This window comes from Ruegeria sp. BHSC223, from assembly GCF_059613025.1.
Genome location: NZ_JBXWRR010000006.1, coordinates 109,502 through 220,859, shown reverse-complemented (window position 1 = coordinate 220,859; position 111,358 = coordinate 109,502). Strand labels below are relative to the sequence as shown.

At 63.7% G+C, this 111,358-nt stretch carries 109 protein-coding genes and 1 tRNA gene (2 of these 110 cut by a window edge); 44 read left to right on the top strand and 66 right to left on the bottom strand.

Annotated features, from left to right (window positions below; all coding sequences use genetic code 11):
• The 3 genes from msrQ to AC2FNY_RS12445 all read right to left on the bottom strand — a co-directional run.
• A protein-coding gene (gene msrQ, locus AC2FNY_RS12455) for a protein-methionine-sulfoxide reductase heme-binding subunit MsrQ (RefSeq protein WP_234167432.1) crosses the window boundary here: on the bottom strand, window positions 1-318 show its 5' portion. Its footprint begins 279 nt before the window's first position; 318 of the gene's 597 nt are visible here — the first part of the coding sequence; the start codon lies at window positions 316-318; its stop codon lies beyond the left edge, outside the window.
• A gap of 3 nt (window positions 319-321) precedes the next feature.
• On the bottom strand, window positions 322-1,221 hold the full coding sequence (gene msrP, locus AC2FNY_RS12450; protein WP_496802642.1) for a protein-methionine-sulfoxide reductase catalytic subunit MsrP: 900 nt from the start codon (window positions 1,219-1,221) through the stop codon (window positions 322-324).
• Window positions 1,222-1,326: 105 nt separating this feature from the next.
• Window positions 1,327-2,880 (bottom strand): FMN-binding glutamate synthase family protein, encoded by a 1,554-nt coding sequence (locus AC2FNY_RS12445; RefSeq protein WP_234138732.1) that lies wholly within the window; start codon window positions 2,878-2,880, stop codon window positions 1,327-1,329.
• Between the two features lie 110 nt (window positions 2,881-2,990).
• On the opposite strand from AC2FNY_RS12445, the gene AC2FNY_RS12440 reads away from it, so the two are divergent.
• Window positions 2,991-3,428 (top strand): DUF302 domain-containing protein, encoded by a 438-nt coding sequence (locus AC2FNY_RS12440; RefSeq protein WP_496802641.1) that lies wholly within the window; start codon window positions 2,991-2,993, stop codon window positions 3,426-3,428.
• A 98-nt stretch (window positions 3,429-3,526) separates the two neighbouring features.
• Window positions 3,527-3,922 (top strand): hypothetical protein, encoded by a 396-nt coding sequence (locus AC2FNY_RS12435; RefSeq protein ID WP_496802640.1) that lies wholly within the window; start codon window positions 3,527-3,529, stop codon window positions 3,920-3,922.
• Between the two features lie 3 nt (window positions 3,923-3,925).
• On the opposite strand, the gene AC2FNY_RS12430 is transcribed toward AC2FNY_RS12435, so the two are convergent.
• Window positions 3,926-4,621: a DUF6629 family protein gene (locus tag AC2FNY_RS12430; protein WP_496802639.1), complete on the bottom strand. Its 696-nt coding sequence runs from the start codon at window positions 4,619-4,621 to the stop codon at window positions 3,926-3,928.
• A gap of 180 nt (window positions 4,622-4,801) precedes the next feature.
• Window positions 4,802-7,420, bottom strand: coding sequence for an ATP-dependent chaperone ClpB (gene clpB / locus AC2FNY_RS12425; RefSeq protein ID WP_496802638.1), 2,619 nt, complete (start codon window positions 7,418-7,420; stop codon window positions 4,802-4,804).
• A 214-nt stretch (window positions 7,421-7,634) separates the two neighbouring features.
• Between clpB and AC2FNY_RS12420 the strand changes: the two genes are divergently transcribed.
• Window positions 7,635-7,895 carry a hypothetical protein gene (locus tag AC2FNY_RS12420; protein WP_234138727.1) on the top strand — a complete coding sequence of 87 codons (261 nt, stop codon included), beginning with the start codon at window positions 7,635-7,637 and terminating at the stop codon, window positions 7,893-7,895.
• Window positions 7,896-8,017: 122 nt separating this feature from the next.
• The gene (pyrF, locus tag AC2FNY_RS12415) at window positions 8,018-8,752 is read left to right on the top strand and encodes an orotidine-5'-phosphate decarboxylase (protein WP_496802637.1); all 735 of its coding nucleotides are present in this window, start codon (window positions 8,018-8,020) and stop codon (window positions 8,750-8,752) included.
• Window positions 8,753-9,077: 325 nt separating this feature from the next.
• Here pyrF and AC2FNY_RS12410 read toward each other — a convergent pair whose 3' ends face one another.
• Window positions 9,078-9,527 carry an NUDIX hydrolase gene (locus tag AC2FNY_RS12410; RefSeq protein WP_496802636.1) on the bottom strand — a complete coding sequence of 150 codons (450 nt, stop codon included), beginning with the start codon at window positions 9,525-9,527 and terminating at the stop codon, window positions 9,078-9,080.
• 69 nt (window positions 9,528-9,596) lie between these two features.
• On the opposite strand from AC2FNY_RS12410, the gene AC2FNY_RS12405 reads away from it, so the two are divergent.
• Window positions 9,597-10,859, top strand: coding sequence for a DNA polymerase IV (locus tag AC2FNY_RS12405; protein ID WP_496802635.1), 1,263 nt, complete (start codon window positions 9,597-9,599; stop codon window positions 10,857-10,859).
• Between the two features lie 49 nt (window positions 10,860-10,908).
• Window positions 10,909-11,406, top strand: a complete 498-nt coding sequence (locus AC2FNY_RS12400) for a DinB family protein (protein WP_496802634.1) — start codon at window positions 10,909-10,911, stop codon at window positions 11,404-11,406.
• A 14-nt stretch (window positions 11,407-11,420) separates the two neighbouring features.
• Here the strand turns inward: AC2FNY_RS12400 and AC2FNY_RS12395 are convergent, their stop codons facing one another.
• Window positions 11,421-12,281: an N-formylglutamate amidohydrolase gene (locus AC2FNY_RS12395; RefSeq protein WP_496802633.1), complete on the bottom strand. Its 861-nt coding sequence runs from the start codon at window positions 12,279-12,281 to the stop codon at window positions 11,421-11,423.
• A 150-nt stretch (window positions 12,282-12,431) separates the two neighbouring features.
• Here AC2FNY_RS12395 and AC2FNY_RS12390 point away from each other — a divergent pair.
• From AC2FNY_RS12390 to AC2FNY_RS12375, 4 genes are all read left to right on the top strand, one after another.
• Window positions 12,432-12,506, top strand: a tRNA-Val gene (locus AC2FNY_RS12390).
• A 77-nt stretch (window positions 12,507-12,583) separates the two neighbouring features.
• A complete protein-coding gene (gene ykgO / locus AC2FNY_RS12385; protein ID WP_011048967.1) occupies window positions 12,584-12,709 on the top strand; it encodes a type B 50S ribosomal protein L36 in 126 nt (41 codons plus the stop codon).
• A gap of 133 nt (window positions 12,710-12,842) precedes the next feature.
• The gene (locus tag AC2FNY_RS12380) at window positions 12,843-13,130 is read left to right on the top strand and encodes a sulfatase-like hydrolase/transferase (protein ID WP_496802632.1); all 288 of its coding nucleotides are present in this window, start codon (window positions 12,843-12,845) and stop codon (window positions 13,128-13,130) included.
• Window positions 13,131-13,236: 106 nt separating this feature from the next.
• The gene (locus tag AC2FNY_RS12375; protein WP_496802631.1) at window positions 13,237-14,244 is read left to right on the top strand and encodes a Fe(3+) ABC transporter substrate-binding protein; all 1,008 of its coding nucleotides are present in this window, start codon (window positions 13,237-13,239) and stop codon (window positions 14,242-14,244) included.
• Between the two features lie 73 nt (window positions 14,245-14,317).
• Here AC2FNY_RS12375 and AC2FNY_RS12370 read toward each other — a convergent pair whose 3' ends face one another.
• The 9 genes from AC2FNY_RS12370 to AC2FNY_RS12330 all read right to left on the bottom strand — a co-directional run bounded on the left by AC2FNY_RS12370 (window position 14,318) and on the right by AC2FNY_RS12330 (window position 25,035).
• Complete coding sequence (locus tag AC2FNY_RS12370) at window positions 14,318-15,985, bottom strand: ABC transporter permease (RefSeq protein ID WP_496802630.1); 1,668 nt, start codon at window positions 15,983-15,985, stop codon at window positions 14,318-14,320.
• Between the two features lie 174 nt (window positions 15,986-16,159).
• Window positions 16,160-17,377: a phenylacetate--CoA ligase family protein gene (locus tag AC2FNY_RS12365; RefSeq protein ID WP_496802629.1), complete on the bottom strand. Its 1,218-nt coding sequence runs from the start codon at window positions 17,375-17,377 to the stop codon at window positions 16,160-16,162.
• 14 nt (window positions 17,378-17,391) lie between these two features.
• Window positions 17,392-18,228: an ABC transporter ATP-binding protein gene (locus tag AC2FNY_RS12360; protein ID WP_234169209.1), complete on the bottom strand. Its 837-nt coding sequence runs from the start codon at window positions 18,226-18,228 to the stop codon at window positions 17,392-17,394.
• 110 nt (window positions 18,229-18,338) lie between these two features.
• Window positions 18,339-19,622 carry an ABC transporter substrate-binding protein gene (locus AC2FNY_RS12355; RefSeq protein WP_496802628.1) on the bottom strand — a complete coding sequence of 428 codons (1,284 nt, stop codon included), beginning with the start codon at window positions 19,620-19,622 and terminating at the stop codon, window positions 18,339-18,341.
• An 82-nt stretch (window positions 19,623-19,704) separates the two neighbouring features.
• Window positions 19,705-20,781, bottom strand: a complete 1,077-nt coding sequence (locus tag AC2FNY_RS12350) for a branched-chain amino acid ABC transporter permease (RefSeq protein ID WP_234138715.1) — start codon at window positions 20,779-20,781, stop codon at window positions 19,705-19,707.
• 3 nt (window positions 20,782-20,784) lie between these two features.
• On the bottom strand, window positions 20,785-21,042 hold the full coding sequence (locus AC2FNY_RS12345) for a hypothetical protein (protein ID WP_234138714.1): 258 nt from the start codon (window positions 21,040-21,042) through the stop codon (window positions 20,785-20,787).
• 79 nt (window positions 21,043-21,121) lie between these two features.
• Entirely contained in the window at window positions 21,122-22,108 is a 987-nt protein-coding gene (locus AC2FNY_RS12340; RefSeq protein WP_234144317.1) for a branched-chain amino acid ABC transporter permease, read from the bottom strand.
• 41 nt (window positions 22,109-22,149) lie between these two features.
• A complete protein-coding gene (locus AC2FNY_RS12335; protein ID WP_234138712.1) occupies window positions 22,150-22,968 on the bottom strand; it encodes an ABC transporter ATP-binding protein in 819 nt (272 codons plus the stop codon).
• Window positions 22,969-23,061: 93 nt separating this feature from the next.
• Window positions 23,062-25,035 carry a long-chain fatty acid--CoA ligase gene (locus tag AC2FNY_RS12330; protein WP_234144318.1) on the bottom strand — a complete coding sequence of 658 codons (1,974 nt, stop codon included), beginning with the start codon at window positions 25,033-25,035 and terminating at the stop codon, window positions 23,062-23,064.
• 316 nt (window positions 25,036-25,351) lie between these two features.
• On the opposite strand from AC2FNY_RS12330, the gene AC2FNY_RS12325 reads away from it, so the two are divergent.
• The 3 genes from AC2FNY_RS12325 (at window position 25,352) to AC2FNY_RS12315 (ending at window position 28,378) form a co-directional block, all read left to right on the top strand.
• A complete protein-coding gene (locus AC2FNY_RS12325; RefSeq protein ID WP_496802627.1) occupies window positions 25,352-27,250 on the top strand; it encodes a PAS-domain containing protein in 1,899 nt (632 codons plus the stop codon).
• Window positions 27,247-27,954 carry a response regulator transcription factor gene (locus tag AC2FNY_RS12320; RefSeq protein WP_234138709.1) on the top strand — a complete coding sequence of 236 codons (708 nt, stop codon included), beginning with the start codon at window positions 27,247-27,249 and terminating at the stop codon, window positions 27,952-27,954. Before AC2FNY_RS12325 ends, AC2FNY_RS12320 begins: the two co-directional genes overlap by 4 nt.
• A gap of 127 nt (window positions 27,955-28,081) precedes the next feature.
• Entirely contained in the window at window positions 28,082-28,378 is a 297-nt protein-coding gene (locus AC2FNY_RS12315; protein WP_234138708.1) for a hypothetical protein, read from the top strand.
• A gap of 48 nt (window positions 28,379-28,426) precedes the next feature.
• On the opposite strand, the gene AC2FNY_RS12310 is transcribed toward AC2FNY_RS12315, so the two are convergent.
• Window positions 28,427-29,308 carry a LysR family transcriptional regulator gene (locus AC2FNY_RS12310; protein WP_496802626.1) on the bottom strand — a complete coding sequence of 294 codons (882 nt, stop codon included), beginning with the start codon at window positions 29,306-29,308 and terminating at the stop codon, window positions 28,427-28,429.
• A gap of 89 nt (window positions 29,309-29,397) precedes the next feature.
• On the opposite strand from AC2FNY_RS12310, the gene AC2FNY_RS12305 reads away from it, so the two are divergent.
• Window positions 29,398-29,679 (top strand): DUF1330 domain-containing protein, encoded by a 282-nt coding sequence (locus tag AC2FNY_RS12305; RefSeq protein ID WP_234138706.1) that lies wholly within the window; start codon window positions 29,398-29,400, stop codon window positions 29,677-29,679.
• Here AC2FNY_RS12305 and AC2FNY_RS12300 read toward each other — a convergent pair.
• Entirely contained in the window at window positions 29,676-30,371 is a 696-nt protein-coding gene (locus AC2FNY_RS12300; protein WP_234167460.1) for an SGNH/GDSL hydrolase family protein, read from the bottom strand. The two genes, AC2FNY_RS12305 and AC2FNY_RS12300, sit on opposite strands and share 4 nt — an antisense overlap.
• 98 nt (window positions 30,372-30,469) lie before the next feature.
• The gene (locus AC2FNY_RS12295; protein ID WP_496802625.1) at window positions 30,470-31,654 is read right to left on the bottom strand and encodes a Zn-dependent hydrolase; all 1,185 of its coding nucleotides are present in this window, start codon (window positions 31,652-31,654) and stop codon (window positions 30,470-30,472) included.
• 163 nt (window positions 31,655-31,817) lie between these two features.
• Between AC2FNY_RS12295 and AC2FNY_RS12290 the strand changes: the two genes are divergently transcribed.
• From AC2FNY_RS12290 to AC2FNY_RS12270, 5 genes are read left to right on the top strand one after another with little or no spacing between them, the layout of a single operon-like run.
• The gene (locus AC2FNY_RS12290; RefSeq protein ID WP_496802624.1) at window positions 31,818-32,468 is read left to right on the top strand and encodes a histidine phosphatase family protein; all 651 of its coding nucleotides are present in this window, start codon (window positions 31,818-31,820) and stop codon (window positions 32,466-32,468) included.
• Window positions 32,469-32,477: 9 nt separating this feature from the next.
• The gene (locus AC2FNY_RS12285; protein ID WP_496802623.1) at window positions 32,478-33,092 is read left to right on the top strand and encodes a glutathione S-transferase family protein; all 615 of its coding nucleotides are present in this window, start codon (window positions 32,478-32,480) and stop codon (window positions 33,090-33,092) included.
• 14 nt (window positions 33,093-33,106) lie between these two features.
• A complete protein-coding gene (locus tag AC2FNY_RS12280) occupies window positions 33,107-34,159 on the top strand; it encodes a saccharopine dehydrogenase (protein ID WP_496802622.1) in 1,053 nt (350 codons plus the stop codon).
• Window positions 34,159-34,407: a SemiSWEET family sugar transporter gene (locus AC2FNY_RS12275; RefSeq protein WP_234144326.1), complete on the top strand. Its 249-nt coding sequence runs from the start codon at window positions 34,159-34,161 to the stop codon at window positions 34,405-34,407. Before AC2FNY_RS12280 ends, AC2FNY_RS12275 begins: the two co-directional genes overlap by 1 nt.
• A gap of 13 nt (window positions 34,408-34,420) precedes the next feature.
• The gene (locus AC2FNY_RS12270; RefSeq protein WP_496802621.1) at window positions 34,421-35,563 is read left to right on the top strand and encodes a saccharopine dehydrogenase family protein; all 1,143 of its coding nucleotides are present in this window, start codon (window positions 34,421-34,423) and stop codon (window positions 35,561-35,563) included.
• A 111-nt stretch (window positions 35,564-35,674) separates the two neighbouring features.
• Here AC2FNY_RS12270 and AC2FNY_RS12265 read toward each other — a convergent pair whose 3' ends face one another.
• Complete coding sequence (locus AC2FNY_RS12265) at window positions 35,675-35,992, bottom strand: DUF3775 domain-containing protein (RefSeq protein ID WP_234138692.1); 318 nt, start codon at window positions 35,990-35,992, stop codon at window positions 35,675-35,677.
• A gap of 163 nt (window positions 35,993-36,155) precedes the next feature.
• On the opposite strand from AC2FNY_RS12265, the gene AC2FNY_RS12260 reads away from it, so the two are divergent.
• Entirely contained in the window at window positions 36,156-37,229 is a 1,074-nt protein-coding gene (locus AC2FNY_RS12260; protein WP_234237415.1) for a trifunctional transcriptional activator/DNA repair protein Ada/methylated-DNA--[protein]-cysteine S-methyltransferase, read from the top strand.
• A complete protein-coding gene (locus AC2FNY_RS12255; RefSeq protein WP_496802620.1) occupies window positions 37,226-37,993 on the top strand; it encodes an isocitrate lyase/PEP mutase family protein in 768 nt (255 codons plus the stop codon). Before AC2FNY_RS12260 ends, AC2FNY_RS12255 begins: the two co-directional genes overlap by 4 nt.
• A gap of 16 nt (window positions 37,994-38,009) precedes the next feature.
• Here the strand turns inward: AC2FNY_RS12255 and AC2FNY_RS12250 are convergent, their stop codons facing one another.
• Window positions 38,010-38,573: a helix-turn-helix domain-containing protein gene (locus AC2FNY_RS12250; protein WP_496802619.1), complete on the bottom strand. Its 564-nt coding sequence runs from the start codon at window positions 38,571-38,573 to the stop codon at window positions 38,010-38,012.
• A 179-nt stretch (window positions 38,574-38,752) separates the two neighbouring features.
• Between AC2FNY_RS12250 and ilvD the strand changes: the two genes are divergently transcribed.
• Window positions 38,753-40,585 (top strand): dihydroxy-acid dehydratase, encoded by a 1,833-nt coding sequence (gene ilvD, locus AC2FNY_RS12245; protein ID WP_496802618.1) that lies wholly within the window; start codon window positions 38,753-38,755, stop codon window positions 40,583-40,585.
• A 149-nt stretch (window positions 40,586-40,734) separates the two neighbouring features.
• Here the strand turns inward: ilvD and AC2FNY_RS12240 are convergent, their stop codons facing one another.
• Window positions 40,735-41,664, bottom strand: coding sequence for a hydrogen peroxide-inducible genes activator (locus AC2FNY_RS12240; protein WP_496802617.1), 930 nt, complete (start codon window positions 41,662-41,664; stop codon window positions 40,735-40,737).
• 100 nt (window positions 41,665-41,764) lie between these two features.
• On the opposite strand from AC2FNY_RS12240, the gene AC2FNY_RS12235 reads away from it, so the two are divergent.
• Window positions 41,765-42,733 (top strand): sodium-dependent bicarbonate transport family permease, encoded by a 969-nt coding sequence (locus AC2FNY_RS12235; protein WP_496802616.1) that lies wholly within the window; start codon window positions 41,765-41,767, stop codon window positions 42,731-42,733.
• A 218-nt stretch (window positions 42,734-42,951) separates the two neighbouring features.
• Here the strand turns inward: AC2FNY_RS12235 and AC2FNY_RS12230 are convergent, their stop codons facing one another.
• Complete coding sequence (locus tag AC2FNY_RS12230; RefSeq protein ID WP_496802615.1) at window positions 42,952-43,770, bottom strand: sulfotransferase family protein; 819 nt, start codon at window positions 43,768-43,770, stop codon at window positions 42,952-42,954.
• Window positions 43,771-43,917: 147 nt separating this feature from the next.
• Here AC2FNY_RS12230 and AC2FNY_RS12225 point away from each other — a divergent pair, with 147 nt between their 5' ends.
• Window positions 43,918-45,495, top strand: coding sequence for a DUF5928 domain-containing protein (locus AC2FNY_RS12225; protein WP_234138678.1), 1,578 nt, complete (start codon window positions 43,918-43,920; stop codon window positions 45,493-45,495).
• A 6-nt stretch (window positions 45,496-45,501) separates the two neighbouring features.
• Here the strand turns inward: AC2FNY_RS12225 and AC2FNY_RS12220 are convergent, their stop codons facing one another.
• From AC2FNY_RS12220 to AC2FNY_RS12190, 7 genes are all read right to left on the bottom strand, one after another.
• Complete coding sequence (locus AC2FNY_RS12220; RefSeq protein ID WP_234144658.1) at window positions 45,502-45,870, bottom strand: c-type cytochrome; 369 nt, start codon at window positions 45,868-45,870, stop codon at window positions 45,502-45,504.
• A gap of 125 nt (window positions 45,871-45,995) precedes the next feature.
• Complete coding sequence (locus AC2FNY_RS12215) at window positions 45,996-46,640, bottom strand: DUF1523 family protein (RefSeq protein WP_234138671.1); 645 nt, start codon at window positions 46,638-46,640, stop codon at window positions 45,996-45,998.
• Between the two features lie 10 nt (window positions 46,641-46,650).
• Window positions 46,651-46,917 carry a hypothetical protein gene (locus AC2FNY_RS12210; RefSeq protein WP_234167478.1) on the bottom strand — a complete coding sequence of 89 codons (267 nt, stop codon included), beginning with the start codon at window positions 46,915-46,917 and terminating at the stop codon, window positions 46,651-46,653.
• Window position 46,918: 1 nt separating this feature from the next.
• A complete protein-coding gene (locus tag AC2FNY_RS12205; protein ID WP_496802614.1) occupies window positions 46,919-48,268 on the bottom strand; it encodes a DUF6638 family protein in 1,350 nt (449 codons plus the stop codon).
• A 124-nt stretch (window positions 48,269-48,392) separates the two neighbouring features.
• The gene (locus AC2FNY_RS12200) at window positions 48,393-50,330 is read right to left on the bottom strand and encodes an AAA family ATPase (RefSeq protein WP_496802613.1); all 1,938 of its coding nucleotides are present in this window, start codon (window positions 50,328-50,330) and stop codon (window positions 48,393-48,395) included.
• A gap of 67 nt (window positions 50,331-50,397) precedes the next feature.
• Complete coding sequence (locus AC2FNY_RS12195) at window positions 50,398-51,516, bottom strand: hypothetical protein (RefSeq protein WP_496802612.1); 1,119 nt, start codon at window positions 51,514-51,516, stop codon at window positions 50,398-50,400.
• Window positions 51,517-51,518: 2 nt separating this feature from the next.
• Window positions 51,519-52,598 (bottom strand): coiled-coil domain-containing protein, encoded by a 1,080-nt coding sequence (locus tag AC2FNY_RS12190; RefSeq protein WP_234138648.1) that lies wholly within the window; start codon window positions 52,596-52,598, stop codon window positions 51,519-51,521.
• A gap of 190 nt (window positions 52,599-52,788) precedes the next feature.
• On the opposite strand from AC2FNY_RS12190, the gene AC2FNY_RS12185 reads away from it, so the two are divergent.
• Entirely contained in the window at window positions 52,789-53,130 is a 342-nt protein-coding gene (locus AC2FNY_RS12185; RefSeq protein WP_496802611.1) for a cupin domain-containing protein, read from the top strand.
• A gap of 60 nt (window positions 53,131-53,190) precedes the next feature.
• On the opposite strand, the gene AC2FNY_RS12180 is transcribed toward AC2FNY_RS12185, so the two are convergent.
• On the bottom strand, window positions 53,191-54,408 hold the full coding sequence (locus AC2FNY_RS12180) for an aminopeptidase P family protein (protein WP_496802610.1): 1,218 nt from the start codon (window positions 54,406-54,408) through the stop codon (window positions 53,191-53,193).
• A gap of 257 nt (window positions 54,409-54,665) precedes the next feature.
• On the opposite strand from AC2FNY_RS12180, the gene AC2FNY_RS12175 reads away from it, so the two are divergent.
• A complete protein-coding gene (locus AC2FNY_RS12175; RefSeq protein ID WP_496802609.1) occupies window positions 54,666-56,141 on the top strand; it encodes an NAD-dependent succinate-semialdehyde dehydrogenase in 1,476 nt (491 codons plus the stop codon).
• 6 nt (window positions 56,142-56,147) lie between these two features.
• Here the strand turns inward: AC2FNY_RS12175 and AC2FNY_RS12170 are convergent, their stop codons facing one another.
• The 4 genes from AC2FNY_RS12170 to dapE form a co-directional block, all read right to left on the bottom strand.
• Window positions 56,148-56,549, bottom strand: coding sequence for a globin domain-containing protein (locus tag AC2FNY_RS12170; RefSeq protein WP_234163129.1), 402 nt, complete (start codon window positions 56,547-56,549; stop codon window positions 56,148-56,150).
• A 102-nt stretch (window positions 56,550-56,651) separates the two neighbouring features.
• Window positions 56,652-58,910, bottom strand: a complete 2,259-nt coding sequence (gene rnr, locus AC2FNY_RS12165) for a ribonuclease R (RefSeq protein ID WP_496802608.1) — start codon at window positions 58,908-58,910, stop codon at window positions 56,652-56,654.
• Between the two features lie 31 nt (window positions 58,911-58,941).
• Window positions 58,942-59,541, bottom strand: coding sequence for a TIGR04282 family arsenosugar biosynthesis glycosyltransferase (locus AC2FNY_RS12160; RefSeq protein WP_496802607.1), 600 nt, complete (start codon window positions 59,539-59,541; stop codon window positions 58,942-58,944).
• 9 nt (window positions 59,542-59,550) lie between these two features.
• Window positions 59,551-60,693, bottom strand: a complete 1,143-nt coding sequence (dapE, locus tag AC2FNY_RS12155) for a succinyl-diaminopimelate desuccinylase (RefSeq protein WP_496802606.1) — start codon at window positions 60,691-60,693, stop codon at window positions 59,551-59,553.
• Between the two features lie 305 nt (window positions 60,694-60,998).
• Here dapE and AC2FNY_RS12150 point away from each other — a divergent pair, with 305 nt between their 5' ends.
• From AC2FNY_RS12150 to AC2FNY_RS12140, 3 genes are all read left to right on the top strand, one after another.
• Entirely contained in the window at window positions 60,999-62,573 is a 1,575-nt protein-coding gene (locus AC2FNY_RS12150) for a Hint domain-containing protein (protein WP_496802605.1), read from the top strand.
• 1 nt (window position 62,574) lies between these two features.
• Window positions 62,575-63,669 carry a Hint domain-containing protein gene (locus AC2FNY_RS12145; protein WP_496802604.1) on the top strand — a complete coding sequence of 365 codons (1,095 nt, stop codon included), beginning with the start codon at window positions 62,575-62,577 and terminating at the stop codon, window positions 63,667-63,669.
• A gap of 188 nt (window positions 63,670-63,857) precedes the next feature.
• The gene (locus AC2FNY_RS12140; protein ID WP_234176741.1) at window positions 63,858-64,913 is read left to right on the top strand and encodes a transporter substrate-binding domain-containing protein; all 1,056 of its coding nucleotides are present in this window, start codon (window positions 63,858-63,860) and stop codon (window positions 64,911-64,913) included.
• 6 nt (window positions 64,914-64,919) lie between these two features.
• Here AC2FNY_RS12140 and AC2FNY_RS12135 read toward each other — a convergent pair whose 3' ends face one another.
• Window positions 64,920-65,267, bottom strand: a complete 348-nt coding sequence (locus AC2FNY_RS12135; RefSeq protein ID WP_234138622.1) for a DUF8846 family protein — start codon at window positions 65,265-65,267, stop codon at window positions 64,920-64,922.
• Between the two features lie 155 nt (window positions 65,268-65,422).
• Here AC2FNY_RS12135 and AC2FNY_RS12130 point away from each other — a divergent pair, with 155 nt between their 5' ends.
• Window positions 65,423-66,994, top strand: coding sequence for a choice-of-anchor L domain-containing protein (locus tag AC2FNY_RS12130; RefSeq protein ID WP_496802603.1), 1,572 nt, complete (start codon window positions 65,423-65,425; stop codon window positions 66,992-66,994).
• 64 nt (window positions 66,995-67,058) lie between these two features.
• On the opposite strand, the gene dapD is transcribed toward AC2FNY_RS12130, so the two are convergent.
• The 3 genes from dapD to AC2FNY_RS12115 form a co-directional block, all read right to left on the bottom strand.
• A complete protein-coding gene (gene dapD, locus AC2FNY_RS12125; protein ID WP_496802602.1) occupies window positions 67,059-67,886 on the bottom strand; it encodes a 2,3,4,5-tetrahydropyridine-2,6-dicarboxylate N-succinyltransferase in 828 nt (275 codons plus the stop codon).
• 96 nt (window positions 67,887-67,982) lie between these two features.
• The gene (locus AC2FNY_RS12120) at window positions 67,983-68,177 is read right to left on the bottom strand and encodes a hypothetical protein (RefSeq protein WP_496802601.1); all 195 of its coding nucleotides are present in this window, start codon (window positions 68,175-68,177) and stop codon (window positions 67,983-67,985) included.
• A 145-nt stretch (window positions 68,178-68,322) separates the two neighbouring features.
• Entirely contained in the window at window positions 68,323-69,243 is a 921-nt protein-coding gene (locus AC2FNY_RS12115) for a threonine/serine dehydratase (protein ID WP_234138615.1), read from the bottom strand.
• Window positions 69,244-69,331: 88 nt separating this feature from the next.
• On the opposite strand from AC2FNY_RS12115, the gene AC2FNY_RS12110 reads away from it, so the two are divergent.
• Entirely contained in the window at window positions 69,332-70,174 is an 843-nt protein-coding gene (locus tag AC2FNY_RS12110; RefSeq protein ID WP_234138607.1) for an LOG family protein, read from the top strand.
• 15 nt (window positions 70,175-70,189) lie between these two features.
• On the opposite strand, the gene AC2FNY_RS12105 is transcribed toward AC2FNY_RS12110, so the two are convergent.
• Entirely contained in the window at window positions 70,190-70,399 is a 210-nt protein-coding gene (locus AC2FNY_RS12105) for a hypothetical protein (protein WP_234138605.1), read from the bottom strand.
• A gap of 248 nt (window positions 70,400-70,647) precedes the next feature.
• Between AC2FNY_RS12105 and AC2FNY_RS12100 the strand changes: the two genes are divergently transcribed.
• Window positions 70,648-71,763, top strand: coding sequence for a cystathionine gamma-lyase (locus tag AC2FNY_RS12100; RefSeq protein WP_496802600.1), 1,116 nt, complete (start codon window positions 70,648-70,650; stop codon window positions 71,761-71,763).
• 2 nt (window positions 71,764-71,765) lie between these two features.
• Here AC2FNY_RS12100 and AC2FNY_RS12095 read toward each other — a convergent pair whose 3' ends face one another.
• The 4 genes from AC2FNY_RS12095 to AC2FNY_RS12080 form a co-directional block, all read right to left on the bottom strand.
• Window positions 71,766-72,149, bottom strand: coding sequence for a phage holin family protein (locus AC2FNY_RS12095; RefSeq protein WP_234138599.1), 384 nt, complete (start codon window positions 72,147-72,149; stop codon window positions 71,766-71,768).
• A 64-nt stretch (window positions 72,150-72,213) separates the two neighbouring features.
• Window positions 72,214-73,395 carry a dual-specificity RNA methyltransferase RlmN gene (gene rlmN, locus AC2FNY_RS12090; RefSeq protein WP_496802599.1) on the bottom strand — a complete coding sequence of 394 codons (1,182 nt, stop codon included), beginning with the start codon at window positions 73,393-73,395 and terminating at the stop codon, window positions 72,214-72,216.
• A gap of 187 nt (window positions 73,396-73,582) precedes the next feature.
• Entirely contained in the window at window positions 73,583-73,969 is a 387-nt protein-coding gene (locus AC2FNY_RS12085; RefSeq protein ID WP_234138595.1) for a lysozyme inhibitor LprI family protein, read from the bottom strand.
• Between the two features lie 35 nt (window positions 73,970-74,004).
• Complete coding sequence (locus AC2FNY_RS12080; protein WP_234138593.1) at window positions 74,005-74,544, bottom strand: invasion associated locus B family protein; 540 nt, start codon at window positions 74,542-74,544, stop codon at window positions 74,005-74,007.
• 181 nt (window positions 74,545-74,725) lie between these two features.
• Between AC2FNY_RS12080 and AC2FNY_RS12075 the strand changes: the two genes are divergently transcribed.
• Window positions 74,726-75,724 carry an asparaginase gene (locus AC2FNY_RS12075; protein ID WP_234167505.1) on the top strand — a complete coding sequence of 333 codons (999 nt, stop codon included), beginning with the start codon at window positions 74,726-74,728 and terminating at the stop codon, window positions 75,722-75,724.
• Between the two features lie 6 nt (window positions 75,725-75,730).
• On the opposite strand, the gene AC2FNY_RS12070 is transcribed toward AC2FNY_RS12075, so the two are convergent.
• From AC2FNY_RS12070 to serB, 4 genes are read right to left on the bottom strand one after another with little or no spacing between them, the layout of a single operon-like run.
• Window positions 75,731-76,045 (bottom strand): YciI family protein, encoded by a 315-nt coding sequence (locus tag AC2FNY_RS12070; protein ID WP_496802598.1) that lies wholly within the window; start codon window positions 76,043-76,045, stop codon window positions 75,731-75,733.
• A gap of 36 nt (window positions 76,046-76,081) precedes the next feature.
• On the bottom strand, window positions 76,082-76,516 hold the full coding sequence (locus AC2FNY_RS12065; RefSeq protein ID WP_496802597.1) for an SRPBCC family protein: 435 nt from the start codon (window positions 76,514-76,516) through the stop codon (window positions 76,082-76,084).
• The gene (locus AC2FNY_RS12060; RefSeq protein ID WP_234144356.1) at window positions 76,504-76,833 is read right to left on the bottom strand and encodes an ArsR/SmtB family transcription factor; all 330 of its coding nucleotides are present in this window, start codon (window positions 76,831-76,833) and stop codon (window positions 76,504-76,506) included. Before AC2FNY_RS12060 ends, AC2FNY_RS12065 begins: the two co-directional genes overlap by 13 nt.
• Window positions 76,834-76,876: 43 nt before the next feature.
• A complete protein-coding gene (serB, locus tag AC2FNY_RS12055) occupies window positions 76,877-77,755 on the bottom strand; it encodes a phosphoserine phosphatase SerB (protein WP_496802596.1) in 879 nt (292 codons plus the stop codon).
• 362 nt (window positions 77,756-78,117) lie between these two features.
• Here serB and AC2FNY_RS12050 point away from each other — a divergent pair, with 362 nt between their 5' ends.
• Together AC2FNY_RS12050 and serA are read left to right on the top strand one after the other, a co-directional pair.
• Window positions 78,118-79,272 (top strand): phosphoserine transaminase, encoded by a 1,155-nt coding sequence (locus AC2FNY_RS12050; protein ID WP_496802595.1) that lies wholly within the window; start codon window positions 78,118-78,120, stop codon window positions 79,270-79,272.
• Window positions 79,273-79,358: 86 nt separating this feature from the next.
• The gene (serA, locus tag AC2FNY_RS12045; RefSeq protein ID WP_496802594.1) at window positions 79,359-80,954 is read left to right on the top strand and encodes a phosphoglycerate dehydrogenase; all 1,596 of its coding nucleotides are present in this window, start codon (window positions 79,359-79,361) and stop codon (window positions 80,952-80,954) included.
• Window positions 80,955-81,006: 52 nt separating this feature from the next.
• On the opposite strand, the gene AC2FNY_RS12040 is transcribed toward serA, so the two are convergent.
• Window positions 81,007-81,390 (bottom strand): heme-copper oxidase family protein, encoded by a 384-nt coding sequence (locus AC2FNY_RS12040; RefSeq protein ID WP_234138574.1) that lies wholly within the window; start codon window positions 81,388-81,390, stop codon window positions 81,007-81,009.
• 105 nt (window positions 81,391-81,495) lie between these two features.
• On the opposite strand from AC2FNY_RS12040, the gene AC2FNY_RS12035 reads away from it, so the two are divergent.
• Entirely contained in the window at window positions 81,496-82,491 is a 996-nt protein-coding gene (locus tag AC2FNY_RS12035) for a LysR family transcriptional regulator (RefSeq protein WP_496802593.1), read from the top strand.
• Window positions 82,488-83,222, top strand: a complete 735-nt coding sequence (locus AC2FNY_RS12030) for a metallophosphoesterase family protein (RefSeq protein WP_238904594.1) — start codon at window positions 82,488-82,490, stop codon at window positions 83,220-83,222. Before AC2FNY_RS12035 ends, AC2FNY_RS12030 begins: the two co-directional genes overlap by 4 nt.
• 74 nt (window positions 83,223-83,296) lie before the next feature.
• Here the strand turns inward: AC2FNY_RS12030 and tdh are convergent, their stop codons facing one another.
• The 8 genes from tdh to AC2FNY_RS11990 form a co-directional block, all read right to left on the bottom strand.
• Complete coding sequence (tdh, locus tag AC2FNY_RS12025; RefSeq protein WP_234138809.1) at window positions 83,297-84,325, bottom strand: L-threonine 3-dehydrogenase; 1,029 nt, start codon at window positions 84,323-84,325, stop codon at window positions 83,297-83,299.
• Between the two features lie 14 nt (window positions 84,326-84,339).
• Complete coding sequence (locus AC2FNY_RS12020; protein ID WP_496802592.1) at window positions 84,340-85,524, bottom strand: glycine C-acetyltransferase; 1,185 nt, start codon at window positions 85,522-85,524, stop codon at window positions 84,340-84,342.
• Window positions 85,525-85,619: 95 nt separating this feature from the next.
• Window positions 85,620-86,858: a DNA recombination protein RmuC gene (locus AC2FNY_RS12015; RefSeq protein ID WP_496802591.1), complete on the bottom strand. Its 1,239-nt coding sequence runs from the start codon at window positions 86,856-86,858 to the stop codon at window positions 85,620-85,622.
• A 57-nt stretch (window positions 86,859-86,915) separates the two neighbouring features.
• Window positions 86,916-88,781 carry a DNA mismatch repair endonuclease MutL gene (mutL, locus tag AC2FNY_RS12010; RefSeq protein ID WP_496802590.1) on the bottom strand — a complete coding sequence of 622 codons (1,866 nt, stop codon included), beginning with the start codon at window positions 88,779-88,781 and terminating at the stop codon, window positions 86,916-86,918.
• 268 nt (window positions 88,782-89,049) lie between these two features.
• A complete protein-coding gene (locus tag AC2FNY_RS12005) occupies window positions 89,050-89,979 on the bottom strand; it encodes a metal ABC transporter permease (protein ID WP_496802589.1) in 930 nt (309 codons plus the stop codon).
• Window positions 89,976-91,181: a metal ABC transporter permease gene (locus AC2FNY_RS12000; protein ID WP_234138548.1), complete on the bottom strand. Its 1,206-nt coding sequence runs from the start codon at window positions 91,179-91,181 to the stop codon at window positions 89,976-89,978. The genes AC2FNY_RS12005 and AC2FNY_RS12000 overlap by 4 nt, the downstream gene beginning before the upstream one ends.
• A gap of 4 nt (window positions 91,182-91,185) precedes the next feature.
• Complete coding sequence (locus tag AC2FNY_RS11995) at window positions 91,186-91,989, bottom strand: metal ABC transporter ATP-binding protein (RefSeq protein ID WP_496802588.1); 804 nt, start codon at window positions 91,987-91,989, stop codon at window positions 91,186-91,188.
• 3 nt (window positions 91,990-91,992) lie between these two features.
• Window positions 91,993-92,946, bottom strand: a complete 954-nt coding sequence (locus AC2FNY_RS11990; protein WP_496802587.1) for a metal ABC transporter solute-binding protein, Zn/Mn family — start codon at window positions 92,944-92,946, stop codon at window positions 91,993-91,995.
• 200 nt (window positions 92,947-93,146) lie between these two features.
• Between AC2FNY_RS11990 and deoC the strand changes: the two genes are divergently transcribed.
• From deoC to AC2FNY_RS11975, 3 genes are all read left to right on the top strand, one after another.
• Window positions 93,147-94,136 carry a deoxyribose-phosphate aldolase gene (gene deoC / locus AC2FNY_RS11985; protein WP_234182675.1) on the top strand — a complete coding sequence of 330 codons (990 nt, stop codon included), beginning with the start codon at window positions 93,147-93,149 and terminating at the stop codon, window positions 94,134-94,136.
• An 86-nt stretch (window positions 94,137-94,222) separates the two neighbouring features.
• Entirely contained in the window at window positions 94,223-96,556 is a 2,334-nt protein-coding gene (locus tag AC2FNY_RS11980; RefSeq protein WP_496802586.1) for an aldehyde dehydrogenase family protein, read from the top strand.
• A gap of 27 nt (window positions 96,557-96,583) precedes the next feature.
• Entirely contained in the window at window positions 96,584-97,396 is an 813-nt protein-coding gene (locus AC2FNY_RS11975) for an SDR family oxidoreductase (protein WP_496802585.1), read from the top strand.
• 100 nt (window positions 97,397-97,496) lie between these two features.
• On the opposite strand, the gene AC2FNY_RS11970 is transcribed toward AC2FNY_RS11975, so the two are convergent.
• The 7 genes from AC2FNY_RS11970 to AC2FNY_RS11940 form a co-directional block, all read right to left on the bottom strand.
• Window positions 97,497-98,807 (bottom strand): M16 family metallopeptidase, encoded by a 1,311-nt coding sequence (locus AC2FNY_RS11970; protein ID WP_496802584.1) that lies wholly within the window; start codon window positions 98,805-98,807, stop codon window positions 97,497-97,499.
• Complete coding sequence (locus AC2FNY_RS11965) at window positions 98,804-100,147, bottom strand: M16 family metallopeptidase (protein WP_496802583.1); 1,344 nt, start codon at window positions 100,145-100,147, stop codon at window positions 98,804-98,806. Before AC2FNY_RS11965 ends, AC2FNY_RS11970 begins: the two co-directional genes overlap by 4 nt.
• A 78-nt stretch (window positions 100,148-100,225) precedes the next feature.
• Entirely contained in the window at window positions 100,226-100,744 is a 519-nt protein-coding gene (locus AC2FNY_RS11960) for a DUF3035 domain-containing protein (RefSeq protein ID WP_234144373.1), read from the bottom strand.
• 50 nt (window positions 100,745-100,794) lie between these two features.
• Window positions 100,795-101,268: a signal peptidase II gene (gene lspA / locus AC2FNY_RS11955; RefSeq protein WP_496802582.1), complete on the bottom strand. Its 474-nt coding sequence runs from the start codon at window positions 101,266-101,268 to the stop codon at window positions 100,795-100,797.
• Window positions 101,268-102,857, bottom strand: coding sequence for a bifunctional phosphoribosylaminoimidazolecarboxamide formyltransferase/IMP cyclohydrolase (gene purH / locus AC2FNY_RS11950; RefSeq protein ID WP_496802581.1), 1,590 nt, complete (start codon window positions 102,855-102,857; stop codon window positions 101,268-101,270). Before purH ends, lspA begins: the two co-directional genes overlap by 1 nt.
• Before the next feature lie 22 nt (window positions 102,858-102,879).
• Complete coding sequence (locus AC2FNY_RS11945; RefSeq protein ID WP_496802580.1) at window positions 102,880-104,619, bottom strand: heparinase II/III family protein; 1,740 nt, start codon at window positions 104,617-104,619, stop codon at window positions 102,880-102,882.
• A gap of 69 nt (window positions 104,620-104,688) precedes the next feature.
• Window positions 104,689-105,960, bottom strand: a complete 1,272-nt coding sequence (locus tag AC2FNY_RS11940; protein WP_496802579.1) for an RsmB/NOP family class I SAM-dependent RNA methyltransferase — start codon at window positions 105,958-105,960, stop codon at window positions 104,689-104,691.
• A gap of 94 nt (window positions 105,961-106,054) precedes the next feature.
• Between AC2FNY_RS11940 and AC2FNY_RS11935 the strand changes: the two genes are divergently transcribed.
• Complete coding sequence (locus AC2FNY_RS11935) at window positions 106,055-106,237, top strand: DUF1674 domain-containing protein (RefSeq protein ID WP_234176779.1); 183 nt, start codon at window positions 106,055-106,057, stop codon at window positions 106,235-106,237.
• Between the two features lie 88 nt (window positions 106,238-106,325).
• Entirely contained in the window at window positions 106,326-107,498 is a 1,173-nt protein-coding gene (locus AC2FNY_RS11930) for a benzoate/H(+) symporter BenE family transporter (RefSeq protein WP_496802578.1), read from the top strand.
• Here the strand turns inward: AC2FNY_RS11930 and AC2FNY_RS11925 are convergent.
• Window positions 107,495-108,358: a LysR family transcriptional regulator gene (locus AC2FNY_RS11925; protein WP_496802577.1), complete on the bottom strand. Its 864-nt coding sequence runs from the start codon at window positions 108,356-108,358 to the stop codon at window positions 107,495-107,497. The genes AC2FNY_RS11930 and AC2FNY_RS11925 overlap by 4 nt on opposite strands.
• A 100-nt stretch (window positions 108,359-108,458) precedes the next feature.
• On the opposite strand from AC2FNY_RS11925, the gene tmpA reads away from it, so the two are divergent.
• Window positions 108,459-109,595, top strand: a complete 1,137-nt coding sequence (tmpA, locus tag AC2FNY_RS11920) for a 2-trimethylaminoethylphosphonate dioxygenase (protein ID WP_496802576.1) — start codon at window positions 108,459-108,461, stop codon at window positions 109,593-109,595.
• Window positions 109,592-110,182, top strand: a complete 591-nt coding sequence (gene tmpB, locus AC2FNY_RS11915; RefSeq protein ID WP_496802575.1) for a (R)-1-hydroxy-2-trimethylaminoethylphosphonate oxygenase — start codon at window positions 109,592-109,594, stop codon at window positions 110,180-110,182. Before tmpA ends, tmpB begins: the two co-directional genes overlap by 4 nt.
• A gap of 156 nt (window positions 110,183-110,338) precedes the next feature.
• Here tmpB and AC2FNY_RS11910 read toward each other — a convergent pair whose 3' ends face one another.
• A protein-coding gene (locus AC2FNY_RS11910) for an aldehyde dehydrogenase family protein (protein WP_496802574.1) crosses the window boundary here: on the bottom strand, window positions 110,339-111,358 show its 3' portion. Its footprint extends 420 nt past the window's final position; only the last 1,020 of its 1,440 coding nucleotides appear in the window; its start codon lies off the right edge, out of view; it ends in the stop codon at window positions 110,339-110,341.

Here is a 111,358-nt window from a genome sequence, read left to right as displayed (position 1 = left end):
GATCTGAGCCGGAATCTGCACGTCCAGCACCAGCCAGACCAGCAGGTGGCAGCTGACATAGTAGAAAGCCAGCACTCCGATGGCGCGGCGGAACTTCATCAGGTTCAGCCCGAGCAGCCTTTTCATCGGTGTCACCGCCAACCCCAGGATCATCGCTTGCAGCGCCAGTTCCCCGAGTTTGTGCTCGAGTGCCTTGGCCGGATCGACGCCCAGTTGACCAGTCGCGCCCATCCACAGCCAGACAAGCGGCGGCAGCGCGCCCAGCATATAGATCAGCCAGACCGGAATCCGGCGCAGAGATGCATTCATCCGCTCCATGGGTCAGAAGTATTTCTCCAGATCCATCCCCTCGTAAAGGTCGGCCACCTCTTTATCATAGCCGTTGAACATCAGGGTGGGCTGTCGCTTGGCAAACAGGCCGCCGCCGATGCGCCGCTCGCTGGCCTGGCTCCAGCGCGGGTGATTCACCTCGGGGTTCACATTGCTGTAGAACCCGTATTCGTTCGGGATCGCCATGTTCCAGCTTGTCGGCGGCTCCTTGTCCGTCAGCGTGATCCGCACGATCGACTTGATCGACTTGAAACCGTATTTCCACGGCACGACCAAACGCAGCGGTGCGCCGTTCTGATTGGGCAGCGGTTTGCCATAGAGGCCGGTGGCCATCAGTGTCAGCGGGTGCATCGCCTCGTCCAGCCTCAACCCCTCGCGATAGGGCCATTCCAGCACCGGATAGCGGGTTCCGGGCATTTCCTCGGACCGGTAGAGCGTTTCGAAAGCGACATATTTCGCCCCCTCTTGCACACCCGCCATGGCCAGCAGATCGGCCAGTTCGAACCCGTTCCAGGGGATCACCATGGACCAGGCCTCGACACAACGGAACCGATAGATCCGTTCTTCGATTGTCATCTCGGACAGGATGTCCTGAAAGTCATAGTCGCCGGGCCGGTCGACCATCCCGTCGATCTTGACCGACCAAGGCTCGGTCTTGAGCAGATGGGCATAGGCCGCCGGGTCGTCCTTGCCGGTGCCAAATTCGTAGAAATTGTTATAACTGGTGATCTCTTCCCAAGTGTTAGGCTCCAGCGTCTCGGCCCGCGCACCGCCAGCCAGGGCCACCAGCCCCGCGCCAGTCATGCCCGCCATCAGTTGCCTGCGATTCATCCATGCCCCGCGCGGGGTCACGTCGGCGGGGGTCAGGTCGTTGCTCCAGCGATGGGCCATCGGGATCTCCGTCTATGCCATGTCCCGGAAATGTATCCCGTCGCAGGGCACCGTCCAACGCAACTCGCATCACAGCTGCGTTGCCGTGCTGAAACAATTGTCTCTTCAGACCACGCCCAGACGCCGTAACCCGTCTTCGAACTGCCGGTTGCCACGGGCACGTTCCAGGCCTTCGGCGGCGCTGTTCACAGACGGATAAAGATCGTCCATCTGAACCGAGGTGCCGTCGTCGCAGACAATCCGCACATGCCGCCGCCGCATCAGTCGCGGTTCGGGGACACCAACCGAATGCGCGATGGTCTCCACCTCCTTGATGACCGAACGCGCATAGGCGGCAACGCGCTTTTCCTTTTCATGCACCACCAGCCCCTTTTGCAGCGAGGGGATATGGGTGGTGATGCCGGTGGGACAGGTGTTCTTGTTGCATTTCAGCGCCTGGATACATCCCAGAGAAAACATGAAGCCGCGCGCCGAGGTGATGAAATCTGCACCCAGGCAGATTGCCCAGGCCACATCGCCGGGCGCCACCAGCTTGCCACTGGCCACGATCCGGATCCGGTCGTGCAGCCCGGACAGATCGCGCAGATCGACCATCCGGATCAGCGCCTCGCGCAACGGCAGGCCGACGAGATCAATGAGAGGCATGGGCGCGGCGCCGGTGCCTCCTTCGCCACCATCGACGGTGATGAAGTCGGGCGCGCTGTCATCCGCGCGCTCTCTGATCCGGCGGAAGAAATCGAACCAGGGATCGGCCGAGCCCATGCAGGTCTTGATCCCCACCGGCTTGCCGGTCACCTCGCGCACATGGGCGATGAGATCGAGCAGCCCGTCGAAATCGTCAACCTCGCGGTGACGGTTGGGCGAGATCGCGTCCATCCCCATCGGTACACCGCGGATCTGCGAGATCTCGGCGTCGATCTTGGCCGCGGGCAGGATGCCGCCCTTGCCCGGCTTGGCGCCCTGGCTCAGCTTGATCTCGAACATCTTGACCTGTGGATGCGCCGCCACCTCGCGCAGCTTGTCGTCGCTCAGATTGCCTTCGGCATCGCGCACCCCGAACTTGGCGGTGCCGATCTGGAAAACGATGTCGGCGCCCCCCTCCAGATGATAGGGCGACAACCCGCCCTCGCCCGTGTTCATCCAGACGCCCGCCGCCTTGGCCCCCTTGGACAGCGCCAGAACCGCCGGTTTCGAAATCGCACCATAGGACATGCCCGAAATGTTGAAGATCGACGGCGCCGAATAGGGCTGGCGACAGGTCGGGCCAATCACCAGCGGCTCGGTCGCGCCGAACTGGTTGTCCAGCGGCGGAAACGGCGCGTTCATGAAAATCGGTGTACCGGGGATGTTCAGGTTGCGGGTCGAGCCGAAGGCGACCGTGTTCCCCTTGTTCTCGCTGGCATTATAGACCCAGTTCCGCTGCGCCCGGTTGAACGGCATCTCCTCGCGGTCCATGGCAAAGAAATACTGCCGAAAGAACTCTCCCAACTCGGTAAAGATGTTCCGGAACCGTCCGATGACGGGATAGTTCCGCCTGATCGCATCGCCGGTCTGGAACCGGTCGACAAAGAACAGGACAACGGCAGTCAGCATCATCAGGCCAATGACGCTGACAAAGACAAAGGCCATCACCTCGATTGCGTTATAGGCGAAACCCATGCGAAAACTCCTATATCTTGATGTGACGCAAAGCGGCGGAACTCTTTCCGATTCAGATTGGAGGCGAACCGTTCACGGTGCAACCCGCACGGCTATTATGGGAGAGAGCAATGAAACAGATGTTACTGGGCGCGGTGATCGCGCTGACCGCTGGGGCGGCATCCGCTCAGGATGCAGTGACCTATACCACCACCGACAATTTCGAGGACGTCACCTTTGGCCTGGAAAGCGCGATTGTCGGGCGCGGGCTGGTGATCGACAGCGTCAGCCATGTGGGTGACATGCTGGAACGGACGCGGGCCGATGTCGGCTCGGACGTGGTTCTGTTCGAGGATGCCGAGGTATTCTCGTTCTGCTCGGCGGCGCTGTCGCGCAAGGTGATGGAGGCTGATCCGATGAACATCGTATTCTGCCCCTATGGCATCTTCGTCGCCAAGCAGCCAGGCTCGGACGAGGTCACCATCGGATTCCGACAGTTCCCAGAGGGACCGATGCAGGAGGTTCAGACCCTTCTGGACGAGATCGCGCGCGAGGCGATCGGAGAGTAGACCTCAGCCGGGTTTACCGTCGCCCTCCGAGCCAAGCGGTGGTTTCTGATCCAGTCCGGGCGTTCACGCGTATTCTTGTCATCAGACAGGAGTTCGCCATGACCAAACGCCCGGCCTGTATTGTTGCAACCCTCCTCGCCAGTGTGACCGGAGCGGCCGCGCTGGCGGGAAACGAATCCCGCTCGGTCGCCTATCAGCTGCCCGGCGGCTTGATTGAGGTCGTCGCCGATTTCTCGGAGAATTCGATTTATTGGTGCGGGGCCGGGGATCATGCGCTGAACCAGATGAGAAAGCCCGGCAATCAGCGGCTCTATGTATGGAAAGGCCCGTCCCCCAGCACCGCCCAACCCGGCGCGCAGGCCGTCACATTCGGCTTCACCCCGCCGCCTCAGGGCCCCGCCTCTTCCCTGACCAACGACGTCGGGATCATCGGCAACACATTGTCCGTCAGTCAGGCCAAGAAAACCTGCGACGAGCGCACCTCCAGCGGCTGAGCCTCAGGACAGGTTGCCCCGTGACGGGTCAACCAGCGCATCCTCGCGCCCGATGGCAATCACCATATAGACTATGTATCCCGAGATGATCGCCGCGAGGAAACACCAGATCGAGGTAAAGGCATAGGCGGCAAAGACAAAGCCCACCACGACCGATGCCAGGATCAGCCCCCCGAAGACCCGTATCCGGGGATGGGATGAGCCCACCAGCGGCAGGCAGATGACCACCGCATAGACCAGCCGAGCCACGATCTTGGCGGTCTCGCCCGGAAACATGCTCGGGTTCTCATACTGGATCGAGTGCTTCACGAGATAGATTTCGAGCGTTTCAGGCCGGGCCAGCACCGGCAGGAAAAGCGTCGCGCCCAGACTGAAACCAAAGGCGGCCAGTCCCCAAAAGACCCGGCGTCGAAAAGGGTCAGGCTCGACCAAGGCCGAGGACAGCGGCACCCAGAATGGCCAGAACCAGTAGGCAAAGAACAGGAAAACCAGCGCCGCGCCCCCTGAAGGGACCGGGTCAGGACCACTCATTGTCAGCCACAGCGCTCCCTCGGAAAGTTGCTGTACACCAAAAAACAAGGGAAAGACCGCGAAACCCAGAAACCGCAGCCCAAGACTTCCTGTCCTGCGAAGCGCGACCGCGCCACCCGCGATCAGGGCGGCACCGGCAACAAAACTGGCCGCAGCCGAAAAGCACATGGCGACCTCCTTGGCGTAGGGTCCGCACTTGTGACGTAAGCTTAGGAAAGAACCGCGCTCCGGGCAAATGCCCCCGTTCACGAACTTGTCGCTTGCGCCCTGCCGATTCCAAATGGGTTGTTTCAAACAGGAAAAGGCCCACCATTTCTGGCGGGCCTCTGGTTTAGTTCGCGCGGCGGCTCAATGCACGACGGCATCATCCGGGCGGGGCCGGTTCGAGCTGACCACGCGGTCGCCGATGATCAACCCTTCCTCGCCAGCGGTAATGGGGATGGTTTCGCCATCCTTGACCTCACCGGCCAGCAGCTTTTCGGCCAGCGGGTTCTGCAGGTCGCGCTGGATCACCCGTTTCAGCGGGCGGGCGCCATAAACCGGGTCATATCCCGCATCTGCCAGCCACTTGCGCGCCGCGTAGTCCAGTTCCAGCACGATCTTGCGCTGCGCCAGACGCTTGGCCAGGCGACCCATCTGGATCGACACGATCCCGTCCATGTCGGCGCGCTTGAGCCGGTCAAAGATGATCGTTTCGTCCAACCGGTTCAGGAACTCGGGCCGGAAATGCGCCCGCACCGCATCCATCACGTCACGCCGCGCCTGGGCGCTGTCGGCGCCTTCGGGCAGTTGACTCAAGGCCTGGGAGCCGAGGTTCGAGGTCAACACGATCAGTGTCTGCTTGAAGTCGACGGTGCGGCCCTGACCATCGGTCAGCACGCCATCATCCAGTACCTGCAAGAGCACGTTGAACACATCCGGGTGTGCCTTTTCGACCTCGTCGAACAAGACCACCTGATAGGGCCGGCGGCGGACCGCCTCGGTCAGCACCCCGCCCTCGTCATAGCCGACATAGCCCGGAGGCGCGCCGATCAGGCGGGCGACCGCGTGTTTCTCCATGAACTCGGACATGTCGATGCGCACCATCGCATTGTCGTCGTCAAACAGATACTCGGCCACCGCCTTGGTCAGCTCGGTCTTGCCCACACCGGTGGGCCCGAGGAACAGGAACGAGCCCAGTGGGCGGTTCTCGTCATTCAGACCCGCACGCGCCCGGCGCACGGCATTGGCCACCGCCTTGACCGCGGTATCCTGGCCGATGACACGCCGATGCAGCTCGTCTTCCATCCGCAGCAGCTTCTCGCGTTCGCCTTCGAGCATCTTCGAGGTCGGAATGCCGGTCCAGCGTTCGACCACCGCCGCGATCTGTTCGGGGCGGACGGTTTCCTCGGCCATCAGGTCCGATCCTTCGCGGTTCTCGGACTCGGCCAGCTGCTTCTCCAGAGCTGGAATGATGCCATAGCTAAGCTCACCGGCACGGGCCAGGTTTCCTTCGCGCTTGGCGATCTCCAGTTCGGCACGGGAGCGTTCGAGCTGTTCCTTGACGGATTGCGCCGCGTTCATCTTGTCCCGAGATGCCTGCCACTGCGCTGTCATCTCGGCGGATTTCTCCTGCAAATCGGCAAGATCCTTTTGCAACGTGGCAAGCCGGTCCTGCGAGGCGGCGTCGTTCTCTTTCTTCAGCGCCTCTTCCTCGATCTGCAATTGCAGGATCTGACGGTCCAGTTGGTCCAGTGCCTCGGGCTTGCTGTCGACCTCCATCCGCAGACGGCTGGCCGCCTCGTCCATCAGGTCGATGGCCTTGTCTGGCAGGAACCGGTCGGTGATGTAACGATGCGACAGCGTCGCCGCAGCCACCAGGGCCGAGTCAGAAATATCGACGCCGTGGTGCAGCGCGTACTTCTCCTTGATGCCGCGCAGGATGCTGATCGTGTCCTCGACGGTCGGCTCTTCGACCATCACCGGCTGGAACCGGCGGGCCAGGGCCGCGTCTTTCTCCACGTATTTGCGGTATTCATCCAGCGTGGTGGCACCGATGCAGTGCAATTCACCGCGCGCCAGCGCCGGTTTGATCAGGTTGGCCGCATCCATCGCGCCGTCGGATTTACCGGCGCCGACCAGCGTGTGCATCTCGTCGATGAACAGGATGATTTCACCCGCGGCCTCGGTGACCTCGGTCAGAACCGCCTTCAGCCGTTCCTCGAACTCGCCACGGTATTTCGCGCCTGCGATCAGCGCGCCCATGTCGAGCGCCAAGAGCTTCTTGTCGCGCAGGCTTTCAGGCACATCGCCATTGACGATACGCAGCGCGAGGCCCTCGGCGATGGCGGTCTTGCCGACGCCCGGCTCGCCGATCAGGACGGGGTTGTTCTTGGTCCGGCGGCTGAGCACCTGCATCGAGCGGCGGATTTCCTCGTCGCGCCCGATGATCGGGTCGATCTTGCCCTCGGCTGCAGCCTCGGTCAGGTCGCGCGCGTATTTCTTGAGCGCGTCATAGCCCTCTTCCGCGCTCGCCGTGTCGGCGGTGCGGCCCTTGCGGATATCGTTGATCGCCTCGTTGAGCTTCTGCGCGGTCACGGAACCGGCATCCAGCGCCTCCTTGGCCTTGGATTTGACCATGCAAAGCGCCATCAGCACCCGCTCGACCGGCACGAATCTGTCGCCTGCCTTCTTGGCGATCTTCTCGGCCTCGTCCAGCACCTTGGCGGTCTGACCGTCGAGATAGACCTGGGCCGCGTCGCCGCTGACCTTGGGGATCTTGGACAGCGCCACATCCAGCGCCTCGACCACGCGCGACGGCGCGCCGCCGGCGCGGGTGATCAGGTTGCTCGCCAGCCCCTGATCGTCATCCATCAATGCCTTGAGAAGGTGTTCTGGCGCCAAACGCTGGTGCCCTTCGCGCAGGGCAATCGTCTGCGCCGCCTGCACGAATCCACGTGCCCGCTCGGTGAACTTCGACAAGTCCATCTTTCTCTCCTTTTCCAAGCGCCCAAGGGTGTCTGCGCCCGCCAGGCGGCACGCATCGGTCTGGGCCTCGCATTCAATCTGGGGAATGCCAAAATATCTTCAAGGGGGTCGCGAAGGGTTTACTCGAATTGATCGAATTGACCGCATTTTCCCCTGTTTCCGCCCTTATTTCGCAATATTTTCGTGTTTCTTTAGCGAGATCAGGGAGGCCCCAATGCAGATCACCAATGTCGAGATTTCGCAATACCACGTTTGCCCAAGCACCGCGCGCCATTCTGCAAGCGTCTGCATGACATTGGCAGACAGAATGGTAACGTTGTTCTGTTCGCTCGAACTGCCCGAAGAGATCAGCCCGCTTGCTCGCACTCAGGCCTTTGTCGGAGACGCGATGCGCCAACTGCGCCGGATGCCCGAATTCCGCTCCGGAAAGGACCAATTGTACCTGGATGATCAAGTGCTACCGGCCGTGGCCTGATTATGTCGCCCTGTCGCAAACTCTAAGTCCGATCTCCTCCTCAGCAGGCCTCTCTCCCTCACCGCTTGCCTCGACGAGGCCGCTTCAGTATGAACGAGCGACCCGAGCCGGAGGATCCCCACATGACAGACAAGAAGCTTGCCGACGATCGTCTGATCGTCGCCCTTGACGTGCCCAATGCGCTGGCCGGACTGGAACTGGCCGAACGATTGGGTAGCACGGTTTCCTTCTACAAGATCGGGCTGGGGATGCTCACCGGCGGCGGTCTCGCTCTGGCCAACGAGCTGAAGCAGGAACATGGCAAGCGCATCTTCCTGGACATGAAACTCTTTGACATCGGCAACACGGTCGAGGCCGCCGTTCGGGGCCTAGCTCAGTTCGATCTGGATTTTCTGACCGTGCATGGCGACCCGCATGTAGTGCGTGCCGCAAAGGAAGGTGCTGCCGGCAAGGACCTCAAGATCCTGGCCGTCACCGTTCTGACCTCGCTAAACCGCGACGATCTTGATGCGTCGCTGATCAAACCCGGCGATGTGCAGGAGCTGGTGCTGGAACGCGCTGCCCGCGCCTTCGAAGCCGGGGCCGATGGCGTCATTGCCAGCCCTCAAGAGGCAGCCGCGATCCGGGCTCTGCCCGAGGCCGCCGGGCGGCTGATCGTGACCCCCGGCATCCGTCCGGCGGGTGCCGATCTGGGGGACCAGAAACGCGTTGCGACACCGGCTAACGCCATTGCTGACGGGGTTGATCATATCGTGGTGGGGCGGCCCGTTGTCCGGGCTCCGGATCCGCGCGCGGCGGCACTGTCGATCCTTGCCGAAATGACCTCTCCGCAAGCGATGGCACCAAACCGGGCCTGACACAGGCTGGCTCTTCCGGTCTCAAAATTCTCGCCGCGCCCAGCCGCAAGGCGGGAATCCGACCCAACGTCACCTTACGTAGGGTAAAAAAACGACCTGATATCAGTTCCTTTGGTGAAATCCGCGCCATTTTGCCGCTGTGCCCGTAAAAACACATCAAAAAAGCGAGTTTCCCGGGTCTGGATATCCGGCCTACCCCGGCAACCGTTTTTGAGCGATTCTAAACCCGAGACACTCCCCAACGAACCATCTCTTCCTGAGGTTCGTTACCTCCCCCCGCCTTTGGCGCGGGGGGTCTTTCCTTCCAGAACGGCCGAGCGTTCGTTCAGCGCTTGCCAGAGTGTCGGGCGCGCCCATAATCGTCACTGTCCAGATAGAGCCGGAGATGATCGGCGAAATGCGGCACCGCGCGTGCATGATGGATATATTCGGCCGGCGCCATCAATCGCCAACCCTGCCCTTCGTTGCCGAAGCGGATTCTCTTCACGTATTCCATCGAAAGATGGGCCGCAAAGAACCACATTCGACCACCCGGGCGCGAATAGCTCACGTTCCAGCCCACCTGCTCAACCGGCACGACAAGTCCAACCTCCTCGTGGGTTTCGCGCAACGCACAGTCGAGCGGTGTTTCATCCCCCTCGCGCCCCCCGCCCGGCAGGTCCCAATAGTCAGGCCAGGGAATATCCGGGCGATCGTCACGGCGGATTACCAAGAGTTGCTCCCCCAAGAACAGAGCTAGCTTGGCCCCGACGAATTGTTCTCCTGTTCCTACCACCTTTTCATCCCCAGTGAGTTCAGGCTAGATATGAATGTCCTACCGCCTGACCTCAACCGGATTAGCTCAATGAATGCGGCCTCGGGTCTCTGCCGCGATTGTTTCTCGCGCACCGGAAATGCCCGGCGCTGCCCGTCTTGTGGCAGCCCACGGGTGCTGCGGCATCCGGAACTGGACAGCCTGACCATTGCCCATATGGATTGTGACGCCTTCTATGCCAGCGTCGAAAAACGTGACAATCCGGACTTGGCCGACAAGCCGGTGATCATCGGCGGCGGCAAGCGCGGGGTCGTCTCAACCGCCTGTTATGTGGCGCGCATCCGCGGCGTACGATCGGCGATGCCAATGTTCCACGCGTTGAAGCTCTGCCCTGACGCTGTGGTGATCAAACCGCGCATGTCGGTCTATGCCGAGGTGTCAAAGCAGATCCGCGCTCTGATGGACGAGTTGACCCCGGTGATCGAGCCGCTGTCGCTCGACGAGGCCTTCATGGACCTCTCGGGCACTCAGCGGCTGCACGGGCATCCGCCGGCGGTGATGCTGGCGCGGCTGGTCAAGCGGATGAAGGACGAGTTGGGCGTGACCGGCTCGATCGGGCTGAGCCATAACAAGTTTCTGGCCAAGGTGGCCTCGGATCTCGAAAAGCCGCGGGGATTCTCGGTGATCGGACGGGCCGAGACGGCCGATTTCCTGCGCGACAAGCCGGTGCGCCTGATCTGGGGGATCGGTCCGGCGGCGCAGGAGCAGTTGGAGCGCGCGGGCATCCGCACCTTCACCGACCTGCTTCGATGGGAGCAGGAGGCGCTGATCGCCCGCTTCGGTTCCATGGGACAGCGGTTGTGGCATCTGGCACGCGGCGAGGATCGCCGTCGCGTGTCTGCACATGACCCGATCAAGTCGATCAGCAACGAGACCACGTTTTTCGAGGACACCGCCGATCTGGACGTGCTGGACGGCCATATCTGGCGAATGGCAGAGAAGGTAGCCGACCGGGCCAAGGCACGCGGACTGGCGGGCCGGGTCGTGACTTTGAAGCTGAAACGTGCCAATCATCGGATCCTGTCGCGGCAGCAATCGCTGCGCGACCCGACCCAGATGGCCGACCGCATCTATCGCACCGCGCGCGCCCTGTTTGACCAGTTGGGCGATCAGGGTCCTTATCGGCTGCTGGGCTGCGGGCTGTCGCATCTGTGCCCCGAGGCCGAGGCGGATGTGTCGGGCGATCTGCTCGACCCGCAGGCAGCACAGCGCGCCCGCGCCGAGCGCGCCACCGACGCCATCCGCAAACGCTTTGGCGCGGATGCGATCCTCAAGGGTCGTGGAATGCGCTGAGCGCGCCACCCCGCCCCCTTCTTCACCAGATATCAATGCGAGGAAAAGAATGATTACAGGCGAGTTCTGTCGTCTTATGGCCCGCTACAACAGCTGGCAGAACCGATCCCTGATCCGTGCCGCCGAGGCACTGACGGACGCAGCGCGCTGGCAGGATCGCGGTGCATTCTTCGGCTCAATCGCCGCAACACTCAATCACCTGTACTGGGCGGATGCTCTGATCCTGGCCCGGCTGATGGGGAACGAGCGCCCGCAGGACACGATCACGCACTCGCTGACGAATCCGGCTGACTGGCAGGACTACAGGTTGCTCCGCCGGAAGCGTGACCGGCAAATCGAACGCTGGGCCGCAGACCTGAAGGATGCGGAACTGAGCGGCACAGTCGTCTGGTATCAGGCCGATGGGGCGACACGCGTCACCACCTCCAGAGCGCTTTGCGCGGTGCAATTGTTCAATCACCAGACCCATCATCGTGGCCAGGTTCACGCGATGTTGACAGCGGCAGGCGCCAAACCGGATGTGACGGACCTAACCTCTCTCGGCTAGCCCGCGATCCGCCGCTATTCCGCCGCTAGCGGCAGGCGCTGTTGTCCAATAGACGCGATTTCCAAAACCACTTCACGCAACAGCTTCCGCATCGCGTCGAAATTCGCGTTGGGGCGAATGGTCGTTTCGTGCATATAGAGCCCGCGGTCGATCTCGATCTGTATGGCGTGCTGGCGCCGCGACGGGCGCCCATAGGCCTGAGTCACATAGGCGCCAGCAAAAGGCGTGTTGCGCACCACATGCAGACCAGCCCCGGCAAAGGCCGCCTCAACCCGCTCCACGATCTCGGGCGCGGCAGAGGCGCCAAACCGGTCACCCAACACGACGTCGGGCCGACGCGCGGCGGCGCGAGCGCTGCCTTCCACCGCCTCGCGGGGCATCGAGTGGCAGTCGATCAGAATGGCTTGACCATAGGCCGCATGCGCCTCGTTCAAAAGGCGCTGGAGCTGGGCGTGATAAGGGTACCAGATCGCCTGCAGGCGCTGCTCTGCCTCGGCCCGGCTCAATTTCCCCCGATAGATGGCCCGACCGCCCGCCACGACGCGAGGGATCACCCCAAGCCCAGAGGCAACACGCGGATTATGCCCTCCCTTGCGCACCCCTTCGATCAGGGCCGGGTCCAACTCGTCGCAGCCGCGGTTGAGGTCGAGATAGGCGCGCGGCGCCGCCGCCCGCAAAAGCGGGGCTCCGAACTCGGGGGCGCAGTCGAACAGCTGATCGACAAAGGCATCCTCGGAAGAGCGAATCGAATGGTCATCCAGCACCGTCTGCGCCAGAAACGGCGGATCATAGCGCGCGCCGCTATGAGGCGAGGCAAAAACCAAGCTGGAGGTACGTGCGGCGGGCAGGGTCAGATGATAAGCGGTATTGGTCATGCGGCCTCCGGGATCAACAAAATCATAGACCGGAAAATAGTTCGATCAAAAGCCCTTGATCCCCCCGCCGACTCCTTTTATAGACCCCGCTTACCGGCGCGGGCTACCGCGCCCCATTACGTTCTGGGGCAGGCGCGCGACGGCAATCATGGGCGGTTAGCTCAGTGGTAGAGCACTACGTTGACATCGTAGGGGTCACAAGTTCGAACCTTGTACCGCCCACCATGATTTCACGCCTCTGTTCACACAGGGGACCCGCGTAACCCAGGCGCTGGCCCGCGCCGCAGGAATTGGAGACGACCATGAAGGTCAGGAACTCGCTCCGCTCGCTCAAGTCCCGCCACCGGGACTGCCGCGTCGTGCGTCGCAAAGGCCGCGTCTATGTGATCAACAAGACGCAGCGCAAGTTCAAAGCCCGCCAGGGTTGAACTGTCGAAAGACACCCGAGATGCAATGAAAGCCGCGCCTCTGGGCGCGGTTTTGTTTTTGCGGGCAAACGTTTTCCAATTTCCCGCAACGGGCCGGGCACGATAGCCTCCAGTCACCCAGGAGGAGGCCACCATGTTCCGCAAGCTCAACATCATTTTCATTCTCGCCGACGACCTGGGGTTCGCCGATCTGGGTTGTACCGGGTCCGAGATCCGTACACCCGACATCGACAGGCTGGCACGCCACGGCGCCCTGCTGACGACGATGTACAATTGCGCGCGCTGCTGGCCCAGTAGGATCACGGTCCCTGTGCCGCTGCACACGCCCTGCCACGTGGTTTACATCCTGCCGATGATCCTGGAAGCGGCGCACGCGCCACCGGTTGCTGGCAGCCTGGCAGATGAACAATACCGAAGGTGACCGCGGCAGAATTACCCGACTGAAATAATCGGTTTTACCTTGCGCCCTTGGTGAAATTTGGTAATTGACTATTTCAGTCAGATTAACTGAATCGCGAGAGACCCCCATGTTCAAGACCACCACCGCCATCGCGCTTGCCCTGTTCGCCACTTCGGCCATCGCCGAGGGTGAGCTGAACCTCTACTCGTCGCGCCACTATGACACAGACGAGCGGCTCTATTCCGATTTCGAAGACGCCACCGGAATCCGCATCAACCGGATCGAAGGCAAGGCCGATGAGCTGATCGCCCGCATGCAGGCCGAGGGCGCCAATTCGCCCGCCGATATTCTGCTGACCGTCGACACCTCGCGCCTGGCCCGTGCCAAGGAGGCCGGTCTGCTGCAAGCCATCGACAGCGCGGTGCTCGAAGACCGTATTCCCGCCAACCTGCAGGACAACGACAACCAGTGGTTCGGTTTCTCGCAGCGCGCGCGGCTCTACTTCTTTGACAAGGCCAGCGTCAGCACCCCGCCTGCCACCTATCTCGATCTGGCCGATCCCGCCTACAAGGGGCAGGTCTGCATCCGCTCTTCCACCAACACCTATAACCAGACCCTGCTGGCCTCGATCATCACCCATCACGGCGAAGATGTCGCGCGCGACTGGGCTCAGGGCGTGGTCGCCAACATGGCACGCGAACCGCAGGGCGGCGATACCGACCAGCTGCGTGGGATCGTTTCGGGCGAATGCGGCATCGCGGTTTCCAACTCCTACTACTTTGCCCGCGCCCTGCGCAGCGACGTCAAGGGGCTGAGCGCCGAGATCGACAAGATCGGCATCGCCTTCCCCTCGCAGGACGCCGAAGGCGCGCATATGAACCTGTCCGGCGGCGGCGTGGCAGCGCATGCACCCAACCGCGACAATGCGGTCAAGTTCCTGGAATACCTCGCCAGCGATCAGGCGCAGGTCTATTTTTCCAACGGCAATGATGAATACCCCGCCGTCGCCGGAGTGGACCTGGCCGAGAACGTGGCCGCGCTGGGAGAGTTCAAGGCAGACGACGTGAACCTGTCCGAGGTGGCCGCCAACATTCCGATGGCGCAGAAGATCTTCAACGAGGTCGGCTGGAAGTAAGCCAACCCACCCAGAAGACAAAGGCGCGGGACCCTCGCCCGCGCCTTTTTTCGTGCCTGTGGGTCAGGACCGCTTACTTGCCCCGCCCGACCTGACGGCAGATCAGGATCACCGGCAACAACCCCATCGCCAGGATCACCAGCGACGGCACCGCCGCGCCCTCCAGCCGCTCGTCGCTGGCCAGGCGATAGGCCTGCACCGCCAAAGTGTCAAAGTTGAAGGGGCGCATGATCAGCGTCGCGGGCAGCTCTTTCATCACATCAACGAAAACGATCAGCAGCGCCGTCAGCAAAGATGGCGTCAGGATCGGCAGGTGGATACGGCGGAGCGTACCCAGCGGCCCCTGTCCCAGCGACCGGGCGGCGGCATCCATATTGGCATGCACCATGCTCTGCCCGCCCTCATAGGCGCCAAGCGCCGCTGCCAGGAATCGCACCATATAGGCAGCGATCAACAGCCAGATAGACCCGGTGATCAACAGCCCGGTGGACAGGCCGAACTGGGCTCGCATCCATGCATCCAGCGCGTTGTCAAAGGCGGCAAAGGGCACGATCAGCCCGACCGCGATTACCCCCCCCGGCACCGCATATCCCAGCCGCGCCAGATAGGCGGCCCCATCGGACCGCCGACCCGGCCTGAGCCGCTGGAAGAAGCCGACGCAGATCGCTGCCGTCACCGTCACCACAGCCGCCGTACCCGCCAGCGTCAGCGAGTTGCGAATGAATCCTACATAACGGCGCGACAGCAGGTTCTGCTCCGATTCCAATCCCATCTGCACCAGGATCACCACCGGCAGGACAAAGCCCAGAACCACCGGCACCGCACATAAGGTAAAGGCGCCCAGCGCGCGCCATCCCGTCAGCTCGCCCGCTGGCAGCGCCGCGTGCCGGCGCCCGGACTGGTAATAGCGCGCCTTGCCACGCTGGGTGCGCTCGGCCACTGCCAGCAGCAGGGCAAATCCCAGCAGACACAGCGCCAGCTGCGCCGCCGCCGCCCGGTCGGCCATCGAGAACCAGCTGGTATAGATGCCGGTGGCAAAGGTCTGTACCCCGAAATAGGCCACCGTGCCGAAATCGGCGATGGTCTCCATCACCGCCAGCAGCACCCCGCCCGCGATCGCGGGCCGCGCCATCGGCAGCGACACCCGCCAGAAGGCCACCCATGGCCCGGTTCCCAGCGCCCGCGCCGCCAGAAAGGCACTTGCGCTTTGTTGCAGGAAGGCCGCCCGCGCCAGCAGGTAGACATAAGGGTAAAGCACCAGGATCAGCATCACCGCCGCGCCTTCGGTCGAGCGGATCTCGGGGAACCAGTAGTCGCGCGGTCCCCAGCCCGTCACCTGACGCAGGGTCGTCTGCACCACTCCCGGATGGTCCAGCACAAAGGTATAGGCATAAGCCAGCACATAGGCGGGAAAGGCCAGCGGCAGCACCAGCGCGATTTCCAGCAACCGCACGCCGGGAAACCGCGTCATCGTCACCAGCCAGGCCGCCCCCACGCCCACGGCAAAGGTCCCGGCGGCCACCAGCGCGACCAGCAGCAAGGTTGTCGCCGCATAACCCGGCAACACGGTCTCGAGCAGATGGCTCAGCGTTTCGGTGCCGCCGGTCAACGCCGCCAGCGCCACCGCCACCATGGGCAACAGGCAAGCCGTGGCAATGGCATAGGCCAGTCCGCCCAGCAGGCGGGTGCCCGAAGACAGACGGCGGCGGGAGCCATGGGCGGCATATCGGGTTTCGGCCATCGCGGGTCCTGGCGGGTATTGCGGTTCTACCGCTCCTTAATCGACCAGATTAGTCGGAAATACCAGTGCCTGAGGGGATATTCCCTCTCTCCTCGCCCCTGCGGGCAGGGCGCAAAACGACGCGGCCCCACGCGGATTCCTCTGCGCGGGGCCATCTGTCTCTGTCAGGCGGGATCAGTCGTAGCGACGCTGATCCTCGATCACCAGACCGTCCTTGGGCAGGCTGCCCGGAGCCACGACCTCGATCGCGCCCTTGAGCTTGAGCACTTCGGCAACCGATCGGGCATAGGCCGCATCATCGCCGCCGCTGCTTTCGATCTGCACCGTCATGGCATCCATCTCGCCCACGCGGGTGGCGATCACCCGCGCCTTGACGATCTCGGCGTGTTTGTCGACCAGAGCCGCCACCTGTTCAGGACGCACGAACATGCCCTTGATCTTGGTGGTCTGGTCGGCACGTCCCATCCAGCCCTTGATCCGCATATTGGTGCGTCCGCAGGGCGAATGACCCGGCAGGACGGCGGACATGTCACCGGTGGCAAAGCGGATGAGCGGATAGTCGGGGTTGAGGGAGGTCACAACCACCTCGCCTACTTCGCCCGACGCCACCGGCGTACCGGTTCCAGGGGTGACGATCTCGACGATGACGTGTTCATCGACGATCATCCCCTCCATCGCCGCGCTTTCATAGGCGATATTACCCAGATCGGCGGTGGCATAACATTGCAGGCACGAGATGCCACGATCAGCATATTCCTTGCGCAGCGAAGGGAACAGCGCCCCGCCCCCTACTGCCGCCCTGGTAAAGCTGAGCGTAACACCCATCTCCTCGGCCTTGTCGAGAATGACCTTGAGGTAATCGGGCGTACCGGCATAGGCGGTGCAGCCGATATCGCGCGCGGCGGTCACCTGCAATTCGGTCTGGCCTGTACCGGCGGGAAGCACGGCCGCACCGACCGCCCGAGCGCCGTTTTCAAAGATCATGCCAGCGGGTGTCAGGTGATAGCCAAAGCAGTTCTGCACGATATCGCCCTGCCCGATACCCGCGGCATGCAGGAAACGGCCCATCCGCCACCAGTCATGATCGGTGCCGCCCGGTTCATAGATCGGTCCGGGTGACTGGAACACATGGGCAAACCCGTGCGCCGGCTTGACGGTGAAACCGCCAAATGGGGGGTGCTCGCTCTGCGCCCGGCTCAACTCCGACTTGCGCAGCACCGGCAACGCCGCCAGAGCCTGCAAATCCGTGATTGCGGCCGGGTCGACATCGGCCAGCAGCCGCGCAAATCCATGAGCGGATTTGGCGCGTGCGATCTGCTCGGGCAGGTCGCGCGCCAGATCGGCGGTGCGTTGGTCGTCCGAGCGTGTTTCAAGCGTGTCAAAATGGGTCATGGCATGATCCCTCATCAGCTCAGCCACCGCTTGCGACGACGGTACGAGCGCACGTCGCGGAAGCTCTTGCGGCCCTCATCGGACATGCCGAGATAGAATTCCTTGACGTCCGGATTCTCGCGCAGATCCTTGGCAGGGCCATCCATCACCACACGGCCCGATTCCAGGATATAGCCGTAATGGGCATAGCGCAGCGCCACGTTGGTGTTTTGCTCGGCCAACAGGAAAGACACGCCCTCTTTCTGGTTCAGGTCGCGGACGATCTCGAAGATCTCTTCGACCAGCTGCGGCGCCAGACCCATCGAGGGTTCGTCCAGCAGAATGGTCTCGGGCCGCGACATCAGCGCCCGCCCCATCGCCACCATCTGCTGCTCACCGCCCGAGGTATAGCCTGCCTGACTGCGGCGGCGCTCCTTGAGGCGGGGGAAATAGTTATAGACCAGTTCGAGATCACGCTGGATATTGGCGCCGCCATCCTTGCGGGTATAGGCGCCGGTCAGCAGGTTTTCCTCGACGGTCAGGTGTTCGAAACAATGGCGGCCCTCCATCACCTGGATGACGCCCTTGGTCACCAGCGCGGCAGGATCCTGCTCGTGGATGGTCTCGCCACGATACTTGATCGACCCTTTGGTCACCTCGCCGCGTTCGGAATGCAGCAGGTTCGACACCGCCTTGAGCGTGGTCGTCTTGCCGGCGCCGTTGCCACCCAGCAGCGCGGTTATCCCGCCCTTGGGCACGGTGAGGCTGACACCCTTGAGCACGAGGATCACGTGATTGTAGATCACCTCGATATTGTTGACCTCCAGCAGGGTTTCCACCTGCGCATCCGTGGTATTTGCCGCATCCAGCATCCGCGCTTGTCCTCATTGGCCCCGGTTCGCCGGGGATGATCGGGGTGGGACGGCGGCGGACCGCCGTCCCGGGTTCGATGCGAGCCCGATTGCCGGGCCCGGTCACACGCTTAGTTGCAGCGCGGCGAGATGTTGTTCTCGGTCGCGTAGGCGTTCGAGTCTTCCTCGATCAGCGCACCGATGACTTCGCTGTCGGTCGGTTTGAAGTCCGAGATCAGCGACCAGGTCTTGGATGCCGCATCCCACTGGGTCACGCCGACCAGGGCGTCACCGCCGTGGTTGCTGCACGACACCGAGAAGGCCGGGCCAAAGTTCGGCAGGCCCAGTTCGGCCATCTTCGCTTCGGTCATTTCCAGTGCTTCCATACCGTCGCGCATGTCGGCGGCGGTGATGTCGGCCTTGCCCGAAATCTCCTGTGCCTTCTTGGCGGCTTCGGCGGCCAGCATGGCGGCATAGAGACCACGGTTGTAGAGCACGGTACCAACCTGGTCACCGGCGCCGGCGGCCTTACCTGCGTCGATCACGTATTTCTGCAGATCGTCGAACAGCGGGAAATCGGTGCCGACGTTGTGGAAGGTCAGCGCCTTGTAGCCATTGGCGGCGTCACCGGCGGGCAGCACGTCGTTTTCCGAACCCGACCACCAGATGCCGATGAAGTTTTCCATCGGGAAGCGGATGTTGGCGGCTTCCTGCACCGCGACCTGGTTCATCACGCCCCAGCCCCACATCAGCACAAAGTCAGGCTTGTCGCGACGGATTTGCAGCCACTGCGATTTCTGCTCCTGACCCGGATGGTCGACCGGCAGGGTGCTCAGCTCGAAACCGTGCTTCTTGCTCAGCTCTTCCAGGGTGCGGATCGGTTCCTTGCCATAGGCAGAGTTGTGATAGACCAGGGCGATCTTCTTGCCCTTGATGTCGCCACCGTTGCTTTCCAGCAGATAGTTCACCGCACCCGATGCACCATCCCAGTAGTTGGCGGGATAGTTGAAGACATTGCTGAACACGTTGCCGTTCTTCGCCGAGGTGCGGCCATAACCCATCGAGTGGATCGGAATGCCGTCAGCGGTGGCTTTGGGGATCAGCTGATAGGTGATACCGGTCGACAGCGGCTGGTACACCAGGGCACCCGCGCCCTTGGTCGACTCGTAGCATTCAACGCCTTTCTCGGTGTTGTAGCCGGTTTCGCATTCCAGCACGTTGGCCTTGACGCCGCCGATACCACCATCCCGCTCGTTGAGCAGGGTGAAATAGTCGGCATAGCCGTCGGCAAACGGGATACCGCCCGCGGCATAGGGGCCAGTGCGATAGCTGAGCGACGGGAAAGTCAGGTCAGCCAGAGCCGGACCTGCGGCCATCAAGGCGCCCAGCGCCACGGTTGCCAGTTTCATTTTCATCGGGTTTTTCCTCCCTTGGTTTTGACCGATGGTGGTGTACGGGGCGATCCTACCGCCCCGTATCAGGATGCGCCTGCCCGCCTCAGTGCGGGAAGGGCCAGAGCCGCAGTTTCTCCTTGGCGACGCGCCACAGCTGCGCGAGGCCATGCGGCTCCATGATCAGGAATGCGACGATCAGCGCGCCGACGATCACCAGCTGAAGATGCGCCACGATATCGGTGGGCCAGCCCAGCATGTCTGCGCCGACGACCTTCAGGACCACCGGCAGCAGCACCAGAAAGGCTGCCCCCGCGAACGAACCAAAGATCGAACCGAGACCGCCGATGATCACCATGAACAGTACCAGGAACGATTTCTGGATGCCAAAGGCCTCGCCCACCTCGACCGCGCCCAGATAGAGCGCAAAGAACAGCGCGCCCGAGATGCCGATGAAAAAGGAACTGACGGCAAAGGCGGTCATCTTCGCCTTGAGCGGGTTCACCCCGATGATCTCGGCGGCGATGTCCATGTCACGGATCGCCATCCAGGTCCGGCCCATTGTGCCACGGGTCAGGTTGCGGGCGATCAGCGCGCAGGCGGTCAGAAAGATCAGGCAGAACAGATAGGTGGCCCAGGCCGGTGCGTTGGGACCGGTGATGATGATACCGAACGTATCCCGCTCGGGCGCGTTGATCTGGCCCGAGGCCGAATAGTTGTAGAACCACGGCACCCGGTTGAACAGCCACACCAGAAAGAACTGCGCCGCCAGTGTTGCCACCGCCAGATAGAACCCCTTGATCCGCAGACTGGGCAGCCCGAACAGCACCCCTACTGCCGCGGTGATGCCGCCAGCCAGTATCACATGAATGAACATGCTCACTTCGGGAAATGCGGTCATCAGCTTGTAGCAAGCATAGGCGCCGACCGCCATGAATCCGCCGGTGCCCAGGCTGACCTGGCCGCAGTAGCCGACCAGGATGTTCAGCCCGATCGCGGCGATTGCATAGATCAGAAACGGCAGCAACAGCGCGTTTGCCCAGTAGTCGTTGATCACGAACGGGATGATCCCGAAGGCGATCGCCAGCACGACATAATACCGATAGCGGTCGAACTTGATCGGAAAGGTCTGGCTGTCGGCCTGGTAGGAGGTTTTGAAATCTCCGGCTTCACGGTAGAACATCGCTTACATGCCCCCTTCGGACTGCGCGCGGTTGCGGGCCGCGGCATCGAGTTGATTTGTCTTTTTTGCATAGCCGCTCGCTTCGGCGGCCCGGACCAGCCGCAGATACGCGACGATCCCCATGATGAACCCGGCAAAGGCCAGGAGGCTGGCGATGATCAGCTGGCGGTCGGTCAGGTCCTGCGCGGTCAGGGCAATATACCCAAAGGCCCAGAAGCCCGACCAGGCGACGACATTCACGATGGCGATCAGCTTGTTCATCTTTCCTCCCCTTTGCGAAGGTTCCGGGCGGGCGGGTCTCGTTGCGGCCCTGGCCGCAACGGGGTCGCCCACCGGAGCCTCAGACCCTTTCGATGATCTTCTCGCCGAACAGGCCCTGCGGCCGGAACACGAGGAAGATCAGTGCCAGAACATAGGCGAACCAGTTCTCGGTCGCGCCGCCCACCATCGGGCCGATCGCGAATTCGAACAGCTTCTCGCCCACCCCGATAATCAGCCCGCCGACAATGGCGCCGGGGATCGAGGTGAATCCGCCCAGCATCAGCACCGGCAGCGCCTTGAGCGCGATCAGCGACAGCGAGAACTGCACACCCGATTTGGTGCCCCACATGATGCCCGCGACCAGCGCCACGAAACCGGCAACCGACCAGACCAGCACCCAGATGAAGTTCAGCGAGATGCCGACGCTCAGCGCCGCCTGGTGGTCGTCGGCCACCGCGCGCATCGCCCGGCCCTGCTTGGTGTACTGGCTGAAGGCCACCAGCGCCGCTACCAGCAGTGCTGCGATCACCGTTGCCACGATATCCAGATTGTCGATGAAGAAACCGTAGCCGAAGATGCCATAGGTGGTGTCGTCGATCCACACGTTCAGGCCCTGCGGCAGACCCACATCCAGCGTCTTGATCTCGGAGCCCCACATGAGGTCGGCCACGCCTTCGAGGAAATAGGCAAGCCCGATGGTGGCCATGAAGAGGATGATCGGCTCTTGACCGACCAGGTGTCGCATCACGAATTGCTGCACCGCCCAGGCCAGCAGGACCATCACGCCCATCGTCAGGATGATCGCCAGCAACGCTGGAATATTCCATCCGAAATGGGTGATATGCCCACCAAAGATGGCGTTGATCAGATGCGCGAACGGTACCTGTCCGTTCATGATCCCCACCAGGGTCATGGCCGCAAACAGCGCCATCACGCCCTGGGCATAATTGAAGATGCCCGACGCCTTGTAGATCAGCACGAAACCCAGCGCGACCAGCGCATAGAGCACGCCCGCCATCAGGCCGTTCAGGATCACCTCGATCGCGAAAATCAGTTGGTCAGACATGTCCCGTGCCCCCGGTTTCCATCGTGTCGTTCAAGCGAAGATCAGTCATGGGCCACCCCCAGATAGGCGTCGATGACCTCCTGGTTGTTGCGCACCTCGTCGGGCGTGCCGTCGCCGATCTTCTTGCCGTAATCCATCACCACCACCCGGTCGCTCAGGTCCATGACCACGCCCATGTCGTGTTCGATCAGGGCGATGGTGGTGCCGAACTCGTCATTCACGTCGAGGATGAAGCGGCTCATATCCTCCTTCTCTTCGACGTTCATGCCTGCCATCGGTTCATCCAGCAGCAACAGCTTGGGCTCGGCGGCGAGCGCACGGGCCAGTTCGACCCGCTTTTTCAGGCCGTAGGGCAGGCGTGCCACCGGTGTCTTGCGGATATGCTGAATCTCGAGGAAGTCGATGATCTTTTCCACCGCCTCGCGGTTCTCGGTCTCCTCGCGCTCGGCCTTGCCGCGCCAGAGCGCCTGGCTCAGCAGACCCGCTTTCATATAGTTCAGCCGCCCGGTCATGACGTTATCCAGAACGCTCATGCCCTCGAAGAGTGCGATGTTCTGAAAGGTGCGCGCGATGCCCTGGCGGGCGACCTCATAGGGGCGCATCGCCGGACGGCGCGATCCGTGAAACCAGACCTCGCCTTCCTGCGGAACATAAAAGCCTGATATCACGTTCAGCATCGAGGACTTTCCGGCGCCGTTCGGGCCGATGATCGCGCGGATCTCGCCCTCGCGGATGTCGAAACTGATATCCTTGATCGCCACCACACCGCCGAACCGCAGGGTGATGTTCTTCATCTCCATCACCACGCCGCCAATCTTGCGGCCGTCCGCGGTGGTGTATCCTTCGGATGCGTCAAGCATCGGTGTCTCCCTTGTCTTTCGGCAGTGCCCCGGCTGACGGGACGGTGGGCGGGGCGATGCGCCCAAAGGGCGCGAGCGGCGTCCCGCCGGACCTCATTCCGCTGCCACCTGCTGCGCGGTGGTCGCCACGACCTTGGCATCGCAAACCGTCAGCGTCGCCTTGATCGCGCCCTTTCGGCCGTCCTCATAGGTCACCTCGGTCACGGTCGAGACCTTTTCGGACCCGTCATAGAGCGCGGCGATGATGTCGGCGAACTTCTCTTCGACGATGCGGCGGCGCACCTTGCGGGTGCGGGTCATCTCGCCGTCATCGGCATCCAGTTCCTTGTGCAGCACGACAAAGCGATGCACCTGGCAGCCCGACAGCATCGGGTCCTCGGCCACCGAGGCGTTCACCGTCTCCACATGCGAGCGGATCGTTTCCAGCACCTTGGGATGACCCGCCAGTTCCTGATAGCTGGCATAGGCGATGTTGTTGCGCTCGGCCCAGTTGCCCACCGCCGTAAGGTCGATGTTGATGAAGGCGACGCAGCGGTCCTTGCCATTGCCGAACAGCACCGCCTCGAGGATGTCGGGATAGAACTTCAACTTGTTCTCGACATATTTGGGCGCGAACATGCTGCCATCGGCCATCTTGCCCACATCCTTGGCGCGGTCGATGATGCGCAGGTGGCCCGAGCCTTCCTCGAAGAACCCGGCATCTCCGGTGGCGACCCAGCCCTCGGCATCCTTGGTCGAGGCCGTGCTTTCGGGGTTCTTGTAATACTCCACAAAGGTGCCCGGCGAACGATAGAAGATCTCGCCATTTTCGGCGATCTTGATCTCCACATCGGGGGCGGGCACGCCTACGGTATCGGCGCGCACCTGGCCATCGGGCTGCACGGTGATGAACACCGTTGCCTCGGTCTGGCCGTAGAGCTGTTTCAGATTGATGCCCAGCGAGCGGTAGAAGTCGAAGATTTCGGGTCCAATCGCCTCGCCCGCGGTATAGCCTACGCGCACATTGCCAAAACCCAGCGTGTCCTTGAGCGGGCCATAGACCAGCGCATTGCCGATCGCGTATTTCAGGCGGTCACCGGCGCTGACCGGTTCACCATCCAGGATCTTTCCGCCCACCTTCTTGGCATGCGCCATGTAGCGGTGGAACATGTTCCGCTTGAGCGGGCTTGCATCCTCCATCCGGATCATCACGTTGGTCAACTGTGTCTCGAACACGCGCGGCGGGGCAAAGAAATAGGTCGGCCCGATCTCCCGCAGGTCGGTCATCATCGTATCCGCGCTTTCGGGGCAGTTCACGCAGAAGCCGCACCAATAGGCCTGACCGATCGAGAAGATGAAATCGCCCACCCAGGCCATCGGCAGATAGGAGAGGATGTTCTCGTCCTTGGTCAGATTGTCGAACTTGGCCGAGTTCTTGGCGCTTTCGATCACGTTGCGGTTCGACAGCACCACGCCCTTGGGCTTGCCCGTCGTGCCCGAGGTATAGAGCATCACGCAGGTATCGTCATAGGTGATCTCTGCAATCCGCCGATCAAGCTCGGCGTCGAACCGGTAGTGCCCGGCGCGCCCCTCGGCCATCAGGTCTTCGAGCGCGTTCATCTGGCTGTGGTCGTATTTCCGCATGCCGCGCTTGTCGGTGTAAAGGATGTGCTGGACCTGGTGCACGGTCTCCTGGATCTCGATGACCTTGTCGACCTGCTCCTGATCGCCGCAGACAACGAATTTGGCGCCGCAATGCTCCATCACATAGGCCATCTCTTCGGCCACCGCGTCCTGATAGAGCGGCACCGGCACGGCGCCCACCATCTGGGCGGCCACCATCGACCAGTAATGCGCGGGACGGTTGCGACCGATCACGGCGACATGATCGCCCTTTGCCACACCCAGCTCCAGAAATCCCAGCGCCAGCGCACGGATCTCTGCGGCGGTTTCGGCCCAGGTCCAGCATTGCCAGATGCCGAATTCCTTCTCCCGATAGGCGGGCCGGTCCCCGTATTGGGTTGCGTTGCGGTTAAGCAGCGCCGGAAGGGACTGAAGCCCCTCTGCGCCAGACTGCGTCTGAGCCAATCTCTTTCTCCCTCCCGTTGCCGACCCGCTCCTTCGGGCCGGACATCATCGCCTGCGGATACCGACCAGACGATTCTGCCCCATCAGGGACAGGCGTATTGATCGGGGCCAATATTTTCGTGATGTTTTCGCAATTCTTACGAATTGTAACAGGCCTCTCCCTGCGTCATTTCACCCGACCCCGCGCAGGCACGAAACCCTCACCCCTCTTGCGCCGGAACGCCAGGCTGGCGTTTTGCCGCTGCCACGAGACGGACAAGAACCTTTTCCCCCTGTCACGCCGGTGCTAGCCATGGCGCCAAGGGGGATATCAGCCATGGACAGGAACGATCAGTGGATCAAGGCCATGACCAGTGCCGGTCTGAACCTGATCGCTCAGGGCCTGTCGATCTATGACAACAACCTGCGCCTCGCCGTCAGCAATCGGCGCTTTCAGGAAATGTTTCACCTGCCCGACCGGCTGATCCGACCCGGCGCCAGGTTCGACGACACCATCCGCTATATCGCCGAGCGGGGCGATTACGGTCCGGTCGACGATATCGACGCACTGGTCCGCAGCCGGGTCGAACAGGCGCTGGCCTTTGTCCCGCACTATTTTGAACGGGTCCGTGCGAATGGTCAGGTCATCTCGATCGAGGGGGCACCGCTGCCGCAGGGGGGATGGGTCACCGTCTATACCGACATCACCCGTACCAAGCGGATCGAGGAATTGCTGCGCGCCCGCTCCGAGGAACTCTCGGGCCAGCTGCTGGCCCATGCCGAGGAGCTGGGCGCCACCAACCGCAAGCTGGCCGCGACCATCAGCGCGCTGGAAGAGGCGCAGCGCCAGCTGACCGAGATCGAGGCGCGCACCCGCCTGACCACCGAGATGATGCCGGCCCATATCGCCCATGTGGACCGCGACGGCCATTACACCTATTCCAATCGTCGGCTGAGCGCGGTGATGCCCGGGAGACCCTCGGACATTCTGGGCCTGCATATCTCCGACGCTCTGGGCCCGGATGCCTTTGCCAAGATCGGTCCGCATCTGGAGGCCGCTTATGGCGGCGACAGCCCGGTCTTCGAATTCAACGAGGCGCATGATTCCCGCCGCATCCGGGTTGCCTTTACCCCCGACGGGGCGGGCGGGGTCTATATCCTGTCGATGGACGTGACCTCGGAAACCCAGGCGCGTGTCGCCCTGCAACAGTCGCGCCGCCGCGCCATGGCGGCGCAGATGACCAGCGGGCTGGCGCATGATTTCTCGAACCTTCTGACCATCATCCTGGGCATGATGTCGAAGATGGAGAAGATGGACCTGCCCGAAGAGGCGGCCGAACTGGTCTCGGCCACACAGGCCACGGCACAGCGGGGCGGGCGCCTGCTCAATCGGATCGCCGACATGACCGGCAACCGCACCCTGCGCCCGCGCGCCACCGACATGCACGGGCTGCTCGAGGATCTCAAGCTGCTGGCCACCCCCAGCCTGCCGCGCGGCATCGGGCTGAGCGTTCTGGACCACACGCCCGACGAGGCGCTGATGCTGGATGCCGGCATGTTGCAGGACGCGCTGCTGAACCTTGTGCTGAACGCGCGCGATGCCTGTGGTGCCAATGGCCAGATCACCATCAGTGCCCATGCTATTTCACGCATCTGGATCGAGATTGCGGTGACCGACACCGGGCCGGGGTTCTCCAAAGAGGCGCTGGAAAAGGCGCTGAACCCGTTCTTTACCACCAAGGGGAGCGAGGGGTCGGGACTGGGCCTGCCCATGGTCTATGACATGGTCAAGCTGGCCGGTGGCGACATGCGCATCGCCAACACCCCGACCGGCGCCGCCATAACCCTGCGCCTGCCTTATCGTGCGGCGCCGCAGGTACAGGGCGGTCTGGCGCTGCTGGTCGAGGATAACGAGGACCTGCGTTCCACCTTTCGCGACATGCTGGTCGAACTGGGGTATTCGGTGATCGAGGCCACCTCGGCCGACGAGGCCAGCGCGCTGGCCGCCGATATCGAGGATATCGCGCTGGTGCTGTCCGACATCAAGCTGGAAGGCGACGCCACTGGCATCGACCTGCTGAAACGATTGCCCAAGTCGCTGCCCTGTATCCTGATGACCTCGCTGCCGCTGTCCGACCCGCTGCACCGCGAGGCATTGACGCGCGGCCCGATGCTGCGCAAGCCCTTTACCCGCGCGCAACTGGCCGCGCTGCTGCGACCCGAGGAGGTATCATGACCGCCCCGCTCGTCACCATTCTGGACGATGAACCCGAGATCCGCCTGATCCTGACCGAGGCGCTGGCCGAGGCCGGGTTCCGTACCCAGAGCTTTTCGCGCGCCCGCGAGTTCGAGGCCTCGCTGAAGCGCGTGACGCCGGATGTCTGCCTGGTGGACCTGTCGCTGCCCGATACCGACGGGCTGGCATTGGTGCACCGGCTGGCGCTGGAACAGGGGGCGACGGTGATCATCATCTCGGGCCGGGCGCAGGTGCAGGACCGGGTCACCGGGCTGGAACTGGGCGCCGACGACTATATCACCAAACCGTTTGACCCCGCCGAGGTGGTGGCCCGCATCCGCGCCCGCCTGCGCGACGGCCAGCGCGGGCCGGTTTCGGGGGGTGGTGACACCGCCGAGTTCAACGGCTGGACCGCCCATTTCGACCGCTACGCGCTGGAAGACGACACCGGCGCCGAAACTCCGTTTTCCCATGCCGAAGGCGAGGTTCTGCGGCTGTTCCTGGAAAGCCCGAAGCGTCTGATCAGCCGGGCCCAGATGCAAGAGGCATTGGGCGGCGGTGCCGGCGACAGCTTTGACCGGGCCATGGATGTGCGCATCTCGCGCCTGCGTACCAAGCTGCGCGAAGACCCCAAGAACCCGCGCCTGATCAAGACGATCTATGGGGCAGGTTACATTTTTCTGGGCGATGTCAGCTGGCGCTAGGATCGGGGCCCCGGGCCACAGAGTTGACCTGTACGGCCCGCCAGCGATAGACTCCTCTACGGAAGCGCGGACTCATAGAGCGGCGGCAGCAATGCCCGTCGCAGTCTTGGCGCAACGGGAGGCTGCCATGCATTCCTATCTCGAAATCCGCAAGCGCATGCTGTTCAAGGCAGTACGCCGCTATACCCTTGCCGACATGGCCTGGCGGCAGAGTCTGGAACAGGCCGCGACCCTGGTGCCAGGCGCCATGGGACGGAGCTATTTGATGATCGGAAATCCGGGTTCTCGCGTGCGGCGTCTTTTTGACGAGCGGGACCGGGCGATACAACGCCTGACAGCGGCGCAGGCCAAGCTGCACGAGGCACGCGCCCGTATCGGCGGTCAGCAAGCCGAAGCGCATATCCTGTTGATCGCCCGCCACTGAGGCCGACGCACGGTTTCGGAGCGACGCCATCGCCCGCAGCCGCGCGGGTCAGGCCACGAAAAGCGGCCTGTTCGCCTTGAACCAGGGTACCAATACCTCGCGAAAGGCGCGTGGTTTCGCCGCCCGCCAGACATCGCGATGCGCAACCACCCAGATATCGGCGTAGGGCTGCGGCGGCAGTAGCGGCACCTGCACCAATCCCGGCGTGGCCCGGCCCAGAAACAGCGGCATCCGCACCGCGCCCAGCCCCGCCTGCGCGGCACCGACCATGGCCGCCATATCATCAAATACCAGACGCAGCCGGGTGTTCGGATACTGCTCCAGCACCACCTGAGGCACACGTGGGTTCTGTTCATAGGCGATCCAGTCCACCGCTGTTGCCGGATCGGCGGCCAGCCGTTCGGCCAGGCCCGGCGCGGCAAAACTGGCCGACTGTTGCGAACACAGCCTGAGCCCGGTCAGCGTATCGCCCGGACTGCGGCTGATACGGATGGCCAGATCGGCCTCGCGCCGGGTCAGGTCCAACAGGTCGTTGGTGGCCCTGAGCCGGATCTGGACCTGCGGATGCGCTTCGGCAAAACGCGCCATGACCGGTGCGACATGCGGCCCGACAAGGAGTTGTGGCGCGGTGATCACCAGCTCTCCGTTCAGGCTCTGGTCGCGGCCTTGCAGGCGGCGCAACAGATCGTCCTGCCGCGCCTCCATCCCGGCGGCGTGTTCAGCGACCAGCCGACCGGCATCGGTGGCGCGGTACCCGTCGGCCAAACGTTCGAACAAGACCTCGCCCAGCGCCGCCTCGGCCCGCAGGATCCGCCGCGACACGGTGGTATAGTTGAGGTCGAGTTCCGCCGCAGCCGCAGCAAGCGTGCCACCGCGCACCACAGCCAATACCGTTTTCAGATCGTCCCAGTCGATTTGCATGACGTGCATTTATGCATGTTACCCATGCATTACCACGCGTTTTTGCCACACATCCGCGTGATTATGCTCTTTCCATCGCAACCGAGAAGGAGACCCAGATGATATACGCTGTTTTCAAGGCCACCATAACCAACCCCGACGCCCTGGCCAGTTATCGCGAAAGGGCCGGCGCCGCGCTGGCCCGTCACGGCGGCAAGGTCGAGACCGCAACACCCGCCCCAACTGCCCTGGACGGAACGCCCGACATCCCAGACGTGGCCGCACTTCTCAGCTTCCCGGACGCCGCAGCCGCGCGCGCCTGGATCGACGACCCGGACCTGGCCGAGCTGCACGGCCTGCGCCGCAGCGCAGGCAGCTCCGAAATCCTGCTTTTGGGTTAGGGCCGCGCGTTCAGCTGACGGATCGCCGAGGCCAGCCGCTCTGCCACCTTGCGGCTGGTCTTGCGCGACGGGTGGATCAGGTCGGGCGCGAAATAGGTCAGACCACCGGGGGGCACGATATCCTGCATCGAAATGTAGAACACGCCCTCGTCAGTGTCGGCAAAGCGTGCAATCCGCGCTTCCAGCTCGTCACCGTCGTTCTTGCAGTGCTCGATCGGGGTCAGCAGATTGGGGCTGCGCAGGTAGCCCGGATAGATCACCCGCGCCCCTTCGGCGCGAATGCGGCGGATCAGATCCGGGATCTGGCCATTCTCACCGTCGGCCGAAATCAGCCGGTTCATCACCGTACCGCAGCTCCCACAACCGCATCCGAACAAAAGATCGTTGCCCCCTCCATTGACCACGACCCACTCCCAATTGCCAGGTTCATATTGATAGGGCACGTTCAGCCCGCGCCCCTCGTCGCCCTCGTCCCGGGTCAGCATCCAGGCACCGCTGAAGGACCGGTCCACTACCGGCTGCCCCAGCTCTTTTGCCATCACATCCGGTATCGAGCTGCCCAATGCCGAGTTCCACGACAACAGCGAATCGCCGATCGCCAGGATGCGCGCATCCTGATTGCGGCTCACCGAGTCCTGGCAGGCTGCCAGAATTCCGTAAAAGGAGATAAGGAACAAAAGCGTGCGTAACATTCAGTCGCGATCCTCGGGCAAACTTGAGTTGATTGTCTGCCTATAAAGTGACTGTGAAACCGGGCAGAAACATGGCGCCCGACGGGCATTCCAACGGTTCACCCAAGGGCCCGCACCGCGTGCTCAAGAACCTGCAATCCAGCGACAAGGTCTTCTTCGTCGGTATCTTCAGCAAAGTCGTGACTGATCCCGCCGATCGAAGGGACAAACAGCATCGCCACCGGCATCAAGCGCGACACGTTGGTGGCATCGTGCAGCGCGCCCGACGGCATGCGCCGCCATCGTCCCGGCGCCACCGCTTCGGCGCCCCGTTCCAGTGCCGCGCGCAGGGCCGGGTCCATCGCCACCGGCTCCAGCCCCAGCAGCGGACCAAAGCTCAGCGTCATGCCGCGCGCCTCCGCCACCTCTTGCGCCGTGGCGCGAATGATCTCCTCCATCCGCGCCAGCCGGTCCGTGTCGCCATCCCGCCACTGCATCGAAAACCGCGCCCGCCCCGGGACAATGGACGAGGCATTGGGATGCAGGCTGACATGACCGATGGTCCAGACAGTGCGCGGGGTGACCACGTTGCGGAACCGGTCATTAAGGCGCGCATTGAACTCACCCAGCGCCTGGAAAGCATCGCGGCGCAGATGCATCGGCGTGGTGCCGGCATGGTTCTGCTGACCCTCAAATGTCACCTTCATGTCCCGAATCCCGACGATATCGCTGACCACCCCGATCTGCTCGCCCTCGGCATCCAGCGCCGGGCCCTGTTCGATATGCATCTCGACAAAACCGGTAAACTGCGACGGGTCGACAAAATCACCGGCCAGATCCGCCATTGCCGCCCGCGCGCTGGCAAAAGACTCGCCCGCGTGATCGGTCAATCCATCCGCCTCGGACAGCGGCAGATGCCCCGACCAGATCGCCGATCCGGTGGTGACCCCGAACCGCCCTTCCTCGTCCTGGAAACTGACCACGGAAACCGGGCGCTCGCTGCTCCGCGCAACCTCCAGCGCCGCGATCACTCCCAATGCGCCGTCCAGCCAGCCGCCCTCGGGCTGGCTGTCGGAATGCGACCCCATCAGCAGCGACGGCCCCTCGGCCAGACCAAAGAGATTGCCGACCGGGTCGAACCGCACGTGCAACCCCGCCTCCTCCATCCGGCCCGCCAGCCAGCGGCGTGCGGCGATATCCGCCTCGGAATAGGCCGGCCGCACCACGCCCTTGCCGACCCCCGCCGCACCAAAGCTGCGCAGCCTGTGCAGATCCTCCAGAAACCGCTCCGCGTTCACCGTCATCGCCTGTCCTCCCATCCCTTCATTCCGCTGAAAATACTCCCGCCGGAGGCATCCGCAACCAACCACACGCACCGCCACCCGCGAAATTCGCACCCTCGGCGCCAAACCCCTCTGGCCCCCGCCCCGATCCTTGCCTAAGAGTCTGCCCGAACCGGAGGATGACATGTCTCACATCACGCTGATCCGCCACGGACAGGCCAATACCACAGCCCGCGATGAGGCAAGCTATGACCGGCTCAGCGAACTGGGCCACCAGCAGGCGCGCTGGCTCGGGGCGCATCTGGCCGACACCCGCGCCCATCATCCCCGCGTCTATTGCGGTACCCTGACCCGCCACATGGAGACCGCCGCCAGCATGGGGCTGGCCGATGTGGTGCAGGACCCGCGCCTGAACGAGATCGAGTATTTCACCCTCGCCCAGCTGTTCGAGGCGCAGCATGGCGTCACCATCCCCGAGGATCGCGAAGGCTTTGTCGAGCACCTGCCGATGACCTTCACCGCCTGGGCCGAGGGCCGCATCCAGGACGCACCCGAAAGCTTCGAGCAGTTCGAAACCCGTGTTCAGACCGCGCTCTCCGAAATCGCGCAAGGGTCGGGCCCGGCCATCGTGGTCACCTCGGGCGGGCTCATCTCGATGGTGATGCGTCAGGCGATGGGGCTGGACATACCGGCCATGGCGCGGGTGGCCCTTGCCATCATGAACACGTCGATGCATCGTCTCTACCCGATCGGCACGCATCTCAGCCCGGTGCTGTTCAACGCCGTCCCGCATCTGGAGGCCCCAGAGCGGCAGTTTGCCCAGACGCATCTCTAGGGGGATCCGATGCAGCTCTATTGTGCACCCGGCACCATTTCCGTGGCCGTCGCCATCGCGCTTCACGAGGCGGGGCTCGAGCATGAAAAGGTTCAGCTCGACTTTGGCGCCGCCGAACAGACCAGACCCGCCTACCACCAGATCAACCCCAAGGGCCGGGTCCCGGCTCTGGTGGTGCCGGGCGGCGTCCTGACCGAGACCGGGGCGCTGCTGGAGTTCATCGCCGACAGCGCGCCCGACAAGGGGCTGGTCCCCGCCGATCCGCTGTTGCGCGCCCGCATGCGCGAGGTGATGTATTACCTTGCCTCCACCATGCATGTGAACCACGCCCACAAGCTGCGCGGCGCGCGCTGGGCCGATCAGGAGAGCAGCTGGGCCGACATGCGCGCCAAGGTGCCCCAGACGATGACCGCCTCTGCCGCTTATGTCGAGACGAACGGGCTGCGCGGCCCCTTCGTGCTGGGTGAGGCGGTCAGCATCGCCGATTGCTATCTCTACGTGGTCACCGGCTGGCTCGAGGGCGACGGGGTCGACCTGGAACCATTTCCGAAAATCCGCGCCTTCCGCGCCGCGATGGAGGCGCGCGCCTCGGTTCAGGCCGTCAAGGCCGCCGGTCTGCTTTGAACAAAGGACAAGACATGACGCATCTCTGGGTCCGGGCCGAACAGCGCCCCAACGAGGAACGGGTCGGGCTGACCCCCGAAGGCGCCGCCGCGCTGATCTCTGCCGGTCTCCGGGTCACGGTCGAGGAAAGCTCGGTCCGCGCCATCCCATTGGGCGGCTACCGCGACGCGGGCTGCGAAATCGCGCCCGAGAACAGCTGGCCGGATGCCCCGAGCGACGCCATCATCTTTGGGCTCAAGGAATTGCCCGAGGACGGCACGCCGCTGCCGCATCGCCACATCATGTTCGGCCATGCCTTCAAGGGGCAGCATTCCGGCCGCCGGTTGCTGGAACGGTTCAAGGCCGGAGGCGGCACGCTTTATGACCTGGAATACCTGGTGGACGAGACCGGCCGCCGGGTCGCGGCATTCGGCTATTGGGCGGGCTATGCCGGCGCGGCTGTCACGCTCAAGGCCTGGGCCGCGCAGCAACAGGGTGGCATCTGCGGCCCGGTGGGCGTCTATGCCAGCAAGGACGCGCTGAACGCAGCACTTGCCGCAGAACTCGACGCCACCGGCGCCCCGCGTCCCCGTGCCATCGTGATCGGCGCGCTGGGCCGGGTCGGCACGGGGGCGGCGGATCTCTGCACCGCGATGGGGGTCGAGGTCACCAAATGGGACATGGCCGAAACCGCCAGCGGCGGCCCGTTCACGGAAATCCTGGCCCATGACATATTTCTCAACTGCATCTTTGCCCGCCCCGGCACGCCGGTCTTTGTGCCGCGTTCGGCGCTGGATGCAACCCGCACCCTGACCGCCATCGGCGACGTGGCCTGTGACCCGGACAGCGATTACAACCCGGTGCCGGTCTATGATCGCGCCACCAGCTGGGAGGCGCCGGTGCTGCGCGTGGCCGAGGACCCGGTGCTTGACGTGATGGCGATCGACAACCTGCCCTCGATGCTGCCAGTCGAAAGCAGCCAGGACTATGCCGCGCAACTCCTGCCCTCGCTACTGACGCTGACTGACCTGGATGCAGGGGTCTGGGGCCGGGCACGGGCCACATTCCTTGACCATCTGGAGGGGTGATGGAAATCTATCTCGGTTTTCTTGCCGGCACACTGGGCACCATCTGCTGGATCCCGCAGGCCTGGAAAGCCTGGTCCAGCCGCAACACCGCCGGTCTGTCGCTGCCTTCGAACCTGCTGTTTCTGATGACAGTGTCGCTTTGGTTGCTCTATGGGCTGATGGTCGGTGACTTGCCGTTGATCGTCGCCAATGCCTGCGCCGCGGTGATCGTTCTGTCGATCATCACCGCCAAGTTGAAATTCGGATAAGGGAGATACCCTCATGACCATCCATTGGTGTGGCACCGGCCTGTCGGCCATTCCCGGCCTGCGCCGCCTGATCGAGGCGGGCCATCCCGTCACCGTCTGGAACCGGACCGTCGAAAAAGCCCGTGCCGAGCTGGGCGACTTGACCGACGACATCCGCGCCTTCGACATCGACGCATTGGGCGCGGTGCTGGCCAAGGGCGATGTTGTGGTCTCGATGCTGCCGGGTGACTGGCACGTGCCACTGGCCGAACTTGCGATCGCCAAGGGTGCGCATTTCGTCTCGTCGTCGTACATCGCGCCCGAGATGCGCGCGCTGGACGACCGCGCCCGCGCCGCTGGTGTGAGCCTGGTAAACGAGATCGGCCTTGATCCCGGCATCGACCACCTGATGGCGCATGAGCTGGTGGCCGATTACCGCGCCTCTGACGCGTTCGACGCCCAGAACGATCTCAGCTTCATCTCCTATTGCGGTGGTATCCCGAAACACCCCAACCCCTTCCGCTACAAGTTCAGCTGGTCGCCGCTTGGCGTGCTGAAGGCACTGCGCTCGCCCTCGCGCTCGATCCGCGACTATGCCCCTCTGGATGTGACGCGGCCCTGGGATGCGATCAGCAGCTACACCGCGCCGCTGCCCGCGCCCGAAAGCTTCGAGGTCTATCCCAACCGTGACTCGCTGCCTTTCATGGCACAGTACCATTTCGAGGAGCATTGGCCGGTCAAGGAATTCGTGCGCGGCACCCTGCGTCTCAACGGATGGGCCGATGCCTGGGGCGATGTGTTTCGTGAAATCGAAACGCTGAAGGGCCCCGAGGGCGACGCCCGGCTCAAGCAGATGTCCGACCAGTTCTGGGCCGAGAACGCCTATGACGAGGGTGAACCGGACCGGGTCGTTCTCTGCGTCGGCCTCAAGGCCGAGAAGGACGGGCGCGAGGTCTGGCACAAATCCTATGTGATGGATGCCTGGGGCGACGCGCGCGGCACTGCCATGGCGCGGCTGGTCTCGATCCCGGTCTCTCTGGCGGTCGAGGCGGTTCTGAACCGGGAAATCCCCGCTGGCGTCCAGGCCGCCTCCAGCGATCCAAAACTGCTGGCGCGCTGGATGGGCGAAGTGGGCAAACTGGCCCAGCACCTGCAAATCGTGGATCATACCAACTGACAAGGGCACCGAACCTGCCCCTTCATTCCGCTGCAAATACTCCGGGGGAGCCTACAAAATTCGACGAATTTTGTAGGCCGGGGGCAGAGCCCCCGCCCCCTCGGCCAAATCCTACATCAGATCGTTTTCCACATCCTCTGCCGAGATGCCCAGTGCATCCAGCCCGTTTTCCAGATGATCCGACAGATGCGGCGAGCCCAGTAGATAGTCGGCGCAGGGGGTGGTTGCCTCGGCCTTGGCGGTCTCGATCGCCTCCCCCAGTTCCTCGGCCTCGAAACTGCCGCGTCCGATCCACATGATCGCGACCAACTCGGCCTGTTCGTCCTCGCTCATCCGGTCGATAAAGGCGCGCAATTCGCCCTCGGCCCGATCCAGCTCGCGCGCCATCATCGCCACCTGCGCCACCTTGCGTGCGGAAATCTCCAACATTCTGCCAACTCCTGTTCGCGTGTCCTGTTTCCATCAAACAGGCAACGGCCATCGCGTCTTTGATCTTACGCAAACTCGGCCGCGCGCCAGATGGCACGAGAGAATTGTAATAGGCGCCCGATTTCCGGCGACCCCGGCGCAGCTCTTGCGTTAGGTTCGGAACATGACCGATCTGCTCCTGCCCGACGACGACACGCTTTACTCCGCGCTCACGGCGCGCAATCCCGCCTGGGACGGTCGCGCCTATGTTGGCGTTACCTCTACCGGCATCTTCTGTCGGCTGACCTGCCCGGCGCGCAAACCAAAGCGTGAGAATTGTCGCTTCCTGCCCACAGTGGCGGCCTGTCTCGCCGCCGGATACCGCCCTTGCCTGCGGTGCCGCCCGCTGCGGCCCGAGGGTGCGGGCGACCCTTTGGTAGCCCGCCTGCTCACCGCGCTCGAGACCGACCCGACGCGACGCTGGACCGAGGGGGATCTGACCGAGATGGGCCTCGACCCGTCGACCGTTCGGCGCAGTTTCAAGCGGCAGTTCGGCCAGACCTTTCTCGACATGGCGCGGCAGGCACGGTTGCAGGCAGGGCTGACCACGCTGGCAGATGGGGGGCGTGTGATCGATGCGCAAATCGAGGCCGGATACGAGTCGCCCGCCGCCTTTCGCGCGGCCTTTGCACGGCATCTTGGCCTGCCACCGGGCAGCTTTCGCGCCAATGCAATGCTCCGGGCCGACTGGTTCGACACCCCCCTGGGCGTGATGATCGCGGTGAGCGACCGTACCCGGTTGCACCTGCTGGAATTCGCCGATCGCAAGGCCCTGCCAACCGAACTGAAGCGCCTGCACGCCAGTTGCAAGGGCGATCTGGGCTTTGGTCGATTGCCACCCATCGACCTGGCCCAGGCACAACTGACCGAGTTCCTGGCAGGGCAACGCACCCGGTTCACCCTTGACCTGGCCTTGCACGGCACGCCCTTTACCCGCCGGGTCTGGCAGGCTTTGCAGTCGCTGCCCGCCGGCAGCACGATCTCCTATGCCGAGCTGGCCCGCCGGTTGGGCCGACCCGAGGCGGTCCGGGCAGTCGCGCGTGCCAACGGCGCCAATCAGATCGCGATCGTGATCCCCTGTCACCGCGTTCTGGGCGCGGACGGGGCGCTTACCGGATATGGTGGTGGCCTGTGGCGCAAACAGCGCCTGATCGAGCTTGAACGGGCCTATGCCCAGACCGAAAGGACATGCGCATGAACCAGATCGCCCTTGCCCAATCATTTGCCGCGATGCACCGGCCCGGGCAACCGCTCATCCTCTACAACGCCTGGGATGCAGGCAGCGCGCGGGCCATTGCCAAGGCGGGTGCGCGCGCCATTGCCACCGGCAGTTGGTCACTGGCGGCCGCTCAGGGCTATGCCGACGGACAGCAGATGCCGCTGGAATTCGCGCTGCAAATCCTGGCGCGGATGACACGAAGCGTCGAATTGCCGGTCAGTTTCGATTTCGAGGCGGGTTTTGCCAGTCGCCCCGGTGATCTGGCCACCAATACGGAACGGGTGATCGCCGCCGGCGCGGTCGGGGTGAATTTCGAGGATCGCGTCATTGGTGAACAGGGCCTGCTGCCCTTGCCCGAGCAGGTCGCGCGCCTGACAACCCTGCGCAAGGCCGCCGAGGCGACCGGGGTTCCGCTCTTCATCAATGCCCGTTCGGACGTGTTCTTTCAGGGCAGCGCGCCCGAGGATCATCCAGCCCTCGTGCAAGAGGCGTTGACCCGCGCGCGCGCTTATGGCGACGCAGGCGCGGACGGGCTGTTCCTGCCCGGACTGGTCACGCCAGACCTGATCGGAGAGATCTGCGCCGCTACCTCGCTGCCCGTCAACATCATGCAGACCGGAAAGGCCCCCGAACACGCCCGCCTGGCGGGCTTGGGCGTGGCCCGCATCAGCCACGGCCCCGCCCCATGGATCATGGCCATGGCAGAACTGACCCGCGCGGCAGAGGCCGCCTTGACGCTCTAGCTTGGCCGAACCGGGCTCAGCCCGAAGCCAGGACCGGTCTTTCGCGCGGATAGTGGTGCATGTTCAGAAAGGCCGCGCCCTCGGACCCGGCCCGATAGCCATGCGGCAGGTCGGCGGCAAAGCGCAGGCCTTGCCCCGCGCCCAAGGGCACCCAATCTCCTTCGCGCAGAACCTCCAGCGTACCCTGCAAGATGAACACCTCTTCAGTGACACCAGCAGCATGGGCGGCGCTTTGGTGGCATTGATCGGGTTTCAAGGCGACATGAAAGGTCTCGGCCCCCAAGAGCGGGTCAAAGGGAAACACGATCTTGACCTCGATACTGCCGGGAAAGGTCACGGTGCGAAACAGTCGCGCATCGTTCGGGTCACGCAGCGCGGCAGGGCCGATGAGCGCGCTCAGCGGCATCTGGAACCCTTTGGCGATCTTCCACAGCGTGGCGATGGTCGGGCTCGATTCGCCACGCTCGATCTGTCCCAGCATCGCCTTGCTGACGCCGGTCAGCTCGGCCACCTTGGCAAGGCTCAGTCCCGCCGCGGCCCGCACCTCGCGCAGTTTCAGGGTAATTTCATCCGGCTGCATGCCTTTTGCCCCGCGAATTCTCTTGTGCGTTATAACGTCCATGCTGTAGCGTACGCTATAACGTCCGCCCCTGGCAAACAAGGGCCTGGCTGGGGCCGGACAAGGCGAAAACCAACCGGCGCCTCCAACCGCGCCCTCAGAGATCAACCGCCCGCTGCGGGCAATAGGGAAACAGCAAGATGCCAATGTACCGATCCAGAACCTCGACCCATGGACGCAACATGGCTGGCGCGCGCGGGCTCTGGCGCGCGACCGGCATGACCGACAGCGATTTCGGCAAGCCGATCATCGCCATCGTCAATTCCTTCACCCAGTTCGTGCCGGGACATGTGCACCTGAAGGACCTGGGCCAGATGGTCGCCCGCGAGGTCGAGGCCGCAGGCGGTGTCGCCAAGGAATTCAACACCATCGCGGTGGATGATGGCATCGCCATGGGTCATGACGGCATGCTCTATTCGCTGCCTTCGCGCGAGGTCATCGCCGACAGCGTCGAATACATGGTCAACGCCCATTGCGCCGATGCGATGGTCTGTATCTCGAACTGCGACAAGATCACGCCCGGCATGCTGATGGCGGCGATGCGGCTCAATATCCCCTGCATCTTTGTCTCGGGCGGGCCGATGGAGGCGGGCAAGATCGACATCGCCGATCTGGAAATGACCAAGATCGACCTGGTCGACGCCATGGTCGCCGCCGCCAATGACAAATTCACCGACGAACAGGTGCAGCATATCGAGGAAAACGCCTGCCCCACCTGCGGTTCCTGCTCGGGCATGTTCACCGCCAACTCGATGAACTGCCTGGCCGAGGCGCTGGGGCTGGCGCTGCCGGGCAATGGCTCGACGCTCGCCACCCATTCGGACCGCAAGGCGCTGTTCCTCGAAGCCGGTCGCCGCATCGTCGAGATCACCAAACGCCATTACGAGGGCGAAGAGAAGGGCCTGCTGCCGCGCGAAATCGCGACGTTCGAGGCGTTTGAAAACGCGATGAGCCTGGATATCGCCATGGGCGGCTCGACCAATACCGTGCTGCACCTTCTGGCCATTGCCCATGAGGGCGAGGTGGATTTCACCATGTCCGACATGGACCGGCTCAGCCGCAAGGTGCCCTGCCTGTGCAAGGTCGCGCCCAATACCGCGAATGTTCACATGGAGGATGTGCACCGCGCGGGCGGCATCTTCTCGATCCTGGGAGAGCTGAGCCGCGCCGGGCTGCTGCATGACGGCTGCGGCACGGTACATTCGGCCTCGATGGGCGAGGCGATTGCAAAATGGGACATCAAGGTCGCCAACAACCCCGAGGCCGAGAGCCTGTTCAAGGCCGCGCCGGGCGGCGTGCGCACCACCCAGGCCTTCAGCCAGTCGAACCGCTACAAGGAACTGGATACCGATCGGCAGGGTGGCGTGATCCGCTCCAAAGAGCATGCCTTCAGTCAGGATGGCGGGCTTGCGGTCCTCTTCGGCAATATCGCCGAGGACGGCTGTATCGTGAAAACCGCCGGTGTGGACGCGTCGATCCTGCAATTCACCGGCACCGCCCATGTCTGCGAGAGCCAGGATGATGCGGTCAACAACATCCTGACCGGCAAGGTCAAGGAAGGCGACGTGGTGGTGATCCGTTATGAGGGGCCGCGCGGCGGACCGGGCATGCAAGAGATGCTCTATCCCACCTCCTATCTGAAGTCGAAGGGGCTGGGCAAAGCCTGCGCGCTGCTCACCGACGGACGCTTCTCGGGCGGCACCTCGGGGCTGTCCATCGGCCACGTCTCGCCAGAGGCGGCCGAGGGAGGCACCATCGGTCTGGTCGAAGATGGTGACCGTATCGAGATCGACATTCCCAACCGCCGCATTCATCTGGCGGTCTCGGACGAGGTTCTGGCCGCGCGCCGCGCCGCGCAAGAGGCCAAGGGCTGGCACCCGGCCAAACCGCGCAAGCGCAAGGTGTCGACCGCGCTCAAGGCCTATGCCAAGCTGACCACCAGCGCCGCCAAGGGCGCGGTGCGTCAGGTCTGATCTGGCTCAAGGGGCGGCTCGGTCCGCCCTGACGGGCATCCTCGCCCGCAAACTGGCGATCCGGGCGCCGCGCCACTGGCGCGGCGCCCGGCCCAACGGGAGGAAATGTTTCGCCAGAAACATCGACGACGGGCGGGAGGGCCCCGTTCTCAGGTTTCCTCCCCTGCCCGAACCCCCGCGATCCCCAAGGCCTCTGCACCCTGCCGCAAGGCGCCTGCGATCAGGCCGGTGCCGGCCATTTCCTCGCCGCCACCCAGTTGCAGCAGCGCAATGTCCCGGCTTGCCTGCGCCGCCACCAGGGGACGCAACACCGTTTCATGCCCGGCCTCTCCCTGCCGGCGCACATAGACCTCGGGCAGGATCGCCACCCCTGCGCCCGAGGCCGCCATCAGCCGGATACCGTCCAGGCTGGTGCCCTCGTATTCCTCGGACACCACACCACCGCACTCCGAGGCCAGCGCATAGACGATGCGCGACAGGCGGTGACCCCGATCAAGCGTCAGGAACATCCGCCCGCGCAGATCATTCGCGCGCACAGGACCCACACCGCGCGCCAGCGCATCATCGCGGGCCACAGCGATCCAGAGCCGCTCGGAAAACAGCCGTGTCTGCACCGTGCCGGGATGATCCTCGGGCGTCGAGATGATCAGATCGAACCGCCCGGCCTTCAGCCCCTGCTCCAGCCATTGGGTGCTTTCCTCACGCACCAGGATACGCAATTCGGGGTGGTTGCGATGCAGGGCGCTGACCACACCGGGTAACAGATAGGGGCCGATCGAGGGCAGCACGCCCAGCCGCAACCGCCCACCAAAGGGAACCCCACCCGACGCAGCGGCGCGCAGGTCCTCCATTTCTCGCAGGATGCGGCGGGCACGGCTGATCAGCTCTGCCCCCTGCGCCGTCGCAACCACGCCCGTACGGCTGCGATGGAACAGCCGCAGGCCAAGCTCGGCCTCGACCTCGGCGATCTGGGCCGAAAGGCTCGGCTGACTGACATTCAGCGCCGACGCAGCAAGGCCGAACCGGCCCAGCCGGTCAACGGCGACGATGTATTCGAGCTGACGCAGAGAGGGGCGCATGACAGATAGCCTGAAACTATGAATACCACTGACATCATGTATTGGCCTTATCCGTGAAGGCAAGCGATGAGACGCGAACGCACGAAACCAAGGACTTCTCATGCCTCTGATCCTCGATAGCCTGACCGTCAATCTCATGACCCCCACCATCCTGTTTTTCGCCCTCGGCCTGATCGCCGCCTTCGCCCGAAGCGACCTGTCGATCCCCGAAGGCGCGGCCAAGCTGATGTCGATCTATCTGCTGATGGCCATCGGCTTCAAAGGCGGTGCCAGCCTGGCGGAGCATGGCATTCACTCCGACCTCTTCGCGGCCATCGGTGCCGGTGTCGCATTGTCCTTTGCGCTGCCCTTTGCCGCCTATCTGCTGTTGCGGGCGATGACCCGGCTCGACCCGATGAACGCCGCCGCCGTGGCCGGGCATTACGGGTCGATCTCTATCGTCACCTTTGTTACCGCCACCAGCCTGCTGGAACTGGGCGGCTACAGCTACGAGGGCTACATGATCGCGGTGGCCGCCGCGATGGAGGTGCCCGCGATCCTGTCGGCGCTGTGGCTGGCGCATCGGGGCGGCGCCCGGACCGAAGGCACCGATCACCTGTGGCGCGACCTGCTGGCCAATGGCTCGATCGTGCTTCTGCTGGGCGCCTTTGTCATTGGCGCAGCCACCGGCGGCGACGGGATGGAGACCATCGCCCCCTTCATCGTCACCCCGTTCACCGGTGTGCTCTGCCTTTTCCTGCTGGACATGGGCCTGTCCGCCGGACGCAGCCTGCTGCGCAACCGGGCGCTGCTGACGCCCGGCCTGTTTGCCTTCGGTCTGCTGATGCCGGTCCTGTCCAGTCTTCTGGCGCTCGGCCTCGGACAGCTGATCCCGCTCACGCCGGGCGGCCTGTTCCTGCTGATGGTGCTGGCGGCCTCGGCCTCGTATATCGCGGTGCCCGCCGCGATGCGGATCGCCCTGCCCCGCGCCGAAAGCGGTGTCTATCTGACCCTGTCTCTGGGGGTGACCTTTCCCTTCAACGTCACGCTGGGCCTGCCGCTTTATTTGTGGCTGGCCGGGGTTAACTGACCCATATCGGGCGCCGCTGTTCCGCCTTTGGCTGAACAGCGGTGTCCGCCCCGTCAAGGCGGTCGCGACCCGCTCGCTGTTCGCATTGACTATCTCGCAGGACAGCTCCTCGAGGCCATTGTCACAGCACAGCAGACCGCGAACGCAAAAGATCGCGCGCCAGCAACCTGCACCGCGGATAGAACCCTGCGCAACTGGGCGGGGTCGTGGTCGACGCCCTATTCGCCCAGCTTGGCGTGCACCTCGTCCAGGTCGATCTCGTCGATTGGCATCTTGTTGGCCGGGTTCTCGAAATCGTATTTGAACAGGTCGAAATCGCGCTTGTAGATTTCATAGACCAGGTGTTTCGACAGATCGTCGAAGTAATCCTCGACCGGATGCAGCCGTTTCGGTCCGTGCCCCTCGCTCTCGTTGAAGCGGGGGATCTTGTCGAGCCTGACCTTGTGCGGCGTCTCGATATTATCGAGCACCTCCTGCATGCCGTCGTTGAACGCCTCGGTCCAGAAGATCTTGTCGTAGCGCCCACCGTTGCAGATGAAGGTCGAGATATGGCCCGACATGGCCGACCAGTGAATATCCGGGTCCATCGGCCGCCGCCAGCGGATGGTGTCGCGTGCGAACAGCAGGAACCGGCGGAAACTGGCGATCTGGTCAAACTCCTGTTTGCCGTCCTCGCCACCGACCTCGACACCGTATTTATAGACCAGCATCGGCACCAGATTGCCGCGATAGCGCTTGCCGTTGCGCTGGATGCCGCAGATCTTGTCGAAGAACGAACTGAGGATGCGGGTATAGGGGTTGCGCACGCAGGTGAACGAATAGGACTTGTGCGCCTTCACGTTACGGGTGATCGGCCCCTGGCTGGCCTCAAGCGCCCATTTGTGCATTCCGCCCTGCGCATCGTGGATGTCGCCATCGAAGAACGCGCCATGATCCGAGTAGTACATGATCTGTCCGATGGTCGAGCAGGCGCATTTCGGCACCACCCGGTAGACCACGCTTTCACTTTCCGTCATCCAAGTGCCGGGAAAACCCATCTGCCTTGCCTCCTTTGCCTGTTCCGCCTTAGTCTGGCTTCAGGCGTCTTTGCGCACCAAAAAATCAAAAAAACTCTGTTTATTCAATCGGCCTTCAACGTTAACAGGGTAGACAACGAGCAGAAACAGGGATTGATCGTTTCCGATATGGCAAAAATCGCCTATATTCTCCTGTGTCACAAGGATCCGGATGCGATCATCATGCAGGCTGAGCGGCTGACCGCCGCAGGCGACTACATGTCGATCCATTTCGACGCCCGCGCGCGCAAGACCGATTTTGCCCGAATCCGTTCGGCGTTGGCCGACAATCCAAACGTCACCTTTGCCCGGCGCCGCATCAAGTGCGGTTGGGGAGAATGGTCTCTGGTGCAGGCGACGTTGAACGCGATCGAGGCAGCGGTCGAGGATTTCCCGCGCGCCACCCATTTCTACATGCTGTCGGGCGACTGCATGGCCATCAAGACCGCCGAATACGCCCACAGCTTTCTGGATGCGCAAGACAAGGATTACATCGAAAGTTTCGACTATTTCGAAAGCGACTGGATCAAGACTGGCTGGAAGGAAGAGCGGTTGATCTATCGCCACTGGTTCAACGAGCGTACCCAGAAACGCCTTTTCTACGCTATGTTCGAGGCGCAGAAACGATTTGGCCTGACCCGCGAGATCCCGAGCGACATCCAGGTCATGATCGGCAGTCAATGGTGGTGCCTACGCCGTCGTACGATCGAATGGATCCTCGATTTCACCCGCGAGCGCAGCGACGTGATGCGGTTTTTTGCTACCACCTGGATACCGGATGAGACCTTTTTCCAGACCTTGGTCCGCCACTTGATCCCGGAACGCGAGATCGATCCACGCACGCTGACCTTTCTGATGTTCTCGGATTACGGGATGCCGGTCAGTTTCTATAACGACCATTACGACCTGCTCTTGAGTCAGGATTTCCTCTTTGCCCGCAAAATCAGCCCCGAGGCAAAGGAGCTGAAGGCGCGGTTGGGCCGTCTCTATGCCACGCATGGTGTTCAATTTCAGATCTCCAACGAAGGGCGCAACCTGTACAAGTTCCTGACAGGGCGCGGTCGTATCGGACGCCGGTTCGCAATGCGGTTCTGGGAGACCGAAAGCACACTGGGCCGCGAGCGCGAATTGATGATCTTGGTTTGCAAGAAGTGGCACGTGGCTAAACGGCTGCTGGAAAAGATCCGACAGGTTACGAACGTGCCGGCGATCGAGTATCTCTTCAACGAAGAAAGCACTCCGCTGCCCGATCTGGGCGGCATACAGGCGACGTTGGAAAAGCGCACTCGCCACCGTCGCGCCCTGATGCGGATGTTGTTTGAATATTTCGAGACCGACCGGCTGGTAATCTGCCTAGACCCGTCGAACCTGGAACTGATGCACGATTTCTTCTCGGACCGTTCGGTGACTCGCATGCTGGAGGTCGACTGCCAGTTCACCGACGACTACCTGATCGGTCACGCCTATCGGGTGGGGCTTGCGGGCGAACGCACGCCCCGGGCGACTCTAGAAAGACTGCTGCCTACCATCCGCAACGAGATGACATACGAGGCCGACCGCATCCGCGATGCCGGCTTTGCCCGATATGGCCGGGTTCACCAGACCTCTACCCCGGAAGAGAACGCCGACAAGGTTGCCGAGTTCCTGTCGATCCCCTGGGATCAGGCGTTGCGGATCACCCAGACCGACCATCTTTTTGCCGATTGAACCATCTCAGCGGATGCCATTGGCAATCTGAAGCTCTCGGACATAGCTGATGATCATTGCAACATCGGCCCGGCTAAGGCCCTGAACCGGAGGCATATCCCCAAACCGCCAGTGATGCGCGCGCACACCTTGAGAAACCGCACGCTGAAACGCCTCGTCTCCATGATGGGACGGCTCGTAAATCTTGTGTACCAAGGGCGGTGCGACCCCATCCTGCCCCTCTGCGTTGGGACCGTGGCAGACAAGACATTTTGCCTCGTACACCCGGGCACCGATCTGCGCATTCTCTGACAGGCTCTGAGGCAAGGTCACAGACACCAACGCCACCCCTGTATTCGAGGCGACCGGTTCGACCGCCTTTGATCGCGGATACAGGACATATGCCGCCACGGCGACGGCCACGGCCAGACTGATGATGACAGCGCGATTCACTTCATGCTCCCCAGGATGTTTCACCCGCTTCTGAAGGTTCCAGCCGGGGAAAGGTCAAGCATGAAGTTCTATTTCGATTTCCAGCTGTCCAGCCAGCGCCGGAACCGCCCCCGACGCTCTTCGATCGCCTCGCCGGCCGCATAGAGGCTGTCTTCGACATCCTCGATCACCGGATCGATGCGCCGCTGCCGGAACCGCCGCCAGCGTACCCAGATCGCCCAGACCAGCGCGGCCAGCAGGATCAGGATGATGATGTTGAGCCAGGGGATCAGGCGGACATCCGGCCCCGCAACCGGCTTGATTGCGACCGCGTTGGGAAAGATCGACAGGAATTCATTTCGCCAGCCGTAATGGGTGACCGCTACCCATTCAGGTTTGTCCTTTGACGAAATCGCGTCATTCGCCTCGGTATAGAGATTGGCGGTGTCGAACTTGAAATAAGGCGGCCAGCTCCAGCTGGTATCCTCGTTGCGATAGACACGCGGTCGGCCTTCGGGTGTCACCCCCTGGATGAACTGGACATCGCGGTTGATGATCGCCACCGACTGGTCGTCGGGTCGCGACCAGAAGATGCGGGTCCAGTCGTTCAGCTCTTGCCGTTCCTCATAGGTGTTGACGATGCGCACGATATCGCGCTGCGGCAACGTATAGTGCAGGAAGGCGGCGACGCTGAGCCAGAACAGCCCGATGATCACCCATTTGACATAGCGCATGGCCAGGTCCTCACTTGAAATTCACGATATAGATCAGCACTGCGATCAGCACCCAGGGCACGAAGTAGACCCCCAGGATCAGCTTGCGCCGAAACGATTTGTCATAGGCCCTGAGACCGCGCTCGACAAAGGCTTCCTTGTCGCCGGTCTTGCCCTTTTCCTCCCACCAGCGCGCCAGCTTGCCACGCCGCACCGCCCGGGAATAGAGCGACAGGCCGATATAGGCGACCGTCTGCACCACCAGCAGGACAACGACAAGCCTGAGAAGTCCGAACACGCTATCTCCTCCGTATCGCGCCCCAGGGGCCGACCCGCGCAATCAGACGCTCGTTCAGCCCGGGCGGGCTGTCCTCGCTCTCCATGTCCGGCTCGTGCCCGAACAGCGCCGCGCGGGCGCCCGCCTTGTCCACCTGATACTCTCGTGCGAGGAAATCGGCAACGAAGCTCTTCTTGGCCTCGCTCCAGGTGGCATAGAGCCCGTAAAACAGCTCCTTGTGACAGATGAACAGCTGGCGCGCATCCAGCGGCGTCAGCTCCGCCAGCAGCATGTTGACCAGATCGCGGTCGGGCGTATCGGCGGCGCGCAGGCCATAGAAATAGGCAGGATGATCGGCCGAGATACGGGGCCAGTCGCCGCCATTCTCGGCCCAGCGCGCCAGTTGCGCCAGCCCGTGATACTCCTCGGGCAGCCGGTCGGCATGCATCCGCGCCAGCCGCCGCATATCGCCCCGGTCCAGCCCCGCCGGGTTCAGACCGGCACCTGCAGCAGTGTCGATCACGATGAAATCCATCTTTTGCCGCAGCACCGCCGCCGCATCCATGCCGCGCGCCCGCACGATGGGTTCGGCCAGCTTGTTGTAATCGAGGAACTTGGCAATCCGGTTGCGCTCGCTCAGGTCGAACACGTATTTCACCGGCATCTCTTCGCGCGGCTTTTCTCCCGCGCAGATCATCGCCGGGTGTTCGACATCAGGGAACAGGTAGAGCCCGCCGAAATGCGCCGTCCAGAAATTGCGCTGCTCATGCGCCTTGTGGCTCAGATGCACGGGATTGCGGCTGATATCGCCGGTCTGTTTCGAGATGCCGATCATCTCGGCAATCAGCACGTCGTCGAACCAGGCGTCGCTTTCGGTCTTGAACCGTTCGATCATCGCCGCCAGCTTGTCGGCGTTTTTCAGCGTGCCGCCGACGGTGTCGGCCTCGATCTCGATCTTGTTCAGGGTGAAAAGATCGGCGGGCGCGCGCAGCTTGAAGACCGAGTTCACCAACTCGCCCGCCACCGCGTCGGTGGCGGTCAGCGCAAACAGCTGCGCCTCGTTCGCCTCGATGAACTCGCGCAGGATCGGGCGCGAGGTCGAGAATTTGACGTTCAACAGCGGCGCGCGCTTCTGCTCGGGCGTCAACAGGATGAACTGCCGGTTGACCCCGTTGGGGTTGAGGTAGAGCGGATCGCCCAGCTCGTCCCCGATCTCGGGTGAATAGCCCGAGATGTCGATATGGAAATCGCTAAGCGCGGTGGTCTTGCCCGCCAGATGCTGGAGCGCGCGGTTATACCGCTCCACCAGCGCCGGGCTGGAGATATGGACGAGATTGCCGAACATCAGGCCGGATTGGATGAGGCGGATCATGATATTTGCCTTTCCGCAGGACGGCAGCGATGCGCCCGGCCCGAGGGTGGGTGCGGTACGCGCCCGCCCTGGGGGGCGGGTCGGGCGCGTCGCGGCTTCGCCGCGTGGATCACCACCAATCTGCTCACCCCTTCCCCTCCAGATACCGCTTCTTCGCCTCATCCATCCGGCCCATTTCGCGCACCATGCCGTCGATGGCCACCTCGTCGGACTTGTCGGCGTAACGGAACTCGGAATCCGCATAGCGGTTGATCTCTTGCACCACCATCTCGACCGTGATGGGCTGGCGCAGCTCTTCGATCATCGCCAATTTTGCGTCATAGTCGCGGAACAGGAACAGGTCGGGGTTCTCCATCCACTCATCGGGCAGTTCGAAATCCATCGCCCGCACTTTGACCGCGTCGGTGATGTTCTTGATCGCGCGGCCGGTGAAGCGTTCGTCGGCCTCCTGTATCCCCTTCAGATAGGTCCCCAGCTTGGCGATGGTGTCGAGCGGGCCGACCTGCGCCCCGACGCGATCCCACACCTGCGCCAGCCCGGCCTCTTGCGGGCGGCCATGGGCGGCGAAACTGGCGGCCACCGCGCGCTTGATCTCTTGCGCGGCATAGAGGTCATGCGCGCCCAGCGGGATGTCGTGACGCTTGCCCAAGAGCAGGGCCAGGATGTCGATGTAATCCTCGCGCGTCTGCGGCCCGTCGACCAGGAACCGCGCGCCCGCCCGCTGGCGCAGGGCGTCGTCGACATTCTCGGGATAGTTCGAGAACATGCCAAAGGTGCAATTGCCCCGCACCACGGTATTGGCACCGGCGAATGCCTCCATGAACACCGCCGTCACCTCCTGCTGGCCCGCGCTCGACTGGCGGTCGCCGCGCTTGCCCGCGATCTGGTCGATATCGTCGATGGTGCCGAACCCGATCACGCCGGGATCGAGCACATTCTGGACAAAGGCCTTGGCGTTCTGGCCCGACTTGCCCTGATAGCTGTCGATATTGTCGATGCCGAAGTTCTGATAGCGGAACGGATAGCCCGCGTTTCGGCAGTATTCGTCGATCAGCCCCGCCATCATCTGGATCAGCGTCGTCTTGCCGGTGCCCGGTTTGCCATCCCCCATGAAGGTGAAGATGAAGCCGCCCAGTTCCGCAAAGGGGTTCAGGCGGCGCTCGAAATCATAGGCCATCAGCATCTTGGCCAGCTTCATCGCCTGGTATTTGGCGATATGGTTGCCGACCACCTCGTTTGGTTTCTTGAACGTCATGGTCAGCTTGGTCGAGCGCGCCTTGGCCGCGGGGGTAAAGCCGCGCAGGGTGAGATCATCGGCCTCGACATGCCAGGCGGCCCCGGTGAACGGCGCCAGATGCCCGGCACCTTGTGCGCGCGCGGCGGCCTTTGCCATCAGCTGTTCGGCAAAACCGGCGGCGGTGGCGATCAGTTGCGCATCGTCGCCCGCGAACTGTTCCAGCTTCTGGTCCAGATCCCACAGCGCCCCGTGCAGCGCCACTTGCGCATTGTCGGTCAGAAACTCCTCGACCTCACCCACCTCGACCGAGGTTGCGCCCAGATGCGGCGACAACAGATAGGCCAGGGCATTGCCGAACACATGGGAGACTACCAGCGCCTCGGCGGTCAGCAATTCGGTGAACTCGCCCTTGCGCGCCACTGGCAGGTCGCCCGCCAGATTGGCGCGTTTCAGATCGCCCAGCGGCGTGCGCGCGCCATAGCCCTCGCCCATGGCCAATGCGATCGCCAGCGCCCGACGGATCGCCTGCGCCACGGTGGCCTGTAGCGGCGAAACCAGCGTGTCGCCATCATCGGCCGCCTCGATCCGCTCACGCAGATGCACCCCATCGGGCCGGGCGGTGCGCCGCGTCACCAGCCCGGGCGTGGTCGAGCGGAACCGCCGCGCCGTGGGGATGCCGGGCGAGCGCTCCTCCGCCCTGGCGGGCGTCCTCGCCTGCGCCACGCGCGGCGCATGGTCAAACCCGCCCAGCAGCGTGGTCGCCGCCGGGTAATGCGCGCGGATCGCCTCTTCGCGCAGTTCCATCTGGTCGGATGTCAGGCTCATGTCGCAGTGCCCCTGTCTTCACTTTGCTCAAAATACTCCCGCCGGAGGCTTGGCCCGGCAGGGCCAATCAATATCGCAGCACCTGCCCGCCCTCGCTGACCACAAATTTGCGCACATCGGCAAAACCCGGCGGATTGCGTTCGGCCAGCACCTGAAACGGACGTTGCGGCAGGATGATCGATCGGCTGGTGCGCGTGGCCCCGGTCTCGGCCCCCTGCCCGCCAAACGGGTCGAGGGCAAAGATCTCGCGCTCGACCGTGCCGAACCAGCCCGCGCGTTCCTCACGTACGTCCTCGCTTTCCAGCTCCTCGCTGGTCCAGGCCAGCACCCAGTCCTGACCGGCAGGCGCCTGCGCGTCCTCCAGCACCGCACGCAGCGGGCCGGTTTGTTCGGTATAGGCCGAGGAATACATCGGCCCCACATGGATGCGGCGCAGATGCTTGGGGTGCAGATCGTCGAAATCCTCGTCAAACCCCTTGGCGATGGTCAACAGCTTCAGCCCCGCCAGCGACTGCGCCATCAGATGCGCCTGCACCTCGGGCCAGCGGCGGCTGTCCTTGGGCAGGGCCTGTTTGCCGGTATCCTCCAGCCGCATCAGATAGATCACCGGCAGGTTGATCTGGCTGTCATAGACCGCCCAATGCAGCAGGAACCGCCGCCGCTCGCCCTCGGTCGCGATCCAGTGGCATTCGGGGTCGTTGCGCACCCAGAACAGCTGCCCCCTGGCCAGTTCCTCGTAATAGAGCCGTTGTGACAGGGCAAATTGCAGCTTGGTCGGGATTTCGCGACTGCCCAGGATGGTCTGGACCATCTCGTCCTTCAGCGCCGCCTCGGAGGGCATGTTGGCCAGATGGCTGGCCGCCTGCTGGGCATCGTTGGCCATGGTCATCAGCTCAGCCGCCACCGGAAAGCCGCTGTCGCGCTTGTCCATGTTGAGCGAGCCAAAGAACCGACCCGTGTCGCGCCCGACCAGCAGGTACTTCATGCTGAGTGCGCGAAAGCTGAAGAGCAGACCCGATATATAGCGCGAGACGATGCGCACCTCATCGCGGCTGATCACGCCCTCGGCCTCCATGTTGGCGGCCACCCGCAACAGATGGGTGGTGATCACCTCGAATTTGCGGAAATACCGGCGCGAGGCGAATGTGTCGGTCAGGCCGACGTGATCGTGGGCGGGGTCGGCCAAGATCAGCCCCCGTAGAGGTTCTTGTCGTGCTTCTCGACGATCGCGGCGAACCGGCGGGCAAAGCGCTCATCGGCCTTGGCCTTTTTCTCCAGCACGTCGCGGGCAAAGACCATGTGATCCTCATGCGCCTCAAGCATATCGGCCATTTTCTGGTTGGTCGCGGTGCCGATGGCGGCCATGGCGGTCTGCGCCTCCTGGTCGGTCTGCACGCCGATTTCGTTGATACGGTGGGCCACATCCTGCTGCTGCGCGGTTTTCAGCGATTTGGTCAGCGCGTCATAGAGCACCACGCGCTGTTGCGTGTCCGTTTGCAGCTTGTTGATCAGCACCATCTGGGTAGCGGCCTGATTTTGCAGACTGTCCACCCAGGTCTTGCCCTTTTCGATATAGCGCTCCAGTGTCTGGCTCTTGGCCAGTTTCACCTGCTCGTCGCGTACCTTGGCGTTATAGGCCTTGTTCAGCTCGGCCAGTTCGGTTTCCAGCTTGGTGCGCGCGGCAGCGTCCTGTTCGACGCTGATCTTGTTTTCCAGCGCGATGATCTGCGGATCCATGGCTAGGATCTCGGCCCGCACCGCTTCCAGTTCCTGCACGGTGAATTCGCGGTCGTCCAGCGTGCCCGTCAGGTTGGTTTCCACCTTGGTGCGCTGCTCTTCGAGCACCGCCAACTGCCCTTCGAGCAGCTTGACGATCACATCCGACTTGGCGATCAGATCCTGCAACTTGTCGTCGATATTGGCGGTGCGCATCCGCTCTTGCCGCATCGATTCCGATTTGCCGCTGGAGAAGATGCCGACAAAGCTCTCCCACCCGGTTTTCGAGCGCATCTCGTCGAAATCCTTGGAAAAGGCCGATGTCACATCATCGAGCCCCATGATCAGCTCGGCGATATTGGCATTCATCACCTCGGTATGGGCGTGCACATCCTCAAGCGTGGCGTTCTCGATGTCGATATCGGCCTCGGCGGTGCCGATCTTGGCGCGCGCCGCCTCGATCCGGCTGGTGACACCTTCGATCTGGGCCTGGCTCTCGCGCACCTTGCGCTGCGTTTCCAGGATCATTGCCTCGAATGCGGTATCGGACATGGCTTTATCCTTTTAGGTCAAATACATCTGATAGATAGGCTATGTAATGAGGATTTACATCCCCCTATAGGCCGGGATTGGAAAAACTGTGGCAAACTCGGACGCAAAAAGAAAGCCGGTTGAATCTGCCTTGTCGACGGCCGCACCTCGGGCGATGCTCCGCTGCGAACCATTCAGAGGAAGGCAGGCAATGAGCAGCTATTACCAACCGGTGACCCCCGAGGGGGAAGGCGAGACCGAGCGCCCCGCACCCGAAAAGGTGCTGTCGGGCGATCCGGTCTTTACCACCTGGAACCTCGAAGAGCATGACGGGCTCTATTGCGGCATCTGGCGCGCGACGCCTGGCAAATGGCGCATCTCTTACGATGAATGGGAGTATTGCCGCATCTTGTCAGGCCATTCGATACTGACCGATGCCGAGGGCACCGAGATCACGCTGCGCGCCGGGGACAGTTTCATTCTGCGCCCCGGGTTCTCCGGTACGTGGGAGGTGATCGAGACCACCACCAAGGATTACGTGATCCGGTTGTGACGCGCGATACTCCGCCCCCGTCAGGGGGCGAAGATTTTTCGGCGAAAAATCTCGCCTGCCTCAGCCGACGACGTTGAATTCCGGCCCGTAGGGATAGCCGGTGATGTTCTCGTTGCCGTCCTCGGTGATCACAAGGATATCGTGTTCACGATATCCGCCTGCGCCGGGCCGGTCATTGGCGATGGTCAGCATCGGTTCCATCGAGATCACCATGCCCGGCTCCAGCACGGTGTCGATATCCTCGCGCAGCTCGAGACCCGCCTCGCGCCCATAGTAATGGCTGAGCACGCCAAAGCTGTGACCATAGCCAAAGGTGCGGTATTGCAGCAGGTCGCGCTCGGCAAAGAAATCGTTGATCTTGTGGGTGACCTCGGCACAGCTCGCCCCCGGTTTCAAGAGCGACATGCCGTATTCATGGGCTGCGACATTGGCCTCCCAGATCTTGAGGCTCGCCGGATCCACTTCCTGCACGAACATGGTGCGTTCCAGCGCCGTGTAATAACCCGAGATCATCGGAAAGGTGTTGAGCGACAGGATATCGCCCCGTTCCAGCACCCGGCCCGTCACCGGGTTATGCGCACCATCGGTGTTGAGCCCCGACTGGAACCAGACCCAGGTGTCGCGGTATTCGGCATCGGGGAACCGCTTGGCAATCTCCAGCTCCATCGCGTCGCGCCCGGCCATGGCCACGTCGATCTCGCGCACCCCGGCCTTGACCGCCTCGCGGATGGCATAGCCGCCCACATCGGCCACCTGCGCGCCTTGCCGGATCAATGCGATCTCGGCCGGCGATTTCATCATCCGCTGGCGCATGGTGGTGTCGAACAGGTCGACGGTTTTCGACGGCGCCAGGAAGCTGTCGAGCTTGCCCTTCTGCAACAGGCTCAGGTGGTCGCTTTCATAGCCGATCACCCGCCCCTCTCCGGTCACCGAACGGATCGCGCGCCAGTAGTTGTCGCGCTGCCAGTCGGTATAGGTGATGTTGTCGCCATGGCAGCGGCGCCAGGGCTGGCCCGCGTCGATACCCGCACTGATCGTCACGCTTTCGCTCGGGGTGACCACCAGTGCATAGGGCCGCCCGAAGGCGCAATAGAGAAAGCCCGAGTAATAGGCGATGTTGTGCATCGAGGTGAACACGGCAGCCTCGGCGCCCAGCGCCTCCATCCGGGCGCGCAACCCGGCCAGACGCGCCTCGTATTCTGCGGCCTCGAAAGGCAGCCTGGCTTCGGTTCCGTTGTGATAGCGATAGAATTCCGGACGCGACAAATCAGCGGTCATGGTTGACCCTCCTTTGCAGAAAGGTCCCGGCGTTCAGGACGGGGAGTGGGCGCATGCCGCACGGCATGAGGCGACGCCATCGCCAGAGCCCGCGCGGACATTGGCGCAAGCCCCCGAGTCGATCAAGTGGGAGTTTTCCCAAGCCTTGACCGATAATTTGATCAAATCTGGATTGATTCCGCCCCACGAGTGGACATAGACAAGAGGCGACACACCTGATTGGGTGCACCCGAGACATTCTAGGCGGAGACTCAGCCATGCTGGACGCAATGACCGATCTGAAATCGCTCCTCAAGAACCCGGAGCTGCTGGCGACCAAGGCCTATATCGGCGGCCAATGGGTTGACGGCGACAACGGCACCTTTGCCGTGACCAACCCCGCGCGCGGCGACGTGATCGCCGAGGTCGCGGACCTGAGCCGGGCCCAGGTGGCAGGCGCCATCGCCCAGGCCGAGTCCGCGCAAAAGGAATGGGCGCAGTATACCGGCAAGGAACGCGCCGCGATCCTGCGGCGCTGGTACGACCTGATGATGGCCAATGCCGAGGATCTGGGCCGCATCCTGACCGCCGAACAGGGCAAGCCCCTGACCGAGGCGGTGGGTGAGATCGCCTATGGTGCATCCTTCATCGAGTTCTTTGCCGAAGAGGCCAAGCGCATCTATGGCGAGACCATTCCCGGCCACCAGCGCGACAAGCGGATCACCGTGCTGAAACAGCCCATCGGGGTGGCCGCGTCGATCACGCCGTGGAACTTCCCCAATGCGATGATCACCCGCAAGGCTGGCCCGGCGCTGGCGGCGGGCTGCGCCTTTGTTGCGCGGCCTGCGGCGGAAACCCCATTGTCGGCGCTGGTTCTGGCGGTGCTGGCCGAACAGGCAGGCATCCCGGCGGGCGTGTTCAACGTGGTGCCCTCGTCGCGCGCCAGCGAGATCGGCAAGGAGTTCTGCGAGAACCCCGGCGTGCGCAAGCTGACCTTTACCGGCTCGACCGAGGTGGGTCGCATCCTGCTGAAACAGGCCGCCGACCAGGTGATGAAATGCTCGATGGAACTGGGTGGCAACGCGCCCTTCATCGTGTTCGACGATGCCGATCTGGATGCCGCCGTCGAAGGGGCGATGCTGTGCAAGTTCCGCAACAACGGCCAGACCTGCGTCTGTGCCAACCGGATCTATGTGCAGGCGGGCGTCTATGACGCCTTTGCCGAGAAACTCGCCGCCGCCGTGGCCAAGCTGAATGTCGGCGACGGGCTGAATGACGGGGTGACCACCGGCCCGCTGATCAATGCCGAAGCGGTTGAAAAGGTGCTGGAACATCTGGGAGATGTCACCGCCAAGGGCGGCGCGGTCCTGACCGGCGGCAAACCGCACGCGTTGGGCGGCACCTTCTTTGAACCGACCGTGGTAACGGGCGTCACGCAAGAGATGAAGGTCGCCAAGGAAGAGACCTTTGGCCCCTTGGCGCCGCTCTTCAAGTTCGACACGGTGGACGAGGTGATCCATATGGCGAATGACACCATCTTTGGCCTTGCCGCCTATTTCTATGCCAAGGATCTGAGCCGGGTCTACAAGGTGGCCGAGGCGCTGGAATATGGCATCGTCGGCGTCAATACCGGCATCATCTCGACCGAGGTCGCGCCGTTTGGCGGCGTCAAGCAGTCGGGTCTGGGCCGCGAAGGCAGCCATCACGGGATCGAGGACTATCTGGAGATGAAATACATCTGCATGTCGGTCTGACCGGGGTCAGGCGGGCGCGGCCAGCATCTCCATCAGCTGCGCCACCGCCTCGTTCCAGGCGGCTGTTTCCTCGGGCGACAACGCGTCCCCCATCACATCGGACAAGGCGGTCTGCAAAGCGCGGGCCGCCTTTTTCAGGTCGGCATGGTTCAGATTGAACCGCGCATGCGACCGGGCCAGACCGCGCCCCAGAAGCTGGAAACTCTTCGCGTCGCTCATGCCGCGAACTGTGGCGGCCAGCATCGAGGCGAACATTTCCTTTTGCGCCGGAAAATCGCCTTTGAACAGCCTCCGGGAGTCGGGCAGTTCCCGGAAAAGATGGTGATAGAACCGTTCGGTCAGTTCCGCTTTGCGCGCGAATACCCGGGCAAAACTGGAATGTACCAGCCGGATCTGATCGTCTGTCATGCCACCTCGCCATGCCTTACCGTCCGTCATCGGCGAGTATGGAGACCGCCGGTTAACGACGGGTTTCCGTTTCGGCAAAATGGAGCTCGGGCTTGTCCGGCGTCAGCGGCGCTTGCGGTCCAGCTTGCGCTTGATCTTGTCGGTCTTATGCTTGGCCTTGGCAGCCTTGCGGCGCACCACGCGTTTGCCTTTGGACGGGGTGCCGCCGCGCGGCATCGCGTTATCCTCAAGGCTCAACATCTCGAATTCGAGCCCGCCGGTTACTGGCGAGGCCTGCGCCAGCCGCACCGTCACCCGCTGCCCGATCGAGATGAGGAGCCCGGTTTCCGACCCCATCAGCGTGCCTGCCTCGCGGTCGAAATGAAAGAATTCACGCCCCAGCGAGCGCACCGGCACCAGCCCGTCGGCCCCGGTCTCGTCCAGTTTCACAAAGGCGCCGAACCGCGCGATGCCGCTGATCCGGCCGGTGAATTCATTGCCCACCCGCTCGGACAGATAGGCCGCCAGATAGCGGTCGGTGGTGTCGCGTTCGGCCATCATCGAGCGGCGCTCGGTGTCCGAGATATGGGTGGCGATGCGGTCCAGTTGCTCGATCTCGTCCGCTGTCAGCCCGTCATCGCCCCAGCCATGCGCCTTGATCAGGCCGCGATGCACGATCAGGTCGGAATAGCGCCGGATGGGCGAGGTGAAATGCGCATAGTTCCTCAGCGCCAGGCCAAAATGGCCAAAGTTCTCGGGGTTGTAATAGGCCTGCGCCATCGACCGCAGGGTCGACATGTTGATCAGCTCCGCCTCGTCCGTTCCCGCCGCCTGATGCAAGAGCGCGTTCAGGTGGCGAGTTTGCAGCACCTGCCCCTTGGCCAGCGTCAGCCCGGAGGCCTGCGCCGTCTCGCGCAGCGCCTCCAGCTTCTCGGGCGCGGGTTCCTCGTGCACCCGGAACAACAGCGGCACGCGTTTGGCGATCAGCGTCTCGGCGGCGGCCACATTGGCGAGGATCATGAACTCCTCGATCAGCTTGTGCGCATCCAGCCGGTCGCGAAAGGCCACGCTCTCCACATGGCCCTTGTCGTTCAGCACGATCTTGCGTTCGGGCAGGTCAAGGTCGAGCGGCTGACGCCGCTCACGCGCCGCATTCAACGCCTTGTAGGCGGCGTAAAGCGGCGTCAGCACCTCATCCAGCAGCGGCCCGGTCTTGTCGTTGGGGCTGCCGTCGATGGCCTCCTGCACCTCCTGATAGTTCAGCGAGGCGACCGAGCGCATCATCCCGCGCACGAACCGGTGCCCGATCTTGTTGCCCTGCGCGTCGATCTGCATCCGCACCGCGATACAGGCGCGCGGCACGCCTTCGTGAAGCGAGCACAGATCGCCCGACAGCCGGTCGGGCAGCATCGGCACCACCCGGTCGGGGAAATAGGTCGAGTTGCCGCGCTTGCGCGCCTCTCGGTCCAGCGCGCTGCCCGCGCGGACATAGGCCGCCACATCGGCAATCGCGACCCAGACCACATGGCCGCCGGGGTTCTTGGGGTCGTCATCAGCATGAGCATAACAGGCGTCGTCATGGTCGCGCGCATCCGAGGGGTCGATGGTGATCAGCGGCATGTCACGCAGATCCGTCCGCCCCGACAGGCCCAATGGTTTTGTCCGGTCCGCCTCCTCGATCACCTTGTCGGGAAAATCGTCGGGGATGCCGTGCTGGTGAATGGCGATGAGCGACACCGCCTTTGGTGCGCTTGGGTCGCCCAGCCGCTCGATGATGCGGGCGCGCGGCAGGCCCATGCGGCCCTTGGGCCCGGCCTGTTCGGCCTCGACCAGTTCGCCGTCCTTGGCGCCATGCACCGCGCCCTCGGCCACCAGCCATTCGTTCTGGCCTGCCTTGTCGATGGGCACGATGCGCCCGCCCTCGGCCCCCTTGCGAAAGATGCCCAGGATCTTGTGCGGGTTGGTGCCGATCCGACGGATCAGCCGCGCCTCGTAATTGTGATCCTCTTCATGCACCACGGTCAGGCGGGCAAGGATGCGATCCCCCGCCCCCAACGCCGGATCGCTGGCGCGTGGCAGGACCAGCACGATGGGTTCCACCCCTTCGCCATGCCATTCCAGCGGGCGCGCGAAGAGATCGCCGTTCTCGTCGGGTTCCTTGACCTGCAACACGCTGACCGGCGGCAGCCGGTCCGGGTCGGCATAGCTGCGCTTGCGCTTCTCCAGATGGCCCTCGGCCTCGAGCTCCTTGAGGACCCGTTTCAGGTCGATCCGGTCCGAGCCCTTGATGCCAAAGGCCTTGGCGATATCGCGTTTCGAGGTGAGTGTGGGATGCGAGGAAATCCAGTCGAGGATTTCCTGCTTTGTAGGGATGCGAGTCATATCTCCGCCGTAGCACGCGGCGCGGTTCGCGTCATTGCAAAAGCGACGGCAGGCGGGCATCGCGCAGGTCGGCGGCGGTATCGACATCTTTCAGCATGTCGACCAGGGCCACCCGATGCCCGCGCACCCCGACCAGCGTGTCGCCCAGCGCGTGTTCGCTGGACCAGCGCACATCTCCGAACAGGCCCGGCGGCAAGGCATAACGCCGCGCCGCGCCCACCAACCAATAGCCCCCATCGGGTGCCGGTCCGAACACGAACTCAGCGCCCCCAAGCGCCGCAAAGGAGCGGGCGATATGGGCGCGGGTGACGCCGGGAATATCGGCACCGATCAGGCAGACCGGCCCCTTGGACGCGGCCCGCAACTGCCGCGCCATGCGCTGGCCCAGATCGCCGCGCCCCTGCGGGCGGCGCGCCAGATCGGCGGGCCAGACCCGGCTGGCCATCCCCTCGGCATCCGGCGACACCGCCAGCACGATGCGCCAGCGCGGATCGCGCAACCGCCGGATCAGCGCCCGCGTCTGATGGCGAAACCACCAGGCCGCGCCCACCATGCCGATATCGCGCCCCAGCCGGGTTTTCACCCGGCCCGGATGCGGTTCCTTGACCATGATGACCAGCGTACGCCGCATCGCTCTGGCTCAGGCGAAATAGTCCCGCAGGATCCGGCCATAGATCGCCTTGAGCTGATGGATCTGGGCGATTTCCACCCGCTCGTCCACCTGATGCATGGTGCGGCCCACCAGCCCGAACTCCACCACCGGGCAATGATCCTTGACGAACCGCGCATCCGAGGTCCCGCCCGAGGTGGACAGCACCGGCACCACCCCGGTTTCCGCCTCGACCGCGGCCGCCACCAGATCGGACAGCGCACCGGGCGGGGTGAGGAAGCTTTCGCCCGAGATCTTTACCTTCATTTCAACCGCGACGCCGAATTCCTCGGCCACCCGGTCGGCCTCGGCCTGCATCCATTCGGTCAGGCTGGCACCCGAATGCAGGTCGTTGAACCGGATGTTGACCGCCGCGCGGCATTGCGCCGGGATCACGTTGGTCGCGGTATTGCCGGTGTCGATGGTCACAACCGCCAATGTGGATGTATCGAAATGGTCAGTTCCCTGATCCAGCTCGTGACTGGCCAACCGGTCCATCAGCCGTGCCATCGCCGGCAACGGGTTCTTTGCCCGGTGCGGATAGGCCGAATGCCCCTGCACGCCCGTCACCGTGAACCACGCGGTCATCGACCCGCGCCGCCCGATCTTCATCATCTCGCCCATGCGGTCGGGGCAGGTCGGCTCTCCCACGAGGCAGACTGACATCCGCTCGCCCGAAGCAGCCATGTAGTCGAGGAGCGCGGTGGTACCGTCCAGCGCGTCGCCCTCCTCATCCCCGGTGATGGTGATGATCACCGCGCCCTCGGGCGGGGTGCTGGTGACCAGGTCCACCGCTGCCGCGACAAAGGCCGCAACGCCCGATTTCATGTCTGTGGCACCGCGTCCGTAGAGAAAGCCATCCTTTTCCTCGGCCCCGAATGGCGCCACGGTCCAGGCCGCTGTGTCGCCCACCGGCACCACATCCGTGTGACCGTTGAACCCAAAGCTGCGTGCGTGTCCCTTGTCCCCCCAGCGCGCAAACAGGTTGCAGATACCGCCCCGGTCAACCCGGGAACAGGTAAATCCCGCCTGCGACAGCACCCGCTCAAGCACGTCAAGCGCGCCGTCATCGGCGGGCGTGACCGAGGCGCAGCGGATCAGGTCGGCGGTCAGGCGGGCGGCGTCGAGTGTCATTCAGGCCTCCTTTGCGGTTTGGGCATCGTCTGGAACGGGAAATGTGACGAAAACGTCGCGTTGCCACCTCTGAATTGCCCGTTTTCACTTAACAGCGACAGAACTCCCATGCTAGCCTATAGGTAGAAAACAAAAGACCCGAGGCAGGGTTACGAGCAGCAAGGCCGCAAAGCGAGCAGTAACAATCGCAAAGACGGCTGAACCAAACCGGCAACCGCACGACAGATGCGATCGGTTTTACGTGGTGCGTGGCGAATGCCCGCTCCGTCCTCCCTGCCCAGGATCGTGAGACCGTGGGGCAGGAGATGGCAACAGGCGCCGAGCTGAACTATAATCAGGGTGCCTCTGCAATGCAGATGGCGCAGACAATCTTTGGCGACGGGGTGACCGTTGTCGGGGCATCCTATTCGGGCTGGGGCCAATCGTCGGCGATCTATTCCAATGGCGATGCGCTGGCGCCCGGCGCGACGCCGGGTGATACCGGGATCATCCTGTCCACCGGGCGGGCCCGCGACTTTACCCAGTCGAGCGGCGATCCGAACCGGTCGGCCAACACCTCGACCAACACGTCAGGGCAGAACAACAACCCCGATTTCAATGCCGCCGCCGGCACCAATACCTATGACGCGTCGTATCTGGATGTCAGTTTCATCCCGGATTCGAACGTGATGACGATGCAGTTCGTCTTCTCGTCCGAGGAATACCCCGAATTCCAGAACTCGATCTATCAGGACTTTGTCGGCGTCTGGGTCAATGGCGTTCAGGCCGATCTGGAGATCGGCAATGGCGATGCCGACCCCGGCAACATCAACGCGACGAACAACCAGAACCTGTTTCTGGACAATACCGGCGACGCCTATAACACGGAAATGGATGGCCTGACGGTCACCATGACCCTGACGATGAATGTGATCCCCGGTGTCGTGAACACCATTCGCATCGGGGTCGCGGATGTCGCGGACAGCAGCTACGACTCCAACCTCCTGATCGCGGCCAACAGCGTGCAGACGGACCTGATCGCCATCAAGGACAGCGCCACGCTCTATCCCGACGGCAGCGTCACCATCGACGTACTGGACAATGATATCAACCAGTCCGGCGGCACACTGACCATAACCCATATCAACGGCGTTCCGGTGACGGTCGGCAGCACCGTGACGCTCAACACCGGTCAGACGATCCAGCTCAACGCCGACGGCACATTGACCGTGATCGGTGACGGCGATACCGAATCCATCAGCTTCACCTACGAGGTATCGAACGGCGCCAATACCGATACCGGCTTTGTCACGGTGGATTCGATCCCCTGTTTCGTGGCCGGGACACTGATCGACACCCCCCATGGCGAACGCCAGGTCGAACGGCTGACGCCGGGTGACATGGTGCTCACGCGCGACCATGGCGCGCAAGAGGTCCGCTGGGTCGGCGAGCGCACAGTTGACGCCGAGGGCGATTTCGCCCCCGTCCTGATCCGCGCCGGCACCTATGGCGCCCAACGCGACCTCCTGGTCTCGCCCCAGCATCGGATCCTCATTCGCGACAGTCTGAGCGAATTGCTGTTCGGCGAGCCCGAAGTTCTGGTTGCCGCCAAGGATCTGGTCGATGGCCGCAGGATCCGGTTTCTGCCCGGTGGGCGCGTCACCTATGTCCACGTGATGTTCGACAATCACGAGGTGATTTACTCCGAGGGACTGGCGAGCGAAAGCTTCCTGCCCGGCCCGCAAACCACGCATCTGTTCGAGCCCGAGACCTTGAACGAGATCCGGGCGGTTTTCCCCGAACTCGACACCGACACCGGCAAAGGCTATGGCCCTGCCGCCCGTCGGATCCTGCGCAAATACGAAACCGAGCTGCTGCTCACATCGGCAAAGGTGGCCTGACATGGGATGGATCGCCGTTTCCGCCCCCGAGAACGAACATTTCCGCCCTGAGGGGCTTGGCGCCTCGACAAATGCGCCTTGCCTGGTCGGCACCCATGAAGACGACCTCATGGTTCGCGGCACCCTTGTGTTTGAAACCCGGCTTCCCAACGCCCAGCGTCCCCGCATCCTGTTGCAGTTCGACCGCGGCGGCGACTGGCCCTTCCACCTGTCGTTGCAGGCGATTCCGGGCGGCGGGCTGATACTGATCGTCAATCAGGGCGGCTCGGTCCTGCATCAGGTTCTGAACGTGGCCGATACCGGGCGCATCGACACCTTGCGGCTCAGCTATGCCTGGGATGCGCCGGCCCGTGCCGGCTGGCTGGCCCTGGAACATGACGAACGCGAATATGCGCATCTGATCGAGGTCGAGGCCCCCAGCCCGCTGCGCATCGGTGATCTGCGGATGCTGTTTCGGGACGGCCCGCACCGTTTCACCGCCCCCGAACTGGTCTATTTCGCGCTGTCGAGCGAAATAGAACCCGTGGGCCCGATGCCCTCGCTGCACCCGGAAACGCCGATCGCCACACCAGAAGGCTACCGGCCCCTGTCGCAGATCCGGCGCGGCGACACGGTGGTCGTCGCCAGCGGCGAGGCGGTTCCGGTCCTGCATCGGGTCAGCCGCACGATGCCAGCCTTCGGCAGCACCCGGCCCCTGACGATCCGCCGGCCCTATTTCGGTCTGAGACAGGACATCCAGGCCGCGCCCGCGCAGCGCCTTTTACTCTCGGGAACCGAGGTGGAATACCTGTTTGGCCGAGAATCGGTGCTGGTCCCCGCCCGCCATCTGACCGGCGGGCACTCGGTTCTGCCCGCGCGCGCGGGGCTGACGGCGACCTATGCGCAACTGCTGCTGCCCACCAACGAGGCAATGGTCACCGCCGGGGCGCTGGCCGAAAGCCTGTTCATCGGCCGTCTGCACCGCAAGCCGCTTCATCTGGCCGCCAGCGTGCTCGCCGGGATCGAGCGCAGCCGCCTGCCCGATCATGGCCGCCCGAGCCATCATGTCCTGCGCGCGTTCGACGCCCGCATCCTGGCCGAGGCACGCGTCGCCTGATCCGAACCCGATGATGCTCAGGGTCCGGCCCGTGCGCATGACGGGCGCGGGTGGTCTCGACAGTTAGAACGCCCGACGGGAAGCAAGCCCGGCTTTTCCCCTTGCCATGAGCAAAGCTGACCCCGGGGTCGCCTTGTTTGAACGCCCCGGCTGGGGTATGGGGCAAAAAACCGGAAAACACTTTGCCGATGCACAAGCTCCTCATCTCTGTCTGCCTGGCCCTGGGATTGTGGCCGCAAGTGCTGTTGGCGCAGTCGCTGAACGTCGCCACGGTCACGCGTCCTCCCTTCTCTTTTGTCAAGGATGGGACAGAGACCGGATTTTCGATCGATCTGCTCTCGGCGTTGGCCGACAAGCTTGGCTGGACCTACACGCTGGACCGCAAGGACAGGTTCTCGGACATGCTGACCGCCGTTATCGACGGAGAAGCGGATATGGCAATCGCCAATATCTCGATCACCGCCGCGCGCGAGACCGAGATGGATTTCAGCCAGCCGATCTTTGAATCCGGGCTCCAGATTCTGGTGCCGTCCGAGAGCAATGCCGGTTCATCGCTTCTGAGGGCGCTGCTGTCCCGAGACCTGTTCATGGCCATCGGCGCCGCCTTCTTCATCCTGCTGACCGGCGGCATGTTGATGTGGTATTTCGAGCGGCGCGCGCAGCCCTATTTCGATCGCAAGCTGCACGAAGCCTGGTTTCCCTCTTTCTGGTGGGCGCTGAACCTCGTCGTCAATGGCGGGTTCGAGGAACGGGTGCCGCGCACCGCCTTTGGCCGGCTGTTCGGCGTTGTGCTGGTGATCTCCTCGCTTTTCGTGGTTTCGGTCTTCACCGCGCGCATCACCTCGGTCATGACCGTCGAGGCGATCAGCGGCTCGGTAAATTCGGTCAACGACCTCTACGGGCAAGAGGTCGGCACCATAGAAGGCTCCACCGCCGCCGGCTTTCTCAATCGTCGTGACATCGGGTTTGCCGCTTTCTCGAACCTTGACGAGATGCTGACTGCCTTTGAACAAGGCGCACTCGACGCGGTGGTGTTCGACGCGCCGATCCTGTCCTATTACGCTTCGCATCAGGGCAAGGGAAAGGCTGTCACCACCGGTTCGGTGTTTCTGCGCGAGAACTACGGGATCGCATTTCCAACCGGATCAAGCCGGGTTGAAGACGTCAACCAGGCACTGCTCGCCCTGCGCGAGGACGGCACGTATGACCAACTTTACCGCAAGTGGTTCGGTCGCCGGAACTGATCCGCCTCAGCCCGCCGCCTCGTCGTCGTCGAAAAACGGTGTCATCTGGGCCACGATCACGGCGTTTTCGTCCAGCGCCCGCTGCATCAGCGCGCGCTCTTCCGTATCGATCTCGTGACCCTGCGCCTCGCGCTCTTCGAGCGTGCCGTATCCGGTGACATCCAGCGGCGCGGTGTCAGCCTGTTTCAGAATCGCCACCGTTTCGCGTACCGCCTCGGCCTCGTCGACGCCGCTGGCATAACACATCAACGCCGCGCCGGTTGCCCCGTCGGGCAGGCCGTCACCGGACTTGCGCCCGATCTGGACGACAAGGGTATAGACTTGCTGGCGGGACTGTTTGGCGGGCTTTTCCATGCTGCCGCCTTAGCCTGCGCCAATCGACAGGTCAACGCCCGACAGATGCGGACATTTTGCCAAGAATACCAGACATCGCGCCAACGGTTGGTAAGAACACGGAAAGGGTCAACGGGATAGGCCGGGGATATGACAATCAGCAAGGTCCGCCCGACATGCCCACAGCCAGTGAACTTCCCATCGATACTTCGGCATCTGCCCTGGACATGGCGGATGCCATGTTCGGCTCGGGGATAGAGGTGGTAACAGCCAGCTATTCGGGCGCCACGTCGGCTTCAGGTATTTATTCGAACGGAGATACCGTCGCCCCCGACATCACACCGTCAGACAGCGGGGTGATCCTGTCCACCGGCAACGCGACCTCGATCACCAACAGTTCGGGCGACGCAAATGTGTCGGCGGGTACCAGCACCAATCACGGCCTTGCCGGTGACACGCAACTGACCGAGATGGCAGGCGCCCAGACCTATGACGCGTCCGTGTTCGAGGCCGGCTTCATCCCCGAAGGGTCAACCCTGACCATGCAGGTGGTGTTCTCGTCCGAAGAGTATCTCGAATATGTAGGCTCCGGTTTCAACGACGCGGTCGGCATCTGGGTGAACGGCGTGCAGGCCGAACTGACGGTCGGCGACGGTGATATCACGATCGACAGTATCAACGATCAGTCGAACTCGAATCTCTATGTCGACAATCCGGCTTCGGGCGAGATCGCCAATACCGAGATGGACGGGTTCACCGTGACCCTGACGCTCAAGGCGCCGGTCAATCCCGGCGAGGTCAACACGATCAAGATCGCCATCGCGGACAGCGGCGACGGCGCCTATGATTCGAACCTGCTGATTGCCGGCGACTCGATCCAGACCGCCCTGATCGCCGAGGATGACAGTGTCGAAATCACTGGTGGCAATGCGGAAACCGTGGACGTTCTGGCCAACGACAGCTCTTCAGCGGGCGGCACGCTGACCATTACCAAGATCAACGGGCAGCCGGTATCGGCGGGGGATACCGTGACCCTGCCGACGGGAGAGACGGTCCTGCTGAACCCCGACGGGACATTCACCATCGATTCCGATGGGTCCGAGGAAAGCAGCAATTCCTTTTCCTACGAGGTGACCGATTCAGCCGGGAACACAGATACCGGTTTCGTCACGGTCAAGACCACACCCTGTTTCGTCGCGGGCACCCCGATCCGGGTGCCGAATGGCCGTGTTCCGGTCGAGACGCTTGAGATCGGCGATCTTGTGATGACCCGCGACAACGGTCCCCAGCCATTGCGCTGGATCGGTCGCACGACCCGCCTGTCCAAGGGGATCGACGCACCGGTTCTGATCCAGCGCAATGCGTTGGGGCGGCATGGCCCGGTCGCCGTCTCACCCAACCACCGCGTGATGCTGGAAATGTCGCGCTCCGAGCTGCTGTTCGGGTCTCGCGAGGTTCTGGTCAAGGCCAAGGACCTGGTGAACGGACGAGATATCAAACGGTGCACGGACGGGTTGCCGGTGACCTATGTGCATCTCCTGTTCGACCGGCATGAAGTGATCTGGGCCAACGGGCTGGAAAGCGAAAGCTATCATCCCGGCGACATGTCCATCGGGGCCTTCGATACCGCCACACGCAGCGAAATCCTGCGATTGATGCCCGATTTGTCCGCGCCAGATTACGGCTACGGGCCCGCCGTGCGCCCGGCCTTACGCAGCTATGAAGTGCGCGCGCTGATGCGGGCCTGAAGGGAAACAAAAAGGCCGCGGCACCTTTGCGCCACGGCCCAACCTGATGCGACTTGCCGGCAGGTCAATCCCGCAGCAACTCGTTGATGCCGGTTTTCGACCGGGTCCGTTCATCCACCCGCTTGACGATCACCGCGCAATAGAGGCTGACACCGCCGGTCGACGGCATCGAACCCGAGACCACCACCGAATATGGCGGCACCTCGCCATACATGACCTCGCCAGTCTCGCGGTCGACGATCTTGGTGGACTGGCCGATATAGACGCCCATGCCCAGCACAGAGCCTTCGCGCACGATCACGCCCTCGACCACCTCGGAGCGGGCGCCGATGAAGCAATTGTCCTCGATGATGGTGGGACCGGCCTGCATCGGCTCCAGCACGCCGCCAATGCCGACGCCGCCCGACAGGTGCACGTTCTTTCCGATCTGGGCACAGCTGCCCACCGTGGCCCAGGTGTCGACCATGGTGCCGCTGTCCACATAGGCGCCGAGGTTGACAAACGAGGGCATCAGCACCACGCCCGGTGCGATATAGGCCGACTTGCGCACCACGCAGTTGGGCACGGCACGGAACCCGGCGGCCTTCCACTGGTTCTCGCCCCAGCCTGCAAACTTGCTGTCGACCTTGTCCCACCAGCCGCCGCCCTGCGGGCCGCCCGACTGGATTTCCATATCCTTGATGCGGAAGCCCAGCAGCACCGCTTTCTTGGCCCATTGGTTCACGTGCCAGCTGCCATCGGCCTGTTTCTCGGCCACCCGCAGCGCGCCGCTGTCCAGCGCGGCCAGCGTGTCCTCGATCGCCTCGCAGGTGGCGCCTGTGGTGGCGGGTGTGATGCTGTCGCGCGCGTCCCACGCGGCCTCGATGGCGACTTCCAGCTCTTGGTTGGACATGAGGTCTTGCTCCCTGATGAATGCGTCACGTTGGTTTCGCCTATACGCAAGCGCGGACCAAGGCGCAATGCGACGCGCCCCGACCCGATTGCGGCCTTATGCGTCTTCCAGCGCCCCCAGCGCGGCGAACATCTCGGCATCGGCGTCGGTTCCGGCATTGGGCGCGGTCAGCAACACGTCGCCATAGAACACCGAATTGGCCCCGGCTAGAAAGCACAGCGCCAGCCCAGGCGCCTCGAGCCTCAGCAGCCCCTCGCGCACCGGCAGGTGGCTGGTATCAAAGGCACGCACGATATGGTCCTGACGCAGCTTCTCGTCCGCTGGCCGGGCGCCGCTTATCGTCCGCTGGCTGAGCCGCGCTTAGAACGTGACGGCGATGGTTGCTGTCAGGAATTTTAATAAAGATCCCGGGTACAACCAGCCCAAGCTGCAATCGTCACCCGGCAAAGGGATCCGGGGCGATATTGCCGCCGCAGACCAGCACCGCCACCCGCTCGTCTGGTTCGGGCCGATAGGCGCCACACATCAGCGCCGCCAGCGCGGTTGCGCCTGCCGGCTCGACCAGAACCCGCCGCTCGGCCCAGAGCGCGCGCTGGGCCGCTGCAATCGCCGCGTCCGGAACCAGAACCGACTGTGCCCCGCGTTGCGCCAGACCGAAACAGATTTCGCCGATCCGCCGCGCCCCCAGCGCATTGGCAGCGATGCCCGAGACCTCGACATCGACCGGCCCGCCGGCAGCGAGCGCCGCATTCAGTGCGCAGGAGGTTTCCGGCTCGACCGCAACCACCTTGCGTGCGCCCTGCCACCAGGCCAGTGCACCAGCCACCAGCCCACCACCGCCGACCGCGATCACCACCGTATCGGCCTCTAGCGCCTGCGCGTCCCATTCGGCGAAACAGGTGCCCTGCCCCGCCACGGTCGCGGGCGCGTCATAGGCATGGATCTGCATCGCGCCGGTCGCAGCTTCATGCGCCTGCGCAAGGGCCAGCGCATTTGCATACTCGCCCGGCACCACCTCAAGATCGGCGCCGGTATCCCGGATCAGCGCGATCTTGGCCGGGCCTGCCATTTCCGGCACGAAAATCTTGGCCTGCTGGCCCAGCGCGCGGGCGGCATAGGCCACCGCAGCACCATGATTGCCACCCGAGGCGGCCACCACTCCGGCAGCGGGCACATCACTGGACAGCAGGGTATTGAAGGCCCCGCGCGCCTTGAAACTGCCGGTATGCTGCATCTGTTCCAGCTTCAGGCTGAGCGGATATGACAGGCCAAATCCGCGCGTCTGCATCACCGGGGTCACTTGCACATGCCCGTCAATTCGTGCCGCCGCCGCTGTGATCTCTGCTTTCCAATCCATTCTCATACCCTCTTCACCACCCGCCTCTGGCGCTTGCCCCGCGAACCCTATAGCTGTGGGGCAAAGACGCAAGCAGGGAAGCCCGCAGATGAGAGACGATCGTCAGAGCCCGTTTCGTGACGCCCATACCGACCGCTCGACGGCCAGCCATGTGCCCGATACGCCGCAGACGCGCTCGCCCGCCTATAAACTGGCCTTTGCCGACGAGGATTTCCTGTGCCGGGACGAGCTGCGCCCGGTGCGGTTGCAACTTGAATTGCTCAAGCCCGAGATGATGATGGCCGAGCGCGGCATCACCTCGACCGTGGTGATGTTCGGTGGGGCACGGATCCCGGAACCGGCGAAAAAGCACACCGCGCGCACCCAGACCCTGGCGGAGCTGTCGGAGTATTACGACGAGGCGCGCGAGTTTGCCCGGCTGATCACCGAGAAGTCGAAGGAGTCAGGCTGCAAGGAGCTGGTGATCGTCACCGGCGGCGGCCCCGGCGTGATGGAGGCCGGCAATCGCGGCGCCAAGGACGCGGGCGGCTGCTCGATCGGGCTGAATATCGTGTTGCCGCATGAACAGGCGCCAAACCTGTTCGTGACGCCCGAGCTCAGCTTCAACTTTCACTATTTTGCAGTCCGCAAGATGCATTTCCTGATGCGCGCACGGGCGATCACCATCTTCCCGGGCGGATTCGGCACGCTGGACGAACTGTTTGAATCGCTGACCCTGATCCAGACCGGGCGCATGGAGCGGGTGCCGTTCCTGCTGTTCGGGCGCGATTTCTGGGAACGGGTGATCAACTGGCGGGCGCTGGCGGATGCCGGCACCATCTCGGCCGAGGATCTGGACCTGTTCCGCTTTGTCGACACCGCTCAGGAGGCGGTAGAAATAATCGACAACTGGGAGCCCGCGCCACCCCGCGATGCGATCCCGGGGCGCTGAGGCGGTCGGGTCGGTTCAGGCGAATTCAGCAGGCAACACGCCCAGTTCGACGCCCTGCGGCAACCGGGTTACCACTTGGGCACCCTGCACGTCCTTGATGGCATAGCCATAACCCATCAGCCGGAACTTCCATTCCCGCGCGCTGAGCGCCTTGGCGCGTTCGCGGTACAGCAGGTCCAGAACCCCCGCCTCGATCATTGCGCCACCGATATCTGCCTGTGCCATTTCCTGTCCTCCATGGCTTTGTTGCTGATTTCGAAACTGACTGTTGATCGGGGCGGAAATTCATCGCGAATAAGGAAAATTCAGGGCGCAGGCCTTTTGTGGATACGGAAAAGGGGGCGCTGCCCCCGTCACCTGCGGTGACTCCCCCGGAGTATTTCCGGCGAAATGAAGGTGTGGCCATCTCTTTGCTTTGCCGTCGCGCAACCGGGTGCTAGATCGCGGATTGACAGGCACGCGGGAGGGCGACAATGGAACATGGCGATCACGGGACACCTCGGATGGGTGCCTTTCTGCATCTGCGCGGCAACGGGATCGACAAGGGCGATCCGGTGGCGCTGCCGCTGGTGCAAAGCTCGATGTATCACCTGCCGGGCGCGCCCGATGGCAGCAACAGCTATGGCCGGGCAGACAATCCCACCTGGGTGGCGCTTGAACATGCGCTCGAGCATCTTGAGGGGGCGCCCTGCCGGGTGTTTCCCTCGGGCATGGGCGCGATTTCGGCCGCGCTGTTTGCCACGCTCAAGGCCGGACAGCGCCTTTTGATCCCCGCGGATGGCTATTATGTCACCCGGCTGCTGGCCGACCGTTACCTGCGGCCTTTGGGTGTGAGTGTCGAGGAGCGGCCCACCACCGGCTTTGCCGAGGGCGGGTTTAGCGGCATTGACGTGGTGTTTCTGGAGACGCCGTCCAATCCGGGGCTGGACCTGATCGACCTTGCCGCCGTCGCGGGCGCGGTGCGGGCAGCCGGTGGCATCACCATCTGTGACAATACCACGATGACACCGCTGGGACAGCGGCCACTGGATCTGGGCATCGACATCGTGGTCGCCTCGGACACCAAGGCGATGGGCGGCCATTCCGACCTGCTGCTGGGGCATGTGGCCAGCCGCGATGCCGGGCTGGTTCAGGCAGTGGAGGATTGGCGCCGCATCTCGGGCGCGATTCCGGGCCCGCACGAGGCCTGGCTGCTGCATCGCGGGCTGGAGACGCTGGAGGTGAGGTTCGACCGCATGTGCCGAAACGCCGAAGCCCTGGCGCCGCGACTGGCCGAACATCGGGCGGTGAGCGCCCTTCGTTATCCCGGTCTGCAGGGTGATCCGGCGCATAACCTGGCGCGGGCGCAGATGCAGCGGTTCGGCTTCCTGCTCTCGCTGGATCTGGGCAGCGAGGAGAAGGCGGAACGCTTCATCAACGACTGCCCGCTTTTGCGTCCGGCGACCTCGTTTGGCGGCGTGCACAGTTCGGCCGAGCGGCGCGCGCGCTGGGGCGACGCGGTGGCACCGGGATTCGTGCGCCTGTCAGTCGGCTGCGAGCCGGTCGAGGAGCTATGGCAGGCCCTGCGCGATGTGCTCGATACGCTCTGAAATCAGGCTTTCGGCTCCCGCAGGCTCTTGAACACATAGATCGGCAGCAGGATGCCGGCGATGAGCGCACCGAGCCAGACAAGCAGGGTCGCGGCCAGCAGGTTCGAGATCCCGCCCACGATCAGGCCCGAGGTTACCAGTTCGGTGACCAGAAGACCGACGAAGATGACCACCAGCGAGATCCCGCCCTGAAGCGCGGGCAGGTTGCGCGCGCTCAGGCGGCGGATTAGCGGTTCGGCCAGGGCCTGGATCAGACTGAAGACGATGACCACGACAATCAGCGACAGCGGCGCGATGGAGAATCCGTCGAGCAGCAGCGCGGCAAGTAGCAGTCCAATGGCATTGCCGGCCAGAAGCGCGGCGATCGAAAGCAGGCGTCGAGACATGGCGAACCTCTTGAAGCTATTCACCCGAGCCTAGCCTATCACCCGCGTGAAATCACCACGGGAATCAAAGCCCCGTCTCGGCCTCGATCTGCTTTTTCGACTTGCGCGCGCGCTCGGTGGCCGATTTGAGCTGGCCGCAGGCGGCCATGATATCGTCACCGCGCGTCTTGCGGATCGGCGCGGCATAGCCCGCCTGATAGATGATGTTGGCAAATGCCCGAATGCGGTTGTTTGACGACCGCTTGTAGGGTGCGCCGGGCCATTCGTTGAACGGGATCAGGTTGATCTTGGCCGGGATCTTGTGCCGCTTGATATGGTCGAGCAGGCGATAGGCATCCGCGTCGCTGTCATTCACGCCGTCCAGCATCACGTATTCGAACGTGATCCGCTCGGAATTCGAGGCTTTGGGATAGGCGGCCAGCGCAGAGAGCAGTTCCTCGATGTTCCAACGCTTGTTGATCGGCACCAGCACATCGCGGGTCTCGTCGGTGGTGGCATGGAACGAGATCGCCAGCAGACAGCCGATTTCTTCGGCCGTACGCGCGATTTCGGGCACCACGCCGCTGGTCGACAGCGTGATCCGGCGGCGCGACAGCTGGATACCTTCGGGGTCCATCGCAATCTTCATCGCATCGCGCACGTTGTCGAAATTGTAGAGCGGCTCGCCCATGCCCATCAGCACGATGTTGCTGAGCAGGCGGGTTTCGTCCTTTGGAGCGCCCGGCACCGGCCATTCGCCCAGGTCGTCGCGCGCCATCATCACCTGGCCCACGATCTCGGCAGCGGTCAGGTTGCGCACCAGTTTCTGGGTGCCGGTATGGCAGAACGAGCAGGTCAGCGTGCAACCCACCTGCGACGAGATGCAGAGCGTGCCACGATCCTCTTCGGGGATATAGACCACCTCGACCTCATGCCCGCCGGCAATGCGGACCAGGTATTTGCGGGTGCCGTCCTCGGACACCTGCCGGGTCACGACTTCGGGGATCTCGATGGTGAAATGCTCGGCCAGTTGCGCGCGATAGGCCTTGGCGAGGTTGGTCATCGCGTCGAAATCGCGCACGCCCCATTGATAGATCCACTGCCAGATCTGGCCCACCCGCATCTTGGCCTGATTCTCGGGGGTGCCGTGTTCGATCAACACCTCGCGCATCCGGTCACGGGTCAACCCGACCAGGTTGATCCTGCCTTCGGGCAGCTTGCGGGGGATGGTCACGACATCCTGGGTGATCGGTGCTTTGACGGACATGAATGCACTCGGCGGCTGATGGGGTCTGAGGCGATGGATGCGCCTCTATATAGGAAAGCGCGCGAAGATCAAAAGATTTCGCACCCTCTTTGCCGCCGGTCGTTTGGGATGGTGCGGCAGGGGGCGCTGCCCCCATCGCGGCAGAGCCGCTCCCCCCGGAGTATTTTTGGCGAAATGAAGAGTTGAGTTACCGCGCCATCGCCATCAGGTCGCGGGTCCGGGCACGGCCCAGTTCGATATGACAGGAGGTGATCGCGATGCCGGTACCCGATCCGCCGCCAAAGCTGGCACCGACCGCATCGCAATGGGCGTCACGATAGACGGCCCAAGCCGATTGCGCGGCGTCGAGCGCGGGAAGTGCCACCTTGCGCCCTGTGACCTCGTCGAGTTCACCCGCCGAACCGCGGGCAATGTCGAGCGCGACGGCCAGCGCACCCTCGACACGATCTCTCATTTCGGAAACGCAGGCGCCGATCTCGACCTGGCTGCCCGCATCGCTGCATTCGAGCGCAGGATCGGCGGCGGACGCCAGCGGTGTCAGCGCAAGCACAAACGCGAATTGAACCCGTCGCATATCACATCCTCGTACACCAACCGACGGCGGGCCACTTACCCGCCGCAGCGTTTCTCGGCATCTTCGACAGCTGCTGTAAAGCCCAGCAGCGAGAAGGTATCCTTGGTCTGGGTGCCGCGCGCCGAACGGGCAGTCAGCACCGCGTCGGTGCCGCGCTTCAACACCGCCACGATCTTGGCGTCGTCGGCGGCGGTTGCCGGCCAGGCCCATTCGCCCTCGGTGATCAGCTCGAACTCGGTGCCGCCCACGTTGAGATTGACCGTCGAGCCGGGCGCGAAAGGATAACCGCCCGTAAAGGTGACCTGCCCTTTGACCCCGGCCTTGGGCCGGAAGAACACCATCAGCAGGATATCGCTGCGGCGCACCGAAACGACGCTGCCACCGCGGGTGTTCACGGTTTCCTTCGGCGCCGAAACGCTCCAGCATTCGGTCGGGTTGTCCTCGACGAAGACGCTCCAATCGGTCTTGGACGCGACCCGGTTTGTGCTTTCGCTTTGCTGCGCCGATACGCTGGTGGTGGCGGCCGTTGTGGCCAGACACAGGCCCGCAATCGCGCGGACAAGTTTCGATCCCATCTGTTCAGCCCTCCAGCTGACCTCTACCTCAATTCCATCACAGGATGCATTCGCGGAGTTTTGCCGATCCGTCTGGCTTGCGCATCCTGTCGATTGCCGACATAGACACATTAACGCAGATTTCGCCACGGACGAAAGGGCGATTGGCGAGAATTCGCGCAGATTTCTATTGGGGGACAGGATGACGCGACCGGTACCGATGGCCGAACTCTGGCGCGGTGCGCTGCTTGAAAGCGTACATATGGGGCATGCGGTGGTTTGCGACAGCAGCGGCCAGGTGGTGCGCAGCTGGGGCGATCCAGGGCTGGTGATGTATCCGCGCTCGTCCTCGAAGATGATCCAGGCGCTGCCGCTGCTGTCCTCGGGAGCGGCGGCCAAATACGGGCTGGGCACCGAGCAGATGGCGCTGGCCTGCGCCTCGCATAACGGGGCGGCGATCCATACCCATCGGGTGAATGATTGGCTTGGACAGCTGGGGTTGGGCGACGGCGACCTGCGCTGTGGCCCGCAGGATCCCGATGACCGGCCCGAGCATGAGCGGCTGATCCGCGCCTATGAGAGCCCCTGTCAGGTGCATAACAATTGCTCCGGCAAACATGCGGGCTTTCTGACGCTGGGGCGCCATCTGGAGGCCGGACCCGAGTACCACGAGATCGACCACCCGGTGCAGCAGGCCGCCTTGGCCGCTTTTGAAGAGGTCACAGGCGAAGCCAGCCCGGGCTATGGGATCGACGGCTGTTCCGCCCCCAACTTTGCCACCAGCCTGACGGGACTGGCGCGCGCCATGGCTTGGTTCGCCTCGGCCCGCGACCGCTCTGACCGGCAAAGCCAGGCGGCCGCTCAGCTGACCGAAGCCATGATGAAACACCCCGAACTGGTCGCAGGCGAAGGCCGCGCCTGTACCGAGCTGATGCGTGCCATGGGTGGGCGCGTGGCGATCAAGACCGGGGCCGAGGCGGTGTTTGTCGCCATCCTGCCCGAGCAGCGTCTGGGCGTGGCGTTGAAGATCACCGACGGCGCCACAAGGGCCAGCGAATGCGCAATTGCGGCCATACTGGTCGGCCTTGGCGTGCTGGACCCCGCGCACCCGGCCACCCGCAAGCGGCTGGGTGCGCCGATCCTGAACCGGCGCGGCATCGACTGCGGCAGCATCCGCGCAACGGCCGAGCTGCGGTTCTGACGCCGATCACATCTCGATGATCTCGGCCACCTCGACGGTGCCGTTGCCCGACACCACCATCGGGCAACCCCTGGCCATGTCGGTCGCGGCACCGATATCGGCGGCGCGCACCACGGTATAGCCCGAGAGCGGATTGGCGCCACCATTGTCGGCCACGCCTGCGGCGCTGACCGTCTTGGACTGGCCAACCGGGTTGCCCGGGATCACGACCGCATCACCCATGGCGCCGAACCAGGCCTGCCATGCGGCCATGACCTCGGCGCCTTCCTCGGGCGTTTCGGGCGTCTTGCCGCCATGATAGGCAAAGATGAAATCAGGCATGTCGCGTTCCTTTCCTTTGGTTGAAAAACATCAGGATCAGGCGAGTTCCGCCGCAAGCTTGCGCAACGACGAAGTCCAGCCCGCCTCGTGACGCAGGCTCATGTCGTCATCGCCCAGTTCGCGGTGGTCCAGGATCAATCGCGCACCCTTGGCGCAGGGTTCGACGATAAACATCACATGGCTTTCCGTCCCGCGCCGGTCGTCATCGTCATGCCAGCCCCAGGTGAAGCCCACGGATTGCGGCGGTTTCACATGGGTAACATGGCCCGAAACCTTGTAGCGGTCGCCCGCGCCATTCACCATGACCGAGAACCACGGCCCCAGCCGGGTGAAATCGAGGTCATGCTGATCGGCGGGCACATGCAGGCCCTCGGGCCCCCACCATTGCAGCAGTTTCGCGCCATCACTGACCCAGGCGAACAGGGCCTCGGGCGTGACGGCGAATTCGCGTTCCAGTCTCAGGTCGGCCATGTCTTGTCGCTTTCAATTGCGGCGGCCAGCCTGTCCAGGCTGCCCTCCCAGAAGGTGCGTTTCGAGATCGTCCAGTCGGCAATCGCGCGCAGCCCCTCGGGCGCCACCGAGTATAGCCGCTGGGTGCCATTGATACGCTGGCGAACCAGCCCGGCCTCGCGCAGCAACTTCAGATGGCGCGAGATGGCAGCGCCCGACATGCCCTTACCCTCGACCAGATCACCGGCGGGCAATTCGCCCTCGGCCATCAGCTGTTCGACGATGGCGAAACGGGTCGGGTCGGACAAAGCCGAGAAGGCGGCCAGAAGCTGGGTCATGGTCGCATTATTTAACTATTAGGTTAATAATGCAAGCGGAAGATCAGCCCGTCACGAAATCCGCCCGCGCATAGCCCTGAACAAAAAGCAGCGCGGTCAGGTCGCCGTGGTTGATGCGTACCTCGCATTGAGCCGCGACCGAAGGTTTGGCGTGCAGGGCAACGCCGGTGCCAGCACGGCCCAGCATGCCCAGATCATTGGCGCCGTCGCCCACCGCGATCACATCCTGTTCGGACAGGCCCAAACGTGCCGTGATCTGCTCCAGCGCGTCGACCTTGGCCTGACGGCCCAGGATCGGGCGCCCCACATCGCCGGTCAGCTTGCCATCAGCAGCCAACAGCGTATTGGCGCGATTCTCGTCAAAGCCCAGTTGCGCCGCCACCTGCGCGGTAAAGGCGGTGAACCCGCCCGAGACCAGCGCCGCATAACCACCATTGGCACGCATCGTCGCCACCAGTGCCCGCCCGCCCGGCATCAGGGTGATACGGGTGTCGAGCACATGGCCGATCACCGCCTCGTCCAGCCCGCGCAACAGGCCCACACGCTCGAGCAGCGCGCCCTCGAAATCCAGTTCGCCGTTCATCGCGCGGGCGGTGATCTCCTTGACCCGCTCGCCAACACCGGCCTCGTCGGCCAGTTCGTCGATGCATTCCTGCTGGATCATGGTGCTGTCCATATCCGCCAGCAGCATCCGCTTTCTGCGACCCTCGGCAGGCTGCACCACCAGATCTACGCCCAACGCCTGCAGATCGTCCCAGACCTGCCAGCGATTGTCGGGAAGGGCTGAAAGCGTGAATTCGGCTGCTTCATCGGGGCTCAGCCAGACCACATCGCCACCGCCCCAGGCGTTGCGCAGCGCATCGACCAGCGCCGGGTCGAGACGGGCAATGGAGGGGTTGGTCAACAGCGTGGCGACATACATGGGGCATCTCCTTTGGGTCGGAACCGCCATAGCGCAGGTGCGAAATCTCTGCCAGCCCCACCCAAGCTAACGCCCCGCGCCACAGCCCGTCCCTTACCCGACGCGCTCGCACCCATTAACCCTCTGTAAAGAATTGAATATCTCACCCCGCCCTGAATGTCACATCCAGGCGCCGTACCCTAGCCCGCGATTTCCTCAAGACGAAACGCAAGTTTCCGATCGTAGTCGAAAGGGTCGCAATCAAATGCCAAAGCGGCGATTTTCGACATCTATTTCGCTTGCGTGCCGCAGTGCGGCGGACTAGCTGTTGGGGTGGGACACCCCTCCCCAACGAGGGGCGTATATCTGTAAGGGTAACACCAATGACTATCGACCAACCGGCAACGCGGCCGGCCAATCCGCGGTTCTCTTCTGGCCCCTGTGCCAAACCCCCCGTTTTTGATGTTTCCAAACTCGCCGGTGCCGCGCTGGGTCGCTCGCATCGTGCCGCCATCGGCAAGGACAAGCTGAAGGCTGCCATCGAAGGCACCCGCGAGATTCTGGGCATCCCCGCCGACTATCGCATCGGCATCGTTCCCGCCTCGGACACGGGCGCCGTCGAGATGGCACTCTGGTCGCTCTTGGGCGCCCGCAAGGTCGAGATGCTGGCCTGGGAAAGCTTTGGCGCCGGCTGGGTCACCGATGTGGTGAAGCAGCTGAAACTGGATGCCGAGGTCAAAACCGCCGACTATGGCCAGATCGTCGATCTCGCCTCGGTGGATTTCGACAACGACGTCGTGTTCACCTGGAACGGCACCACCTCGGGCGTGCGTGTCCCGAATGGCGATTGGATCGCTGCCGACCGTCAGGGCCTGACCATCTGCGACGCCACCAGCGCCGCCTTTGCCATGGACCTGCCCTGGGACAAGCTGGATGTGACCACGTTCAGCTGGCAAAAGGTTCTGGGTGGCGAGGCCGCGCATGGCATGATCGTGCTGAGCCAGCGTGCGGTGGAACGGCTGGAAAGCTACACTCCCGCATGGCCGCTGCCCAAGATTTTCCGCATGACCAAGGGCGGCAAGCTGATCGAAGGCATCTTCAAGGGCGAAACGATCAACACGCCCTCGATGCTGGCGGTCGAGGATTATCTGCTGGCGCTCGACTGGGCGCGGTCGGTGGGTGGCCTGAAAGGTCTGATCGCGCGGGCCGATGCCAATGCGCAGGCAATCTTCGATTTCTGCGAGGCACATGACTGGATCGCCAACCTGGCCGAGGATGCAGCCACGCGATCCAATACCAGCGTCTGCCTGAAATTCACAGATGCCCGCATTCAGGATGGCGCAGCGTTTGCCAAGGCGGTTGCCAAACGGCTGGAGGCCGAAGGTGTGGCGCTGGATATCGGCGCCTATCGCGACGCGCCCGCAGGCTTGCGCATCTGGTGCGGTGGCACGGTCGAAACCTCGGATGTGGCGGCGGTGTTGCCCTGGCTCGCCTGGGCCTTCGAGGTCGAAATCGTCGCGCAAGCGCAAGCCGCATAATCGCCCCCACCCTTGCAGGTGTCCTCGTCAAGAGGGTCCCCAAGGGTGGGCAGAGCATTGTATTCCCCTGCAAAGGACCAGCAGACATGGCCCCCAAAGTACTCATTTCCGACAAGCTCTCCGACGCCGCCGTCCAGATCTTCAAGGATCGCGGCATTGACGTCGATTTCCAACCCGACCTGGGCAAGGACAAGGACAAGCTGGCCGAGGTCATCGGCCAGTATGACGGCCTTGCCATCCGCTCGGCCACCAAGGTGACCGAGAAGATCCTGGAAAACGCCACCAACCTCAAGGTGATCGGCCGCGCCGGCATCGGCACCGACAACGTGGACAAGGACGCCGCCTCGAAAAAGGGCGTGATCGTCATGAACACGCCCTTTGGCAACATGATCACCACCGCTGAACACGCCATTGCCATGATGTTCGCCGTGGCCCGCCAGATCCCCGAGGCCAGCGCCTCGACCCATGCGGGCAAGTGGGAAAAGTCCAAGTTCATGGGCGTCGAACTGACGAACAAGACCCTGGGCGTGATCGGTGCCGGCAATATCGGCGGCATCGTCTGTGACCGCGCGCGCGGCCTCAAGATGAAGGTCATCGCCTATGACCCCTTCCTGGGCGAGGAGAAGGCCAACAAGATGGGCGTTGAAAAGGTCGAACTGGACGAGCTGCTGAAACGCGCCGATTTCATCACCCTGCATGTGCCGCTGACCGATCAGACCCGCAACATTCTGGGCCGCGAAAACCTGGCCAAGACCAAGAAGGGTGTCCGTATCATCAACTGCGCCCGTGGCAGCCTGGTGGACGAGGAAGCGCTGGCCGAGATGCTGCAATCGGGCCATGTGGCAGGCGCCGCCTTTGACGTGTTCAGCGTCGAACCGGCCAAGGAAAACCCGCTGTTCGGCCTGCCCAACGTGGTCTGCACCCCGCATCTGGGCGCCGCCACCACCGAGGCACAGGAAAACGTCGCCCTGCAAGTGGCCGAGCAGATGTCGAACTATCTGCTGACCGGCGCGGTGGAAAATGCGCTCAACATGCCGTCGGTCACCGCCGAAGAGGCCAAGGTGATGGGCCCCTGGATCAAGCTGGCCGGCCATCTGGGCAGCTTCGTCGGCCAGATGACCGACGAGCCGATCAAGGCCATCAACATCCTCTATGACGGGACCGCCTCGACCATGAACCTGGCGGCGCTGAATTGCGCCACCGTGGCCGGCATCATGAAGAAGTCGAACCCCGAGGTGAACATGGTCTCGGCCCCTGTTGTCGCCAAAGAGCGCGGCATCCAGATCTCGACCACCAATCAGGACAAGTCGGGCGCTTTTGACGGGTATATCAAGGTGACCGTGGTGACGGCCAAGCGTGAACGCTCGGTCGCGGGTACCGTGTTCAGCGATGGCAAGCCGCGTTTCATCCAGATCAAGGGCATCAATGTCGATGCCGAAATCGGCGCGCATATGCTCTATACCACAAATGACGACGTGCCGGGCATCATCGGTACGCTGGGCCAGACCATGGGCGAGAATGGCGTCAACATCGCGAACTTCACGCTTGGCCGCGCCGCAGCCGGGGGTGAGGCAATCGCGCTGCTCTATGTGGATGAGCCGGTCCCGGCCGAGGCGCGAGCGAAGCTTGCCGAAACGGGCCTCTTCAACCAGATCAAACCGCTTGAATTCGACGTCGCCTGACCAGCGCCCCATTCAATGGAAAACGCCGCCTCGCAAGGCGGCGTTTTCGCGTTCAGGCCCTTGCAGCCACGCGCCTTGGCGCTTTCAACACGATCCATCCGAACAGCAGCATGGAAACCAGCATGATAACCGAGCCGAGCTTGGCCAGAAGCTCGGTCTTGCCCTGAATGGCCAGTGCCACGCCGGGCGCCAACAGGATCACCGCCGCAACCACAAGGCCGAAATGCACCCGCGCCAGCGGGTTCTCGGCGGCGTCCGGCACAAGATGATAGTAGAATGCAAAGATCGAGCAGCTGACCCAGCCCAGCAGGTTCAAATGCCCATGCGCCGGCGACAGTGTGTGATCGTGGCTGGCCGACATCTGGATACCCCAGACCATGCCGCACAAGCCCGCCAGAATCGCCACCAGTAAAAACGCTCTCGCCACACCGTTCATGTTTCTTTCCTCTCCCTGTTCGTGGCCGTATCGCCACCTGTGTCAAGTGTGAGGACATCATAAAAATATGTGAAATCAATAGATATTATGATATCTATCAGTTTGATGAATTTCAAAACCTTCGATCTGAACCTTTTGCGTGTTCTCGATGCGCTGCTTGCCACCCGATCCACCACGCTGGCAGGTCAGAGGCTCGCCCTGTCACAGCCGGCGGTCTCGGCCGCGCTTGCGCGGTTACGGCATGCACTGGGTGATCCGCTCTTCATCCGTCAGGGACGGCAGTTGGTTCCCAGCGATTACGCCACCAGCCTGCAAGCGCAGCTGCGATCGCTTCTGGAACAGACCGAATCCATGCTGGCGGGGCAGCCCGATTTCGACCCCGGAGCCTCGACCGACTGCCTGACCCTGTCGGGCAGCGATTTCTATGCCGAGCTGCTGATGCCCCGGCTGGCCCGCCACCTGTCCCGCCTGGCGCCGGGCATGCGCGTGCAGCTCGTCGATCTGGTGCCGGACAATTATGTCCAGTCGGTTGGCGAGTCCGGGGTCGACATGGCGATCCTGCCCGCGACTGAAACGCCCGACTGGGTCGAACAGCAGCGCTTGCACGGCTCGCATTTCCTTACCGTCGCACGCGCCGACCATCCGGAGATCGCCAAGGCGGGGCACGCCCCGGGCGAGGTCCTGCCGCTCGATCTCTTCTGCGGTCTCCAGCACGCGCTGTTCTCACCCGAGGGCAAATTGCGCGGGCTCGGCGACGCCGCCCTCGCCCGGATTGGCCGCGCGCGGCAGGTCAGCATGACGTTGCCAGTGTTTTCCGGTGTGCTGAACGCCGTGTCGCAAAGCGACCTGATCGCCCTCATCCCGCATCAACTGGCCGAAAGCGTCGCGCCACGCCTTGGCCTGTCGCTCTATCATCCGCCCATCCCGGTTGGCCCGGTCGAAATCATTCTCGTCTGGCACAAACGCGCCAGCAGCGCGCCGGCCCATCGCTGGCTGCGTGACCAGATTGCCATGCTGATGGCCGAGCTCGACACGATCCCTTCCATCGGATGTGGGGCTGCGGCAGAACCGGGCCAGCATACAGCGGAGCAGGCGACATGAGCACCCCCATATACGCGGTCGGCGACATACACGGTCAGGCAGAGCAACTGGAAACCGCTCTGGCCCGGATCGAGGCCGATGGCGGCCCTGATGCCCGCATTGTCTTTCTGGGCGATTATGCCGACCGGGGGCCGGACAGTCGCGCGGTGCTGGACCGGTTGATCGCGGGACAGGCGCAGGGGCGCGACTGGATCACGCTCAAGGGCAATCACGACCGCATGTTCGAAATGTTCCTGCGCGACCATCCCGCCCAGGATGACCGGCTGCTGATCGGGTATCACTGGCTGCACGATCGCATCGGCGGCGTCGAAACCCTCGCTTCGTACGGCGTCCCGGTGCCCGAAGGCGTTCGCACCTATCAGGTTCATGCCCAGGCGCGCGCGGCAGTGCCCGCCGAACACCGGAACTTTCTTGCCGGGTTACCCAACTACCATCAGGAGGGTGCGCTGCTCTTCGTGCACGCCGGTATCCGTCCCGGCCTGCCGCTTGAACGTCAGGTGGAAAATGATCTGATCTGGATTCGCCAAGTATTCCTGGATGATCCGCGCCCGCATCCCTGGCTGGTGGTACATGGCCACACGCCCGGCAAACGGGCCGAGCATCACGGCAATCGCGTCAATCTGGATGCAGGCGCCGGTTATGGCCGTCCGCTCGCCGCCGCGGTGTTCGAAAACAACCAATGCTGGCTGCTGACCGAAACCGGCCGCCAGCTGCTCGCCCCTCGGGCCTGAGCCCCCACCATCTTCTGTTCCGAAATACCTCGGGGGAGTCGCCCGCAGGGCGGCGGGGGCAGCGCCCCCATCCCTCAGGTCCAGTCCAGCACCACCTTGCCGCTGAGGCCCGATTTCATGGCCGCAAAGCCCTCGCGGAATTCATCGACGCCAAAGCGGTGGGTGATCACCCGGCTGACGTCCAGACCGTTCTGCAACATCGCGATCATCTTGTACCAGGTCTCGAACATCTCGCGCCCATAGACGCCCTTGATGGTGATCGCCTTGAACACGATGCGCGACCAGTCCACCGGCGACTTGCCCGGCGGAATGCCAAGCAAGGCAATCTTGCCGCCCATCACCAATGCCTCGACCATCTGGTCAAGCGCCGCTTGCGATCCCGACATTTCCAGCCCGACATCGAACCCCTGTTTCAGGCCCAGTTCGTGCTTCACATCAGCCAGCTCTTCGCGTGTCACGTCCACCGTGCGCGCCTTGGGCACCACATGCTGCGCCAGTTTCAGCCGATCCGCATTGATATCGGTGATCACCACATGGCGAGCGCCCGCATGCTTGGCCACCGCCGCCGCCATGATACCGATGGGGCCCGCGCCGGTGATCAGCACATCCTCGCCCAACAGGTCGAAGCTCAGCGCCGTGTGCACCGCGTTGCCCAGCGGGTCGAGGATGGCGCCGATCTCGTCGGGGATATCGTCGGGCAGCGGTACCACGTTAAAGGCTGGCAGACGCAGATATTGCGCAAAAGCCCCCTGCACGTTGACGCCGATCCCGCGCGTGCCCGGGTCCAGGTGGAACTTGCCCGCCCGGCTCTGACGGCTATCGGTGCCGATCAGGTGCCCCTCGCCCGAGACCCGCTGACCGATACTGAGGCCGGTCACATCGCGGCCCAGTTCGACGATCTCGCCGGCGAATTCATGACCGGTGATCATTGGCACCGGCACCGTGTGCGCGGCCCATTCGTCCCAGTTCCAGATATGGATATCGGTGCCGCAGATACCGGTCTTGTTGATCCTGATCAGCACATCATCGGGGCCGATCTCGGGAACCGGCGCCTGAACCATCCACAGCCCCTCTTCAGGTTTGGATTTCTCCAGTGCTTTCATTGTATTGGGTCGCATCAGATCACTCCCAGTGCCTTGCCTGCGGTGGCAAATGCGGCCAGCGCGCGGTCCAGTTCCTCTCGTGTCAGGGCGGCATTCATCTGGGTGCGGATACGCGCCTGCCCGCGCGGCACCACCGGAAAGAAGAAGCCCGAGACATAGACGCCCTCGTCAAAGAGCCGCGCCGCCATGTCCTGCGCCAGCTTGGCCTCGCCCAGCATCACCGGGATGATCGGATGCTCGCCGGGCAAAAGGTCAAAGCCGAGGTCGGTCAACCCGGCCCGCCAATAACGGGCGTTGTCGAACAGCCGCGCGCGCAGATCAGCGCCCTCCTCGACCAGCCGGATCGCCTCAATCCCGGCCATCACGATGGCGGGCGGCAGCGAGTTCGAGAACAGATAGGGCCGCGCCCGCTGACGCAGCAGGTCGATGACCGGCTGCGGCCCGGCGATATAACCGCCGATGGCCCCGCCCAGCGCCTTGCCCAATGTGCCGGTCAGGATATCCACGTCCAGCCCAAAATGGTCGGGCGTACCCGCGCCATGCGGCCCCATGAACCCGGTGGCGTGACAATCATCGACCATCACCACCGCATCATATTGCTGCGCCAACCGGGTGATCTCGGGCAGGTTGGCCAGATAGCCATCCATCGAGAAAACGCCATCGGTGGCAATCATCACATGCCGCGCCCCATCGGCCCGGGCCTGTTTCAGCTGCGCCTCCAGATCACCCATGTCGCTGTTGGCATAGCGATAGCGTTTCGCCTTGCAAAGCCGGATCCCGTCGATGATCGAGGCATGGTTGAGCGCGTCCGAAACAATCGCGTCCTCAGACCCCAGAAGCGGTTCGAACAGCCCGCCATTGGCGTCGAAACAGGCAGCGAACAGGATCGCGTCATCCTTGTTCAGGAACCGCGCCAGCCGCTGCTCCAGTTCGCGGTGAATATCCTGCGTGCCACAGATAAAGCGGACCGAGGCCATGCCGAACCCTTTGGGCTCCAGCGCGTCACGCGCGGCGGCGATCAGCGCCGGATGATCGGCCAGACCCAGATAGTTGTTGGCACACAGGTTGATCACCTGCCGGTCACCAACGGTGATTTCGCCCCCTTGGGGCGAGGTAATCAGCCGCTCGCGCTTGTAAAGCCCCTCGGCCTCGATCTGGGCAAGCGTGTCGGTGAGATGGGACAGAAAGGATTGGGACATTGCGACCTCCGATTTGGCGCAATGTCTATCATAACGGATACGATTCCGAAATAGGGGAATTCGTTATGTTGGACAAAAATCCGTGAAACTGGACATTAGCGCTCCTGCTTGCCCAAGGGTACCACATTGGGCACCGGATCGGGGGCCAGTTCTTCGAAATCGAAATTGTCCAGCCGTTGCGCCCGCCGCCCGGCCTTGTCGGCGCTGATCTTGATCTCCGAGATATCCTTGGCCGCTTGTCCGAAATGGCGGTCCAGGTTCTCGACCCGGTCGCCCAGCCGTTCCACATCCTTGTGCAGCAGGCTCAACTCCTTGCGGATGGCGCCGGCCTGTTCGCGCATCCGCGCGTCCTTGAGGATGGCGCGCATGGTGTTGAGCGTGGCCATGCAGGTGGTGGGCGACACGATCCAGACCCGCGCGGCGAAGCCTTCGCGCACAATATCGGGAAAATTGGCGTGCAACTCGGCATAGACCGCCTCGGACGGCAGGAACAGCAGGGCGCCATCGGCGGTTTCGCCCTCGATGATGTATCGCTCCGAGATCGCCTTGATATGCGCCCGCACGGCGGTTTTCATCTGGCGCGCGGCCTCGGCCAGTTGCGGAGGCGTCTCGGCCCGGCGCAGTGCCTCATAGGCCTCCAGCGGAAACTTGCTGTCAATCACGATCGGGCCGGGCGGATTGGGCAGATGGATCAGGCAATCGGCCCGCCGCCCGTTCGACAGGGTATGTTGCAAGGAGTAGCTGTCACTGGGCAGCGCCTTGGACACGATATCGTTGAGCTGGATTTCGCCAAACGCGCCGCGCGTCTGCTTGTTGGACAGGATGTCCTGAAGCGACAGAACATCGCCCGACAGCTTGGTGATATTGTCCTGTGCCTTGTCGATGGCGGCCAGCCGTTCCTGCAATTGCGTCAGCGAGGTCGCGGTCTGTTTCGAACTGCCATGCAGGGTGGTGCTCATCTTTTCCTGCATCTCGGCCAAGGCCCGCTGCGCGCGCATGGCGTTGTCGGCCAGCCGGTCGTTCATATGCTGCTGCACAGCGGACAACCGCGCCTCGACCGTCTGGATCATCTGTACCTGCGCGTTGGCCTGCGCGTCCGAGACATGCGCCAGCCCGCCCCGCAACTGTTCCTGCCCCATGCTCAGCTGCTGCACGTTCTGGCCCAGAAAGGCGAGTTGCTGCGCCATCGGCTCTGTCGTCCGGGCCGAGCGGTTGGCGGCACGCAGGGACAGAAACAGCATCAGCAGGATCAGCAGCAATACAGCGCCGCCGCCCAGTACCGCCATCATGATGGGGTCCTGCATGGAATAGCTCTGATCGCCGATCTGAATCATGGTTCGCCTGCCTGTTCTTGTTTTGTTTTCAACTCCTATCCGGGATCGCCACCCGGATCAACTGCGTCCGAACAACCGCTCGATATCGCTGAGTTTCAGTTCCACATAGGTGGGGCGCCCGTGGTTGCATTGGCCGGAATGGGGCGTCGCCTCCATTTCGCGCAAGAGCGCATTCATCTCTTCGCCCCGCATCCGGCGGCCCGAGCGGATCGAACCGTGACAGGCGACCCGGCTCAGGATCGCCTCGATCCGGGCCTGCAGCGTGGCGCTTTCGCCCTGATCGGCCAGTTCGTCGAGGATATCGCGGAGCATCGCGCCCGCATCCACCGGCCCCAGGATCGCCGGAGTCTCGCGCACCGCGACGGCACTGCCGCCAAAGGGCTCGATCGTCAGGCCAAGACGCGCCAGATCGTCGGAGAGATCAAGCAGACGCGCGCAATCTGCGTTGGAGAGTTCCACGATCTCGGGGATCAGCAGCGCCTGCGCCGCAACGCCGTTCTCGGCCATCTGACGCTTGAGCTTTTCATAAACCAGCCGTTCATGGGCGGCGTGCTGGTCGACGATGACCATGCCATCGGCGGTCTGGGCGATGATGTAGTTTTCGTGCACCTGCCCGCGCGCCGCGCCCAGCGGCAGGGCTTCGGGCGGGGTTTCGGCGGCTGGCTCCTCCGCCCTGCGGGCGTCCTCGCCCGGTTCCGGCTCGACCATGCGGCCGCTATAGCTGGTGGAGAGTTCGGCAAATCCGGGCGCCTGCGCCTGATAGGAGGCCATGCGTGCGGCGGGTGAGGGCCGGTCCATCTGATAGATGCGCGCGCCACTTTGCTCGGGCCGCATCGCCCCCAGCGTCGCCCCGGCCACGGTGGTCGAGGCGCGGTGACCCGCCTCAGCCAGTGCGTGCCGCAGGGCCGAAACGATCAGCCCGCGCGCCACACCGGGATCGCGAAACCGCACCTCGGATTTCGCCGGGTGCACGTTCACGTCGACCAGCGTCGGATCGCAGTCGATGAACAGGGCAGCCGCCGGGTGCCGATCGCGACTGAGAAAGTCGAAATAGGCCGCCCGCAGCGCCCCGGTCAGCATCTTGTCCCGCACCGGGCGCCCGTTGACGAAAAGATACTGCGCCACCGCCGCACCGCGCGAATAGGTGGGCAGCGCCGCATAGCCATAGAGCCGCAGCCCCTCGCGCATCGTGTCGATCCGCAAGGCGTTGTCGGTGAACTCACGCCCCATGACGCGGCCCAGCCGGTCGCGCAGCGCGTCGAACAGGTCGCCGGTTTCCGCATCCGCGCGGAACACCAACCGCCCCTCGCCGCCCTCGGAGACATCGCGCAGGGTGAAGGAGACCGAGGGTTCGGCCATGGCCAACCGCTTGACCGTATCGGTGACCGCCTGCGCCTCGGCCCGGTCGGTGCGCATGAATTTGAGCCGCGCAGGCGTGGCGAAGAAGAGATCGCGCAGTTCCACCACCGTGCCCGCGCGCAGGGCGGCGGGTTTCACCGGATCGACCCGGCCACCTGAGACCCGGATACTGGCCGCCTCGGCGCCCAGGGCGCGGCTGGTGATGGTCAGCCGCCCGACCGAGCCCAGCGAGGGCAGCGCCTCACCCCGGAACCCGAAAGTGTGGATGTTGAGCAGGTCCGACCCGTCGATCTTGGACGTCGCATGACGCGCCAATGCCAATGGCAACTGATCGGGTGTCATCCCGCAACCGTCATCGGTGACCCGGATCAGCGTTTTGCCGCCATCCGCCAGGTCGATGGAAACTCGCGTCGCCCCGGCATCAATCGCGTTCTCGACCAGTTCCTTGACCGCCGAGGCCGGACGCTCCACCACTTCGCCCGCCGCGATCCGGTTGATCGCGGTTTCGTCCAGCTGGCGGATTTCCGGCTGAGTGGGGATGATATTGGGGTCTGTCGATGCCATACCCCTAGACCTAGCATGAGGCCCGGCGATTCTGCCACCGGTTTGATCGCATTCACCGCCCGGTCTCCCTCCCCTCGACACATGTGCGGCGCGGGTTGGTCTGCCGCGAAAACCGGGCGGCGGGTGAGTGGTGGTCGGCACCGGATTCTATCCGGCCCTTTCACCTCAGCACTATCAGACCGCACTGCCAAGACGGAGGTTCGCAGAGCCGCAAGTTGGGCGCCGATAAGCCAGCACCAGCACCAGACCCCGGCGAATTCCCGCCCAGTCAAGACTGAACGGGCGCTCCGGTCCGACTGCGGCAGGGACCAAACCGGGCGGCGAGTGCCAGGATGAGGCCCGACATCGTGGCGATCATCCCCGCAGCGCTGACCGCGTCTTGCGCGCCCAGCCACAGCGGGCCATAGCCCGCCAACACATAACCCAGCACCGCCGAGAGGATGGCGAAGACGACGCTCCAGCCAACCTGCCCTTCAAGCGTGTTGGTCATCATCCGTGCGGCGGCGGGTGGACAGATGAACATCGCGATGACGATGATCGAGCCGACCGCGTCAAAGGCCGCAACCGCGGCCACCGCAGCGACGATGACCAGTGCAAGGCCCAAATGGCCGGTGCGAATACCAAGAGTGCGGGCAAACCCCTCGTCGAAGGTCGACAGCTTCAGGGGCCGCCAGAACAGCCAGATGAACCCGGACACCCCTGCCAGCGTGACCAGGATACGCGGCAGTTCCACCGGCAACCCGGCCAAAGCCACCGGATCAACCAGCGAGGCCCAGCCGGTGGCATCAAGCCAGATCAGGCTTTCCAGATTGCCATAAAGCGCGTGTTCCACATCCAGATGCACGGTCGAGGTGTCGGTCTGCTCCAAGAGCAGCACGCCGGCAGCAAACATGGTGGTAAAGACGACACCCATCGCCGCGCCCGGCTCGATCCGGCCCAGACGACGGATCGCCTCAATCAGAACCACCGCGACAACGGCAGCCCCGGCGGCGCCCAGCATCATCGGCCATGCGGCGATGACGCCGGTCAGGAGGAACGCAACCACGATCCCCGGCAACACCACATGGCTGATGGCATCGCCGATCAGCGCCTGCCGGCGCAGCACCAGGAAGTTGCCGGGCAGCGCACAGGCCACGGCTGCCAGAACGCCGATCAACAGCGGTGTCAGTGACAGCGGGACAAATTCGGAACCGTTCATGCCGGGACCTCCTGGGGGCTGCCGATGCGGCGGTCAATCTCGGCAATCTGGTCGTGGGTGAGCACGGTTTCGATATCGCGCAACCCGTCATAGAGGGCGGCGGCGGCTTCTTGCGTCTGATCGGCGCGCACGATTTCCCATCGCTTCTCGTCCCGTAGCGCTTTGGCGGCGCGTGCCCGGCCAATATCGGTTGCGACCCCGTCCGCGCGCACCAGTTCTGCCTGACGCAAAAGTCGCAATGTCAGTGGCTCGTAAATCCGTTGCCCTTGTGCCAGCGCCAGCAGCCCTTGCCTCAGATGCACCCGGCGCTGGAATTGCGTATGGCGCAGGAACGCCGCCAGCACGCCGCGCCCCGGCGCCACCAGCAGCGACAAGGCGAAAAAGGCAAAGGACACCAGCACGATGATCGGCCCGGTGGGCAGGTTGGGGGCCGAGGCCGAGATCGCGGCGCCAAGATACCCGGCGAGCCCCCCGGTCAAGCCACTCAGCAGCACCACGCGATCCGACCGCTCGGTCCAGAACCGTGCGGTAACCGGCGGGATGATCAAGAGCGCCACGATCAGGATGAGGCCAACGATCTTCAGCCCGACCACGGTAACCGCCATCACCAGCCCCATCATCGCCAGATCGATCCGATGCACGGGCACCCCGCGCGCGGCGGCATATTCGGGATCGAAGGCGACCAGTGTCATCGGACGGCGGATCAGCAGGATCAGCGCCAGCGCCCCCGCCCCGCCGAGCGCGATCACAAGCGCATCGTTCCACAGCATTCCTGCGGTCGATCCCAGCAGGAACCCCTCCAGCCCGGCCTGACGCCCGGCCCCCAACGTCTGGATCACGGTCAGCAGGACAATGCCGAAGCCGAAGAACACCGACAGCACCGCACCGATCGCCGCGTCCTCGGCCAGCCTTGTGCTGCGGGTCAGCCAGTTGAGGCACAAAAGCCCCACCCAGGCCGACAGTGCGGAACCGGCCAAGAGGCCGGGCAGGTTGCGCCCATCGCCACCCAGTGCCACCATCAACAGAAAGGCCAGACAGATGCCCGGCAGGGTCGCATGGCTGATCGCGTCGCTGACCAGCGCCCGCTTGCGCAGGAAAAGGAACGTGCCGGTCGCTCCGGCGGATATACCCAACAGCGTCGCGCCAACCGCGACAAGCGTGGCGTTATAGCCCAATTGCAGCAAAAGCGCGTCGCGCAGCATCGGATCAGCCCAGCACGCGCGCCAACTGGTCGACCTGCGCCGTTGCCAGTCGCCCGCCATAGGCCGCCTGCAGATTATCGGCGGTAAAGGTCTCGATCACCGGCCCTTCGGCCACGCGGCGGGTGTTGATCAGGAACACGTTGTCGAAATAGTCGGTCACCGTGGCCAGATCGTGATGCACCACGACCACGGTGCGGCCGACCTGTTTCAACGCCTTGAGAACCGCGATAATCGCCTTTTCCGTCGCTGCATCGACCCCGGCAAAGGGTTCGTCCAGCAGATAGAGATCGGCCTCTTGCGCCAGGGCGCGGGCCAGGAACACCCGCTGTTGCTGGCCTCCCGACAATTGGCCGATCTGCCGGTCGGCGAAATCGCGCATGCCGACACGGGCGAGGCAATCGAGCGCCCGCGCCTTGTGCCGGGCGCGCAGGCGGCCCAGCAGGCCAAGCTCGCGATAAAGCCCCATCAGAACAACATCAATCACCCGGGTCGGGAAATCCCAGTCGACACTGGCGCGCTGCGGCACATAGGCGATGCGGGCGCGCTGTTCCTCGAGCGGGCGGCCAAACACGGTGACCTGCCCCGACAGCGGCTTGACGATGCCCAGCGCCGCCTTGAGCAGGGTGGATTTACCCGCCCCGTTCGGCCCGATTATCGCCGTCATCGCGCCCGGCTGCACCGTCATATCCACCGAGAACACCGCCGGTTTCTGCCCATAAGACACGGTCAGCCCACGCACCCCCAGCGGGCTGTCGCCGATGGCGTCATTCTCGAGTCGCCTGCCTTCACGCGCCGCCAGTTCGATCATCGCTCAGAGCCCTGCCGACAATTTGCCATCCATGCCACGGGGCGGCACCTGTCCGCCCAGCGCGGCGGCGATCGTGGTGATGTTGTGATCAAGCATGCCCAGATAGGTCCCCTCGTAAGAGCCGTCAGGCCCCATCGCATCAGAGAAAAGCTCGCCCCCCACCTTTACCTGATGCCCCTGCGCCGCGGCGCCTTCGATCAGGGCCCGGACCGATCGGTCCGAGACCGAGCTTTCGACAAAGACCGCCGTGATCTTGCGCGACACCAGCGTATCGACCAGTTCCGCGATCCGGTTCAGCCCCGCCTCGGACTGGGTCGAGATGCCCTGAACGCCCAGAACCTCGAAACCATAGGCCTGCCCGAAATAGCCGAATGCGTCATGCGCGGTGACCAGCACCCGGTTACCCTCGGGCACCGTGGCCAGAACCGTTTCGGCATAACCCGACAACCGGTCCAGATCGGTGATATGGCGGGCGGCATTGGCGGCAAATGTCTCGGCGGCCTCGGGGCGGGTCTCGGTCAGGGCACGCGCGACCTCGGCGACCACCTCGCGCCACAGTTCCGGAGTCATCCAGACATGCGGGTCGAATTTGTCGGCATAGTCGTCATGGGCGCGCAGGCGCGACGGCTCGATCCCCTCGGCCACCGCAACCACCTGACGCTTACGGCCCAGATCGTGAAAGAAGCTTTCCATCTGCGCTTCGAGGTAGAGCCCATGCCTCAACACCAGATCAGCCCGGGTCATGGCCACGATATCGCTGCGGGTCTGGCGATAGGCATGCGGGTCGATGCCCGGCCCCATCAAGCCGGTGACCTCGACCAGATCGCCGCCGACCTGGCGGGCGGCATCGGCGATCATGCCAGTGGTTGCCACCACACGCAGCGGCGCCTCGGCCCAGGCCGCGAGCGGCAGGCTGCATGTCAGGGCAAGTGCGGCAAGGAACCCACGGCGAATCATCGCGTACCTCGAAATCCAACTCTCTTACTGATGAATATGAGAACCATTCGCAACTAAGTCAACGCAATTGAGAATTATTCGCAAGAAAGGAAGATTTTGTCCGAAAGGTAAAATTTTGACGCCGCGACCCACCTGCCTCCGCTTGCCATTCTGTCGCAGGTCATGCGACCTTGGCCGGGAACCTCCCAAAGGATGTGAAGATGGAAACGCAGAGCCTTGAGCGCACCGCGCATCTGCCGCAAGTAACCGAGCCGCGAAACCCCGGCATGGAGCTGGACCTCGACTGGGTTCGCGCGGTGCAGGCCAATACCTCGGCGATCGAGCGGCGGGCGGCAACGCTGCCCGGACGGCGCTCGGTGAAAAAGGATTATCAGGCTGCTTGGTTGTTGAAAGCGATCACGATGATCGACCTGACCACGTTGTCGGGCGACGACACGGCGGGCCGGGTGCGGCGCCTCTGCGCCAAGGCGCGGCAACCGGTTGCGCCCGCGCTGCTGGAGGCGATGGGCATGGGGCCGATCACCACCGGCGCGGTCTGTGTCTATCACGACATGGTCACAACGGCGGTCGAGGCGCTGCGCGGTTCGGGTATCCCGGTGGCCGCCGTCAGCACCGGGTTCCCGGCGGGTCTGTCGCCCTTTCACCTGCGCGTGGCCGAGATTGGCGAAAGCGTCGCGGCGGGCGCCGAGGAGATCGACATCGTGATCTCGCGCCGGCATGTGCTGACCGGTGACTGGCAGGCGCTTTATGACGAGATGAAGGCCTTTCGCGAGGCCTGCGGGCATGCCCATGTCAAGGCGATCCTGGCAACCGGAGAGCTGGGAAGCCTGCGCAACGTGGCGCGCGCCTCGCTGGTCTGCATGATGGCGGGGGCGGATTTCATCAAGACCTCGACCGGCAAGGAAAGCGTCAACGCCACCCTGCCCGTCTCGTTGGTGATGATCCGCGCCATCCGCGACTATTACGATCGCACCGGATACCGGGTCGGCTACAAGCCCGCCGGGGGCATTTCCAAGGCCAAGGACGCGCTGGTCTATCTGGCGCTGATCAAGGACGAACTGGGCGACCGCTGGCTGCAACCGGACCTGTTCCGCTTTGGCGCATCGTCGCTGCTGGGCGATATCGAACGGCAACTGGAACATCACGTGACCGGCGCCTATTCGGCGGGCTACCGCCATCCCATGGGCTGACCGGCGCGACAGGCGCCGGAATTTTGAAAAAATTCCGGCCCGTTTTCCGTGACGGAAAACGGCCCCCGGATACCGAGGACACCGCTATGACCATAAAGGAACTCTTCGACACCATGGAATACGGTCCCGCCCCCGAAAGCGCCGCCGAGGCGCTGGCCTGGCTGGTCGATCAGGGCGACCGGTTCGGCCATTTCATCGACGGCGCCTTTACCGCGCCGGGCGACGGGTTCGACAGCCGCAATCCCGCCACCGGCGAGGTCCTGGCCACCCTGACCCAGGCGAACCAGGCCGATGTCGATGCCGCCGTTGCCGCCGCCCACAAAGCGCAGCCCAAGTGGGCCGCACTCGGTGGCGCGGGCCGGGCGCGGTACCTCTATGCCATTGCGCGGCTGATGCAGAAACACAGCCGCCTGTTTGCCGTGCTGGAAACGCTGGATAACGGCAAGCCCATTCGCGAGAGCCGTGACATCGACATCCCCCTGGCGCAGCGGCATTTCTACTATCACGCGGGCATGGCGCAGTTGATGGAAAGTGAGCTGCCTGAAGCCGAGCCACTGGGCGTCTGCGGTCAGATCATCCCGTGGAACTTCCCCCTGTTGATGCTGGCGTGGAAGGTTGCCCCGGCGCTGGCCATGGGCAACACCGTGGTGCTGAAACCCGCCGAGTACACCTCGCTCACCGCGCTCTTGTTTGCCGATATCTGCCAGCAGGCGGGTCTGCCCAAGGGCGTCGTCAACATCGTCACCGGCGACGGCGCCGTGGGCGAGATGATCGTGGCGTCGGATGTGGACAAGATCGCCTTTACCGGCTCCACCGCCGTGGGGCGCCGCATCCGCGAGGCCACTGCCGGGCGGGGGCTGGAGCTGACGCTCGAACTGGGGGGCAAGTCCGCCTATATCGTGTTTGACGATGCCGATATTGACAGCGCCATCGAGGGGCTGGTCGATGCGATCTGGTTCAACCAGGGCCAGGTCTGCTGCGCCGGGTCGCGCCTCTTGGTGCAAGAGGGCATCGCGGACCGCTTCCACACCAAGCTGCGCGCCCGGATGGATGGGTTGCGCCTGGGCAATCCGCTCGACAAATGCATCGACGTCGGCGCGGTGGTCGATCCGGTGCAGTTGCAGACCATAGAGCGGATGGTCGCCAGCAACACGGTCGGACAGGTGCACCATACCGCCTGCACCCTGCCCGAAAACGGCTGCTATTACCCACCGACCCTGATCACCGGGCTTTCGACCAGCGACCCGCTGATGCAGGAGGAGATCTTTGGCCCCGTCCTCGTCTCGACCACCTTCCGCACCCCGGCCGAGGCGGTGGAACTGGCCAACAACACCCGCTATGGGCTGGCCGCCACGGTCTGGACCGAGAATGTGAATCTGGCGCTCGACATCGCGCCGAAGCTGGTGGCGGGGGTGGTCTGGGTGAATGCCACCAACCTGTTTGATGCCGCCGCCGGGTTTGGCGGTGTGCGCGAAAGCGGCTTTGGCCGCGAAGGCGGGTGGGAGGGGCTGACCGCCTATACCCGGCCCAAGGGCAAGCGCAAGGCGCTGGCCCGGATCGAGCCCGCCACCGGTCACGGTACACCGGTTGACCCGATCGACCGCACGGCGAAACTCTATGTCGGGGGCAAGCAGGCGCGGCCCGATGGTGGCTATTCCCGACCCGTCTGGGGCAAATCCGGCCTGTTGGGCCATGTCGGCCTTGCCAACCGCAAGGATGTGCGCAACGCGGTCGAGGCGGCCGCAGGCGCAACTGGGTGGGCAAAGGCCACAGGCCATCTGCGCGCGCAGATCCTCTATTACATCGGCGAAAACCTGTCGGCTCGGGCCGCCGAATTCGCCCATCGGATCGACGCGATGACCGGCAAGCGCGGCGGGGCGCAAGAGGTCGAGGCCAGCATCCAGCGCCTGTTCACCGCCGCCGCCTGGGCCGACAAATATGACGGGCAGGTGCATGGCGTGCCGATCCGGGGCGTGGCGCTGGCGATGAAGGAACCGGTTGGCGTGATCGGCGCGCTTTGCGCGGACGAGGCGCCTCTCTTGGGCCTTGTCTCGGTCATGGCGCCCGCGATTGCGATGGGCAACCGCGTTGTGCTAGCGGCAAGCGAGCCCTATCCGCTGGCGGCCACCGATTTCTACCAGATCCTCGACACCTCGGACGTGCCGGCAGGCGTGGTCAATATCCTGACCGGCTGCCATGCGGAGCTGGCCAAACCGCTGGCGTCGCACCTGAACGTGGATGCGGTCTGGTCCTTTTCCTCGACCGACCTGTCGGCCGAGATCGAAAAGGCGGCGGCAGGGAACCTGAAACGGACCTGGGTCAATAACGCAACGTCCCTTGACTGGGGCGTGGACCACAGCAAGCGGTTCCTTCAGGCTGCGACCGAGATCAAGAACATCTGGGTGCCCTACGGAGAATAGGGCATCCCTGTCCAAGGGAGGTTCTACATGGATTTCACCGGCAAGACCGTCGTGGTGATCGGCGGCACCAGCGGCATCAACCGCGGCATCGCGCTAGCCTTTGCCCGGGCCGGCGCGCGGCTGGCCGTGGCCAGTCGCAGTCAGGACAAGGTGGACGACACCGTGACCGAACTGCGCGCCGCAGGGGCGCAAGAGGCCCTCGGCGCATCCTTCGATGTGCGCGATGCCGAGGCGGTGGCCAAGGGTCTGCAAGGGTTCCGCGATCAACTGGGTGAATTCGATGTGCTGGTTTCGGGCGCGGCGGGCAACTTTCCTGCGCTGACGGCGGACATGTCGATCAACGCCTTCAAGACGGTGATCGACATCGACCTGATGGGCACCGTGCATGTGATGAAGGGCGCCTATCCGCATCTGAAACGCCCCGGCGCCAGCATCATCAACATCTCGGCGCCGCAATCCTGGCTGCCCTACGAGGGGCAGGCGCATGTCTGCGCCGCCAAGGCGGGCGTCGACCAGATCACCCGCACGCTGAGCCTGGAATGGGGGCCCGAGGGGATCCGCGTGAACTCGGTCGTGCCCGGCTTTATCGAGGGAACAGAGGGCGCCAGACGGTTGGCACCAAGCCCCGAGGCGGAGAAGACCTTCAAGGCGGATGTTCCGCTGGGTCGCTGGGGTCAGCCGCAGGATGTGGCAAATGCCTGCCTGTTCCTAGGCTCGGACATGGCCGCCTATATCAGCGGCACGGTGCTGTCGGTCGACGGCGCACTTTATCAGCGTGGCTCGGGCCGGGCGGGTCAGATGATCGGCCAGATGCTGCGCACGATGCCAAAGCGCAGTTGAGCGGGCGCGTCTCCCGCAAGGCAGGCGGCCGGAAAACATGTGTTTTCCGGCCCGTTTTCCGAGCCGGAAAACGGCCCCGCCGCGCCCGATGCGCCAGAGGTCAGTTGGTTCCTTCCAGCCCCACAGGCTTGCCCACGACCGTGAAACTCAATCCTTCGGGGTCGAGGAATTCGGCAGCAAAGGTATTGATCTCTTCCAGCGTCACCGCATTCACCTGGTCGTTGCGGGTGGCGATATAGTCAATCGGCAGACCCTGTATCTGCATCCCGGCCAGGATATTGGCGATCCGTCCATTGCCGTCAAAACGCAGCGGATAAGCACCTGTCAGATACGTCTTGGCATCCTCCAGTTCCTTGGCCGTCACACCATTAACCGCCACATCCCGCCAGACATCGCGTATGACGGACACCGCCTCGGCGATCTTGTCATTGGCCGAGGCCACAGACCCCATATAGACCGAAGCCAACTCTCTGGGCAGCAGATACGAGTATACACCGTAAGTCAGACCACGCTTCTCGCGCACCTCCTGCATCAGTCGGCTCTCAAAACCGCCTCCACCAATAATATGATTCAGGATGTAGGCGGTAAAGAAATCGGGATCGCTACGGTCGATCCCCTGCTGGACGAACAGTGCCACCGACTGCGGTGTATCGAAATCGACCACCCGTACCGGTCCGGGAATAGTCACCTGCGCTCGGTTCGGGATCGGAACCCCTTTTTCCGGCAAGTCGGACAGCAACTGGTCAAGCAGCACACTCAGCTCCTCCGCCGAGATGTCGCCGACCGCGCCGACATAGACCCTATCACGGGCAATCGCGCCTCTGAAGGCCGTTACAATATCGTCCCGCGTCAGCGCCGAGACACTATCGATCGTACCCTTGCCTTCGGTTGCGTAAGGATGCTCACCATAGACAGCTTCGGACATCGACGCGCCTGCGATGCGGTGCGGGTCGGTCTGATCCGAACGCAGTCCGGACAATACCTGGGCGCGCACCCGGTTTATAGCGTCCGGATCAAATCGGGGCGCATGCAAGGTTGTCCGCAGCAGGTCAATTACCTGATCTCGGTTTTCTGTTAGGAACTGAGTTGAAATGGTGAGCGTATCATCGCTGACGTCGAAGCCGAACGACGCCGCCAGCTCCTCCAGGCGCCGAGCATAGGCGCGCGCATCCAGATCACCCGCCCCTTCCTCTATCAGGCCGGTCATCAGATAGGTCGCGCCCCGCTTGCTCGGCGCATCTAGAGAGGTACCGCCGCGAAACCAGATCTCGAGTGCGGTGAACGGGATAGAGTGATCCTCGACCAGCCAGGCGTTATGACCCTGAGGTGACGTCACCTCCTGGATCTTGACTTCGGCCCAGGCCGGCAATGCCAAGACCAGCACCGTCAATGCTGCAACAAACGCCCTCATTGGGTCACCTCCTCGACATTGGTCAACCAACCCGTCACCGATGCCTCGGGCCGCAGCACCGCGCGCGCGGCGGCGATGATGTCGTCACCAGTCACGGCCTGCAAAACATCGGGCCAGGCCTGCACATCGGCGATGGTCAGGCCGCTGGCCAGCGCCGCGCCATAGCGATTTCCGATCCCGTCGACATTGTCGCGCTCATAGATCAAAGCCGCGCGCAACTGCATCTTGATCCGTTCGAGGTCATCGGCATCTACCCCTTCTGAGATAAAATCCACCAATACCTTGTCCATAGCCGCTTCGGCCTGTGTCAGGGACACGCCCTGTGCCGGCACCACGATCATGTCAAATGTCGTGTCGTCCAGTGACAACCCATTATAGAACGCACCAGTATAGATCGCCGTCTGACTGTCGAATTGAAGTTTTTCGTTCATGTAGGACGTGGTGCCCCCGCCCAGCAGTTCGGCCAACAGATAAAGTGCGGCGGCCGTCTCCTGAGCGCCAGCATCACGCTCGGGCGCGAGATAAGACCGGTGAACATAGGGTTGCGCCACCCGCGCATCTTTGAACGTCAAGCGCCGCGCGGCGGTTTGCGGCGGTTCCTGGCTGCGGAACCTCTCGGGCAGGTCCGGGTTAGCTGGGATCACGCCGTAGTAGGTCTCGGCCAGGGTGCGCACCGCCTCGGGCTCTACATCGCCGGTCACGATCAAGATGGCGTTGTTGGGCGCGTAATAGGTGCGGTAGAAGGACAGCGCATCCTGCATGTCCAACGTTTCCATCTCGTGTTTCCAGCCGATCACCGGGACACCATAGCGGTGGTTGAGGAACTGGGCCGCGTCCATCTGTTCGCCGAACAGGGCGCGCGGGTTGTTCTCGGTGCGCTGGTTGCGCTCTTCCAGGATCACGTCGCGCTCGGTCTCGATATCGCGTTCTGTCAGGCGGATGTTACGCATCCGATCCGCCTCCATCCGCATCATCAACTCCAGCCGGTCGGCTGCGACCCGCTGGAAATAGGCGGTATAGTCATAAGAGGTGAAGGCGTTGTCGGTGCCGCCATTGGCCGCCACTGTCGCCGACAGTTCACCAGCCTCCATCGTATCGGTTGCCTTGAACAGCAGGTGTTCGAGGAAATGTGCCACCCCAGAGGAACCGACCGGCTCGTCCGCCGATCCGGCCCGATACCAGACCATCTGTTGTACCACAGGAGCGCGGTGATCTTCGATCACGACGACATCCATACCGTTTTGCAGGGTAAAGGTGGTGACCGCCTCTCGTCCCTCGGGCGCCGCCCAGAGCGGCGCAGCCGAGACAAGAGCGGCAACAAGAGCAAAAGCCCGGACCATGCGCATCCTCCGTATCGCTAACCGACAACCTACGGCAGGCCCGGCAAGGTTCAAGACGCGCTGACGTAAAATTAAGGATTATTCACTTTCCGGCGGCGCCGAGGGCGTCGCGGCCCCGGCCCGACGGAAGCGCTCGTTCTGGTTGAACGGGTTGATCGCTTCCTTGCGATAGGCCTGCTCATAGCGATCGACCGGGAACAGCCGGATACGGGTCCAGCGCCCCTGACGCTTGCGGAATTCGGCGTCTTCGGTGGCCAGCGCGGTGCGCGTATTGGCGGGGACGCCATAGCGGCTGGAGGCACTGACCAGCGCCTGATCCGAGGCAGGAATGCCGCCACCCGGTTGCAGCGCGGTCTCCTTGCCGCCCAGCGCCACCACCGCATCGGCGGCGGGCGTCGGATCGGTCAGGTTGGCGCCACCCGGCGTCGGCGCGGGCAACACGTTGAAATCCTTGGGCTGGGTCAAGGGCTTCACCGGCATGATGGCGAATTCGTCGGGTCCGGTCCCCTGCGAACGGATATCGCGCAGCCCCTTGCTGGAGCAGCCCGATACCGCCAGGGCGGTCGCGATCACGATCAAAGCCAGCGGCGCGCGCATGGTCATCTCCTGCCTGTTTCGTCGGGTTTTATCGCATATCCGCGCCCCCGTCACGAGGGCTTTTTGCCATCCATCAGGATCAGCGCCGCCGCACCGGCAAAGATAAAGATATCGGCCACGTTGAACACATAGGGGTTGTCGATACCACAGCAGGACATGTTGAGGAAATCGAGGACATAGCCATAGACCAGCCGGTCGATCACGTTTCCGAGCGCACCGCCGATCAGCAACCCGCCTCCGATCAGCATCCACCGCGACGACCGCCCGCGCGACAACCAGACCAGCACGACTGCACAGATCGCCAGAGACAGGCCAATCAGTATCCAGCGCGAGGCATCGCCGTCGCCCTGAAAAAGGCCAAAGTTGATGCCGCGATTCTCGCCATAGCGAAATGTCAGCAACGGCGGCAGCACCTCGATGCTGCCGCGATGGGCCACGTCCATCACGTGCACGACCAGGTATTTGCTGATCTGGTCGATCAGAAAGGCCCAGAAGGCGGACCAGAAGAGGAGCCGGGCGCGCATCAGTGCCGGAAATGGCGCATGCCGGTAAAGACCATGGCCAGACCCGCCTCGTCCGCGGCCTTGATCACCTCGTCGTCGCGCATCGAGCCGCCGGGCTGGATCACGCAAGCGCCCCCTGCCGCAGCCGCCTCAAGCAAACCGTCGGGGAACGGGAAAAACGCGTCCGAAGCCACGGCGCAGCCCTTGGCCGGGCTCTCGGGCAGGCCCAGTTCGGTCGCCATGCGCTGCGCCTTGGCGGCGGCCACATTGGCACTGTCCAACCGGCTCATCTGACCCGCGCCGACACCCACGGTGGCGCCGTCCTTGACATAGACGATGGCGTTCGACTTGACATGCTTGCCGACCTTCCAGGCAAACAGCAGATCGGCCATCTGAGCGTCAGACGGGGCCTTCTTGGTCACCACCTTGAGGTCGGCCAGATCGACATGGCCCACATCCTTGTCCTGCACCAGCATGCCGCCGGCCACCTGTTTCATCGCCACGATGGGCTGGCGCGGATCGGGCAGACCGTCGGTCAGCAGCAGGCGCAGGTTCTTCTTGGCGGCAAAGATCGCGATCGCCTCTTCGCTGGCACCAGGAGCAATCACCACCTCGGTAAAGATCTCGACGATCTTGCCAGCGGTCTCGGCGTCCAGCGGCTGGTTCAACGCCACGATCCCGCCAAAGGCGCTGGTGCGGTCGCAGTCGAACGCTTTCTGATAGGCCTCGGACAGGGTCGCGCCCAGCGCCACGCCGCAGGGGTTGGCGTGTTTGATGATCGCGCAGGCCGGACCGTTCTCGGGCGCGAATTCGGCCACCAGCTCGAACGCGGCATCGGTATCGTTGATGTTGTTGTAGCTCAGTTCCTTGCCCTGCAACTGCCGCGCGGTAGCCACGCCAGGACGGTTCGAACCATCGATATAGAACGCCGCCTGCTGGTGGCTGTTCTCACCATAACGCAGGGTCTGTTTCAGCTCACCGGCAAAGGCGCGGCGGCGGGGGGTCTCCAGCGCCAGTTGACCCGCCATCCAGTTGCTGACGGCGGCGTCATAGGCGGCGGTGCGGGCATAGGCCGTTTGAGCCAACCGCTGGCGGAAGGCATAGGAAGTCTGGCCGTCATTGGCCGCCATCTCGGCCAGCAGGGCATCATAATCCGCGACATCCACCACCACGTTGACAAAGGCGTGGTTCTTGGACGCCGCACGGATCATCGCCGGGCCGCCGATGTCGATATTCTCGATACAGTCGTCATAGGCGGCACCCTTGGCCACGGTCGCCTCGAACGGATAGAGGTTGACGACCAGCAGGTCGATGCCCGCGATACCGTGCTGCTCCATCGCCGCTACGTGCTCGGCATTGTCGCGCAGCGCCAGCAGGCCGCCATGCACCATCGGGTGCAAGGTCTTGACCCGGCCATCCATCATCTCGGGGAAACCGGTCACCTCGGCCACGTCGCGCACCGTCAGACCCGCATCGCGCAGCGCCTTGGCGGTGCCGCCCGTCGACAACAGCTCGACCCCGCGCGCGGCGAGGGCCTGGCCCAGCTCGATCAGTCCGGTCTTGTCGGAAACGGAAAGAAGCGCGCGGCGCACGGGGGAAAGGTCGGTCATTTGCTCGGGGTCCTTATGCGGATCAGTCGAATTCGGGTTCGTCCCGGTTCAGGTCGCGAATGGCAATCGCGGTGTCCTGCGCCTTGCTCAGCGTCCACCGGATGCGGGTCGCATACTCCATTGCGCGCCCGGATAGAACGATCTGTTTTGTCGCGCGCGGCTTCAGGCGGGTCTTTTCAAGATAAACGCTTGGCTCCAATGACAATTTATATTTGCCATCATGGCGGAAAACCCAGATCTCGCCGCTTTTGAGGGCCATCGACACCGCTGCACCGCCCAGATCCACCGCCGCGTCCACCTCAGGGTGCAGATGCAGGCGCAGGTCGAATCCGACCCCTGCCAGCACCGAAGCATCCATCGCCTTGTCAAACCGGCGCTTGGCGCCATCGTCCATCGCCAGCAGCATGTCCTCGCCTGCCAGTCCGCGCCCGTCATGGCTCAACTCCAGCGTTCGGGCATGGGTCAGGCCGAACACCTTGGCATAACCATCGTGACCGCCCTGAAAGCGGATGCCATCCGTCATCTCCGAGATCTCGACCGGCACTTGTGTCGGGCCTTCGATAAGTGCCTCCAGCCCGGTGCCGCGCTCGGGGTCGGCCAGGCGCGCGCTCGAGAACCCGTCGAGGCAGAGGGTGGAATGGGACGGCGTGGCCCGTCCGGCCCGGCGCCATTCCACCCCGAAACTGATGCCCGAGCCGCAATTGACGATCAGCGGGCGGCGCCCCGAGGTCAGCTCGAACGCCAGGGTCGAGGCATGTGCGTTATAGGAGGCGGCGCCGCGTGGCGGCACGCTGGCATCGACGATGACACTGGTACGCCCGCCGGACAGGCGGGCATAGCCCATCGACAGCCCCTCGGCATGGACCGGCTTCACGCCGCTGGCCGCCAGTGCGTGATCCAACCGCCCTTCAAGCCCGCGCCCGCCGCCGTGAAAACGACCCAGTTGCCCATCCGCGTGGCGCAGGGCGCGCAAGGTCGGTGCGATCCGCTCGATTGCCTCGGTCTGCGCATGCGGCGCGCCGCGCCCTGCCTCGTGCAGCGCTGCGGTGGCCCAGTTGAGCAGGGTAAACACCTCCAGCAACTCCTCGGGGTTGCGGGTGGGCAGCCCACCTTCCTTGTCGATCTGGTTGTTGCAATCGCGCGCCAGCGCCCGCACCGCCGGGTCGGCCAGTTCCTCCAACCCTTCCAGCGCCAGACCGGCATAGATGACCCCTGTCAGCGCCTCGAACCGGCCCAGACCCGGCTTGGCGCCGGGCCAGCGTTTCGACAGGAACCAGGTCTGCTGTCCCAGCGAGCGAAAGAAAGCATGGCTTTGCTCGGGCTCGACGCCGCGCAGCAGGAACGGAGCGTGGTTGATCCAGCGGATGACGCGGCGCCCGGTCAGCTCGGGTGTCCAGCCGGAACCGCGCCCGCGCCCATGCGCCTCGATCCAGCCCCACAGCCAGCGCTGCGCCTTTTCGCGCGCACGCACGTCGCCCACGGCGGCCAGATCGTCGAGCCAGGCAAAGCCCTGCCGTTCGTCGTCAAAGGCCCCATTGGGCGCCTCGACCTCCCACAGGCCGCTGCTTTGGGATTCGACCAGATAGCCGGCAAACAGCAGATTGCCCGCCACCAGCTGTCGCCCGCGCGCATATGAACCGATGGTGCGCGGTTCGGGCTGCGAGACAAAGGCGCGCACCGATTTGTGCCGCTGGCTGAGACGCGCGTAAAGACGGTTCTGGAACCGCGCCCATCTGCTGGCCATGTTATGCGAACCGGACATACGCTCTGCCTCTCACGCTCTTTGGCGTTTGTGGCGGAGGATAGCGGCACCGGCGCCGCAAGTCACCGGTTATTCCGGACCGTCGGCCGCCTTGCGCAGAACCGCCATGTAGAACCCGTCCATACCGCCCCTTTCGGACCAGTAATCGGGGCGCAGGCGCATGCCGCCCTCTTCGGTGATCCAGGCGGGGTCGATGCCCGGCAGGTCCAGCGCGGCGCGGTCAACAGCCATGTCGGGATAAAGCGTCAGCGCCTCTTCAACCTGCACCTCGCCCTCGTCCGGCAGCAGCGAGCAGGTACAGAACACCATGCGCCCGCCGGGTTTGACCAGGGTCCAGGCATGGGCGATCATCTGCGCCTGCAACTCGATCAGCGCGCCGAATTCGGAGCCGTCCTTGGCCAGCGGCAGATCGGGGTGGCGCCGGATGGTGCCGGTGGCCGAACAGGGCGCGTCCAGCAGCACCGCGTCATATTGGCCACCCTGTTCCAGCGCATCGCCCACCACCGTTTCGGCGCTCAGCCCGGTGCGGGCAAGGTTCTCGCGCACGCGGGCCATCCGCCCTTCGGAGATATCGAGCGCGGTGACCCGCGCACCCGCCGCGGCCAGTTGCATGGTCTTGCCCCCCGGCGCGGCGCACAGGTCCAGCACGGTCTCGCCCGGTTGCGGAGCGAGCAGCCGCACCGGCAGCGCGGCGGCGGCATCCTGCACCCACCAGTCTCCGGCGGCAAAGCCCGGCAGGGCCGAGACCTGCCCCGCATCATGCAAACGGACCGACCCGGTTGGCAGCACCTCACCCCCCGGCGCGGATGCTCCGGGTTTCAACGTCAGGTCAAGCGGCGCGCCCGCGAAATGCGCCGCCTCCATCGCCGCGACGGCAGGCGCGCCCCAGGCCTGTACCAGCGGATCGCGCAACCAGCGCGGCAGGCGCGGCACCCGCAGCCGCCCCCATGCCTCGGGTGCGTCAGCGGCCACCTTGCGCAGCACCGCGTTGACCAGCCCCTTGAGCCGCCCGTGCCGGCGCGAGCGGCCGACAATCTCGACCATTGAATGCACCACGCCATGCGCGGCGGCACCATGGGCCAGTTCAACCGTCCCCAACCGCAGCGCATTGCGCACACTCAGCGGCGGCGCCTTTTGCAGATGCGTTTTCAGCAGCCGGTCGGCACGTTCCAACCCACGCAAGGTGTCAAGCGTCAGCCGCTGGGCGCGGGCGCGTTCCTCGGGCGGCAACCGGTCCAGCGCCCCGGCGCCGAGGCATTCGGACAACAGCCGCCCCTCGCCCAAAATCTGGTCGAGCAGATAGATCGCGCTCTGCCGCGCCTGGGTCGCGCTGTCCGCCATGGGGTGCCTCGTCCGGTTGTGACCATCCGCCCGCATTGCCAAGGGCGGACGCGGGCGTGTATCAGGATACCAGACCGAAAGGAACAGCAAAGCCATGAGCGAGCCGCGCACAGACCTGCCCCCCGCCGCCCAACGCGCCCTTGCCGAGGCCGAGGAACGCCGCCTTAAGGCCGAGGCCGAGGCCAAGCCGCTGCCCAAAGAGCTGGGAGGGCGCGACGGACCGGACCCGGCCCGTTACGGCGACTGGGAGAAAAAGGGCATCGCCATCGACTTCTGACCAGCGCGTTCCGGGTTGCAACCCGGCGACCCAGACCGCACTCTCTGCCGCAAGGCAAGATTGGCCCAAAGGGCGACAGAGAGTTTCCATGACCTCCAGACCTCCGCTGCAAACCGTCTCGACCGGCCTCGTCGTGGCTATCGTCGGTTTTTTCAGTTCGTTTCCGATCGTCTTGCAGGGTCTGGCAGGGGTTGGCGCGGATACTGCGCAAGCGGCCTCGGGTCTGATGTTCGCGGCGCTCTCGATGGGCCTCACCGGGATAGTGCTGAGCCTTTGGACCAAGTCGCCCGTCTCGGTCGCGTGGTCCACGCCGGGCGCCGCGTTGCTGGCGGTGTCGGCGATGCCCGAGGATGGGTTCGGCGGAGCTGTGGCCGGGTTCATATTGGCGGGCGCATTGACCGTGATCGCGGCCTGGTGGCGCCCGCTCAGCCGGTTGACCGCCGCAATCCCCGGTCCGATCGCCCAGGCTATGCTGGCGGGGGTGCTGTTCTCGCTTTGCCTGCGCCCGTTTCAGGCACTGGCAGAGATACCTTTTCTCGCCCTTCCGATCCTGCTGACCTGGTTCATCGTCAGCCAGATCAGCCGCCCCTTTGCAGTGCCCGCCGCTGTGGTCGCCGGGGCGCTGGTCGTCACCGTCAACGCGGGCTTTGACATTCCGGCGCCCGAGACGCTGATTGCCGCGCCGGTCTGGGTCACCCCGGTCTTTTCTCTGGAGGCGCTGACCAATATCGCGCTGCCGCTTTTCATCGTCACCATGGCAACCCAGAACGTGCCCGGCCTGGCGGTGCTGCGCGCCTATGGCTATCAGCCGCGCCCGGCGCCGCTGGTGGCCGGGGTCGGCGCAGCCAGCATGCTGTCGGCACCCTTCGGCTCTCCGGCCACCTGTCTGGCAGCAATCACCGCCGCCATGTGCGCCAACGAAGAGAGCCACCCGGACCCGACCCAGCGCTATTGGTCGGCGGTGATGGGCGGGCTGTTCTATTGCCTGCTGGGCCTCTTTGCCGGGGTCATCGCCGGATTTGCGGCACTGGCCCCCGCGCTGGTTCTGGGAACCGTTGCGGGCGTGGCGCTGCTGGGTGTCTTTGCCGGCTCGACGCTGGCGGCGCTGGAAGAGCCCGATTATCGGCAGGCCGCCGCCGCCACCTTTCTGATTACCGCCTCGGGCATCACCATCCTTGGGCTCAGCGCCGCGGTCTGGGGCCTGGTGATCGGCGGTTTGATGCAGGCGATATCGGACCGGTTGCGGCGCATGCGTGTCTAGCCGCCCTCTCCGCTCAGAACAGCAAGAAGCCCCTCGACCAGGGCGCGCTGACGCCGCGCGGTCAGGCGATCGCTGGGCCAGGTCAGCCAATACCCGTCACGCGTCGGTAGCCGAGGCGCGTCCAGCAGGCAGAGTCGGCCTGCACCCAGCGCCGCCCGCGCCAGAGGTAGCGAGCCCAAAGCCACCCCGAGCCCCTGTTCGGCGGCCGCCAGCGCATGTCCCATGGAATCGACGCTCAACCGCGCCTGCGCCTCGGGCATGGCTCCGGTCAGGCGCGCCCAGTCGCGCCAGCCGGGCCGCTCTCCGCGCAGGTCGATGATACCCGCATCCCAGCCCTGCCCCGGCGCCGCCATCGGCGCCAGTATCTCGGGCGCGATCAGCAGAGCCTCGCGCCCGGGCCAGGCACCACGTCCGAACCGGATTTGCAACCAGGTCCGTTCTTCGTCCAGACCGGCGCGGCGGGCGGCGGAATCACTCATCAGCCGCACTCCGGGATGCGCCGCCAGAAATGCCGCCGCGCGCGGCAACACCAGCGCCTCGATATGCGAGGCAAGGCCCGCCACCCGCAACTCGGTCGGCGCGGTGCCGAACAGGTCCTCGGTGCTGCGGGCCAGCGCCGACAGGCTTTCCTGTACCAGCGGCAGATAGCTTTCGCCCTCAACCGTCAGCGTTACCCCGCGCGGTCCGCGCACAAACAGCGCCCGGCCCAGCCAGGCCTCTAGATTGCCGATCCGCTGGCTGACCGCTGCCTGGGTCAACCCGAATTCCCGCGCCGCCGCCGAGAACCCGCCCAGCCTGCCAGCAGCTTCAAACACCCGCAACCAGTCGAGCGGTGGCAAGCCGATGCGTGTTTTTCTCATAGATATTTCTAACCCTAAGCCAAAAGAAGGGATAACTATCTTGATGTCATTTGGCGCGCTATCTCTCAAGCCAGCAAATATGCGACAAAGGAGAGGCCTCATGCTGCGCCAGGTCACCCATACCGACCGGATCGTCACCCTTGAATATGCCAACGGCGCCACCGCACGGTTTCACGCCGTCTGGCTGCGCGACAACGCACTGGACCCAACGACCCGCGCGCCCGGCAATGGCCAGCGCCTGATCACCATCGGCGACATTCCCGCCGATCTGAGTATCGGCGCGGCCGCGCTTGCTGGGGACGCGCTGTCGGTCACCTTCTTGCCCGAGAACAAGACCGTCACATTTCCGGCGGATTGGCTGGCCGCCCATGCCTATGACCGGGATCACGACTACCCGATCGGATGGACCGCTCCCGGCATCACCACCTGGGAGAGCGCTATCGCCGCGCCCGGCGCCGACTGGACTGCCGTGCACACCAATCCAGCGGCCAAGCGCGACTGGCTGGCGGCCGTGGCCGAATTCGGCTTTGCCCGGCTGACCGGCGGCCCCGCCGAACCCGGCGCGCTGCTCAAGGTGGCCGATCTCTTCGGTTATGTGCGCGAGACCAATTATGGCCGCTATTTCGAGGTGCGGACCGAGGTGAACCCCACCAACCTCGCCTATACCGGGCTGGGCCTTCAGGCTCATACCGACAACCCCTATCGCGATCCGGTGCCGACGCTGCAAATCCTCTACTGCCTGGAGAACAGCGCCGAGGGCGGCGACAGTATCGTGGTTGACGGCTTTCGCGCGGCAGAAAGGTTGCGGGATGCAAACCCCGAGGGGTTCGCGCTGCTTGCAGGCTATCCGGCCCGGTTCGAATACCGGGGCTCGGACGGGGTCTGCCTGCGGGCGCGCCGTCCGATGATCGAACTGTCGCCTGACGGGCAATTGGTGGCGATCCGGTTCAACAACCGCTCCTCTGCCCCCTTTGTGGATATCCCCTTTGACAAGATGGAGGCCTATTACGCCGCCTATCGTCAACTGGCCGAGTTCATCGACGACCCGGCGATGGGGGTCGCGTTCAAGCTGGAACCGGGCGAGAGCTTCATCGTCGACAACACCCGTGTCCTGCATGCGCGCACCGGCTATTCGGGCGCCGGGTCGCGCTGGCTGCAAGGGTGTTACGCCGACAAGGACGGGCTCCTCTCGACCCTCGCCGCAATGGAGGCCGCCGCGCCGGAGGCCGCGGAATGAACCCTGATTTCACAACTCTCAACCGCGACAACATCGTCGCGTTCCTTGGTGATATCTTCGCCCGCCGCGGCGGCGAGGAATACCTGGGAGAGCCGGTGACCATGGCCCAGCACATGCTGCAAGGCGCCACCATCGCCGAACAGAACGGCCTGCCCGAGGAGATCATCGTCGGCGCGCTCTTGCATGATATCGGGCATTTCACATCGGAATTCGGCACCTATCATCCCGACGACACCGAGGACCGCCATCACGAGGATGCGGGCGAGGCGGTGCTGGCACCGTTCTTTCCCCCGGTGATCACCGATTGCGTGAAGTACCATGTGGCCGCGAAACGCTATCTCTGCGCCACCAGGCCCGCGTATTTCGAGCGCCTGTCGCCCGCCTCGGTCCATACGCTGGAGTTGCAGGGCGGGCCGATGACTGCCGAAGAGGTGGCCGAGTTCGAAAGGAACCCGAACATCGAAGCAATCATTCAGGTCCGCTATCTGGACGAGGCCGGCAAGCGAGCCGATATGGAAACCCCCGATTTTGACCATTTCGCGCCGATGGTTCAGCGTATGGTCGACCGGCATCTGCCGGGATCATAGGGCAGAGCTGGGGGCCAGCCCCCAGACCCCCGGAGTATTTCCGACCAGAAAGAAGCAAAAACGCTCCTGCTTCTTTCTGGTTTGCAAATACTCCCGCCGGAGGCTCCCGCCCGCACGGCAAAGACCCGCGCGGGCGAAGGCATGTTATGCTGCGGTCTACTCTGCGGCCCAGCCGCCGATCGCCTTGACCTCAAGGAAGTCTTCCAACCCCCAGACGCCACCCTCGCGCCCGTTGCCGGATTGTTTCATGCCGCCAAAGGGCGAGCCGGCAGAGCGGGATTGGCCGTTCATCTCGACCATGCCCGAACGCAGCGCGCGCGCCATGCGGTTTGCGCGGGCGGCGTCCTGCGTCTGGACATAGTTGGTCAACCCATAAGGCGTGTCATTGGCGATCTCGATCGCCTCTTCCTCGGTATCGAAGGGGATCATGGTCAGAACCGGGCCAAAGATCTCCTCGCGTGCGATGGTCATCTGGTTATTGGCATCGGCGAACACGGTGGGGCGCACGTAATAGCCCTTGTTCAGCCCCTCGGGCCGACCGGTACCGCCCGCGACCAGGCGGGCGCCTTCGTCGATGCCCTTCTGGATCAGGTCCTGGATCTTGGACCATTGCAACTCGTTCACCACCGGGCCGATATGGCGGCCTTCGTCCAGCGCGTTGCCCACGGTGACCTTGCTGGCCACTTCGGCGGCAGTTTCGACCGCCTGGTCGTAGATCGGGCGTTGCACCAGCATGCGGCTGGGCGCGTTACAGCTCTGGCCGGTATTGTTCATCATGTGCAGCACGCCGCGCTTGACCGCCTTGTCATCGGCATCGGCAAAGATCACGTTGGCGCCCTTGCCGCCCAGTTCCAGATGCACTTTCTTGAGCGTATCGGCTGCCGCCTTGGAAATCGCGGTGCCCGCGCGCGTCGAGCCGGTGAAGCTGACCATGTCGATATCGGGATGCGACGAAAGCTGCGAGCCGACACCCACGCCATCGCCGTTCACGAGGTTGAACACACCCGGCGGGAAGCCGGCCTCGTCCATCATCTCGGCAAAGATCATCGCGTTGAGCGGACTTTGCTCGGAGGGTTTCAGAACCATGGTGCAGCCCGCGATGGCGGCGGCGCCGACCTTGAGCGTGACCTGGTTCATCGGCCAGTTCCAGGGCGTGATCAGCGCCGCGACGCCCAC

Bases quoted from the DNA above. Each gene is read 5' to 3' on its own strand.
- AC2FNY_RS11940 (WP_496802579.1), bottom strand. From the start codon at position 105,960: ATGGCGGACAGCGCGACCCAGGCGCGGCAGAGCGCGATCTATCTGCTC.
- AC2FNY_RS12430 (WP_496802639.1), bottom strand. From the start codon at position 4,621: ATGTGCTTTTCGGCTGCGGCCAGTTTTGTTGCCGGTGCCGCCCTGATC.
- AC2FNY_RS12445 (WP_234138732.1), bottom strand. From the start codon at position 2,880: ATGGGTTTCGCCTATAACGCAATCGAGGTGATGGCCTTTGTCTTTGTC.
- AC2FNY_RS12035 (WP_496802593.1), top strand. From the start codon at position 81,496: ATGAATTTCAAAACCTTCGATCTGAACCTTTTGCGTGTTCTCGATGCG.
- AC2FNY_RS12360 (WP_234169209.1), bottom strand. From the start codon at position 18,228: ATGCTGGATGCGGCAAATACCACGGATGCGCAGGTGGAAACCCTGCTG.
- AC2FNY_RS12240 (WP_496802617.1), bottom strand. From the start codon at position 41,664: ATGCGCCCCTCTCTGCGTCAGCTCGAATACATCGTCGCCGTTGACCGG.
- ykgO (WP_011048967.1), top strand. From the start codon at position 12,584: ATGAAGGTCAGGAACTCGCTCCGCTCGCTCAAGTCCCGCCACCGGGAC.
- AC2FNY_RS12380 (WP_496802632.1), top strand. From the start codon at position 12,843: ATGTTCCGCAAGCTCAACATCATTTTCATTCTCGCCGACGACCTGGGG.
- AC2FNY_RS11975 (WP_496802585.1), top strand. From the start codon at position 96,584: ATGGATTTCACCGGCAAGACCGTCGTGGTGATCGGCGGCACCAGCGGC.
- tmpB (WP_496802575.1), top strand. From the start codon at position 109,592: ATGAACCCTGATTTCACAACTCTCAACCGCGACAACATCGTCGCGTTC.
- AC2FNY_RS12340 (WP_234144317.1), bottom strand. From the start codon at position 22,108: ATGTCTGACCAACTGATTTTCGCGATCGAGGTGATCCTGAACGGCCTG.
- dapD (WP_496802602.1), bottom strand. From the start codon at position 67,886: ATGTCCAACCAAGAGCTGGAAGTCGCCATCGAGGCCGCGTGGGACGCG.
- AC2FNY_RS11970 (WP_496802584.1), bottom strand. From the start codon at position 98,807: ATGAGGGCGTTTGTTGCAGCATTGACGGTGCTGGTCTTGGCATTGCCG.
- AC2FNY_RS12110 (WP_234138607.1), top strand. From the start codon at position 69,332: ATGAGAGACGATCGTCAGAGCCCGTTTCGTGACGCCCATACCGACCGC.
- mutL (WP_496802590.1), bottom strand. From the start codon at position 88,781: ATGGCATCGACAGACCCCAATATCATCCCCACTCAGCCGGAAATCCGC.
- AC2FNY_RS12420 (WP_234138727.1), top strand. From the start codon at position 7,635: ATGCAGATCACCAATGTCGAGATTTCGCAATACCACGTTTGCCCAAGC.
- AC2FNY_RS12070 (WP_496802598.1), bottom strand. From the start codon at position 76,045: ATGCCTGATTTCATCTTTGCCTATCATGGCGGCAAGACGCCCGAAACG.
- AC2FNY_RS12200 (WP_496802613.1), bottom strand. From the start codon at position 50,330: ATGAGCCTGACATCCGACCAGATGGAACTGCGCGAAGAGGCGATCCGC.
- AC2FNY_RS12260 (WP_234237415.1), top strand. From the start codon at position 36,156: ATGACCGATCTGCTCCTGCCCGACGACGACACGCTTTACTCCGCGCTC.
- AC2FNY_RS12315 (WP_234138708.1), top strand. From the start codon at position 28,082: ATGCATTCCTATCTCGAAATCCGCAAGCGCATGCTGTTCAAGGCAGTA.
- AC2FNY_RS12280 (WP_496802622.1), top strand. From the start codon at position 33,107: ATGACGCATCTCTGGGTCCGGGCCGAACAGCGCCCCAACGAGGAACGG.
- AC2FNY_RS12085 (WP_234138595.1), bottom strand. From the start codon at position 73,969: ATGCGACGGGTTCAATTCGCGTTTGTGCTTGCGCTGACACCGCTGGCG.
- AC2FNY_RS12265 (WP_234138692.1), bottom strand. From the start codon at position 35,992: ATGTTGGAGATTTCCGCACGCAAGGTGGCGCAGGTGGCGATGATGGCG.
- clpB (WP_496802638.1), bottom strand. From the start codon at position 7,420: ATGGACTTGTCGAAGTTCACCGAGCGGGCACGTGGATTCGTGCAGGCG.
- AC2FNY_RS12270 (WP_496802621.1), top strand. From the start codon at position 34,421: ATGACCATCCATTGGTGTGGCACCGGCCTGTCGGCCATTCCCGGCCTG.
- AC2FNY_RS12255 (WP_496802620.1), top strand. From the start codon at position 37,226: ATGAACCAGATCGCCCTTGCCCAATCATTTGCCGCGATGCACCGGCCC.
- AC2FNY_RS11980 (WP_496802586.1), top strand. From the start codon at position 94,223: ATGACCATAAAGGAACTCTTCGACACCATGGAATACGGTCCCGCCCCC.
- dapE (WP_496802606.1), bottom strand. From the start codon at position 60,693: ATGACACTCGACGCCGCCCGCCTGACCGCCGACCTGATCCGCTGCGCC.
- AC2FNY_RS12095 (WP_234138599.1), bottom strand. From the start codon at position 72,149: ATGTCTCGACGCCTGCTTTCGATCGCCGCGCTTCTGGCCGGCAATGCC.
- AC2FNY_RS12290 (WP_496802624.1), top strand. From the start codon at position 31,818: ATGTCTCACATCACGCTGATCCGCCACGGACAGGCCAATACCACAGCC.
- AC2FNY_RS11945 (WP_496802580.1), bottom strand. From the start codon at position 104,619: ATGTCCGGTTCGCATAACATGGCCAGCAGATGGGCGCGGTTCCAGAAC.
- AC2FNY_RS12225 (WP_234138678.1), top strand. From the start codon at position 43,918: ATGGCAAAAATCGCCTATATTCTCCTGTGTCACAAGGATCCGGATGCG.
- AC2FNY_RS12020 (WP_496802592.1), bottom strand. From the start codon at position 85,524: ATGTCCCAATCCTTTCTGTCCCATCTCACCGACACGCTTGCCCAGATC.
- AC2FNY_RS12000 (WP_234138548.1), bottom strand. From the start codon at position 91,181: ATGCTGCGCGACGCGCTTTTGCTGCAATTGGGCTATAACGCCACGCTT.
- deoC (WP_234182675.1), top strand. From the start codon at position 93,147: ATGGAAACGCAGAGCCTTGAGCGCACCGCGCATCTGCCGCAAGTAACC.
- AC2FNY_RS12375 (WP_496802631.1), top strand. From the start codon at position 13,237: ATGTTCAAGACCACCACCGCCATCGCGCTTGCCCTGTTCGCCACTTCG.
- AC2FNY_RS12300 (WP_234167460.1), bottom strand. From the start codon at position 30,371: ATGTTACGCACGCTTTTGTTCCTTATCTCCTTTTACGGAATTCTGGCA.
- AC2FNY_RS12105 (WP_234138605.1), bottom strand. From the start codon at position 70,399: ATGGCACAGGCAGATATCGGTGGCGCAATGATCGAGGCGGGGGTTCTG.
- serA (WP_496802594.1), top strand. From the start codon at position 79,359: ATGGCCCCCAAAGTACTCATTTCCGACAAGCTCTCCGACGCCGCCGTC.
- AC2FNY_RS12230 (WP_496802615.1), bottom strand. From the start codon at position 43,770: ATGGGTTTTCCCGGCACTTGGATGACGGAAAGTGAAAGCGTGGTCTAC.
- rnr (WP_496802608.1), bottom strand. From the start codon at position 58,910: ATGACTCGCATCCCTACAAAGCAGGAAATCCTCGACTGGATTTCCTCG.
- AC2FNY_RS11990 (WP_496802587.1), bottom strand. From the start codon at position 92,946: ATGATTCGCCGTGGGTTCCTTGCCGCACTTGCCCTGACATGCAGCCTG.
- pyrF (WP_496802637.1), top strand. From the start codon at position 8,018: ATGACAGACAAGAAGCTTGCCGACGATCGTCTGATCGTCGCCCTTGAC.
- AC2FNY_RS11935 (WP_234176779.1), top strand. From the start codon at position 106,055: ATGAGCGAGCCGCGCACAGACCTGCCCCCCGCCGCCCAACGCGCCCTT.
- AC2FNY_RS12180 (WP_496802610.1), bottom strand. From the start codon at position 54,408: ATGACCGCTGATTTGTCGCGTCCGGAATTCTATCGCTATCACAACGGA.
- AC2FNY_RS12405 (WP_496802635.1), top strand. From the start codon at position 9,597: ATGAATGCGGCCTCGGGTCTCTGCCGCGATTGTTTCTCGCGCACCGGA.
- AC2FNY_RS12350 (WP_234138715.1), bottom strand. From the start codon at position 20,781: ATGTTCTACCGTGAAGCCGGAGATTTCAAAACCTCCTACCAGGCCGAC.
- AC2FNY_RS12275 (WP_234144326.1), top strand. From the start codon at position 34,159: ATGGAAATCTATCTCGGTTTTCTTGCCGGCACACTGGGCACCATCTGC.
- AC2FNY_RS12345 (WP_234138714.1), bottom strand. From the start codon at position 21,042: ATGAACAAGCTGATCGCCATCGTGAATGTCGTCGCCTGGTCGGGCTTC.
- AC2FNY_RS12310 (WP_496802626.1), bottom strand. From the start codon at position 29,308: ATGCACGTCATGCAAATCGACTGGGACGATCTGAAAACGGTATTGGCT.
- AC2FNY_RS12395 (WP_496802633.1), bottom strand. From the start codon at position 12,281: ATGACCAATACCGCTTATCATCTGACCCTGCCCGCCGCACGTACCTCC.
- AC2FNY_RS12170 (WP_234163129.1), bottom strand. From the start codon at position 56,549: ATGACAGACGATCAGATCCGGCTGGTACATTCCAGTTTTGCCCGGGTA.
- AC2FNY_RS12040 (WP_234138574.1), bottom strand. From the start codon at position 81,390: ATGAACGGTGTGGCGAGAGCGTTTTTACTGGTGGCGATTCTGGCGGGC.
- AC2FNY_RS12305 (WP_234138706.1), top strand. From the start codon at position 29,398: ATGATATACGCTGTTTTCAAGGCCACCATAACCAACCCCGACGCCCTG.
- AC2FNY_RS12205 (WP_496802614.1), bottom strand. From the start codon at position 48,268: ATGATCCGCCTCATCCAATCCGGCCTGATGTTCGGCAATCTCGTCCAT.
- AC2FNY_RS11925 (WP_496802577.1), bottom strand. From the start codon at position 108,358: ATGAGAAAAACACGCATCGGCTTGCCACCGCTCGACTGGTTGCGGGTG.
- AC2FNY_RS12325 (WP_496802627.1), top strand. From the start codon at position 25,352: ATGGACAGGAACGATCAGTGGATCAAGGCCATGACCAGTGCCGGTCTG.
- ilvD (WP_496802618.1), top strand. From the start codon at position 38,753: ATGCCAATGTACCGATCCAGAACCTCGACCCATGGACGCAACATGGCT.
- serB (WP_496802596.1), bottom strand. From the start codon at position 77,755: ATGTATGTCGCCACGCTGTTGACCAACCCCTCCATTGCCCGTCTCGAC.
- AC2FNY_RS12400 (WP_496802634.1), top strand. From the start codon at position 10,909: ATGATTACAGGCGAGTTCTGTCGTCTTATGGCCCGCTACAACAGCTGG.
- AC2FNY_RS12115 (WP_234138615.1), bottom strand. From the start codon at position 69,243: ATGGATTGGAAAGCAGAGATCACAGCGGCGGCGGCACGAATTGACGGG.
- AC2FNY_RS12295 (WP_496802625.1), bottom strand. From the start codon at position 31,654: ATGACGGTGAACGCGGAGCGGTTTCTGGAGGATCTGCACAGGCTGCGC.
- AC2FNY_RS12080 (WP_234138593.1), bottom strand. From the start codon at position 74,544: ATGGGATCGAAACTTGTCCGCGCGATTGCGGGCCTGTGTCTGGCCACA.
- AC2FNY_RS12440 (WP_496802641.1), top strand. From the start codon at position 2,991: ATGAAACAGATGTTACTGGGCGCGGTGATCGCGCTGACCGCTGGGGCG.
- AC2FNY_RS12130 (WP_496802603.1), top strand. From the start codon at position 65,423: ATGCCCACAGCCAGTGAACTTCCCATCGATACTTCGGCATCTGCCCTG.
- rlmN (WP_496802599.1), bottom strand. From the start codon at position 73,395: ATGTCCGTCAAAGCACCGATCACCCAGGATGTCGTGACCATCCCCCGC.
- AC2FNY_RS12175 (WP_496802609.1), top strand. From the start codon at position 54,666: ATGCTGGACGCAATGACCGATCTGAAATCGCTCCTCAAGAACCCGGAG.
- AC2FNY_RS12100 (WP_496802600.1), top strand. From the start codon at position 70,648: ATGGAACATGGCGATCACGGGACACCTCGGATGGGTGCCTTTCTGCAT.
- AC2FNY_RS12250 (WP_496802619.1), bottom strand. From the start codon at position 38,573: ATGCAGCCGGATGAAATTACCCTGAAACTGCGCGAGGTGCGGGCCGCG.
- tmpA (WP_496802576.1), top strand. From the start codon at position 108,459: ATGCTGCGCCAGGTCACCCATACCGACCGGATCGTCACCCTTGAATAT.
- AC2FNY_RS11965 (WP_496802583.1), bottom strand. From the start codon at position 100,147: ATGGTCCGGGCTTTTGCTCTTGTTGCCGCTCTTGTCTCGGCTGCGCCG.
- AC2FNY_RS12435 (WP_496802640.1), top strand. From the start codon at position 3,527: ATGACCAAACGCCCGGCCTGTATTGTTGCAACCCTCCTCGCCAGTGTG.
- AC2FNY_RS12065 (WP_496802597.1), bottom strand. From the start codon at position 76,516: ATGGCCGACCTGAGACTGGAACGCGAATTCGCCGTCACGCCCGAGGCC.
- msrP (WP_496802642.1), bottom strand. From the start codon at position 1,221: ATGGCCCATCGCTGGAGCAACGACCTGACCCCCGCCGACGTGACCCCG.
- AC2FNY_RS12135 (WP_234138622.1), bottom strand. From the start codon at position 65,267: ATGGAAAAGCCCGCCAAACAGTCCCGCCAGCAAGTCTATACCCTTGTC.
- AC2FNY_RS11960 (WP_234144373.1), bottom strand. From the start codon at position 100,744: ATGCGCGCGCCGCTGGCTTTGATCGTGATCGCGACCGCCCTGGCGGTA.
- AC2FNY_RS12370 (WP_496802630.1), bottom strand. From the start codon at position 15,985: ATGGCCGAAACCCGATATGCCGCCCATGGCTCCCGCCGCCGTCTGTCT.
- AC2FNY_RS11930 (WP_496802578.1), top strand. From the start codon at position 106,326: ATGACCTCCAGACCTCCGCTGCAAACCGTCTCGACCGGCCTCGTCGTG.
- AC2FNY_RS12160 (WP_496802607.1), bottom strand. From the start codon at position 59,541: ATGCGGCGTACGCTGGTCATCATGGTCAAGGAACCGCATCCGGGCCGG.
- AC2FNY_RS12060 (WP_234144356.1), bottom strand. From the start codon at position 76,833: ATGACCCAGCTTCTGGCCGCCTTCTCGGCTTTGTCCGACCCGACCCGT.
- AC2FNY_RS12075 (WP_234167505.1), top strand. From the start codon at position 74,726: ATGACGCGACCGGTACCGATGGCCGAACTCTGGCGCGGTGCGCTGCTT.
- purH (WP_496802581.1), bottom strand. From the start codon at position 102,857: ATGACCGACCTTTCCCCCGTGCGCCGCGCGCTTCTTTCCGTTTCCGAC.
- AC2FNY_RS12365 (WP_496802629.1), bottom strand. From the start codon at position 17,377: ATGACCCATTTTGACACGCTTGAAACACGCTCGGACGACCAACGCACC.
- AC2FNY_RS12150 (WP_496802605.1), top strand. From the start codon at position 60,999: ATGGCAACAGGCGCCGAGCTGAACTATAATCAGGGTGCCTCTGCAATG.
- AC2FNY_RS12335 (WP_234138712.1), bottom strand. From the start codon at position 22,968: ATGCTTGACGCATCCGAAGGATACACCACCGCGGACGGCCGCAAGATT.
- AC2FNY_RS12190 (WP_234138648.1), bottom strand. From the start codon at position 52,598: ATGTCCGATACCGCATTCGAGGCAATGATCCTGGAAACGCAGCGCAAG.
- AC2FNY_RS12320 (WP_234138709.1), top strand. From the start codon at position 27,247: ATGACCGCCCCGCTCGTCACCATTCTGGACGATGAACCCGAGATCCGC.
- lspA (WP_496802582.1), bottom strand. From the start codon at position 101,268: ATGCGCGCCCGGCTCCTCTTCTGGTCCGCCTTCTGGGCCTTTCTGATC.
- AC2FNY_RS12235 (WP_496802616.1), top strand. From the start codon at position 41,765: ATGCCTCTGATCCTCGATAGCCTGACCGTCAATCTCATGACCCCCACC.
- AC2FNY_RS12050 (WP_496802595.1), top strand. From the start codon at position 78,118: ATGACTATCGACCAACCGGCAACGCGGCCGGCCAATCCGCGGTTCTCT.
- AC2FNY_RS12285 (WP_496802623.1), top strand. From the start codon at position 32,478: ATGCAGCTCTATTGTGCACCCGGCACCATTTCCGTGGCCGTCGCCATC.
- AC2FNY_RS11995 (WP_496802588.1), bottom strand. From the start codon at position 91,989: ATGATCGAACTGGCGGCGCGTGAAGGCAGGCGACTCGAGAATGACGCC.
- AC2FNY_RS12005 (WP_496802589.1), bottom strand. From the start codon at position 89,979: ATGAACGGTTCCGAATTTGTCCCGCTGTCACTGACACCGCTGTTGATC.
- AC2FNY_RS12140 (WP_234176741.1), top strand. From the start codon at position 63,858: ATGCACAAGCTCCTCATCTCTGTCTGCCTGGCCCTGGGATTGTGGCCG.
- AC2FNY_RS12185 (WP_496802611.1), top strand. From the start codon at position 52,789: ATGAGCAGCTATTACCAACCGGTGACCCCCGAGGGGGAAGGCGAGACC.
- AC2FNY_RS12215 (WP_234138671.1), bottom strand. From the start codon at position 46,640: ATGCGCTATGTCAAATGGGTGATCATCGGGCTGTTCTGGCTCAGCGTC.
- AC2FNY_RS12145 (WP_496802604.1), top strand. From the start codon at position 62,575: ATGGGATGGATCGCCGTTTCCGCCCCCGAGAACGAACATTTCCGCCCT.
- AC2FNY_RS12015 (WP_496802591.1), bottom strand. From the start codon at position 86,858: ATGATTCAGATCGGCGATCAGAGCTATTCCATGCAGGACCCCATCATG.
- AC2FNY_RS12355 (WP_496802628.1), bottom strand. From the start codon at position 19,622: ATGAAAATGAAACTGGCAACCGTGGCGCTGGGCGCCTTGATGGCCGCA.
- AC2FNY_RS12030 (WP_238904594.1), top strand. From the start codon at position 82,488: ATGAGCACCCCCATATACGCGGTCGGCGACATACACGGTCAGGCAGAG.
- tdh (WP_234138809.1), bottom strand. From the start codon at position 84,325: ATGAAAGCACTGGAGAAATCCAAACCTGAAGAGGGGCTGTGGATGGTT.